Raw genomic sequence first — 106,393 nt, forward strand, 5'->3', positions numbered from 1 at the left:
ACACAACGGTTACTGAAACAACACCAGAAGTGGAATCAGACACAACGGTTACTGAAACAACACCAGAAGTGGAATCAGACACAACGGTTACTGAAACAACACCAGAAGTGGAATCAGACACAACGGTCACTGAAACAACACCAGAAGTGGAATCAGACACAACGGTCACTGAAACAACACTAGAAGTGGAATCAGACATGCCAGTTACTGAACAGATAACTACTAGTGAAGAACAAGCTTACGATAAAGGCTTAGAAAAATCACGAAAATCTTTTGGTGAACGCTTAAATGCTTTCTTTGCCAAGTTTCGTTCTGTTGATGAAGATTTCTTTGAAGATTTAGAAGATACTTTAATTCAAGCTGATGTTGGTTATCAGACTGCTATGCAAATCAGTGATGAACTACGCGATGAAGTTAAGTTAAAGAATGCTAAAAATAAAGAAACAATTCGCCAAGTAATTGTTGATAAGTTAATTGAAATTTATGAAGCTAGTGGTAATGGTGAAGATATTTCAATGCATTTTGCTTCAGAAGGTCCAACAATCATTTTATTTGTTGGGGTGAATGGAGTTGGTAAGACAACTACAATTGGTAAAATGGCTAACCTTTATAAATCCGAAGGTAAAAAAGTGTTACTTGCCGCCGCAGATACTTTCCGTGCTGGTGCTACACAACAATTACAAGAATGGGGCCGTCGTGATGGAGTTGACGTTGTTTCAGGACCTGATCGTGTTGATCCGGCGTCAGTTGTATTTGATGCGGTTAAAAAAGCTAAGGCTGAAAGTTATGACGTCTTGTTTGTTGATACGGCTGGACGATTGCAAAACAACGTTAACTTAATGCAAGAATTAGCTAAAATGAAGCGGATTATTAGTCGTGAAGTACCAACTGCCCCACACGAAGTATTGATTGTACTTGATGGGACAACTGGACAGAATGCTTTGCAACAAGCTAAATTGTTTAAAGAATCTACCGATGTGACAGGGATTGTTTTAACTAAGCTAGATGGAACTGCCAAAGGTGGAATTATTTTAGCAATTCGCAATGAAATGCACTTGCCGGTTAAATGGGTCGGACTTGGTGAAAAGGCGACTGATTTACGTACCTTTAGTCCTGACCAATTTGTTCAAGGCCTATTTAAGGGTTTAATTGATTAAAGTTGAGGCTAATAATGGAAATTGAAAAGAATAATCGGGTTAACTTGTTATTTGAGTTTTATCAACCGCTTTTAACAGTTAAACAAAATGAATATATGGAATTGTATTACGGTGATGATTATTCTTTAGGTGAAATTGCTGAAGAATTTACCGTTAGCAGACAAGCTGTTTATGATAATCTTAAACGGACTGAAAAGTTATTGGAAAGCTATGAAGATAAATTACACTTACTTAAGGATTTTGAGCGGCGTACGAATATATTAACGACGCTAAATCAATATATCGATAAACATTATCCCACTGACCAGCAATTAAGCCAACTTGTTGCACAAATTACAAAAATTGATGAAGAATAAACGAGGTATAAAAAATGGCTTTTGAAGGACTAACTGAACGTCTCCAAAAGGCAATTTCAGGTTTACGCCGTAAAGGTAAAGTAACTGACGCTGACTTACGCGAAACAATGCGTGAAATTCGTTTAGCGTTACTTGAGGCCGATGTTAACTTTGAAGTTGTCAAAACTTTTATTAAAACTGTACGTGATCGTGCTGCAGGGACCAATATTCTAGAAGGACTTAATCCAGCACAACAAATAGTTAAAATCGTTGATGAAGAATTAACTAAGATGATGGGTGAGGAAGCAGTCCCACTTAATAAGAGCCCAAAAGTTCCAACGGTCATTATGATGGCTGGGTTACAAGGGGCTGGTAAGACAACTACTGTTGGTAAATTAGCGTTAAAGCTTAAAAATGAACAAAAAGCGCGGCCATTATTGATTGCCGCCGATATTTACCGACCAGCGGCCATTGACCAATTAGCAAAACTTGGTCATGATATGGAGATTCCGGTCTTTAGCATGGGGACTGATGTTAATCCACGTGAAATTGTTAAACAAGGGTTAGCACAAGCAGCTGAAAACAAAAATGATTATGTATTTATTGATACGGCTGGTCGCTTACAAATTGATGAATTATTAATGGATGAATTGGCGGACATCAAAACGATTGCTCAACCAGATGAAATCTTATTAGTAATTGATGCTATGACCGGACAAAATGCTGTTCAAACGGCGCAAGGATTCGACCAACGCTTAGATGTTAGTGGGGTCGTTCTTACAAAATTAGATGGTGATACCCGTGGTGGAGCGGCCCTTTCAATTCGGGCCGTCACTGGTAAGCCAATCAAATTTGTTGGTCAAGGTGAAAAAATGACTGATTTGGATGTCTTCTATCCAGATCGGATGAGTTCACGAATCTTAGGCATGGGAGACATGTTAACGCTGATTGAAAAAGCACAACGTGACTTTGATGAGAAGCAAGCCGAAGAACAAATGCAAAAGATGAAGGAAAACACTTTTGATTTTAATGACTTTATTGAACAATTAAACCAAGTTCAAAATATGGGACCATTGGAAGATATCATGAAGATGATTCCTGGAATGGCTAACAATCCAGCGCTTAAGAATATGAACGTTGATCCCAAAGATTTAGAACACATTAAAGCAATTGTCTTTTCGATGACTCCTGCTGAACGTGAAAATCCCGATTTATTAAATCCAAGTCGTCGTCGTCGTTTGGCGGCTGGATCAGGGCGCCCAGTGGTGGAAGTTAACCGGATGATTAAACAATTCATGGAAATGAAAAAGATGATGAGTGGCTTAATGAATGGTAAAATGTCACCACAAATGCAAAATATGATGAATATGATGGGTCAAGGTGGTGGAATGCCCGGAATGCCTAATATTCCAGGTATGGGCGGCCTTGGTGGGAAAGTTGCTAATGGCTTAGGTAATTTGGCTATGAAACAAATGGCTCGTAAACTTAAAAAAGCCAAAAAACGTCGGTAATTTAGAAGTTAATTATAAATAACCTTTTGTATATGAAAATGCTTTCGTTTTTTTGAAATTTCAAAAAAATTGAAAGCATTTTTTATTTGCATGTGCTATATACTAAATATTGTAAGGAAACGAGATAAAGATAATAGTCATCAAGATGGTAATTAGTAGGTGGGGGCCTACTAATTTAATTCGGGGGGATGGCCAAGAAGGCATCATTTTGAGATTATATTTACAATTATCCCTGTTAGTATCCTTTGTCATTTTCTTCTAACACATATAAGATACACTATAATAATTGCCAGGTTTGAGGGGGGCGAATAAAAAACGATTCAATTTTTTTGAATCTTTTTTTTATTTACTGGTATTATGTTAAATAGGTTTATCTAATTTTGCATAGTAAAAAGGGGGATGGGCGAATGGACTTTCTTAGTATTCTACCTGAACAAGATCAGTTAAAGATTAAAATACTAGAGTTAGTACTGAGCTTAAGTAATGATGATGTTCGAAATGATGTAATTCGAGAGCACTTAGCAATTTCAAATTATAAATTTGAAGAGTCAATTAATGGTATTAATAATGATACCGAGATTATATTGCAGCAAAAAGCGTTAACCATTGAACAAAATTGGTTGGTCGTTGAACCATGTGTTTCACGGGCGCTTATCCAGCAATTACGTGCATATTATTTCAAATTTGCACCACTACAAATATTGATTGATAATACATTACATCAAAATCGTTATCCACGAGCACAAGAATTAGAAGTGAGTTTTGGTTGGAGTCGAACGTATTATTCTAAGCAAAAAAGGTTATTAAAAGATTTACAAATTGATCAATGGCATACTTACGCTGAAATTACGACACGTCAATTTATATTTTCGTTATATACATATTTTGGGTACAAACTAACGATTGAGAATAATGTGGAGCAGTTGAAAATTCAAAAATTAGTAGCATTAACAACCAAAAGTCAATTAAGTCCTAATCAGCAGCAACAAGCTGAATTATTGATGGCAATTATGTTAATCCGAATGTCAGTACCGACGCGTGAGATTATCACAACTAATTTATGGGTTAGCCCATCAGTAGGGCTAGTTAAACAATTTAGTGTTATCCTTGAATGCGATACGCAAAGGGCAACTATAGAAGCTCAATTATTGCTCCAAATATTATTCGAACAAGGGCTATTAGTCGATGAATTAATGACAAGTTTACAAATTAAGGCTGATTATAATACTGAATTAGCAACCATTGTTGACATTATTACACATAATATGCAGTTGCTTTTACAGACTGGTTCACAAACTAAGCAGCAAGAATTTGTGAAGAGTGCAACACAAATTATTTTTTCAGAACTTTATACGCAAGGATTTGCAGCTGAATTTGATATTACTCGAACACGTTATTTTGAGGATATTTATCCAACGTTAAATCGGCTAGTAAATAAAGTTATTAAGGCCTTGTTGGAGCAACACGTTTTAACAGAACAATATCAAATTGATCGGATATATTTTAAATTAATGTCATATATTTTAGTTTCTGATTTTGATATTAGCCAATTTGACCAAATTGAAGTATGTTTTGATTTTTCAGGTGGGCAATATGTCAATCAATTTATGATTGAAACATTTAAAACATATATTAATATTAATGTTGTTATAAGCACACATGTGACAAAAACAACAGATATCTATTTAGGTGATTATTTTAATGATCAATTATTAATCGAACAATTGATCTGGGTGAAACCACCAACTGCAATGGATTGGGCAAAACTAGGTGATATGATTGCTCAAGCTAAAATAAGCAAGTATCGTCACGTCAAGGAGGAATAATATGGCCCGGTACAGTAAAGTAAGTCATTTGTTGATTTCTACCGCGTTAATGAGTTTGGCTGTGCAAGGTTATATGATACTAGCACCATTACATCTTCAAGCAGATGTATCTCAAACGACGATTAATAATAACGTCACCAATGATGTGACACAAGTCACAGCCAGTGAATTTTCAAAGTATTTTAAGTTAAATAAAGATACTATGCTAGCTGGTGAAAGTAATAATGGCAATCAACTTATTACTTTGACATCTAATCAACGAGACCAGGTTGGTAATTTTACTTTAAAAAAAAAGATTGACATGCATAAAAGTTTTAAATTGAGTGGTCAATTAAATCTTGGTAATAAGTCAATGGATGCTGGTGGTGCTGATGGGGTTAGTATTGTTTTTCATCCTGGCAAAATTGACCAAATTGGTCAAGGTGGGGCTGCCACAGGATTTGGTGGTATTCCAGGTGCGTTTGGGTTCAAGTGGGATACATATCATAATCCCAATGATCCCGATGAGTTTGCCAATAATCAAGCATACGCTGCCTTTGTACGTAATGATGTACAAAATAGCCCGGAAGTAGATCTTAAAACTGCACAAAAAATCGCGAATCCTGTAAATAATAATTTTATTCCAGTAGAAGTTCAATATGACGGTAATTCGCATGTAATGACAATTCAATATGGGGAGCAGACTTTTACTAAAAATCTCACGGAATGGATTGGCAATAATCAAGCAATGGCTTTGGCGATGACTGCCTCAACTGGAGCTAATTTTAATTTGCAACAATTCAAATTTCAATCATTTGATTACACATCAGTAATTCAAAAAAGTAATCTCAAAATTGAATATCAAGATGAAAATGGACATGAAATACGTCCTAGTACAACAATGATAGGGCCTGTTAATAGTCCTTTTGTAATTCAGCCGCTTAGTATTTATGGCTATCAATATCGTACCAGTAGTAATCAACTGCATGGTAAGTTTGCAGAAGCAGATCAAACCATTGTGCTGACTTATCAACAAATCCCTACCGGCTCGATGACGGTCCATTTTGTTGATCAAAATGGGCATCAACTTGCGCCAGATAAAACGGTCACTGGTTTAGCTGGTGATGCGTTTAACTTAGACATACCAACGGTAAATGGCTATACACCTAACACTAAAAATAATACAATTACAGGCTATTTACGTGCTGGAGCTAATGAACAAACATTAACATTTGAACCCATTACAACTCATATGAATATCATTTATCAAGATGAAAATGGGTAACAACTCCAAGCACCAACGATACTTACAGGCACGTATTTAACGCCGTATAGCATTGTACCGTCAACGATTGCTAACTATCAATATATAAATAGTAATATACCTTTATCAGGGAGCTTTGGGATAACAAACAAAACAATTGTATTAACCTATACGCGTATTCCGGCTGAGTCAATAATTCATTTTAAGACAGCCAATGGTAAAATGTTAGCACCAGATATCGTGCTAACAGGCTTTATTGGTGATAGTTATCAGGCAGACATGCCTAAAATAACAGGTTATACGCCAGTACTGGCTAACTCAGTTATTACAGGCTTATTTAAGTTACCAAAAGAAGAGCAAACGGTTGTCTATCAACCAATAACTACAGATATAAATATTAATTACCTTGATCAAAATGGACAACAACTGGCACCCAAAAAAGTGATAAGTGGTGAATTTGGTACCACTTATCAGTTACAACCAATTATATTACCGGGCTATGAATATATTGCTAATTCTGCTAATTTAACTGGTAATTTTGAGGCAAATACTACAAATATATCACTTAGTTACCAAAGACTTATCGGCCATGTTGAGGTCGTGTTCTTGACTAATCATCATCATCCACTATTACCAAGAAAAGTCGTAAGCGGATACTTTGGTGATAATTATCGAATTGAAATACCTAACGTCAAGGGATTTACTAGCAATATTAAAGCTCTTACAGGTACGTTTGATGATAAAACACGACAAATAATTGTGACATATACACCAATACCTATTAAGCCAGTTACAGTTAATTTGCACATTATTAATCAACAAAATGACCAGGTTGTGCGAATAATTACACTACAAGGTAAAGTCGGTGAACGAATCATGTTTAACAAAGCATTTTATATGAAACTTTTGGCCCAATATGGACTTAAACCTGTAGATTTACAAACATGGCCTAAAGTATTTGTAATTAATAATGATACACCGGCTGAATCAGTACTTTCATTTATGGTAGTTCCTGTAGACAAGCAAATACCGATGCCAACTGACATAATAAATAAGGGACAAACACTAGCTGATAGTGAGCGAAGTAACAAGGCTATCTTACAAAAAAATTACACAGATAAAGATGTTGTTTCGTTTGATGTAAATAACTTAATTCAAAGTATGATCCCCACTACTGACCAACAAGTAGATGCTGTAAATACAAAACAGCATTCTAAAGTTAAGGCATTCTTGAATGACGTCAAACCAAGTACAAATCAAACAAAAGGTTACACACCATCTACACAAGCATATCAACGAAAGCAAGTTAACAATAAGCAAAAAGCTAAAGAAGCACGATTTATAATTATAAAAAAAATAATTAAAGAAATTCGTAGTAAAATAGGTTTTAGTAAATCTGATCAAGCCGTTAAAAAAATGCCGGTAAATAGTCCAAGTCCTAGTGCGATTTTGACCAAAATAGAAACTCCTAATGGCGGTGGTAGCGGCAATGGTCAGAGTACCATAGGGGCAATTATGGGTGCTTTGGCAACCTCAACATCCTTTGGAGCTCGGTGAATTTGATGAGATAACTTTGGTTTAGAAATAAATTAATAAAAAAATGACACGTGTAAAGTAAAAAAGCTTTACACGTGTCGATTTATTTGGTATATTATTACTCGTAGATAAATTACAGGAGGAAATTATATTATGGCAGTTAAGATTCGTCTTAAACGTATGGGTTCTAAAAAGCGCCCATTTTACCGTGTCGTTGTTGCTGACTCACGTTCACCACGTGATGGTCGCTTCATCGAAACTGTTGGTACTTACAACCCATTGGTTGAACCAGCAGAAGTTAAGTTGGAAGAAGAAAGCATCATGAACTGGTTGAACAACGGTGCTCAACCTTCAGATACTGTAAAGAACCTTCTTTCAAAAGCTGGCATCATGAAGAAATTCCACGATGCTAAGTTTACTAAGTAATTTAAGCCCATTCGATGGATTAATTAAGTTAAGTTTACTTGACTTTAATTACTGATAAAAAGCCTTAATTCCTAGGAATTAAGGCTTTTTTGTTAGTAATATAATTTTCAAAAAAATAGCTCACTTTTTAATAATATTACTTATAAATGTTGCATGATTGTAATCAAATCGTTATCTTGATTTAGTACTATATAATATATTATAAAAATAAATAAAAATTTAACTATTTAAAGGAAGATTATAAAATGAAAAAACTACGAACATTATTTTTAACTACCGCTATTATTCTTGGTATTAGTGCCACAACCATTGCCACAACCCAAGTAACTGCTAGTGCCAATCACGTAAGTAATACGCAAAATAAGTATGCAAATGTAGCTAACTATGCACGTCGTTCTGTCGGTACCCGCTATGTATGGGGTGGAACGACACCACGTGGCTTTGATTGTTCTGGTTTTGTTCAATATGTCTTCCGAATGGCCGCAGGTAAAAATTTACCACGAACTGCACAACAACAATCTCTAGTTGTTCGGCCAATCAATGTTCGTGATGCTAAAGCTGGTGATCTTTTATTTTGGGGAAGTCGTGGCCGTTCTTATCACGTAGCGATTTCTTTAGGTAATGGTAATTTTATTAATGCTGTTAATCCACGTGTTGGGGTCAATATTAATCATATGGGTGCACCAACTTTTGCAGGGCGTTTAAACTAAAAATTATTAAATTATAAATATTAAAAAAGGCTAATCTTTCATCTAAGATTAGCCTTTTTTCGTGCTTTTTTGCAATAAACACGAACTATAAATAGATAAAATACAATAAATGTATTGATTTAGTCTCTTTTTTTGGTTATTATAGCTATATTAATTAGATGTTATAAAAAAACACGAACCATAAAAGGAGAATTAAAGTGAAAGTTGCGGTTATTATGGGCTCAGTATCTGATTGGCCAACGATGCGGTTAAGTACAGAGATTTTATCTCAACTAGGAATTGAATTTACTAAACATGTTATTTCAGCCCATCGTATGCCAACCGAGCTACAAGCTTTTAGCTTATCGGCTCGTAAAAATGGATACCAAGTTATTATCGCAGGTGCAGGTGGAGCAGCTCATTTACCAGGGATGTTAGCGGCTAATACTACCTTACCAGTCATTGGAGTTCCGATTCAGTCTAAAGCTTTAAACGGGTTAGATTCTCTACTTTCAATTGTTCAAATGCCAGCAGGGGTACCTGTTGCAACTGTTGCTATTGGAACTGCTGGAGCTAAAAATGCGGCTCTCTTAGCTGCCCAAATGATAGCAATTTCAGATGAAAATGTAGCAGTTAAACTAGTGAGTTTCCGGCAACAACAAACAGCTACAGCTTGTGCAAGTGAGGAACAACTTAATGATTAAGACAATATTACCACCACAAACTATAGGGATTATTGGTGGTGGGCAACTGGGACAAATGTTGGCCGTAAGTGCAAAAAGTATGGGCTATCATGTTGGTATTCTTGATCCAACACCTAATTCACCAGCGGGTCAAGTAAGTGATTTTCAAATCATAGCCGCTTACAATGATCAAGCAGCTTTAACTGATTTTGCTAAACGGGTTGATGTTTTAACGTATGAATTTGAAAATATCGATTTAGATGCTTTAAATAGTGTCACACAAATTACTGAACTTCCACAAGGAACTGAATTATTACGGTTAACTCGAAATCGTTTGATAGAAAAGAATAATTTGCAATCATTAGGAATTCCTACAGTAAACTTTATTGAAATTTCAGTAAAAACATTACTTGAAAAGCAAAGTGCAATTGAGAAATGTTTACCGGGTATCTTAAAGACAACAACTGGTGGATATGATGGGCATGGTCAATGTGATGTTAATACTATTGCCGATATTAAAGCGGCTGCTGAATTATATCGTGATGCCCCAGCTATCTTGGAACAGCGAATTAGTTTTGAAAAGGAAATTTCAGTAATGGTAACAATTGACGGTAATGAAAATGTCCGTATCTGGCCTGTGGTTGAAAATAAGCATGCTAATCATATTTTACAAACAACCATTGCGCCAGCTGATGTCACAATAGAAGTTACTAATCAAGTTAACCAAATTGCGCACACGTTAGCCCAAGCATTTAATTTACGAGGTGTTTTAGGAATTGAAATGTTTGTGACAACTACTAATGAAGTGTTAGTAAATGAATTAGCACCACGCCCACATAATTCAGGTCATTACTCAATTGAGGCCATGAATGTTTCACAATTTGAGGGACATATTCGAAGCATTACAGGATTGCCAATTGATAAATTAACAATGATAGCTCCCGCTTTAATGCATAATTTATTAGGTGAACAGTTAGTAACTGCCCGTAAACAATTAAACAGTCATGCAGAATGGCATTTTCATGATTATGGGAAAGCTGAGATTCGACTCGGTCGTAAGTTAGGCCACTATACAGTTTTGGGTGAGAAAAATATCAATAAAAATTTAACATGGCTAATAGATAATGAGGAATAAAAAAATGGAAAAAGGGTCGCTTTTATATACCGGTAAAGCTAAGAATGTTTATGGAACTAATGAGCCAGATGTTTTATGGGTTGAATATACGAACCAAGCAACAGCATTAAATGGTAAACGTAAAGAACAGATTGCAAATAAAGGACAGTTAAATAGTGCTATTTCAGATTTATTATTTAAGTACCTAACAAGTCAAGGTGTTACAAATCATTACTTAAAACAAATTTCAACAACGGTTCAGCTTGTTCAACGAGTTACAATTTTACCGATTGAGGTTGTTGTCCGTAACTACGCGGCTGGCCATTTTGTAACGAAATATAATGCCCCTAGCATGCAACATTTAGTACCAAGTGTACATGAATTCTATTTTAAGGATGATGCTTTAGATGATCCGTTTATGAATGATGAACAAATTATCGCCTTAGCAATTGCAACACAAACAGAATTAAAGTTGATGCGACAACAAGCTGATATGGTCAATATTTTATTAAGTAACTTATTTAAAGAGATTGGTATCACATTAGTTGATTTTAAATTGGAATTTGGGTATACAACTGAACACCAGTTGATTTTAGCCGATGAACTTTCACCAGATAATATGCGCCTTATTGATGATGTGACTGGGAATTCATTAGATAAAGATGTTTTCCGGAATAATTTAGGTGATGTCACGGTTGGATATCAAATTGTGTTAACACGTTTACAAAAATTATTTACAAAATTGACTGAGGAGAATAACTAATGTTTTTAGCTAAAATTTATGTAACGTATAAGCCGTCAATTCTTGATCCTAAAGGTGAAACTGTCAAGGATGCTTTACAACGGATGGAGTATACAGGAATTGAAGATGTCGTAATGGGTAAGTACTTTGAAATTAAATTATCAAGTTCGGATGCTACGAGTGCTGCAAAGGAAGTTGAATCATTTAGTGAAAAGTTACTAATCAATGTGAATATGGAAGTTTTCCGTTACGAAATTGAAGCCATTACTGAATAGGAGTGAATTAATGAAAGCCGCTGTAATTACGTTTCCTGGTTCTAACTGTGATTTAGACATGTACCATGCCTTGGTTGATGAATTTCAAATTGAAACTGAAATTTTACCAGCCACGATAACTGATTTAAGCGCCTATGATGCAATTTTTATCCCAGGGGGATTCTCATACGGCGATTACTTGCGGACGGGAGCCATTGCACGTTTTGCGCCAGTGATGGCAGCCATTAAAGCCGCTGATCAACAAGGTAAAATAATTGTCGGCATTTGTAATGGTTTTCAAATTTTAACCGAAGCCGGGTTGTTACCAGGGGCCTTACAAACGAATACCCAACCAGGCTTTATCTGCGATATTACGGGCTTAAAGGTGGTTAATACGACTTCCAAATTTACTAACGCCTTTACTAAGAGCATCAATCAATTCCCGATTGCTCACGGTGAAGGAAATTACTATGTTGATGCGGCAACGTTAGCGACCATGCAAGCCAATCAACAAATTTTATTTACATATACTGACAATCCTAATGGGTCAATCGCTGATATTGCCGGTGTGACGAATGTCAACGGGAATGTCTTTGGCATGATGCCCCACCCCGAACGTGCCGTTGATGCTTTACTTGGCAATGTTGATGGCCGGGCTTTCTTTAGTTCAATTATTGCTAGTTTAGTAAACCAACAGGAGGCCATTAAGGCATGATACACACGTACACAGAACCAACTCCAACTGAAATTCGCGATCAAAAAATTTACTTGCCATGGGGGTTAACGGATGCGGAATACGAATTAGTATGCCAAAAGCTCGACCGCTTACCCAACTATACTGAAACGGGTTTGTTTGCAGCCATGTGGAGTGAACACTGTTCATATAAAAAATCAAAACCAGTTTTACGCACATTTTGGTCAAAAAATGAACGCGTTCTTCAAGGACCTGGTGAAGGTGCGGGTATTTTAGATATTGGTGATAATCAAGCGGTGGTTTTTAAGGCCGAAAGTCACAATCACCCATCCGCTGTTGAACCATATGAAGGTGCGGCAACTGGTGTCGGCGGAATTTTACGCGATATCTTTTCGATGGGGGCCCAACCAATCGCCGTTTTAGATAGCTTACGGTTTGGTGAAATTGATAACGAACGGACTAAGTATTTAATTAATGAAGTCATTGCTGGAATTGCTGGTTATGGTAATGCCATTGGAATCCCAACGGTGGGTGGTGAAATTGCCTTTGATAAAACTTATGCTGGTAATCCGTTAGTTAATGTGATGGCAGTGGGTTTACTTGACCAAGATGCGATGAAAGTTGGCCAAGCCAAAGGGGTTGATAACGCAATTTTGTATGTCGGTGCTAAAACTGGGCGTGATGGGATTCATGGAGCCACTTTTGCCTCAGCGGCCTTCTCTGATGAAGAAGAATCTGATCGTTCTGCAGTCCAAGTTGGCGATCCGTTCACTGAAAAACTAGTTATGGATGCCACGATTGCGATTGTTAAACGCTATCCAGAAGATGTGATTGGGATTCAAGATATGGGTGCAGCTGGCTTAGTTTCTTCATCTGCTGAAATGGCTTCAAAAGCGGGGATGGGAGTACATTTAAATCTTGATTTGGTACCACAACGTGAAGCTAATATGACACCATATGAATTGATGCTTTCTGAATCACAAGAACGGATGCTCTTAGTGATTAAAAAAGGCAGTGAATCTAAAGCAATATCTTTATTTGCTGAGTATGGTTTAGAGTCAGTCGTCATTGGAAAAGTAACCGATGATGGGATGTATCGCCTTGATTTCAATGGTGAAATTGTCGCACAAATTGATGCTCAAGATTTAACAACGGCACCGAAGTATAATTTACCAGCCGTTGCTCCTAAGCGTTTACAAAATGCGGCTAAAGAACAATTTGTACCAAAAATTGATGATTTAAAACAAACATATTTACAAATTTTGCAACAAGCAACAATTGCATCTAAAGCTAGCCTTTACCGACACTTTGATTCAATGGTGCAAACTAACACGGTTGTTCGGCCAGGTAGTGATGCAGCGGTTGTACGCATTCGGGGCACTAAGAAAGCCTTAGCGATGACAACGGACGTTAATGGTCGTTACTTGTATCTTGATCCGTTTGTTGGTGGTCAAATGGCAATGGCTGAAGCGGCGCGTAATATTGTTGCTTCTGGGGCCTTGCCAATTGGGATTACGGATTGCTTGAATTTTGGTAATCCTGACAATCCAGAAGTTTATTATGAATTAGCTCAATCTGTTGCTGGAATCAATCAGATGGCCCAAGCTTTAAACACGCCGGTGATTTCGGGAAATGTCTCGCTGTATAACGAATATAACGATGAAGCGATTTATCCAACACCGATGGTTGGAATGGTTGGATTACATGCTGATAACCAAACGATTATGACCCAAGGTTTCAAACAAGCTGGTGATGCGATTTATGTTGTTGGGACAACGACGGCAGCCTTTAATGGTTCAGAAATTCAAAAAATGCAAACGGGCACAATCAACGGTCAATTATTTGCCTTTGATGCCGAAGCAGAATTAACGAACCAACAACTTGTCTTATCGGCCATTCAAGCTGGTTTAATCACTAGTGCGCATGATTTATCTGAAGGTGGCTTGGCAGTTGGTTTAGCCGAAGCGGCCTTTGATCAACATTTAGGCTTTGATGTTGCCGTTAATTTAAGTGACGCCTTATTGTTTAGTGAAACCCAAAGTCGTTTTATTGTGTCAGTTAATCCCGCCCATCAAGCTGCTTTTGAAGCGCATATGGGGACTGCCGCTCAATTAATGGGGCAGGTAACGGATAATGGCACTTTCAAATTGACAACGACTGATGGAACAACTGAAATTTTAGAAAATGAAGCTTACACGAGCTGGAAAGAAGCAATTGGATGGTTACTAAAGTAATGCAAACCACAGTGAATGGGTTAAATGAAGAATGTGGAATTTTTGGAATTTGGGGGACAACGGAAGCTGCTGAAGTGACATACTATGGGCTCCATGCCTTGCAACACCGGGGGCAAGAAGGTGCCGGGATTGTGGCGAATATTGATGGTCGCTTACGACAAGAACGTGGCTTAGGTTTGTTAGCTGATGTCTTTAGCAAAGGTGATCGGTTGCGTGACATCATGGGGGCCACTTCAGCAATTGGTCATGTCCGGTATGCCACATCTGGCTCTAATAGTATTGAAAACATTCAACCACTATTAGCTCACTTTAGTGATAGTCAACTGGCGTTAGCCCACAATGGTAACTTAACTAACCAAGTAACATTGCGGCGTGAATTAGAAGACCAAGGGGCAATTTTTCAATCAACTTCAGATTCTGAAATCTTAATGCACTTAATTCGGCGCTCACAAGCCCCAACATTTACCGATAAAGTCAAAGAAGCTCTTAATCAACTACGCGGGGGCTTTGCCTTCTTATTATTAACACCCGATGCTTTGTATGCAGCGTTAGATCCCCACGGCTTCCGGCCATTTGTTATCGGTCAACTACCAACTGGTCAATATGTCGCGGCTAGTGAAAGTGCTGCTTTAAACGTTGTTGGGGCTAAATTAATTCGTAATGTCCAACCAGGTGAATTAATAAAAATTGATAATACGGGGATGCAAATTGATTATTACACCGATGCCACGGATTTACATATCGATGCCATGGAATATATTTACTTTGCTCGTCCTGATTCTGATATTTATGGTGTTAATGTTCACACAGCACGGAAACGGATGGGGGCTAATTTAGCTGCGGAACAACCGGTGGCAGCCGATATTGTTGTCGGCGTCCCCAATTCATCTCTGTCAGCGGCTTCTGGGTTTGCCGAAGCATTACATTTACCAAATGAAATGGGCCTCGTTAAGAATCAATATATTGCACGAACTTTTATTGAACCTACGCAAGAACGTCGTGAACATGCCGTTAAAATGAAACTTTCAGCTGTTTCCAGCGTAGTCAAGGATAAACGGGTTGTCTTAGTTGATGACTCAATCGTTCGGGGAACAACGTCAATGTATATTGTCCGGATGTTACGCGAAGCAGGTGCAAAAGAAGTCCATGTCCGGATCGCCTCGCCCGCCTTTAAATATCCTTCATTTTATGGGATTGATATGCAAACAACAGCGGAACTCATGGCTGCTAATTATTCATTAGCCGAAATGACCGCTAAAATTGAAGCCGATAGTTTAGCCTTCTTAAGTGTTGATGGCTTAGTTGATGCGATTGGCTTACAAGAACAAGCAAGTGGGACTGGTTTGACAACGGCGTACTTTGATGGTCATTATCCATCACCAATTTATGATTATGCTGAATCAATGCAAGCCTTTGAAGATGCCCACTTAGTTGATTACATGGAGGAACCAACATGCAAGATGCATACGCTACAGCCGGAGTAGATATTGCGGCCGGTAATAAAGCCGTTGAATTGATGCAAGGGGCCGTGAATGCAACGCAAAATGCCAATGTATTAGCTGGTTTAGGTGGATTTGGGAGCCTTTTTAAATTACCAACGGGCTATCAGCAACCCGTTTTGATTTCTGGGGCTGATGGGGTTGGCTCAAAGTTATTATTAGCAATTGCGGCCAATCAACATGCTACGATTGGCCAAGATCTAGTTGCGATGGTGGCTAATGATATTTTAGCTCAAGGAGCAAAACCATTATTCATGCTTGATTATATGGGGATTAATACGGTTGAACCGGCCAAAGTTGCGGAAATTGTTACCGGAATTGCCCAAGCTTGCCAAGCAGCCCAAATGGCTTTGATTGGCGGTGAAACGGCCGAACTACCAGATTTATATGCTAAGAATCACTATGACTTAGCCGGTTTTGCTGTGGGTATTGCTGATCAAGCCAAGTTATTAAATCCCGACAATGTCCAAGCTGGCGACGTTATTTTAGGCTTGGCATCGAGTGGTTTACATTCAAACGGTTATTCATTAGTCCGTAAACTATTATTAACCGATCAAGCTAAACAATGGGCGGATTTAAGCATGCCTGACCAAGCAACTTTGTTGACGCCCACTAAGCTATATATTCAAACAGTCCTACCATTAATTGAACAAGGCTTAGTTGTTGCTGCCGCGCATATTACTGGTGGTGGGCTATTAGAAAACTTACCCCGGGCCCTTGGTGCTAATTTAGGAGCTCAACTCGATAGTCAAAGTTGGCAAATCCCGGCCATCTTTAAACGGCTTGGCCAATTAGGTGACTTATCAACTACGGAAATGTTACGGACCTTTAATCTCGGCATTGGCTTTACATTAATTGTCCGCCCAGCTGATGTGGCGGCTGTTATGGCCCACTTAAGCACCCATGGTGAAACGGTTAGCGTTTTAGGTCAAGTTGTACCGGACGATACTCACCAAGTAACCATGCAAGGAGCTTTAAATTATGCCAACTAGATTAGCAATCTTTGCATCTGGGACTGGTTCCAATTTTGTGGCGATTGCTGATGCGATTGCAAACGACCAGTTAGATGCCCAAATTGAAGTTTTAGTGGTCGATAAAATTAATGCGCCTGTCGTGCAACGGGCAGCTGAACGTAATATTCCCGTTTTTCACCTTAAATATAAAGATTTTGCCACGAAAGAATTAGCCGAAGCTGCTTTAGTTACAGAATTACAAAAGTATGCGGTGGAATTAATTGCTTTAGCGGGTTTTATGCGCATTATTACTGGTACGTTACTGGCGACCTATCCGAATAAAATAATTAATATTCATCCATCATTATTACCCGCGTTTCCTGGACGGCATGGCATTGATGATGCTTTGGCGGCCCAAGTATCCCAAACTGGGGTGACGATTCATTACGTCGATAGCGGGATTGATAGTGGGACGATCATTGCCCAACAAGCTGTCACTATTGAACCAACTGATACGATTACGACTTTAGCAACAAAAATTCATGCCCTCGAGCATGTTTTATATCCAGCAACTTTAGCTAAATTAATTAGCCACAATTAAAAGGAGAATCAAAATCATGAAACGAGCACTTTTGAGTGTTTTTGATAAAACAGGTATTGTCGAATTTGCCACTAAATTACAAGCATTAGGGTTTGAATTAGTTTCAACTGGTGGAACTTTAAAGACTTTAACAACTGCTGGACTACCAGTAATTTCAATTGACGAAGTTACAGGATTTCCTGAGATGCTTGATGGGCGGGTTAAGACCTTACATCCGAAAGTGCATGGTGGTTTGCTAGCTCGGCGTGACGTACCTGAGCATATGGCAACGATTGCCGCACATGATATTCAACCAATCGATGTAGTCGTCGTTAATTTATATCCATTTAAGGCAACCATTGCCCAACCAGATATTGATTTTGTCGATGCGATTGAACAAATTGATATTGGTGGACCATCAATGTTGCGTTCAGCAGCGAAAAATCATGTAGCTGTATTACCAGTCATTGATCCAGCAGATTATGATCAGGTTATTGAATTATTATCTAATAATGACTTAACGCCAGCTATTCGGCGCCAATTTGCAGCTAAAGTTTTCCAACACACAGCGGCGTATGATGCTTTGATTGGTGAATATCTAACAACCGAAACTTTTCCAGTAACTTTAGCTAAAGGCTATGATAAATTTGATACATTACGCTATGGTGAAAATAGTCATCAAGCGGCAACCGCATATGTTAGCCAACAACCAGAAGCATATTCAATTTTAAGTGCCGAAATTATGCATGGAAAGAAATTGTCATACAACAACTTACGTGATGCCGATGCTGCCTTACGAATTGCTGCTGATTTTAATAATAAGCCAACAGTTGTGACTGTTAAGCATATGAATCCGGCTGGAATAGGACAAGCAGATACAATTTTAGCAGCTTGGGAAAGTGCTTTTGCTGCAGATGATATTTCAATCTTTGGTGGGATTGTTGTTTTAAATCGCGAAGTTGATTTAGCAACAGCCGAAGCAATGCATAAAATATTCTTAGAAATTATTATTGCGCCTAGCTATACGGACGAAGCATTTGCGGTCTTAGCTAAGAAGAAAAACTTGCGAATTTTATCATTACCAATGACTGGTAAAATCAAACGAGTAAAAGATGTTGTTTCAATATTAGGTGGTGTTTTATTACAAGATCGAGATCTTCTTACTGAAGATGTAGCTGACTTTGAAGTTGTCTCAAAAGCTCAACCAACACCAGCGCAATTGGAAGCTATGGTATTTGCTCAACGAGCGGTAAAACATGTTAAATCAAATGCAATTGTTGTAGCTACTGCCCAACAAACACTCGGGATTGGGGCTGGCCAACCAAATCGAATTGATTCGGTTAAGATTGCAATGACTAAAGCACAAGCAAAACCAGGTTTTACTGATGCTGTCTTAGCATCCGATGCATTCTTCCCAATGGGTGATTCTGTTGAATATGCTGCTCAAAATGGTATTACAGCTATCATTGAACCAGGTGGCTCAATAAAAGATCAAGATTCAATTGATATGGCAAATAAGCTTGGTGTAGTTTTGGTATTCTCTAAGAATCGCCATTTTAAGCATTAGTGAGGATAATATGGCTAGAGTTTTAGTAATTGGAAATGGTGCACGTGAACATATTTTTGCTCAACAACTGATAAATAGTCCAATGGTTGAACATGTTTTTGTTGCTCCTGGGAATCCGGGGATGTTGACAGACAATATCACAACAATTGACATTGCAGTTGATGCAATATCTGATTTAGTTTTATTTGCACAAAAAAATCAAATTGATTTAACCCTTGTGGGGATGGAAAATTCCCTTGTTGCTGGTGTAGTAGATGCCTTTAATCATGCAGGTTTAAAAATCTTTGGGCCAACTAGAGCGGCTGCTATGTTAGAAGGTTCAAAGGCTTTTACTAAAAACTTATTGGCTAAATATCAAATTCCAACAGCAAAATATGCTATTTTCACCGATTATCAAACAGCAAAAGCGTATGTAAATCAGCAAACATTCCCACTGGTTTTAAAGTTAGATGGCTTGGCTTTTGGTAAAGGAGTTACCATTTGTCAGGATTTAACAACCGCTGAACGTTTTCTTAAAAATGCTTATGCCATAAAAAAAGATGTTCAAATTGTGATTGAAGAATTTCTAGTTGGTGAAGAATTTTCAATCTTTACCTTTGTCGGCAAAAACCAAATTATAACCACACCAATTGCCCAAGACCATAAGCGTCTTTTAGATGGTGATAAAGGGCCCAACACTGGTGGAATGGGGGCTTATAGCCCAGTACCACATATCAATAGCATGGTAGTAGAAACTGCAATTGAAACGTTAGTAAAGCCAACCATTGCAGCTATGATTGCTGAAGGAACACCATTTAGGGGAATCTTGTATACCGGTGTTATCTTAACTGATAGTGGTCCTAAAGTGATTGAGTACAATGTACGTTTTGGTGATCCCGAAGCACAAGTAGTTTTGCCCCAATTAAAAAGTGACTTTTATCAGTTATTAGAAAACTTAGTTGCGGGTGTGCCAGTGGACATACGTTGGCAAACCGAGGATATTTATTTAGGTGTTGTCTTAGCCGCACCTGGCTATCCGGTTAAGCCTGAGAGTGGTCATTTAGTTCCAATGACCGTTCCTAAACCACTAAATATTGACTTTGCGAGTGTCAAAATGCTTAATGGCGAATTGCAGACAGCCGGTGGCCGGGTTGCAACCATTGTCGGTCATGCAAAAAGTGTTTTTGAAACCCAGCAGGTAGTATATAATTATTTAGATAAGCTTGATATTTCATTGCAATATCGTCATGATATTGGCGCTAAAGCACTTGGAAAATAAGTTCAGCTTGTAAAGGAGTCTTACATGTTAACAGATATTGAAATCGCGCAAGCCGCAGAGATTGAACCAATCGTCAAGATTGCTGAAAAACTTGGATTAACTGAAGATGAAATTGAACAATATGGTAAATACAAGGCTAAGTTAGACTTGTCAAATCGCCAAGATGCCCCATTAAATGGTAAATTAATCTTGGTGACATCAATCAACCCAACGCCAGCTGGTGAAGGGAAATCAACGGTTACCGTTGGTTTAGGTGATGGATTAGCAGCGATTGGCAAACGACCAGTAATTGCTTTACGTGAACCATCACTTGGTCCAGTAATGGGGATGAAAGGTGGAGCTACCGGGGGTGGTTACAGCCAAGTAATTCCGATGGATGATATTAATCTTCATTTTACCGGTGATTTTCATGCACTTACATCCGCACATAATACATTAGCAGCTTTGATTGATAATCATTTACATCAAGGTAATACTTTAAATCTTGATCCACGTCGGATTTTATGGAAGCGTGTACTAGATATCAATGATCGTGCTTTACGTAATATTGTAATCGGTATGGGTGGACCAACTAGTGGTGTTGTCCGTGAAGATGGTTTTGATATTACCGTAGCTTCTGAATTAATGGCTATTTTGACACTTTCAACAGATTTAAGTGATTTAAAAGCCCGTATTAATCGGATTGTTATTGGTTACACATATGATAAGGTACCTGTGACGGTTGCTGATTTAGGGGTTGCTGGAGCATTAACTGTATTGTTAAAGGATGCAATCAAGCCCAACCTTGTACAAACTATTGCCCATACTCCGGTAATTATCCATGGGGGACCTTTTGCTAATATTGCTCAGGGAACAAATTCTATTCAGGCAACTCGTGCAGCAATACAATTAGGTGATTATGCTATTACAGAAGGCGGCTTTGGAGCGGATCTTGGCGGTGAAAAATTCCTCGATATTAAGACACCATTACTTGGTAAAACCCCCGATACAATTGTGATTGTGGCTACTATTCGAGCTCTTAAATTACATGGTGGTAAACCCTTGAAAGAGTTGAATAGTGAAGATTTAGTTGCACTTGAAGCAGGATTGGCAAACCTAGGTAAGCACATTCAATCAATGCAACGTTACAATATTCCTGTGGTTGTTGCGATTAACCAATTTACTGCTGATACTGCAGCTGAAATCGAATTAGTTCAAGCCTATACAAAACAGTTTGATGTTGAGGCAGTTTTGGCTAATGTTTGGGGCCAAGGAGGTCAAGGAGCTCTTAAGTTAGCTCAGGCAGTTGTCAATAGTTGTGAAAAGTCAGCAACATTCAAGCCGTTATACGATGCTAAAGATGAATTAACAACTAAAATTGAAAAGATTGTTACTGAAATTTATGGTGGAAATAATATTGAATTAGCTCCAAAAGCTAAAAATCAATTAAAACAGTTTGCTCTACAAGGATGGGACAAGTTGCCAGTTGTTATGGCAAAAACTCAATATTCATTATCTGATAACGCTAAGGCTTTAGGAGCACCAACTGATTTTACAATTCATATTCGTGAATTTGTACCTAAGTTGGGTGCGGGATTTATTGTCGCCATGACAGGTAATATTTTAACAATGCCAGGGCTACCTAAAACACCTGCGGCTAATAATATTGATATTGATGCGCATGGTAAGATTACTGGTTTATTCTAGTCTTACACAAAGACACTTAGTTTAAATAAGCTATGCAAAAAGACTGAATTTTTTACAATTCAGTCTTTTTTTTACTTTATTCGTTATTTGGGGCCTTTTGTTAGCCATACTTATTGTCTCGTATGCTAATATACCAGATTACTGAAATGTGTTATCGTATTAAGTTATTCAGATGCTGGTTTTAGATCACGATACATTTTTAGATATCAGTGTTAATTGAATTCGTATATTTCATCATATTGTGGTAATAATGTCGAGTTATCTTTGAAAGCCGAAACGAATAATTCTGGATGAAATGAATGCCAAGGGATGGTAAGTTTAGCATTCACTTTTTTACAGATATCTATAATATCGGTTGGCGTTGCGTGACCAGAGCAGCCAAAATATTCATATTTGGCATTAATAGTAGCTAGATAATCACGTAGAACTTGATAATTTGGATCATAGGCACCAAGAGGGCTACCGTTAGAATGTAAATAGTGAATTGGTGGTAATGCGGTTAACCATTTACGATTGGCAAAGGTAGAATGAAGACAATACTTATCTGATTTAGCAGTAATTTCAGCAATGCTAACTGGCGTAGCTTGTATAAGCGAGGTATCATTTGGTATTGATTCAGCTAAGACCAATAGTGGTTCTGTCGGTTTTAATAAATTAATTAATTTGGCAAATTGATATTCCCAAACAATTGGTCGTAATTGCTGATAGCTTGTATTATTAAATGCTAAAATACGCTCAATATTGCGTTCATAACAATTAATAACTGGTAAAAGGCTAGATTCTTTAATAATATGGGCAAATTTATTGAGTAATTGATATTCTGTTAACGGATTATCAAAGTCTCCTTGCTCCTTAGTGTCAGGGAAACTAAAGCTCGTCGTTTCTGTTAAAAAGACATCTATCTGTAATGAGCTTAATGTTTTAGCCCAATTTTGGACTAGTTCAGGATGAAATCCGTTTAGACGAAAATCACCGGAGTGAGCAAATCGATGAGTACCATCGAAGACTAGTAAGGCATTAATACCTAATATATCATGATCACTGGGTAATCCGGTGATTGTTAAATCCCCGATACAAATTGGTACATTTGGTAAAAATGTATGAATATTTAAGGTATGTGCAAAGCTTAGTCCACTTGATACTAAGGCTTTGTAAAGCTGATTAGAATCGCTACTAAAATATACTGGAATATCAGTGTTTAAGAGTGGTAAGGCTCCAGTATGATCGAGATGCAAATGACTGATAAAAATTGCCTCGTGTGCATACTGGCTTGAAGAATTTAGTGCAAACAGATCGGGAGAATCAGGAATACTGTGGTTTTTAAACATGGTTTCTAACGCGGGCATATTAGCGATATTTTCTGTTGAACCAAAATCCATTAAAACCCGTGATGTCGCAGTTGAAATTTCCACTACATTAGCACCAATTGTTGTCAGACCACTTAAGAATCTTACTTTGGTCATTAGTTTAGCCTTCTTAATTAAATTTATTTATTGTTACTGATAATTTGCTTAGTTTGATTAGCTAATTTATTTAAAGCAGTTTCAGCCGAAACGTGAGTTGTAAGCATATTATTAAAAGTTTGACCAGCCATCGTATAGTATTGATTAAAGCCTACGAAACTAGTTTGTGAAAATGAATTTGGTAGGGCATTAACAGCAGCTACTGCTCGTGGATTAGTATGGAGATATGCTTGATAGGCATCTGATTTAACTGCTGATTGATCAACTGGTACATAACCAGTATCTTTTGCCCAAGTAGTTGTATTTTGAGGTTCTAAGAGGTATTTCATAAAACTGTAAGCACCAGCTTTTTGCTCAAGTGTCGCACCCTTAAAAACAACTAAATCATTACCAGCAACTTCGGTAGCATTACTACCTTGATAACTTGGAACTTGTGTTGTACTCCAATTAAGGTTTTTAGGTGCTTGCATAGTTGTAATTGAAAGACCAGCAGATGAGCCAATATAAAATGCTGATTTACCATTTACAAAATTTTTAGTCCAAAAAATATCAGAGCCGGCAGATTTAGCTGTGTGATCTTTAACCATGTCTAAAATAACTTTTGCTGCTTCAATTGCTTTTGGATTATTAACATCAACTTGGCCACTTGCTGACACTGGGTTAATTCCAGCAGCGTGAAGCATACCTTCCCATTCTGATTGGAAGCTAGCATCAAAACCATAAGCATAAATACCATGCGACTTAAGAATTTGGCCTTCCTTAGCCATTTCTTCCCATGTGGTTGGGACAGTCAAGTTATATTTTTTGAGAATATCATTGTTAACATACATGATACGGAGTGATTTTGAAAACGGAATCGAATAGAAATCAGAACCAACTTTAGTACCACTTAAAAATGAAGGATAAAGATCATTCTTTTGATTGCTTGAAAGTGTGGTCTTGTAGAAGTCATTAATGTTTTGAATAAAACCGTTATGCTTATAATCAGCTAAACTTGTATAAGTAGCCATTCCCATAACAGGTAGGGTACCTGATTTAGCGGCTGCTAATATTTTTTGATTCAAGGTTTGATAATTAGTTTGGGATGTTAAAACAACTTGATATTTCTTTTGTGAGCTATTAAATGAATTGGCTAAATTTTGTAAACTTTTTTGATAGTTACCAGTTATTCCTGTCCATAGGGTTATTTTGATAGGTTGCCCAGATGCAGTAACCGGTGTTGTTTTGGAATGGTTGCTACCTACATAAACAACTGCACCAATCGCTAGGATAGCAACAACGATAATTGAAATAACGCTTTTTTTCTTCATTTCTAATTCTTCCTTTTTTAAAGTGTATTTTGAAGTAAAAACATGAAAACGATACTTAATTAAGCCTTTAAGCCGGCTTTGCTTACACCTTCAATAATGTGTTTTTGTAAGAGAATATAGACAATAATGATTGGAACGATAATGATTGTCGAAGCGGCCATTAATAATTGGAATTCGGTCCCAGCATCAGAGGTAAAAGTACTTAAACCAACAGGTAAAGTCCTTAAATTATCGGTATTAGTTACAATTAAAGGCCACATGAAGGAATTCCAACTACCAATTATTTGTAAAATTACAATGGCAATAATTGATGATTTTGAGAGTGGCACCATGATATTCCATAGAAAATTCCAGTCACTAGAACCGTCAATCTTAGCAGCGTAGTATAGTTCATCAGAGATGCTCATGAATGTTTGACGTAAAGTGAAAACGGAGAATACACTAGCCAACCAAGGTAAGATTAGTGCACCATAAGTATTAATTAAATGGAGATGGGATAAAGTCACAAAATTAGGGATGATTAATATTTCGCCAGGAATCATCATGGTTCCAATACAAATTAAAAATAGCGGCCGTTTACCAAAAAAATTTAATTTAGCAAAGGCAAATGCAGCTAAAATTGTAGTAACCAATTGACCTAATGTTGTTAGAAAGGTCACAATAATACTATTAATAAAATAGGTAATGAAAGGGGCAGCCTTGAAAGCGAGTACAAAATTATTAAACTGCCAATGCTTTGGGAACCAAGTTGGTGGTGTTTGAACTGTTTCAGGTGCTGTTTTTAAGGCAGTATCAACCATCCATAAGAATGGAATTAGCATAATTAAAGCACCTAAAAATAGTATTAAATAGCTTAATCCTTTAGTAAGGTTTCGTTTATTCATAATGACGGTTTCCTTTAGACGTAATGAACATGCTTTTTACTGTACCAAAACTGAATCAGAGTCACAGCTAAAATAATCAAAAAGAGCACGACACCTGCAGCTGCAGCAATTCCATATTGCGATTCAGTATAGAAAGCTCGATAAAGATAAAAGACAAGGGTTAGTGCAGAACTTCCGGGACCTGGATTACCTCCAAATAGAATATAAATTTCATCAAATACTTTAAAGCCACTAATCACACTATTAACAGTAATTAAAAAAGTCATGGGTGATAGTAAGGGAATAGTGACAAATCGTAAACGCTGCCAAGTATTAGCACCATCAATTTGGGCTACCCGATCATAACGTTTGTCAATGTTACTTAAACCAGCTAGAAAAAGAATAATATTGAAGCCCAAACTTTTCCAAATAGTCATAATAATCAAAGCAAACATAGCCCAATGTGGATCATTAAGCCAATTAATTGGCTTAATGTTAAAATACCCTAAAAAAGAGTTCAAAAGGCCGTATTGATCATTATAAATCCATTGCCAAACAAGTGAAATTGCAACAGTGCTCGTAACAAAAGGAAGAAAGTATATCGTTTTTAAAAAACTAGCTAAAAATTTTATCCGATATAGAAGCAATGCTAAAATCATAGCTAAAATTACAGCAATAGGGACCACGCCAACTACAAAAATTAACGTATTAATCGTTGCCTTTTTAAAGTCGGGATCAGCAAATATATACTTAAAATTATCTAACCCAATGGCGGATACTTGGTCAGTATAGAAGTTATATTTTGTGTAAAAACTAAGTGCAAATGATTTAATAATTGGATAAAAATTAAAAATTAAAGTAAAAATAAGCATCGGACTAAGATACATATAGGCAACTAATGTTGATTTTAAAGTAATTTTTTTATTTTTCATCTAGTAACCACCAGTGGCTCTTTAAGTGGCCAAATTACATTATCGTTAGAATCGCATAAAAAGTAACCATTTTTGTGTAATTCAAAGGGAATAGGATGTTGATTATTTACCCAAGTATGTGTGTTGAATTGATTACTAGTAATTGGTACACCATGATATGCAATTTGTGTTGTTACTTCAGGACCAAACTGGTATGTTTCAAGTTGTATGCCACTAAATGGATGTGTCAATGTATCAACAGAATTGATAGGTACAATACTTTCAGCACGGATTGCTAATGTTGTTGCCTTAGCTAAAATATCTTTGGGCACTAATTTTACAAAATCAGTACGATGATGATCATTCAAAGCAATAGTATTAATAACAGGATTACCGATAAATTTGGCGACAAACAGATTTTGGGGTTGTGCATAGATAGTATTTGGAGCCGCAAATTGTTGAATGGTGCCATTATTTAAAATCATAATTTGATCAGCAATATGCATAGCTTCATCTTGATCATGTGTAACAAAAATCGTAGTTACGCCCGTTTCTTTTTGAATACGACGAATTTCATCGCGCATTTCAACTCGCAATCGTGCATCTAGATTAGATAAAGGCTCATCCAATAATAGGATACTTGGTGATTTAGCAAGTGCACGAGCAATTGCTACTCGCTGTTGTTGGCCACCTGAAAGTTCGCCGGGCTTTTTGGTTAATTCTGCATCGACGTGAACAAGTTGGGCTAATTCAGTTGCACGTTTTAACATTTCGGCTTTAGCCATCTTAGCCATTCGTAATGGAAAACAAATATTTTCTAAGACTGTCATATGCGGATATAATGCATAACTTTGAAACACCATGCCAACTTTACGTTCTAGAGCATCTAACCTTGTTACATCTTTATCACCAAAAAAGATTTGACCTTTCGTAGGTTCAAGTAAGCCGCTGATTAGATTTAAGGTGGTTGATTTACCACATCCACTAGGACCTAAAAGACAGGTTAATTGGCCTGCAGGAATTTTAAAGTTAATGTCTGTGAGAATATTAGTTTGTTTATTAGCATAAGCGAGTGAAACATGTTCAAATCTTACGTCCATTGATTAATTATTTCCTTTCAGAAAAATATTATTTTGAAGAACTAAAATGTCTTCAAGAGGACTATTATAAATAATTGATATAGATAGTTGATATGAATTATGTAAAGCTAGGGTAAATAATTAGAAAATGAAATATACACAAAAATACCAGGAAATCCATTTCCTGGTATTTTTGTGTATATTTCGAATATATTGGACCTTTTAAACATAAATTTACGGCTATATTTAAAGTTAAGAGTAATGAATAATATCACTGTTGGTTACTCTTAACTGATTAACCGAAGCAATAAACTAACAATTAGAAACGTAACTGACATTGCCATAATTACTAATATACTACCATTTTTAGGAAATAGTCGAGATTGTAAACCTGTTGCAACCAAGCCAAATCCAACGATTGCCATAAGTGATAAAAGAAGTTCAAATAAGCTAATTTGGGTGCCGTGATCACTTAATGGTAAAATGGCAAACGTTGCTAGAAATGCCAAAATAATACCAAGTAATATTGCAGCTACAATACCAGATTTTAAATTGCTAAACATTAAATCTTACCTCAAAAAGAATATATTGTAATTGTAGCATGGAACTACTTAGTAATTACCAAATTTTCACATGTGAATAAATAATAATTTTTTATTTAAATTTTTTTAATTTAGAACATTATTAAATTGAAAAAAGATATTATGAATTACAATATTTGAGTTAAAGGAGTAAAAGCTAATGCGACTGCTAACGGTTGGATTAATTTTAATGGGCATTATTACTTTAGTAAGTGCTTGGTGGCAAAGAACGAAATGTAAACATACCAATAAACTGACTTATAACTCTAAGGGATTACGATACTATAATATTGCAATTATTTTGTTATTTTTGGGCTACTTTCTAGTTGAATATTTTTCTTCTATTTCAGAAAATCAAAAAATGGTATTACTAGCAATTATTTTTGTTTTGGAAACAATCGCTTGGTATTTTAAGTATCACGAAAAATCATCGAGATAGATACCATTACTTAGTGATATATATAAATGAAACTATGATAAAAATCGGATGATAGCAATAAATACTAATAAAGCTCCTAGGTAAGATAATATTTACCTGGGAGCTTTACTAGTATTTCGAGTATATTGGACTTTTATTGCTTTACGTACTTTTTGGAAGTTATAGTTTTAAAATATATTTTGCAAGTCAGGTTCAATTTTGTTGGGTTCTGTTTGCGGCGCATAGCGTTTAATGACGGCACCGTCTTTGTTGACCAAGAATTTCGTAAAATTCCATTTAATGGCAGAACCAAGGGTACCCGGTTGTGCCTTTTTTAAATATTTAAATAATGGGCTTGCCTCAGTACCGTTTACATTAATAATTTCATGCATCGGGAAGGTAACGCCGTAGGTCATTTTGCAAGCTTCAGCCGCCGCTGCAGTCGTACTTTCTTCTTGCTTGAATTGATTAGAAGGAAATCCTAAAATAATAAGACCTTGATTGGCATATTTTTGGTATAAGGTCTCAAGTTCTTTAAACTGAGGTGCAAGGCCGCATTTTGTTGCTGTGTTGACAATAATCATTGGACGGCCTTGGTAACGGTTGAGTTGATAAGTGTTTCCTTGTTCATCGGTAACGTTAAAATCATAAACTGAAGTCATGTGATTCCTCCTCAAATTAAAAGCAGTGTATTTGCATAGTTGAGCAAAATATTTGGTCATATAGTAACAAAATGCTATATTATAGATGTGACCAAGTCACACTCTAGATAGTCTCCAAGCTAACTATATGTTGATTTCCTCCTACTAGTTGTTGGGTAGGAGGTTTTTTGTTTACATAAAGTAAGCATTTTGTAATTGATTTAAATATAACTAATTGGTCAATAATAGTCAAAATATAAATAATTAAAATTCACTAAAGTTTGACGTTAAGTTATAATAGTGCTAAGTTTAGGCAGTATGATATTAAAATTTTTAATATTTATTCTAAATTAATTAATAAGTTATTCAAGAGGAGTCAATTATGATTATTCGTCCATTAGAAAAACGCGATCTTCAATATATATACCGTCAGGAAAATGCTCGGCGAGTGATGGCATTGTGGTTTGAAGAACCATATACTTCATTTGATGAATTAGAAATTTTGTATGAAAAACACGTATTGGATCAATCTGAACGACGCTTTGTAATTGATATTGATGGCCAATTTGCGGGTGTTGTCGAATTGATGTATATCGATTACTTACACCGCAATACGGAAATTCAAATTATTGTGGATAGCAAATTTCAAGGCCAAGGGCTCGCACAAGAAGCCCTTTCAAAAGGTGTTGAATATGCCTTTAAGGTTCTTAATATGCACAAGGTTTATTTGTATGTTGACGTTGATAATGCAGCTGCAATTCATATCTATAAAAAATTAGGATTTATTGAAGAAGGTCGTTTACGAAGTCATTTCTTTGCGGAAGGCTGTTACCATGATAGTTTTGTTATGGGTTACATGATTGATGAATACATTGCTCAAAATAAGAAGGGTTAAGCATATTAATTGGGTTTAATTACTTTAAATGCGATAATAGAGTTGTTCTTAAATATTTGATAAATAGATTAAGGGGGCAACATTATGTCTTTGGAAGATAAGTTTGAAAATACAAAAGATAAAGTAGTCGGCAAAGCAAAAGAGGTTCAGGGAACTGTTACAGATGACAAAGCGCAAGAAGCAGAAGGTAAGGCTCAAGGCTTGTTTGGTAAAATCAAAGACAAAGTAGAAGATGTTGTTGATGATGTAAAAGAAAAGCTTGATAAAGACTAGGTTTAAAAATTAATACTATATTAAAAGGCTGGAAGAATGTTCTTCCAGCCTTTTAATATAGTATTATGAGAGCTTATTTATAATACAAATAAGTGAGTGACTTTTAGAATAGTTAATAAATTTTAGTTAAAAAACTATCCCAGGGGTAAACTTTTACCTGTTATAATGCTAAGTGTTGTAAATTATTTTAAATACTTGGAGTATAAAGATGAATTCAAAATATTTAGGGATTCTACTTGCCGCACTCGGGGCAACTTTTTTTGGCATTAGTGCTGCAGTTTCTAGTTTATTATTTAAACATATTTCTGTATCCCCGGAATGGTTAGTATCGGTACGGATGTTTTTTACCGGTGTTATACTGCTCACGTATTTGAGTATTAAACGCCAGCCAATTTTCAAAATTTGGACCAGTAAAAGAGATGTTTTATTATTGTTATTTTTTGCAATCTTTGGTGTTTATATATCGCAAAGTGCATTTATTTTTTCGGTTTATTTTGGGAATGCGGCAATTGGAACTATTTTACAAGCCTTAGCACCAGCAATTATTGTTTTGGTACTTGTTATTTTTAAGCGAATTTTACCTCGTGGAAGTGAAATCATAGCAATCATGATTTCATTAATGGGTGTTTTTTTACTAATAACAAACGGCAATTTAGCTCAATTAGTTGTGCCAACAAAGGCAGTCTATTGGGGATTAATTTCAACTTTAGGAACGGTTGCGTATACGTTGATACCTCGTGGATTATTACGCCGATATTCAGCATTACCAATTGTCGGGTGGGGGATGTTGATTGGCGGTATTTTTTCTAACTTCCAACATCCAGTATGGAAAATGCCAGCTCATTTTGATTTACAGTCAATTGGCTATGTAACAGTGATTGTAATTATTGGCACGTTAATGTCATATATTTGCTATTTAATGAGCCTTAATTATTTGTCACCAGCAATGGTAAGCATGCTCGGAACATTTGAACCACTAACGGCAACAGTTTTAGCTGTAGTTTTACTAAATGTCGGCTTTCAATTTTGGCAAGCTATTGGAACTATTCTCGCTTTAGGTGCTGTTATCATTATCAATTTACCAGCACAAATACGTTGGCGAGTGTGGGTTGCTAAGTAAAGTTAAAAGTTAGCTTAATTTGAGTGCTATTTTGACAAAAAGCGTATAATTAACTCCATAGATTAATATGGAGGTGCTAAAAGATGGAAAAAACGCAAATCGCTAATACGTCGGTATTTACTCCAAAATTAGGGCTAGGTACTAATAAAGTTGGTGGCCATAATTTATTTAATAATTTATCCGATGAGGATGGCATTCAAGTTGTAAAAACGGCATTAAATCAAGGAATTACGCTACTTGATACGGCATATGTTTATGGATTAGGCCAATCTGAAACGTTAATTGGTCAGGTATTAGGTAATTATGATCGTAGTAAAATAATAATTGCTACTAAAGCAGCGCATGATGTAAAAGCTAATTTAGCTATAAATAATGCACCAAATTTTTTAACACGTGCAGTTGACGATGCATTACAACGTTTACAAACTGATTATTTAGATATTTTTTATATCCACTTTCCAGATGAAACAACTCCAAAGGCCGAAGCAGTTGGGGCACTCCAAAAATTAAAAGAGGCTGGTAAAATTAGAGCAATTGGAATCTCAAATTTTAGCCTAGATCAAGTTAAAGAAGCGAATGCCGATGGGTATGTGGATATTGTAGAAGATGCATATAGTTTAGTTGAACGACAAGCTGAAATAGATTTACTACCATATTTACAAGCTAATCAAATTTCATTTATTCCATATTTTCCATTAGCATCCGGTCTTTTGACAGGAAAGTATAAGATTACCCAAGAATTTAAAAAAGAAGATTGGCAATACGGCCGTCCCAATTTTCAAAATCCACGTTACGCACAAATTTTAGCAGCAATTGATAATATTAAACCGATTGCTGGAAAATATGAGGCTACTATTACCCAAATATTATTAGCATGGTATTTACAAAATCCAGCGATAACGGCTGTGATTCCTGGTGCAAGGCTTGCTAGTCAAGTACTAAGCAATGCTAAGAGTGTACGTTTAAAATTAACAAGAGAAGAATATCAATTAATTGATCAAGCATTTAAATGTTAGTTGTAGATGATAAAAGGCGTATAGCTATGAAACTAAAAAATCCCGACTGAATTAAAAATTTGGTCGGGATTTTCATATTTATGCTAGTATCTGCCTTTTGAAACAAGTGTTATAAACTAGTTATTACTGTGAAAGAGATATGCTGTAACTCCATCTTTTTTAATGATTGGCCGATGAATCTTTGTATTTTTCAGCGATAATTTTAATTGCATCTGAAATAATAGCATCACTGGCTTGATTTGGATAAGTTAAATAAATCGGCCGAGAATAGCTACTATCTAAGGGCATAGAACTAATATTATCAGTAACTAGGGCTTTAGAAATAATGGTTTTACCAACTTTATGGGCTACAAGACTTAGTCGCGTAAAATCATCATTGACATTAATTGAACTATCAATAAATAAATCATGTTCGCGGAAATATGTTTGAAAAAATGAATAATCAGGATGATTTAAATTCGGGACAATCCATTCAGTAGAGTCTGGCTCACCAACTAATACTAATTCGTCATTAAAGGCAGGTATACATTCAAAATTGAGGTGATTAATTTCCTTTTCAGAAAGGAACAAGTCAAATTGCTTTGTTGTCAACTTAGTATTAATGACATCAATGGGAGCAATAGTTATTTGATAGGCTAATGTAGGGACGGTTTGCTTAATTAGAGCAATTATATCTGGTAAAAAGGTGCTACTTGCCAATTCAGTTGTCATAATTCGTAGTACGCTTTTTTCTTGTTGCTCTTGGGAAATTTCGAAAATAGCTTTGCGCCATTCGTTTTGCATTATAATCAATTTTTGATATAATTTTTCGCCATTTGCTGTTGGTACGATTTCTGATCGTCCATTTCGCTCAAATAGTTTCATATGTAATTCAGCTTCAAGTTGACGGATATGTACAGATACGGTGGGTTGTGAAATAAATAATTTTTCTGCAGCCTTTGTGAAGCTTCGACCTTCAAAGACAGCAAAAAAAGTTTCAAGATGCTTAAACATAAAAAATTCCTCACTTGTGAAAATTATGGCTATATTTTTTAAGTATACTTAGTAATTGCTGAATGTCTATAACTTTGTATCACACAAGTAATAATTGATGTAAAAAATAATAAAACCCACTTTAGCAACTGAAAGTTCACAAAGTGGGTTATTTCTTTATTAAAAATAGGCTAGGCCTCAGTTACGCACGTAAGTTAGATTTATTAACCCTGTAATAACAATAATTAGCCCAGTTTTTAGAGCGCTATCTGATTGCAACCCGTTTTTGAAAACATCAATAAGCGGATTGATCATCAAAATGACGGTAGCAAAATCAATAACGGTCAAGATTGTAAGAACCCACTTCCGTTGCATAGCGTGTACTCCTTTAACTACTAGTGTAAGCTTAATTTTAGCATATATTTATCACATTGTTAAATATTTTATTAAATTTTTAAAATGCTTAATTGCTGCACGATAAAATTTTTACTTTTTTTACACCAATTTAACATAGCCCTTGTTAGGATACATCTATATTAATTTTAGAGGAGAAAATACAATGGTATTTTTTTTATGGCTTAGTTTCTTGAGTGTTAGTGGGCTAGTTACTTACTTGTTTTATATCTTAATGCGAGGTGATCAGGCATGATTTGGGTTCGCGATATCATATTTATTGCAATTATTTGTTTATCAGCCATTCCAATAGGTAATTATATTTATCAAGTAATGACCAATCAATCGGTAGGGTTATTGCGCTTTGTGCAACCGATTGAAAAGTTTATTTATCGAATGTTAGGCTATCAAAAGCAACCAAATGAGATGACAGCTAAAAGATATATTGGTGCTGTAGGTGCAGTAAGTATTGGTAGCTTTGGAGTAGTTTTTTTAATTCAATTAATCCAAAAATGGTTACCATTAAATCCTAATCACGTCGGTAATGTTAGTTGGTCATTGGCTTTCAATAATGCAATTAGTTTTGTTACTAATACTAATTGGCAAGCTTATAGTGGTGAAACTACAATGTCATACTTAACACAAATAGTGGGATTCACTACGCAAAACTTCTTATCGCCTGCTGTGGGAGTTGCCGCTTTACTAGTAATTATGCGAGGATTTAAAAGAGGATATACAACTACAGTTGGGAACTTTTGGCAAGATATTGTACGATTTATTTTATATATCTTGATACCATTGGCTTTTATATTAGCATTTATTATTGTTGCTTGCGGAGGTGTTCAAACTTTACAAGGGAATATCAAAGTCGGGACGTCCTTAATTCCACTCGGGCCAGCTGCTAGTCAGTATGCTATTTCGTTACTCGGTAGTAATGGTGGTGGCTTTTTTGGTGCTAATGGCGGTTTTGCATTTAGTAATCCAAATGCTATTAGCAATTTCTTTGAAATGGGGGCCATTTTACTATTACCAGCATCACTAGTTGTAACTTTTGGTCATTTCACAGAAAAACGCCAAGCTCGTTTGATTTTTATAGTTATGCTAATTTTCTTGAGCTTAGCCATTATTGGTACAACTTTAGCTGAATTAAATACAGGTATTAAATTTACTGGGATAACTGGTTCAAGTTCACTTGAAGGTAAAAACGTTATTAATGGAATTGGTAATTCTAGCTTATGGAATACATTAGCAACTGCGGTCTCAAATGGAGCTGTAAATGCCAATTTAGATAGTTTCACGGCCTTAGGTGGTTTAATTCCATTGCTTTTGATTCAATTAGGTGAAATTATTTTTGGTGGTATTGGATCAGGACTATATGGAATGTTGGCATTTGTATTATTAACAGTCTTTATAAGCGGTTTAATGGTTGGCCGTACACCAGAATATTTAGGTAAGAAAATCGAACCCTATGAAATGAAAATGGTGTCATTGGCGATTTTATTTCCACCAATTTTGTCATTAATTGGGACCGCAATTGGTGTTAATTTGCCGCATATTCAAGCCAATTTAGTTAACCATGGACCACATGGCTTTACTGAAATACTATATGCCTTTTCATCAATGGCTAACAACAATGGATCAGCCTTTGGTGGTTTTAATGGTAATCAGTTAGGCGTTAATTTGATTGGTGGTTTAGTAATGGCAATTACACGTTTTGTACCTTTAATTGCCATGATTTTAATGGGGAGTAGTCTCGCTAAAAAGAAATTTGTTGCCCAAGGTGTTGGTACGCTAAGAACAGATACAAGTTTGTTTGGGGTATTATTAGTTTTTATTATTTTATTGATTGGTGCGTTGAATTTTGTGCCAGCACTAGTACTTGGTCCGATTGCTGATTTTTTAGCATAATAAGCTATATTTAGGAGTAGTAAGATGGAAAATGTTGTTTTAGCAATCAAAAAGCTTTCACCACAAGTGCAAGTTAAAAATCCTGTCATGTTTGTAGTCTATATTGGCGCGATTTTAATAAGCTTATTATTCGTAGCTGGCTTTATGGGAGTAAATCCTGGTAACAGTTGGTATACGTTTAGTATTGCTCTAATCTTATGGTTAACGGTCTTGTTTGCCAATTATGCGGATGCAATTGCCGAGGGACGGGGGCGTGCACAAGCAGATAGTTTAAAAAAGTCAAAACAAGATGTAATTGCATATAAAATTATTAATGAACAAACACAAGTAACAGAAGAAATAATTTCTAACCAATTGGTACCTGGTGATATTGTATTAGTCGCTGCTGGGCAACAAATCCCAATGGATGGTGAAGTTATTCAAGGGACAGCTGCTGTTGATGAAAGTGCTATTACAGGTGAATCATCACCGGTTGTTCGTGAAGCAGGTGGTGATCGTAGTGCTGTGACTGGTGGGACAACGGTCTTATCAGATATTTTAGTTATTCGTATTACAGCAAAGGCCGGTGAAAGTTTCCTTGATCAAATGATTAACATGATTGAGGGTGCCCAACGTAAGAAAACACCTAATGAATTAGCATTACAAATTTTATTAGTGACTTTAACAATTATTTTCTTAATAGTTGTGGCAACTCTTTATCCTTTTAGTAGTTTTGCTAGTAAAACTGCAAGTCAAACGGTCTCAGTAACTAATTTAACAGCTTTATTAGTCTGTTTAGCACCAACAACAATTGGTGCGTTATTATCAGCGATTGGGATCTCTGGGATGAGTCGTTTGAATAAAGAAAACGTGATGGCCAAAAGTGGTCGAGCGATTGAAGCTGCTGGTGATGTCGATGTTTTACTTTTAGATAAAACAGGGACTATTACTTTAGGTAATCGTCGTGCAGTTGCATTATACCCAGTCGATGGTGTAGCCTCAGAAAAATTAGCTAGAGGCGCATTATTAGCTTCAATTGCTGATGATACCCCAGAAGGACGGAGTGTCGTTGATTTGGTAGCGGAACAATTTAATTTGACAGCCACAGAATATGATACGAGCACTGCTAATTTTGTACCGTTTACAGCCAAAACACGAATGAGTGGTTTAGACATTAATGGTGATACCTATCGAAAAGGTGCCACTGATTCCGTAAAAGCATTTGTTGAAAATAGTCAGTATACGTGGCCTAAAGATACAGAAATAATTGCTGAACAAATTGCCAAAGATGGTGGTACACCTTTGATAGTGTTAGCTAACAGTGAAGTTTTAGGGGTGATTCACCTTAAAGATATTATTAAACCAGGAGTACAAGCACAGTTTGAAGCCTTGCGTAAAATGGGGATTAAATCAGTTATGATTACTGGTGATAATCCTTTAACAGCGGCTGCAATTGCTGCTGAGGCTGGGGTAGATGATTATATTGCTGAGGCAATTCCTGAATCTAAATTACAAGTTATTAAGGACTATCAAAATAATGGTCACCTTGTTGCGATGACTGGTGATGGAACTAATGATGCACCAGCATTAGCACAAGCTGATGTTGCCGTTGCTATGAATACAGGTACGGTTGCAGCTAAAGAAGCTGGTAATATGATTGATCTTGATTCTAGTCCAACAAAGTTAATTAAAATTGTGGGAGTGGGTAAACAACTGCTAATGACACGCGGAGCTTTAACAACGTTTAGTGTTGCTAATGATGTTGCTAAATATTTTGCAATTTTACCAGCTCTATTTGTAGGTGTGTATCCGCGACTTACTAGCTTAAACTTCATGCATTTAACAAGTCCTAAAACAGCAATTTTAGCCGCATTGATTTACAATGCATTAATTATTATTGCCTTAATTCCGATTGCTTTACGTGGAGTTAAATATAAGGAATTGAGTGCCAATCAGTTGTTACGTCGAAATTTATTAATTTATGGTCTTGGTGGTTTAGTATTGCCATTTTTCATTATTAAAATATTTGATATCGGGTTAACTTTACTTGGAATAAAATGAGGTAATTAAAGTGAAAGTTTTATTAAAACAAGCAACGATTATTATTGGACTATTGATGATTAGTACAATCCTATATACTGGTGTAACAACGGCCGTTGCCCAAATATTTTTTCATAAATCAGCAAATGGGAGTTTGATTTATCAGCAAAAAAAGGTTGTTGGTTCAGAATTAATTGCTACAGATACATTAAATCCTAAGTTATTTATTGGTCGAGTTCCATTAGCAAGTAACTTAGCTCAAAATAGTTCTGCTCAAAAATTAGCCATTTCTAAACGAGTGGCTCAAATTCATGCATTAGATCCATATAATTCTCAATTGATTCCAGTTGATTTGGTGACTGGTTCAGCAAGTGGTAGCGATCCATATATTAGTTTGGCGGCAGCTAATTATCAGATAAATCGTATCGCACGGGAGAACAAAATAACCCCAAAACAAGTGCAATTAATTGTTAATAGTGCGACAACTAGTGCACTTAATAACTTATTAGGAACTACAGCGGTAAATATTGTGAAAGCAAATCTGGCATTACAGTCAATCAACAAGTAAGAATGGAGTTTAAAGATGGTTAAAGACGCACGCACATGGCTAGACGAAATCAATGCCACTGAAAGTAAACGTGGACGATTAAAAATATTTTTAGGATATGCAGCGGGTGTCGGTAAAACCTATCGTATGCTTGAAGAAGGGCATGCTTTATTAGAAACAGGTGTTGATATTGTAATTGGATATGTTGAAACTCATCAGCGCATTGAAACTGAAGCATTATTGATGGGTTTTGAAATTATTGATGGGATTAAACATCAATATCGGGAGACTGAAATTCATGAATTGTCTGTTAAAAATATTATTAAGCGGCACCCAGATATGGTTATCATTGATGAATTAGCTCATACCAATAGTAGCTCATGGAATCGGAAGCGGTACCAAGATATTGAAGAAATTTTATCATCAGGGATATCTGTATATACCACAGTTAATGTGCAACATTTTGCTAGTTTACATGAATTAATTAAGCTAATTACAAACGTTAATGTCAAGGAAACTGTGCCAGATAGTTTTATTGCACAAGCAGATAATTTGGAATTAATTGATATTGAGCCAAGCGTGTTATTAAATCGGTTAAAAGCTGGAAAAATATATCGACAGCCGCAAGCACAATTAGCAGCTCAGAATTTCTTTAAGTTGCCTCACCTAACACAATTACGTGAAATTGCTTTACAACAAGTAACTCGGCAAGTTAGTCAAGATAATTCAAAACAAGGGCAGCAAACTCGCCATTTTTTGGTCGCAATTAGTGAATCACCAAATGCTATTAATGCCATCCATTGGGCATATAGGCAGGCCCAAGCATTCGATGCTCTTTGGACAGCAGTGTATGTTAATACGCGACAAAATTATTTGCCAACTGACACTTTGAAAGCTAATTTAAAATTGGTACAAGAACTTGGTGGTGAAGTAGCAATACTGACAGGTACATCGGTTAGCGAAGCCCTAATTCAATATATGCAAGAAATAAAAATATCTAATTTAGTAATTGGTAAGCATACTAATCAAAGATGGCTAGGATTTTTACAACAAAATATTGAAGATAAGATTATGGCAGCAATTCCATTTGTAGATATTCAAATAATTCCAGGAATTAGGCAATCGAGTTCATGGAAGTCTCGTTGGCTACCAGTTAAGATTCGTTTTAAAGAAGTCCAACTATCTGATTTTATGCGAGCAATTGGACTATTATTACTAGCAACTGGTATTAATTTAATGTTGCATCATTATTTAGCTGAGAATTCAGTCAAAATCATGGTTTATTTTATTGCAGTGGTACTAATTTCACGCTTTACTAAGGGATATATAGCGGGGGTGATTAGTAGTGTAACCAGTGTATTTTTATTTGATTATTTATTTGTGCAACCTATTTTTTCATTTAAAATTGCACAAAGTTATTACATCCTAGTATTGATAATGATGGTCATTACAACCATTATTATCAGTAGCCTAACATCAAAGCTAACAAAACAGATGAAATCCTCAGTTAAGGAAGCTAAACGAAGTGCGATTTTATCTGATTTGAGTACAACTTTGATTAGTATGAATGAGCCCAAAGTAATGAGTCAAAAGGTGGCTAATATACTACGTGATTATTTTGATACTCCTGTTCAAATTTTTTATAATCGAACTCATTCGGTAGTGAGTCATTATGCACAAAATTTAGAATTTAATTTAGATGAAAATAATCATGAAATTATTCAATGGGTTTGGCACCATAATCAGCCCGCTGGTAATGGTACTGAGACTTTAAGTGGTAAAAAATTATTTTATTTGCCAATTACTTTTAAACAACGTCCTTTAGCAGTGTTAGTAGTTAATGGGCGCAAGTTTGATTATCGCCAACGATTAGAATTAGGAATATTTCTTTTTCCATTAGCATTAGCCCTAGATAACTACTATTTAGCACAAGAAAAGCGCAAAATAGCGGTTGATAATGCAAATAATCAATTGAAAAGCGATTTATTACGATCAATTTCACATGATTTGCGAACACCATTGACAAGTATTATGGCTAGTACCGATCATTTATTGATGCGCGATAATTTAACCGTGGATGATCAAGTGTTACTAAAAAATATTAATAAAGAATCTAATTGGCTGATTCAAATGATTGAGAATATCCTAACAATTACCAAAATAAGTCAAGGAAAAGTTAAATTGGATTATACTAGCGAGGTTATTGAAGATGTTATCTTTGCGGCAACCGAAAAGTTTAAATGGATTAATCCAGCCTTTGAAGCGAACTTCAAAATTCCTGATGAGTTAATTTGGCTTGATGTTGATAATAATTTATTTCAACAAGTTTTAATCAACCTTTTTGATAATGCTCAAAAGCACGGGGATGCCAATGAAGCAATTAATATCTTGATTAGGAATCAAGCAACAATGGTAGAAATTGTTATTCAAAATATTGGCCAACAATTTTCAAAACAACAAATCCAGCAGTTGGGTAATAGAAAAAGTGAGCTAAATACTAAACAAACAGATCAGAAAAGAGGCTTAGGTATTGGCTTATTTCTTTGCCAAACAATTATTAATTTACATCGTGGTAAGCTAATATTTAGTAATTGGTCTTCAGGTCCACAAGTAACAATCATCTTACCTAAAAAGGAGTTATAAAATGCTTAGAAAGACAATTGCCGTTATTGAAGACGATCAATCAATTCAAGATATCCTTAGAATAACGTTAAAAGCTGCTAATTTTGAGGTTATTCAAGCTTTATCAGGTAAACAAGCGCAAGAGCTTTTATTAACTAATAAAGTTGATTTGATTATTTTAGATTTAGGGTTGCCTGATATTGATGGCGGAGATTTATTGCTTCAATTACGCAAGGTAACCACAATTCCAGTGTTAGTCTTAACAGCACGAACAGAAATTAATGATAAACTTGCTTTATTCAATAAAGGGGTCGACGACTATATAACTAAACCATTTGAGGAAGCCGAATTATTAGCTCGTGTAATGGCAGTTATGAAACGAACATATAATATCACTGGTTATGGTCGTGGAACCTATCAAAGTGGGGCATTAGTAATTAACTTAGAGCAACAGATAGTATTTAAGGATGGTAATCAGTTACATTTAACAAAAAATGAGTATGGTCTATTAAGTAGTTTGTTTCAAAACCCTCAAGTTGTAATGGATTATTCTACCTTAATAAGGAATGTATGGGGTGTACAAATTTTGGCCACTCAAAATGAAACTCTACGGGTTACCACAGCCAATTTAAGACGAAAATTAGGAACATTTAATGGCGAACAGTACATCGGTACGGATATCGGTGTAGGCTATCGTTGGAAGTTTGAAACAAAGATTATTGAATGATTTAACAGGCAGACTTATAAACTACGGTGTCAATAACACCAAATTTTAAGCACAAAATGTATAATATAGTTATAAACTTATATTTGGAGGATTTGGTATGAAAGTAGTTATTTTCGGTGGATCAGGTTTTTTAGGAAAAGGGATTGTATCAGAATTATTAAAAGATGAATCAAATGATATTACGATAATTTCACGTCATGCTAAACCAAATGATACCGTAGCAAAGTTAAACTGGGTAAAAAGTGATTTGCTACGTGATGCAAATTGGCATCAAAGTGTTCAAGACGCCGATTGGGTCATTGATTGTATTGGTATTTTATTTCCAAATATAAAAAAAGGGATTACGTATCGTAAAGGAATTTTTAGGCCTGCGCAAGTAATCATTGATTTTTTAGTAACGTTACCAATTGATGCACGGCCTAAGTTTATGTTTATTTCAGCTAATCGAGGACCATTTTTTATGGCACCTTATATGCATGCTAAGCGACAAGTTGAACAGTTAACAGATAATTTAGTTTCTGATCAAGTAAAAATTGTCTATCCAACGGTTATGTACGATAAAAGCCGGCCCTATAGTGTTATGATGGCATTAGGAATGGGAATATTAACATTAATACCTGGTATTAATATCTTAATGCGTGGCTATGAGCCTATGAAACGTAGTCGAGTATCAAAAGAAATTGCTAAATTGTTATGCGGTGAAAAATCTTTTATTGCGGCGCGACGAAGATAGTATAAAGCTACAATAAATAAGAATAATTATACAAAATAATCTATTTATTAATGTTAATAAACGAGCGTAGCAAATTATATCTGTAATTAAAATGAAATTTTCATTTTAATTAACTTATGCTATCATTTATCCTATATAAACTAATGGTGGGGTAAGAAAAAATTAAAAAGATATATAATATAATTGGTTATAGTTTGTTTATCATAATTGCGATTATGTATATTATTAATGTTATAAATGTAAATAATTATATAGTTTATATCAATAATAGCTTTGTAAATTCTATTTTTAGGGATGAGTCATTTACGATAGGTTTATTAAACAATTCATACACAAATATTATACGATATGATGCCTTAGACGTTCATCCGCCGTTGTATTATTTGTTACTTAAATTAGCAACAATTCCCTTTCGCTTATTTCATGTCACACCTAATCAAATGATTGTAAGTTATCGATTTTTCTCATTTATAACAATGATTATCGGTCTAATTGGTATGACGAAAGTTGTAAAGCAACTTAATATAAAAACAAATATTTGGACATATAACTTATTTTTATTAGCACCAACGTTATTGATGTATTCAAATCAAATCCGGATGTATCAATTAGCGAGTGCAATAATTGCCTGGCTCATATATATGCTACTTAAATATCAGGAGACTTCAAAAGTAATTTGGATAGTTGGTGCAATAATTATTGCCGAAATGGGTGCATATACACATTATTTCACAGCATTAAGTTGTGGCATAATTTTAATGGGGTTTATTGGTATCGCACTAATAAACAAGCAAAGAACAATTGTAAAGCAATTAAGTTTGGGATTGGCATGTTTTGTTATAGCCTATATTCCATGGTCAATAGTTGCTCTAAAGCAAATTATGACGGTTTCTAAAAGTTATTGGATTACAGCAGATGAAAGTTGGCAAACACTGTTTAATTTAACCGGAGGACAACATACAATTGATGCAGTCACTATTGGTATGTATCTTTGTAGTATATTAGTGGTCGCTCAATTGTATATCTTTTTAAAAGATCGTGGTGGTGTTATCAGTCAAATTTCAGGCCTTTTATTAGTATCAATTCTAATTTTGTATGGTTTAGGTATTATATTTACTTTACTAAATCATCCAATATTGATAGCTCGATACTTATATCCACTATTTTTTTGCTACTTGTTTTTAATTATTGCTGTACTAACTAATAACGTAAATTCGTCGAAGCTTATGCTAAGCTTGATATTTTGCGGTTTGATTTTTCAAAATGTGCAATATATGTATATTCATACCAAAGGGATTATGCCCGACATTGCACAAATTAAACAAAAACCTCAAAAAGGGGTCATCAAAATAAAGCGGGTAATACCTCAAAATGAAGCTGATTATTTTTTGGCAATAGTGGCTAAAAATCCGCAACAAACTTTTATTATTAATGCAAAGTCAATTTACAATGTAACAGGTAGACATAAGCTTAGTGAATTGAGCGAAAAAGTTAGACCTAACCTGGAATCTTTTACAATGTATAATCAACGATATAAAAATTAGAAACATGCATTGTTAGAAAACAAAGAGCCGGTGACATAACTAAAATTTAGTATTAATTTGCTTATTGAGCGTGGCCTAAAAGGGCAGATACTAGCATAAAATACAAAAATCCCGATTGAATTCAATCGGGATTTTTGTATTTTATGCGTTATCTGAGCAGCGATTTGTGCTTTAGGTTAGTATTTGTTTTGTTGAAAATGTTCTGGCAATAAATTATTAAGATAGGATGTGTGAGATAGCAGATAGTTTATAACTTACAATTCACATAGAAATTTGCAAAACGAGTAAGTTAAATATTTTTCTTAGCACGAACATGTTGATTAAATTGTGGTGAGCTAATAATACTAATATATTCACCATGTAATTCATTATCAATTCCGTTACGCTCAATGCTAGCAGGGATACGTAATGGAATAAATAAGCTAATAAATTTTCCGATTAACCAAGTCATACCAGCGGCTAAAATAACAGTAATTACAATTGCTAATAACTGGATACCTAATTGCTTTAAAGAACCTGTTGTAATAACACCATGATAATCCTTGGTAGCAAAAAGTGCTGTAAGAACACCACCAACAATACCACCGATTCCATGAAAACCAAATGCATCAAGCGTGTCATCGTATTGGAATTTTGTTTTTAAAAAATCGACTAAAAAGTAGACAATAGGTGTAACAATTATGCCCATTAAAATAGCACTTGTTGGCGTAACAAAGCCAGCAGCGGGAGTGATAACGACTAAACCAACCAAACTACCTGAAAGAGCAGCGGATATGCGTGCTTTATTAGTTTTAATAAAATCAATAATAAACCAAGTCGTTAAGGCAGCAGCGGCAGCGATATTAGTGTTAATAAATGCTAATATCGCTGTACCATTGACGGCAAAGGCTGAGCCACTATTAAAGCCAAACCAGCCAAACCATAATAAAGATGCCCCAATTAGTACATTAGACATGTTATCTGGTGTATCATTTTCGGTACTAAAATGCTGACGTCGACCAACTAAGATAGCTAAAGTTAAGCCAGATATTCCTGAAGAAATGTGCACAACATCACCACCAGCAAAATCAAGTGCTCCCATTTTTTGGAGGATACCACCACCCCAAACCATATGAGCAAGTGGGGTATATACTAAAATTAGCCACATTGGAATAAATAATAACATAGCTTTTAAATTCATTCGGCCAACAACGGAACCAGTAATAATGGCAACCGTAATGATGGCAAACATTCCTTGAAATAACATATAAGCAGCATCAGGAATATGCAAATTTAAGGTAGAATGATCATATGATAGCCCGTGTAGTAGTAAATTATTAAAATTACCAATAAATAGTCCTTGACCTGAAAATGCCAAACTATAACCACAAATTACCCAGATTATTGGGACGATACCTAGTGCGATAATTGAAAGAAAAACTGTGTTGCTCGCAAATTTACGATTTGCAAGACCACCATAAAATAAAGCTAGGCCAGGGGTCATTAGCCAAACTAAAGCTGTGGATCCTAAAATCCATACAATATCACCAGAATTCATCATAAAGTTCTCCTATTTACAATTTTTTTAATTGTTAATCATCATAAAAAAAACAAAGTAAAACTAAAAGAGAATATGTCAGATAAACTAACATGTCTATTAAGAAATAATTAAATTTAAAAATAATGGATGATATATGATAAACTTAGATAATTATTAGAAAGATGGTCTTTGGGTTAAATGAGATTACGAATTTTAAAATTTACGTCAATAGTATTATTCTTTTTGCTAGTGTCTATAGTAAATACAGCTATAATTTACCATCCGGGAGAAGTTTTAACTGGAATAGATTCATTATTTAACTTTAGTCGAATATTTGAAATTAACAACGCTTTGGTTAATGGAAATAATATTTTTAATTTATACAGTTTTTCAACTTTTGGAAATATTGGATCGGCGGTTCAAAAATTTTATCCAAATTATGTATTAACAATTTTTAGTTTTATTTACATGTTTACACATAATTTTGTGGCTACATACTATGGTGGAATAACAATACTGACGTTTTTTGGAATGCTGATTGCTTATTTTTGTTATAAACAATTTAAAAATAATGAAAATGAATCAATTTTATTCTCGTTGGTATATATTTTATCAACTTATCACATATTTAAATTGATTTTTTCATTTGATATTAGTGAATGGACAGCCATGTTATTTTTACCAATTTTATTTTTGGGTGTTTATCAAATTATGGGTAAAAATAAGTGGCAAGGAACATTTGTTACCGGATTAGGTATGGGTTTGGTTTTAGCAACGCATATTTTAACAGCGTTAATAAGCAGTCTTATTTTGGGAATAATTTGGTTAGGTTTTTTAATAATTAATCGTAAAAACTTGGTTGGTAAATCTATTAAATTACTAATGTCAATAGTGCTAGTTCTTGGTTTAAATTTACCTTTTTTAGTTACATACATGCACCTTAAAACATATATAAATACACCAGAAATTGCTGATCTAGGTTCAAGAGCTGCTAACTACAGTGAAATTATTAATAATAGTTTGAGTAATACAATAGCTGTCTCTAGCTCATTTGGTATTTTCTTTATTATTGCAATTATATACAGTATTATACGTTTTAAAAGTTTCACAGATGTTGACAAAGTTATTTTAGCGTTGATGATGATTACGTCAGTACTGAGTTCAAAACTTTTTCCATGGTCTGCTTTAAATAATACGCAACTTGTGTTAATTCAATATTTATCACGCTTCATTGGGGTTGGAAGTATATTCATGGCTCTCATTATTGCTAAGATGGCAGCAGAGATTATTGGTAATGATTTGAGAAGTCATCTTAAATTGGGTTTTAGTATCATAATAATTATTGGCTTACAGTTATCAGCAGCATACAACCAACAATATGCGGCATATCAATCGGCAAAAACAGTACCAACAAAAATGCAACAATCAACGCAATGGCTTGTTAAACATAATATAGCGGGTCTTGATAATAATATTGTGGTCAATAATATAAATGCGACTAAAATTATTAATTATCTTAACTTGACAGTTAATTCTCTCGACTATTGGCCAGCATTGAGTGTCCCATTTAAAGCTTCAATTTTTGAACAGCAAATTTGGACGGATAAAAATAATCATGTTAGATATATTACTCAGCCAGAGCAACGTAATAATGAAATCTTAGCTAGAATAAAAAGTGATAATAAAACTGCTAGTGTTGACTTGCCAATCCTAAATTATAAAAAGCAATATAATTTATTTGTGAATAATAAGAAAACCGAATATCATCTTTCACAGCGTGGTACTATCGAATTTCAAATTAATCAAAAGGATACAGCAATTAAATTAATTCCTAAGGATACAGTGAAGTTTAATATCTTAAACTTATTATCATTTATTTGTTTGATGATTACTGTGGTAGGTATGTGGTTTATGTCAAAGAAAAAATTTAAAAAATGCGTCTGTGACACAACTAAAATTTAGTAGTAATTTGATTATGGAATGTGTTCCAAAAGACAAATAGAGTACAAAACACTAAAATCCCGCCCGAATTTTTTATTCAGGTGGGATTTTAGTATTTTGTCATGTTTCTTTTTTAATATAATATAAGCGTACGTACCTTTGATAAAAAGGTAAATTATAACTTTTAAGATGAAAAACCCAGTCATAACTAAAAATATGTTACAATAATTACTTATGAAATAAGGTAGCTTTATAACTTATCCAATTTGAATTAATAAACAAGGAGCTCATTTTGAGCATTTTTGGTAAAATATAAAATGAATGAAGAAGCACTCAAAAATTTAGTATGCACGATTATTAAGCCACTCATTACTAAACCAAATGTAATGACTGTAACACTTACGGAATCAGCTGCTAATATTAGTTGCATCGTATCAGTTGATTCTAGTGATTTAGGAAAATTAATTGGATATGGTGGTACAACAATCCACGCCATTCGCGAATTAATCTTTTCAGCACATTTAAGTGCTGGTAAAAAAGTATATATTGAAATCGAAGCATTGAAAAAGTAATTAATACGAGGAAATAAATATGGAATATTACAAAGTTGGAACAATGGTAAATACCCACGGAATTCGGGGTGAGGTACGTGTAATTGCAATTACTGACTTCCCGGAGGAACGTTTCCAAAAAGGTAAGCAATTATTTATTGATAATAATGAAAAAACACCAGTAACAATTGCAACTGTTCGTAATCATAAGCAGTTTATTTTAGTTTCATTTGTCGATAAACAAAATATTAACGATATTGAAAAATATAAGGGCATGGATTTATTGGTTGCCGATGCTGACTTAGATGTTCTTGAAGATGGTGAATACTACTACAAAGATATCATTGGAGCTAAAGTTATAACTGAAGATAATGTTGAAGTTGGGAAGGTAAAAGAAATCTTTGAAACAGGTGCTAATGACGTGTGGGTTGTAACGCGGTTAGGTAAAGAAGATCTATTACTACCAATGATTGACGATGTAATTAAGAATGTTGATATTGAAAATCAATTGATTACAATTGATTTATTGGAAGGGTTGGATGATTAATGCGAATTGATGTTTTAAGTATTTTCCCTGATATGTTTAAGCCAATGACGGAATCAATTATTGGAAAAGCCGTTAATCGTGGCTTAGTTGATTTTTCAGTAACAGATTTCCGGAATTTCACTAATAATAAGCATAACAACGTTGATGATACACCATTTGGTGGTGGTGCTGGGATGCTATTAACACCACAGCCAATTTTTGATGCCATGGATGCCATTAAGGCTAAGGCTGGTGATTATGGTCGAGTTATTTTACTTGATCCAGCAGGCGTTCCATTTACACAAGCTGTCGCTGAAGACCTTAGTGGTGAAGAACATATTACTTTTATTGCCGGTCACTATGAGGGTTATGATGAACGTATTCGTGAATTAGTAACTGATGAAATTTCATTAGGTGATTATGTTCTTACTGGTGGTGAGTTAGGTGCGATGGTAATTATTGACGCGACAGTTCGTTTAATTCCAGAAGTTTTGGGTAACCGTGAATCAGCTATTGGTGACTCATTTTCAACGGGGTTATTAGAATATCCTCAATATACTCGGCCAGCTGACTTTCGTGGTCGGCAAGTACCAGAAGTTTTAACCAGTGGTAATCATGCTAAAATTGCTGAATGGCGCATGAAAGAGTCACTACGTCGCACATATCTACGACGTCCAGATTTGTTAGAAAAAATAGAATTAACGAAAGAACAAGTTAAGTTATTAGCTGAAGTTGAAGCTGAAGAAACCACAGATTAGGTATCTATAGATATTTAATAAACAGAGTGTGCTAAAAGGCACTTAGATAACGAATAAAATCAAAAAGACTGAATTTGTAAAAAATTCGGTCTTTTTTGTGTTTTATAAAATTATCTGCCGCTTGGAAAATATATTATTGGCAAATTACGACTAGTAAAGAGTAGAGTACGTTCCATTTTGTGACTTAAACGTAAGTCATAATACATATGCTTGTAATATCGCTAATGGAATATACTAATTAAGATATCATAGTAGACAAATTAGTAAAGGAGTTGTATATGGTAATGGAATTTTTACGAACCAATAAATGGGTGATGTACACAATAACTATTTTACGAATATGGCTGGGCTATGCTTGGTTTCTAAGTGGCTTTAATAAAGTAACCCATGGCTTTTCAGCACACAAATTTATTAATATGGCAATTAAGAATCCAGTTCAAGGAATGCACGGTGAGCAATTTCCGTGGTTTACTGTTTTCTTAAAAATTTGTACAAATAATGGATCTCAAACAGAAATATTTTCAATGTTAGTACCGTGGGCAGAAATTTTAATTGGTTTTGGATTAATTTTTGGACTCTTTAATTTAGCGGCTGCTTTCTTAGGACTAATAATGAATTTTACTTTTATATTTGCGGGAACAATTTCGAGTAATCCAAATTATATTATAATTGAATTTCTAATTTTGGTAATAGGTAATAATTCCAGTAAATTAGGTTTAGATAACCTAGTAATACCATGGTTAAAAAATAAATTTTTAAATAAACGTAAAACGTATCAACCTTATGAACCACACTTTTAAGCTAGAAAAGATTATAGATAACTCTTTTCTAGTAGAAATTTTATTCTAAAATATATTTTAAAACTTCGATATATACAAAATATAAAAAAGCCTAGGGAATTTTATTTTTCCCTGGGCTTTTTTCCGAGTATTTTGAAAATTCCCCGGCTTCTAGTACAGCGTTTTTCATATATGCTTAGTTTGTGCAGTCTGTGTAAATAGCAGCAACTGCATCTGCAACGTCAGCTTGTGCAACACCAAGCATAACTGCGATTCGTGATGCCCCTTGGTTAATCATTTTAACCCCGATATTTCGAGTTGAAAGTGCATTTAAAATATCAGTTAAAACCCCAACTTGATTACGCATACCTTCACCGACCACCATAATAATGGCATAGTCCTCATACCACTCTAAAATGTCAGGCTTTACGGCTTGTTGAATTTCAGCCATAGCTAAGTTAATAACTTGCTCATCAATTTGACTTTTGTCCAAAATAATTGTTAAATCATCAATTCCAGATGGCATATGTTCATAACTGATATTATATTTTAATAAAATTTGTAAAATTTTAAGAGTAAAACCGACCTCTTTATTTAGAAGATAACGATGTAAGTATATGGCTGCAAAACGATTAGAATTTGCGACACCAGTAATTTTATGTTTTATGGATAACTCGGTATCTGGCACAATAAGAGTTCCTGGAGCACTTGGATCATTAGTGTTTTTAACATTGATTGTTATATTACCTTGGATAGCTGGAATAATGGCTTCATCGTTGAAAACTTGAAAACCAGCATAGGCTAGTTCACGCATCTCTTTATAGCTCATTTGAGAGATTGCGCGTGGGTGAGCAACAATATTGGGGTTAGCCGCATATATTGCACTAACATCGGTAAAATTTTCGTAGAGTTCTGCTTTTAGACCACGTGCCATAATTGATCCAGTTATATCAGAGCCACCGCGGGCAAAAGTAGCAATTTGATCGTCGGCAGTGTAACCATAAAAGCCCGGTACGATTAAGTATTCATCGTCAAAAGGGAAACGCTTAATGTTTTGATATGTGAACTCGCTCACTTGAGCACTATCAGCAGTTCCGGTTACTAAAATTCCAAGTGCTTTAGGATCGGCGTAAATGGCAGGTAAACCAAGGTGATTAAAAATCAAGGCAATTAACATGGCATTTAATTTTTCGCCATGAGCCTTAAAAGCGGCTAGTTGATCAGCTGAATTTGCAAATGTGGTTAGAGCTAATTTTTTTATTTGAGCATCAATTTGACTGAATTTTTCAACAGGCAAACTGAAATAATTAGCTATTTCCCAATAACGATTATAGATTTCTTTTTGTAAAATTTCACTTTGTGGATTTACAGCATATTGAATCAATAAATCTGTGACTTTGACATCATCTGCCTGGCGTTTTCCAGGGGCTGAAACGACTAAAATTTGTCGTTGATCATCAGCTTGCATAATATTAATAACTTTTTCTAGTTGTGGTCCATTTGCCAATGAACTACCACCGAATTTAACAACTTTCATGTGTATACTCCCTGAATTTTTATCTTGGTTGCGATTTTAACCATGAACTATGAAAAAAAGCAAGTTTTAAATGAGAATAATGTGAATTATTTAAATTAAGGATTAGGTAAATTCAGTTTTTTTTAATATTTAAGCTTGACCTTTTTTTTTAATTTGATATGATAATTGTAATTTAATAATTCAAAGAGGTTGCGACCAACAAAAGTAAAACAAGTGAGTACTACTATACGATGAACTTGTTTGAAAGGGGCGGTCGCCGAAGGAAAGCTATTGAGTAGGATAGTGGACTTGGGCCGATATTTAAGAGGTATCGGACTGTCGTAGCAAGAATGTCGGCTACGGGGCGCTTTCGACAACATGATTTTTTTGTGGTATAAACTATACAGCAAACAAAAATGTGCTTAAGTGCAAACATTTTTGTTTGCTTTTTTTGTACCTAAAATCACCTGAAGAGCGTTGAATTAAATCTAAATCAAAGAGGATTTAACCAATGGTAGTAGCACAGATGCGCGCTAGTCGTATTGAGGTTTCGCAAAGCGCAATTAATCAAAATGTTAGAGTTACAATGCAAACAAGTCATGCAAAGCATATGTTTTTAGCCATTAAGGCCAATGGCTATGGCCACGGCCTGTTAGAAATGGCGCAAGCAGCCAAAAATGCAGGTGTTTATGGCCTCGCGGTTGCCGTTGTTGATGAGGCATTAGCAATTAGACAAGCTAAATTAGATATGCCAATTTTAATTTTAGGTTATACAGAGCCACAATATGCAGAATTTTTGGCGCAATTTCAAATTATTACCACAGTGCCATCAGTTAGTTGGCTAGAGGAAGCGCAGAGCTTTTTAACTGGAAATCATCCGCTCTTAGTATCGTTGGCCGTTGATACCGGGATGAATCGTATTGGTATGCGCACGGCAGCTGAAGTTCAAGCAGCGGTTGCTGTGATGCAAGCCCATCCTAATTTATTTACTTGGGAAGGAATTATGACCCACTTTGCCACATCAGACACGGCTGAAACAGATTATTTTGAAATGCAACTTAGTCGTTGGCACACGGTTATTGATGGCCTCCCATGCTTGCCACCAATGGTGCATGTCGCTAATTCAGGAGCAGCGATGTATCATGCTGATGAAGTGCCAACTGATTTTATTCGTGTAGGGACTGTGGTTTATGGCTGGGAACCTTCTGGAAAAGAATTGAATCCTGGAACGGAATTAGTTCCGGCTATGTCAATTAAATCTGCATTGAGCTTTGTTAAACAAATTCCAGCTGGTGAAGGTGTTAGTTATGGCCATCTATATCACACAACTAATGACGAATGGATTGGGACGATTCCAATGGGCTATGGTGACGGTCTGACACGCACAATGCGTGGGTATAAGATTTTGGTTGGAAATGAATGGTGTGAAATCATTGGGCAAATTGCGATGGATCAGATGATGGTACGGTTACCACATGCAATGCCAGTAGGGACACCAGTCACAATTTTGGGAACTAATGGCACGCAGACAATTGATATTTGGGACGTTTGCGCCCATTGTCACTTACAACCATGGGAATTTGCCAATCAGTTAAGTGATCGATTACCCCGGTATTTAGTTGATTAAGAGAAGAGGAAGAAGATATGCAAGCAGATTACACAATTAACACCGCCGGCCACTTATCAATTGGCGGCTGTGATGCCTTAGCATTAGCTCAAGAATTTAAAACCCCGTTAGTCGTTTATGATGTTAGTAAAATTCGTCAGACTTTCCAAGATCTCCATGCCACATTTGAAGCTGCACAGATTGATTATGTAATTAGTTACGCTTCAAAGGCCTTTGCCACGATTGCGATGTATCAGGTTGCAAAACAAGAACATGCCCATATTGATGTGGTTTCTGGTGGGGAGTTATTTACCGCGATGCAAGCTAATTTTCCAATGGCTAATATTAGTTTTCACGGTAACAACAAAAGTTATGAAGAATTAACGATGGCTGTTGACCAAGAAGTTGGGATGATTGTGGTCGATAATTTTACGGAAATCAAGATGTTACAAGAAATTTTACGCAACCATGCCACCACCGCTAATATTTTATTACGAATTACTCCAGGAATTTCAGCCCATACGCATGAATACATTCAAACCGGCCAAGCTGATAGTAAATTTGGTTTTGATTTAGCCAGTGGTCAAGCGGCTGAAGCTTTACAAATAGTTTTAGCTGATGAGCACTTTAAGGTTTGTGGAATCCATGCCCACATCGGGTCACAAATCTTTGAAAGTACTGGCTTTGTAGAAGAAGCCAAAATTTTGGTGGCAACCTTAGCTAATTGGCAGGCCGAATATGGCTTTAACGCTCAAGTTTTAAATCTTGGTGGTGGCTTTGGAATTCGCTATACCCAAGATGATGAACCAAAAGCTCCGCAAGATATGTTAATCACCGTTATCAATGCGGTCAAAGCAGCGGTTGCAAGTGCCCAGATTAAGATGCCTGCAATTTGGATTGAACCGGGCCGTGCCGTTGTTGGGCCGGCTGGATATAGTTTATATCGTGTCGGCACGCGTAAAGATGTACCTGGAATTGAGGCTTACATTACAGTTGACGGTGGGATGGGTGATAACATTCGCCCCGCGTTGTACCAAGCTGAATATGAAGCTGTCTTAGCTAAAAATCCGCAAGCACCAACGACGCAAACCGCCCGTCTAGCCGGCAAGTATTGTGAATCAGGGGATATCTTAATTGAACACCAAGCCTTGCCAGATGTTGAACAAGGGGATGTAATTGCAATGCTAGCCACTGGTGCATATGGGTATTCAATGGCTTCAAATTATAATCGCAATGGGCGCCCAGCAGTTGTTTTTGCTGAAAATGGGATCGCCAAGGTGGTAGTCAGGCGTGAAACGTATCAAGATTTAGTCGCGCTTGATGTTAGTTACGAATAAATAAAAAACGTTCTTTATATAGAAGGAGAAATTCCATGGCAGAATTAAACGCCCAAGAAATTATTGATTTTATTAGCAATGCTAAAAAGCAAACCCCCGTTAAAGTCTATGTAAACGGTGAATTAACCAACCTTGAATTTCCAGTGACAATTGAAGCCTATGTTACTGGCACCACCGGTGTCTTGTTTGGTGATTGGGAAGTTGTTGAACCGTTTTTAACGGCTAACGCGAGTGTCATTAAGCAATTTCGGGTTGAAAACAATGCCCGTAATTCAGCGGTACCATTACTCGATTTAAAAGGTATTCATGCCCGAATTGAGCCCGGTGCCATCATTCGTGATCAAGTAACAATTGGTGATAATGCTGTGATTATGATGGGGGCATTGATTAACATTGGGGCTGAAATTGGTGAAGGCACAATGATTGACATGGGGGCCGTCCTTGGTGGGCGTGCCATTGTTGGTAAGCATGCCCACATCGGGGCCGGAACAGTATTGGCCGGGGTAGTTGAGCCAGCTTCTGCTACGCCAGTAATTGTCGAAGATGATGTCTTGATTGGGGCCAATGCGGTGGTTATTGAAGGAGTACGAATTGGTCAAGGAGCCGTTGTTGCCGCGGGGGCCGTGGTGATTGAAGATGTTGAACCATACACCGTTGTCGGTGGGGTGCCAGCGCGCGTAATTAAAAAAGTTGATGCTCAAACATCAATGAAGACAGCACTATTAGATAGTTTACGAAAGTTGTGATGATATGATAATTGATGATTTGCAAATTGCCGATTGCGGCTTAACGGAAGCGCAATTAATTGATATTCGCCGGTATCTTCACCAAATACCAGAATTAGCGTTACAAGAAGTCCAGACTAGTGCAACTTTAAAAGTAATTATGCACCAATTTAAGCAAGATCATATCGAAATTATCACGGTACCAGAGTTACCAACGGCTATTTTGGTGAAAGTCCATGGTACTAACGCCCAACGGACAATTGGTTATCGGACTGATATTGATGCCTTGGCCGTTTCAGAAGACAATGATTTATCATTTAAGTCAACTAATCCTGGGAAAATGCATGCGTGTGGTCATGATATTCATATGACCGTGGCGTTGGGCATTTTAAGCTATTTTGCGAATCATCAACCAAGTGATAATTTAATCTTTATTTTTCAACCGGCCGAAGAAAATTTTGCTGGCGGAATGCGCTTATACGAGAGCGGTATTTTAAGTGGTGCTAATCAAATTGATGAATTATATGCATTACATACTAATCCCGACTTAGCTGCGGGGACGATTGGTTGTCGTAATGGGACGTTATTTGCCGGCACGACGGAAATCCATGCTGAATTTACGGGAATTAGTGGGCATGCTGCTTTTCCGCACCAAGCTAACGATATGGTGGTCGCCTTAAGCCAATGGCTCGTCCAGTTACAAACGATTGTTGCTCGCAATGTTGATCCAATTAAGGGCGGGGTTGTTACAATCGGGAATGTTAGTGCGGGAACCGCTAATAACGTGATTGCTGGGAGTGCTCAAGCGCATGGCACTATTCGGGCATTGCAACAACCAACAATTGATTTAATTAAAGAGCGGGTCACAGCGATTACCCGCGGAATTGAAGCAAGTTTTGATTGTCAGATAAAATTAACTTTGAATCAAGATGGCTATTTCCCCGTCGTTAATGCACCCCAAATCACAGAACGTTTCATCAATTATGTTAGTAATAATCCCGCGATTAACTATGTTGAAACGCAACCAGCGATGACTGGTGAAGACTTTGGTTATTTAGTTGCTAAGATTCCTGGCATGATGTTTTGGTTAGGGGTTGATTCACCAGCCGCATTACACTCAAGTAAATATTTAGCAAATGAAGCCGCAATTATGGCGGCCGTTAAAACAATGATTGGCTTTATTGAAAGCCGCATGAAAGAAGAGGACTAAGTAATGTTATTAAATGAAGCACGGGTTATTACGGCGATTATTACACCATTTACAGCGGATAATAAAATTGATTTTCCCGCTCTGGAAACTTTGACCAATCATTTGTTAGCTCATGGAAGTGATGGCTTTGTCATTGGTGGTACAACTGGTGAAGGCGCCACGATGTCAGATCGGGAAAAAATTGAATTATATCAAGGTTTTGTTAAAATCGTGGCTGGCCGGGGCCCAATTATTGCTAATATTGGAACCAACAATACGGCGGCTTCAATTGAATTTGGCCAGGCAGTAGCTGAAATTCCTGGAATTGATGGGGCTTTAGCGGTCGTGCCATATTACAACAAACCTAATCAAAAAGGCTTAATTGCCCACTTTACAGCGATTGCCGATAATGTTGATTTACCATTGATGGTTTACAATATTCCGGGACGTTCGACGGTGAAAGCATCGGTTGACACTATCTTAACGTTAGCTAAGCATCCCCGCATTACAGCGCTTAAACAATGTACTGATTTAGATGAATTAGCCGCAATTATCGAACATGCCCCCAGTGATTTTACCGTTTACACCGGTGAAGATGGGCAAGCATTAGCGGCCAAAGCGTTAGGGGCAGCTGGGGTGGTATCAGTGGCTAGTCATTTATACGGGGATGAATTTCAAGCATTATTTACCGCATTAGATGCTGGTAATGTTGCCGAAGCTGGTCGCATCCAACGCTTCTTAAATCCAAAAGTGGATACTTTATTTAGTTACCCATCGCCAACCCCGGTTAAAGCGGCGTTAACAGCGGCCGGATTTGCAACGGGTGGTGTGCGCTTGCCACTTGTAGATTTAGATGAAGCTGAAATCGCCGAAATTTTGGAAAAATTGGAGAAAAACTAATGTTAAGATTAATAATTTCCGGTTTTAATGGCAAAATGGGGGTCGAAGCTGTTAAAATGGTGATTGAATGTTCAGATTTTGAACTTGTCGGTGGTTATGCGCCCCATGGTAAGGCAACTGATTTAGCGGTACCAGTATTTACTGATTTAGCAACCATCCCCGATCATTTTGCAGATGTGTGGCTGGATTTATCAGTTCCAAGCGCAGTTTTTGCCAATGCGCAAGCCGCATTACAAAAAGGAATGCGGCCATTAATTGGGACGACCGGCTTAACATCTGCCCAAATCACGGAATTACAAGCATTGGCTCAAGCTCAACACTTAGGTGGGTTAATTGTGCCAAACTTTAGTGTGGCGGCAGTCTTGATGATTCAATTAGCGCAACAAGCAGCTCAATATTTACCAGATGTTGAAATTATTGAAATGCATAACATTAAAAAAGTTGATGCACCTTCTGGTACGGCTAAATACACGGCTAATAAAATTAAGCCCGATGGTATTGTGCCAATTCATTCAGTGCGCTTGCCAGGTTTAGTTGCCCATCAAGAAATTTTATTTGGTGGTACCGGGGAAATGTTAACTATTCGTCACGATTCATTCAATCGCGAATCATTCATGCCAGGGGTAAAATTGGCATTACAAAAAATTTCAACCCTTGATCAATTAGTTATTGGCTTAGAAAATATTCTATAAGTGAGGTGGCGTTACGATGCCCGCAATTTCAGCAACTCTTTTGAACCGGATTAATCCAATTATGGATACGCTAAAACCTGCCGCAATTCGCGCGTTTGATGCACAAATTTCAGATATTCCTGACATTATTAAATTAACGATTGGGGAACCTGATTTTGATGCACCTGCCAAAATTAAAGCCGCCGCGGTGGCGTCGATTAAAAATAATGACTCGCATTACGGTAAAACCCAGGGGTCATTAGCACTTAGAACGGCGATTAGTGATTTTTTACACCGTAAGTATGATCTTGAGTATGCACCAACCAGTGAAGTAATTGTTACGGTGGGTGCCATGGAAGCGTTGGAAACTTCATTACGGACGATTTTAAAACCGGGTGATAAAGTTATTGTGCCAACGCCTGGTTATCCAATGTATTTATCGATTTTGGCTAGTTTAGGGGCCGTACCCGTCTGTGTTAATACTGCAGCAAATGGGTTTAAATTAAGTTCGGCACAACTTGCCACAACGTTAACCGAGCATCAAGCCAAAGCAATTATTTTTAATTTTCCATCAAATCCAACCGGTGTTACGTACACCGCCGAAGAGTTAGCTGAATTAGCAACCGTTATGCAACAACATGATATTTTTGTTGTCGCCGATGAAATTTATAGTGAATTTACGTATGGCAAGCCCCATGTTTCGTTAGCTAAATATTTACCCAAGCAAACGATTTTAGTTAGTGGGGCTTCAAAAGCTTACGCTATGACGGGGTATCGGATTGGCTTTGTGGCCGCCCCGGCAGCATTAATTAAGGAAATAACTAAATTTCATCAGTATACGGTGACTACCCATATTAATAGTTCAATGGCCGCGGCTACCGTGGCTTTTAATGAATGTGATCCAGAAATTGCTGTGATGCGGGCAGAATATGCTAAGCGGCGTGATTATATGGTTGCACAATTAACGGCCCTTGGTTTTGGGGTCGCCAGTCCAGATGGGGCCTTTTATTTATTTATTAAAATGCCAACCCGTTTTGGGACAGATGATACGGCGTTTGCATTACGTTTAGCACATGAAGCCAAAGTAGCGTTAATCCCGGGAAATTCATTTGGCCCGGGTGGTGAAGGGTATTTACGGTTATCATACGCTGCTAGTCAAGCACAATTAGCAACAACAATTGAACGTCTAGCCGCATTTTTGGCGACTAACTAAGCATACATTGCTAATACGAAGAGGTAGATGAAATGCCAGTTATTATGAGTGAATTATTAAAAAAAATCAATCCGGTAATGGAACAATTACAACCAGGCTCAATTCGGGCTTTTGATGAACAAGTTTCCGATATTGAAGATATTATTAAATTAACTTTGGGGGAACCAGATTTTGATACCCCTGAAAAAGTTAAGGCGGCCGCAATTGCGTCAGTTGAAAATAATGAATCACATTATGCTAAGACGCCTGGTAACCTTGAATTACGACAAGCAATGGCCAACTTTTTAGCCCGTAAATATGATTTACATTATGCCGCTGACAATGAAATTTTAGTTACACTCGGTGCAACTGAAGCGATTCAAATTACGTTAGCCACAATTTTGGAAGCGGGGGATGAAGTAATCATTCCAACCCCAACTTTTCCACTATATGAATCAGATGTTATTAGTTTGGGGGCGATCCCCGTCTTTGTTAATACCCAATCAGATGGATTTGTCTTAACTCCGGAACGGTTAGCAGCTACTCTGGCAGCCCACCCAACAGCGAAGTGTTTAGTTTTTAACTATCCTTCCAACCCAACCGGGGTAACTTATACGGGGGCGCAATTAGCGGCCTTAGCAGCGATTATTAAGCAATATGATATTTTTGTCATGTCCGATGAGATTTATAGTGAATTGACGTATACCCAACAACATGTTTCAATGGCTCAATATTTACCAGAGCAAACGATTTTAATTAGCGGTGCTTCCAAAGCGTATGCCATGACCGGTTATCGAATTGGCTTATTAGCCGCGCCAGCTGCGCTCGTGCAACATATTACTAAACTACATCAATATGCAGTCACAACACACGTTAATAGTGCGATGGCAGCAGCAACAGTGGCCTTTAATGAATGTGATGCAGAAATTGCCACAATGCGTGCAGCCTATCAAGCCCGTCGTGAAATGCTAGTGCAAGCTTTTACTGAGATGGGGTTAAGTGTTGCGAGTCCGGATGGGGCCTTTTATTTATTTATTAAAATCCCCGCTGAATTTGGGGATGATGATTTTAAATTTGCAGTTACCTTAGCCCAAGAAGCCAAAGTCGCGTTAATTCCTGGTAGTAGCTTTGGCCCTGGTGGGGAAGGGTATGTCCGGTTATCATATGCCGCGAGTGAGACTAAGTTAAATACGGCAGTTACACGAATTCAGACGTATTTAGCAGCAAATAAAAATGATGAAGGAGCACAATATGCGAGAATATAATGTAGCAATTTTAGGAGCAACGGGTGCGGTGGGAAATCGCATGATCGCACAATTAGCCCAATCAAGTATTCCGGTAAAAACGATTAAGTTATTGGCATCAAAACGCTCAGCTGGCCAAACGTTAGCTTTTCGTGACCAATCAGTTGTAATCGAAGAAGCAACCCCAAGTAGTTTTGATGGGATTGATTTAGTCTTTGCTTCAGCTGGGGGGAGTGTTTCTAAACAATTATTACCTGAAGCTGTGAAGCGTGGGGCAGTTTGTGTTGATAATTCAAGTGCCTTTCGGATGGATCCAACCGTACCGCTAGTTGTACCGGAAGTAAATCCTAACGATCTTGCTAACCATCAAGGGATTATTGCTAATCCAAATTGTTCAACGATTCAAATGGTGGTTGCGTTAAACCCAATCTATCACCAATATGGCTTAAAGCGGGTAATTGTGTCAACGTACCAAGCCGCCGGTGGAGCTGGTCAAAGCGCGCTTGATGAATTAAATATCCAAAGCCAAGCGATTTTAGATGGGCAGACACCAGAAGCGCATATTTTACCAGTTAAGAGTGCCGCTAAGCACTATCCATTAGCATTTAATCTAATTCCGCAAATTGATGTGTTTGATGAACAAGATTATACATATGAAGAATGGAAAATGACTCACGAAACTAAGAAAATTTTGCTCGGTGATCCCGAAACTAAAGCTCTAGCGGTTAGTGCAACTTGTGTCCGAGTTCCTGTGCCAATTGGGCATGGCGAATCAGTATATTTTGAGACTAAAGATACTAACGTCACCCCGGCAGAATTAAAGGCGTTATTGGCCAGTGCCCCTGGGGTAGTTTTACAAGATGATCCTGCCCAACAAATTTATCCCATGCCCATAAATGCGGTTGGCAAACAAGAAACTTATGTTGGTCGGTTACGGGCTGATTTGGATCAACCTGGTGGTTTCCATACGTGGATCGTGGCAGATAATTTACTTAAAGGAGCTGCCTGGAATGCAATTCAAATTGGTGAATGCTTAGTTGAACAAGATTTAGTCCATGCAACAATTAACTAGTGTCAAGAAGTTTCACTTGTCAATCAGTTAGAGCTATGATAAGATAGTCGTTGGCTATTAAGTCGATAAATTAACGATGTTGCGCTGCCGAATATGAGGTAATCAATGTCGAAACAGGAGAAATTTATTATGAAGCAAAACCAATTGCTAGAATTGATCACTAAAGACCAATTACGTACAGATATTCCAGAATTCCGCGCCGGTGATAACGTCCGAGTTCACGCCCGTATCGTTGAAGGTACTCGCGAACGTATCCAACTTTTTGAAGGTGTTGTTATCAAGCGTAAGGGTACTGGTATCCAAGCTACTTACACTGTTCGTAAGATTTCTAACGGTGTTGGTGTGGAACGTACTTTCCCATTACACTCACCACGTGTAGACAAGATTGAAGTTACTCGCTTCGGTCGTGTACGTCGTGCTAAGTTGTACTACTTACGTGCATTGCACGGTAAGGCTGCCCGTATTAAGGAAGCCCGTCGCTAAGATGTACTTTAGACAAGCTAGGATGCTAGTTGTCTTGAAAAAAGAGATGAACTTTGGTTCATCTCTTTTTTTGTACCTTAATTTAGAAGTGAACATCGGTCAAAGAAGATAAGTAATTGAATTTAGATAAAAATTAATGATAAAATAATTAAATATTATTAATTTGTGAGGATTGTTCATGTATAAAGCATTATTATTTGATTTAGACGATACACTTTTAGATTTTAAAGCAGCAGAAGATTATGCATTTAAAAAGTTACTTCAGGAATCTAACATCCCTTATAACCAACAATTATTTCTTCAATATGATGAAATTAATCAAAATTTGTGGCGTCAATTAGAAGAGCAAATAATTACAAAGCAATACTTATTTGACCAGAGATTTACACGGTTCTTTGAAGCATTAGGTTATGATGAACTGGATGGGATTGCTGCTGAACGTCGTTTTCGTCAATTACTGGGTGAGGGTGCTTTCCTAATGCCTAACGCCAAGGAAACTTTAAGCAAACTTAAAAGTGCTGGATATAAGCTTTACACAGCATCCAATGGTGTATATCAAACCCAAATTAGACGTATGCAAGCAACCAAAATTCTAGAATTTTTTGATGGCCATTTTATTTCTGAAATGGTTGGTTACGAAAAGCCCAATCCTAAATTTTTTGACTACATTTTAGATGAATTGAATCTTGCAAAAAAAGATGTTTTGATGATTGGTGATGGGCTTAACTCAGATATTAAAGGTGCCTTGATGAGTAATATCGATTGTGTTTACTATGATTTTAAGAATCAAAGCCAAGCTAATTGTGCCCAGTACACGATTAAAAGTTTGTTAGAGTTGTTAACCTTGATTTAGTACGTAGCGATTATTAATATTCAGATAAGGTATTGGCTTTCATTAGTTTACTTTGTTAAAATAAGTGTGTCGCAAAGAATTATCACAATGTTAACAACAGGAGGAATTATTTATGGCTAAAATTATTGCAATCGCAACTGATGATTTTGAAGATAGTGAATTAACATCACCTAAAGAAGCACTTGAAGCTGCAGGTCATGTGGTCGATATTGTTGAAAATGAAGCTGGTAAGACGATTACTGGTAAGCATGGGGCAACGTTTGAAACTGTCAAAGGGATTGACAATGCGAAATTAAGTGATTATGATGCATTATTAATTCCAGGTGGTTTTTCACCAGATAAATTACGGGTTGACGAACGATATGTTAAATTAACAAAAGAATTTTTGGAAGCTAACAAACCAGTATTTACAATTTGCCATGGCCCTCAATTGTTTATTCAAACAGGTATTTCTGATCAGTTAACATTAACAGCTTATCAATCAGTTCAAGCAGATTTAAAATATGCTGGTGCTAACGTCAAAGATGAAGAAGTTGTAATTGATGATAAGCATCAGTTAATTTCAAGTCGAACACCTAAAGATCTTCCAGCCTTTAATGCAGCTATTGTAGAGGCATTGAATAAATAACCTGTATTATCAAACAAAAAATAATGGCATGATTCACTAATTACATTAGTTTGAACTATGCGCACAATAAATGCCGGTGGAATATTTAAGTTCCAACGGCATTTATTCATTTTGCAATATTGCTTAGTATGTGTCTTTGATAAGTACTTTTTTGAGAAAGATTCGTAATATAGTAATGCTATAATAGGCAAAAAAGGAGAAGATGTATGGCAGAATTAAAGTATGAAATTACTGAAAAATTAGCAACATTATCAACCAATGCTAAAGGATGGAGCTTAGAATTAAATAAAGTTTCTTGGAATGAACGTGAACCTAAGTTTGATTTAAGAACATGGGATGCTGAACATAACAAGATGGGTAAAGGAATTACATTCAATGAGGCTGAAGCACGTGAATTATTTATTGGGTTAGGTAAGTTTTTGGAACAATAATAAAAAGCGGTGCCACTAAGCGGGTATTATTAAGAAATATAAACAAAAATCCCAGGGAAAAACTTTTCCTTGGGATTTTTGGCTATATTGAACTTCTGGAGTGCATTGTTATTAACAGATGTTAATTAATAGAAAGAAGGTATGTCCTAATTTATTTTACTATTATTCAGTTGGGTGATGCATAATAGGACCATTCTTATCGAATCGGTGGATATTCATAACGTCCATTATGAAGGCAACGATTGGGACGCCGACAATTAACCCCCACGTTCCAAGGACATGCTCCATAATTATCAAGGCTGCAAAAGTTACAAAAATTGGTAATTCGGCACGAGATGACATTAACTTTGGATGTAAGACGTATGCTTCAAAAGCATGCATAATACAGATTAAAATAATTAATTCAATTGCCGTTTTAACACCACCCATTGAAAAGGCAATCAAAGTTAGTGGGACACTTGAGATTAATACTCCTGCAACTGGCACTAATCCAAAAACAAAAACTAACATACCCAAGACAAATGGACTAGGCATACCTAAAATTGTTAAACCAATTAACATTAGGATTGTATTGATAATATCTATGACTAGTTGAACTTCAATAATTTGCCCTAAAATGAAAATAAACTTACTTGCAAGTTGATATACGATTTTAAAGAATTTAGGGAAATCAGAGTGATCAAATTGTTTTCCAAATTTTTGAAGCTTTGGAAAAGTAATCGTGAAAATCAAACTTAGAAAGAAGGCTAAGGCAACACGTACAAAAACGTCGCCAACAGTTGTAATTGCAGTAAGCCCATTAAGTAAGATTTTTTGCCAATTAGTACTAATTTTATCGACTAAATCAAATTTATCCATATATGTACTTACATAATGATTTATCTGTGGGTACTCACGGAGGCCACGGACAATTGCGGCATAAAGATTTTGACCTTCTCGGGCAAAAACGGGGATAATAAACATGATAATTCCGGCTAATACAAGTAAGACTAATAAATAGAAGATAACAACCGAAAAAACATAAGAGATTCGAGTATATTGAGATATTTTACGTGATGCATGAACACCAAAATACGCAAAAATAATGATCAATAAAATGCTACTTAGAAAACCACGAATTAAAAATAAGAAAATAATCATCACTAATAAAGTGAGATATACTTGAGTTTGACTTTTTTTGAAAAAACGAACTAAACTATCGTACATGAAAGTTCTCCTTTAGTAACATCGGTGTTATTTGATGGTTAATTACAAATAAGCGCCATATAATCTTTAGTCTATCTAAATCAATAAAAAGTGTCAACCTTAAACATATTTGATGTAGTGATAGTATAAAAATTAATTAAAGTCTATATTCATAATGGAGATGCTTTATAATATACGTAAATTTATGTACAATAAGATGAATAACAACAGAGGATAGGTAAGAATATGTATCAAATTGATGATAATCAAAAGCATCAAAATGTTAAATTTGCACAACGTAAACAAGATGAATCAAAGCGGGAATTAGGCAAGAAAACAATGAAAAAATTTGTTCGTGATTATGCTAATAAGGAAGAAATGTTAGCTTTAATTGCTAAATATAATGAGCGACCTGATGTAACTAAAATCGAGGTGATTGAATAATGGCTGGATCAAAGAAAAAAGCACTCCATGCATTTAAAGCAATGCAAAAACCACAGGCCGAAGATGCTGTAACTAAATTAATGCGAGCATCTATGGAATATGTTAGTGAATATGCAACTCATGAGCAAATGTTGCAATTCATCAAGCAATTTAATGAAGCACAGGATGAAATTATTGAAATTAAAGAATCTATAACTAAATAAAAAGGTGGAATATTGTGACAGATAAGAAGCAGAGCCCACAAGAAATTTTTAATACTATTGCCCCTAATTACGATTACATGAATAACGTGATTAGTTTAGGAACACATAAGTCATGGCGGAAAAAAGTTGCTATGACAATGCCAATTCCTAAGGGAAGTTACGTTCTTGATTTATGTTGTGGAACAGCTGATTGGACAATTCATCATGCACGAACTGTTGGCCCAAGTGGGCATGTCGTTGGTCTTGATTTTAGTGAAAATATGCTAAAAATTGCTGACAAAAAAGTTACAGAACTACATCTAAATAAGGAAATTAGCTTAGTTCAAGGTGACGCAATGGCAACAAATTATCCTGATAATACATTTGATTTTGTTACGATTGGATTTGGGTTACGTAACTTACCAGACAAAATAGCAGGATTAAGAGAGATGTATCGAGTTTTAAAACCAGGTGGATCAGTTATTATCCTTGAGACATCACAACCAGATAATCCAATTGTAAGACCAGCTTGGCATTTTTATTTTGCAAAAATCATGCCTCTGTTGGGGAAAATACTAACTAAACAACAAGCTGAGTACCAGTACTTAGATGAAACAACAGAGAAATTTATGTCGTATCAAGAATTAGTCGATACGATGACTGAAATTGGCTTTAAAGATGTTCATTTTAAACGTTATAATTTAGGAGCAGCAGCAGCTCATTTTGGAACTAAATAATAAAAAAGCGACTGAAAATTTTTCAGCCGCTTTTTTATTATTTAAGGGGTTAAATTAACCAAAAGTTTACCGATTACATTATATATAACTGATGGATGTTGGGATAAATGGGCTTAAATTAAATGTTAATGTAAGTCCTTAGATTAGGTATGACGGTAAAATGAAACGTAAAAGAAAATTTATAATGTATATCGATTCGCAAAGGCATAATTATTTTGCTGAATATTATCAGCAATTACCTAAACGCGATCGAAAAAAAATGTTGGCATTAATGATACAAATTCAAGAAATTAATTTATTAATTGCACAGCGCCAACTATGGGTACGGCGAGTCGCTCGTGATTTTTATGAATTACGATGTTATGTAGATAGGGGAATCATGCATTGTGCATATTTCTTTGTTGTTAATGACTACTATATCATAACAAATGCGTATTTAAAAATTGACAAGGAACAAGCGTATCAAGAACAATTAATTGCAGAAAAAAGAAAAGCAGAGTGGAGCCTAACAAATGCTAATTGATGAATTATTAAAACAAGAGAGCAACGATAAAACATTTATGCAAGGATATCAAATGGAAAAGGCAAAATTAGCCAGTGCGGTATCTTTATATAAGGCACGTGAAGAAGCCGGATTAACACAAATGGAACTCGCAGAAATGGCGGGAACTACCCAAGCAACAATTGCACGTATTGAGCGGGGGGATAACGTTTCATTTGAAAAATTATCTCAGTTAGCACAAGCGATGGATAAAAAGCTAAGTGTTTCGTTTACATAAGTATATTGAGTAATAAAAAAGTCACGACTTATATGTCGTGACTTTTTTATTTTATTTGCTTAGATAGTTAATTAGCGTTGATTTCGGTTACGTGCTTGATTACTTTTAACCGTAATTGGGACCATGCGTGTCCGATAATTAGTGATATTAATGACACGATTGAGCAATAAAGCAACAATAGCTAACATTAGCAACGTAATGATTACAATATTAATTAGTAAATACATTTGGTTACCTCCATTATAATTTTAGATCTTACAAGTATTGAAACCGCTTGCGTATCCTTATTATACAGTGCAACTGATTAAATGAATATTAAAAATATTTAATGTTTTTCAGCTGAAATTGTAACAATTGTTGAGCCAATTAAATGAGCTAAATACTTATCTCCTAAAGGATTAGGATGAATTTCATCAGGGCCTAACCAATTAAGGTGATTTTGAACATGTTGTTGCCAATCTATTAAATGAAAATTGGGATAATTCTTACTGGCTTGAGCGTAAACCTGCTCATTACCTGGAATCCAACTGCGGTTTTGAACATAATTATTAACCCAAAATACTTGTCGGTTATTACCAACTAAGTCCATAACTTGTGCTAGCATGCCTGGCTTAACAGCACCATTAGTCCCAAGCATAATTAAAATATTGTCCGAAAGTTGACCATCACTCTTAATTGTTGTTAAGAGTGATGGTGCAGTTGAAGGTTGGCGACCAACTTTACCATTAGTAACAATTGGCATGAATTTTTGTAAAGTTGGTCCAATATTAACGAGCATTGAGTCCCCAATCGCTGTGACAGAAGTTTGTTTAAGGACATCTAGTTGATCAGGCGTGAATTCATACGTTGTGGCTAACTTGTCGTCAGCTTTTGATAATTGCTTAGAAAAAGTACTTTTCTTATCATTAGTATCGTTTTGAGTATTTTTGGCAGCTTTCTGTTCAGCTAATATTTTAGCATTAGTAGCCTCAGCTTCTTTTTCACGAGCGGATAATTCTTTTTCTAATGGTGGTTGATATGAACTAGCGGCTTCAGGAGCTGCCATCCCAAGGCTAGCAATTAAAATCAATATTACAGTAATCATTAATTGTGCGATACTACGATAATTTAACTGTAAAATACGATTGAAAAACATTTTTACATCAGCAAAGGTGACATGGCGTAATGGCTGCTCAAGCCATCGATAACTAACCTCACTAATTAAACAAATCAAGATTAATTCAATTACAAGAAAATATAAATCCAATTGTCTATATTTTAGCTTGAGCTGGTCAAAGAAAACGAGGATGGGATATTGATATAGATATATTCCATAAGAACGTGTTCCAATCCATCGAAAAATAGGCCAATTAAAGATTTTAACAAGCCATGTTGTAGGAGCCGCAATTGTAGCAACTAGCAACATCCCCATGATTGTAAATAAAAACATTCCACCATAATAAGTTATCGAACTTTGACCATTTAACGTGGCAAATCCTAGTGCTAAACCAGCTAAACTTATCCAGCTAAGATAATTCAATACCCGTTGGTTAGCTGGAGCCATCGATGGTGTTAATTTAGCAGATGGCCAAACATATGCTAGCATAGCCCCTAAAAGAATGGCAAATAGCCGAGTATCTGTCCCGTAATAAGCACGATTTATTGTGTTGGGACTAAAAGTTATCGCTAACATAATCGCAGATAATGTTGCCATAATTCCTAAACCAATCGCTATATATCGCCGGCGTATTTTTAATTTAGCTAGTAATAGTACTAAAATTGGCCAAATTAAATAGAATTGACCTTCAACTGATAATGACCAAAGGTGTGTAACAGGACTTGGGGCTGTAAATTGTTGAAAATAAGACTGTCCATGATTAATAGCCCATAGATTGTAAACATAAAGAAGATTAGTTAATACAGCTGTACGAATATTAAGTAATGCTCCGCGATCAAATAATGTAATAAACGCTAATGTAACTAGTAACATACATACTAACGCTGGATATAAGCGCTTGATTCGCCGTAAATAGAAGCTTTTAATGTCTATTGTATTTTTTTTATCAAATTCTTGTCTTAATAAATCGGTAATTAAGTAACCAGATACTACGAAAAAAATGGATACACCAAGATATCCACCGCTAAAAGTATTAGGTAAAAAGTGATATAGAATAACAGCGATTACGGCTAGAGCTCGAATACCGTCAAAGCCTAGAATATAGCGATTTTTGGATGATCGTAATTCCATATTTCAGCATCTCCTGAGTGTTTATAGTTACTTTAATGTTACATTATTGTAAAAATTTTTACAATGAATTTTAAGCTAAAATAAAAATCAATATTTCAACAATAAAGATGTTTATTTTACTTAAAAAATGTAAAATTTTAAGTATAAATAATATACTTAAAATTTAAAAATAAACTATTTTTAATAATAAAAAATCCCAGAAGATTTCTTCTGGGATTTTTAGTTATATATTAAATGTGAAATTACCGCAATTAATTTTCGTGCTTAAACTTATCTTCTAAATCACGGAGATGAGCAAATCCACTTTCATGTTTTTGATTAACATGCTCTTTGGCGCGACGTTGAAGTTCTTGTTCTGCAAGTTGCTTGCGTTCACTCTTACTTAACTTATTTGCCATAATGGTAGCTCCTTTATTTAAATTTGATGAGTTATTACCAACCATCTACATGTATACTGTAGTTCTTTCAGCGTAAAAAATCTAGTTTTCGGCTATATTTTCATAAATCTAAAAAAATATATATTTTTAGCTTATACTTAGCTGAAAGTTGTTGACTACTTTTTGCAAGTGCAATGATATAATCAAGAATGATGTTATATATGGTTTAGTCAATATAAATTAAAATTCCGGTCTTAATTAAACATTAAGACGTTAAAATTTAATCATGCAGCACCTAAGTGGTACCAGTAGTATATATTAAATTATTGAAAGTAGCGTAGAATTTATTTGTTTTGTAAAAACTATCTTAAAAAAGATTTCTCTGTGCACGCGTAATTAATTTGCTATCTGACAGCTTATATAATTTTAAAGTCCCCACATTTCTATTAGAAACGACTATTATTGGAGAAAGAAATTGAGTATCAAAAGTAATATTTTAACAAATAAAAAGTATCACTTAATTATATTTGGGATATGTATAACAATTTTCATTGCGATTATATTCATTAAGCCAATTGCGACCAGTTTAGTTAAGATTGGTGATAATTGGCAAACAAATGCTTCACATCAAACAGTATCAAAAGTTATACCAATCCAAAAAATAAAATTTTCACGTGATCCACGAACACTTCAAGAACAATTACACACTTATTTAGTCCAAAATCATCTAGATGCAGTGGCAATTACAACTGTAAATGGTTCTAAAACTCCTATGATTGTTGCAAATGGGAATATAAGTAATTTTTCAAATGACAAACTTAATGAACACTCTGTCTTTCAAGTTGGATCAATTCAAAAAAATTTTCACGGCGATAATTATTCAAAAGTTAATTGAAGAAGGTAAATTAAATATTCGTACACCACTTAGTAAATTTTATCCTGGCATTCCATACGGTGACAAATTAACTATATGGAATTTATTGACACATACATCAGGTATTGTTGATGGTAACTACAAGAAAATCAGAGCAATTGCTGGTGAACAAGATCAGGTTAACTATGTACGTCAGCATATGATTTCAACACCACCACATTATATATATGCAAGTGCTAATTATTCTTTGTTAGCAGGAATAATTATTCAAGTTACCCAAGAAAGTTATAAACAAAATGTCATTGATGATATTTTACAACCGTTACATTTAAATGATACTTATTTTTATCAGGATATACCTGAAGGCACAAATCTTGTTTATCCACCATATGTTAAAACTCATCTTCAACAGGCATTTTTTAATTATGATATAAAAAAGCAAATGTCACTACTGATTGGCGCTGGTCAAATCTATTCGACACCAGCGGATTATTTTAAGTTTTTAAATGCGTTAATTGAAGGTCAACTAATTCCTAAACAAGATTTTTCACTTTTTTTCCCATTGCATAATCATGATTACTACAATGGTTTATATAGCTATTATGGAAATTATCAAGCTGGTGGATCTAAAAATGGTTATAATTTAAGTTTTGTTATCAATCCAACTAAGCACACACGGACGGTTGTGTTTTCATCAAACTACATGTTGGTTCCTAATAAGATGTTAGCTAGCCAAATATTTGTAATTGCAAATCGTGAGTCTGATAAGATTCATTGGCTTCCACAGTATTAAAAAAAATTAAATAAATTAAAAAATAATTAAGCTGTTATGTTGACGGTATTCTAGAAATATCGATATAATATTAGAGTTGGATATAAATTCTACATATAATAAGGGGTATTACATGAGTGCAGCAACAAAACGGGCTATTTTTATATTAGTTCTTAGTGAGTTTTTAGTTTGTCTAGGGATAACTTTAGTAATTCCAGTTATGCCTTTTTTAAAAAATGAATTACATTTTAGTGCTGCAGATATGGGTTTTATGACCGCATTATTTGCTCTGGCACAGTTTATATTCTCACCAATTGTGGGGATGTTATCTGATCGAATTGGGCGTAAACCATTATTAGTCATCGGATTGATTTTATATAGTTTATCAGAAGTTATTTTTGCAATTACTAACAAGCTATGGTTAATGGATGTTTCTCGAATAATTGGTGGTCTTTCAGCGGCTGCATACATTCCAACTGCGATGGCAATGGCAGCTGATATCACTACGAATCGGCAACGGGCTAAAGTAATTGGTTGGATTTCAGCAGCTTTTAGTGGTGGTCTTATTTTAGGTCCAGGAATTGGTGGGGTTTTAGCTAATATTAGCTACAAAACACCTTTTTGGATTGCTAGTATTTTAGGAATTGTTGCATTGGTTATTTTGTTAGTACTGTTACCAAATGAACAACAAATCGAACATCACATTATTAGTGATGGTAAAGTAAAAGAAGCTCCAAACTGGCGCGATATTCTTACTAAACCTGTTATATTGCTATTTAGCTTAATTTTAGTATCTGCTTTTGGTTTAGCTGGTTTTGAGGGAGTTTATTCAATTTTTGTAAATGAAGTTTTTGATTTCAATATGAATGATCTAGCCTTAGTATTAATAATTAATGGAATTATTTCACTGATTTTACAAGTAGTATTTTTTGAACGCTTAGTTTTATGGTTTACAGAAATTAAATTAATTCGTTATTGTTTTGTACTAAGTGCTGTTGGAGTAGCATGGATTTTGTTAACGCATAGTAAAATATCAGTTGTTATTGCAACTTTGATTGTTTTTTCAGCTATGGATGTTATTCGTCCAGCAATCACAACTTATTTAACGAAGTTTGGTGAAAGTAAACAAGGCCTAATGAATGGCTTAAATATGTCATTAACTAGTGTTGGAAATATCGTTGGTCCCATTATGGCTGGGGTACTTTTAGATATAAATTACCACTATCCATACGGGATAGTATTAGTGTTTATGTGTTTATCAATTGGAATGACTTTCTTTATTGGTAAAATAAAAAATAAGGACTAATGCACTTTCAAAACATCCAGTATTATGCTGGATGTTTTTTAATTAATATATACAATACGATGCCGATAAATAGCTGTTTAATCATTGATATGTGCGTGAGTTTAATAGCTAGTGATATCGTATGTAAATGTGAGAGAATTTAAAACAACTTAAAATGGAAGGGAAAGATTACTCAATGAAAGTAAACTTTACAGCCAATGAAGAATTGGCTCCTGATGATATTGAAGTGACGGTTTCAGCTTCTCAAATAACTACAGACGTGATGAATCTGATGCAACAAATTCAAAATTTAACACTGCCAAGCACAAATTTACCAATAACGTTAGAAGATCGAGTGGTTTTTTTACCAATTAACGAAATTATTTTACTTGAGGTATTTGGTACGGAAATTGTGATTCAAACAATTGAGAAAAGTTATACAACAAAGGGCCAGCTCAAAAAATTCTATGCTCGCCTACCACAAAAAGTATTTGTTCAAATTAGTAAAAACTCGTTGATAAATATTGAACATCTCACATATTTAGAGGCCGGTTTTTCAGGTAATATGACGGCTTTTTTAACAAATGAAAATCGGGCTAGTGTTAGTCGAAAGTACTTACCCAAGTTGAAGCAAATTTTAGGATTATAGGAGTAATACTATGAAAATTCGAAAATATGTGCGGCATGCATTGCTAGGCTTAATTATGAGTGCAGCTTTCACAATGATTGGGGCTTTACTTGAGTGGCAAACATTGATAGTGACGCCAAAAGAAATAATAGGAATATTTTTACTTGGAATTATAGTTGGTGAATTAGCATTAATTTTAGAATTGGATTTGGGAACATTTACGTTACGCTTATTAACCCATATGATTCTAACTTTCTGTGTCGTACTAGTATTTGATGGGATTTTTAAATCATTGAATTTTATATTTATGCATCCAATAATATTTGTATTTGAATTTTTACTTATATATGTAATTGTATGGATAGTTGTACGTCTTTCAACCAAAAATGACATTGAATTAATAAATGAGCAATTAGCTAATAAACATCAAGTAAAATAGTAGAGTTTTAAAGCCTATTTAATAGTATAAAGGCAAAATTAATTCTGATATGGTATACGTAGTTGTTTTTATAGCTTTAAGTGTTGCTAAATATACAAAGCATTATCTTTTGGTGCAACTTATTCTATGGTATTATCTATAATAGGTTTAAATTACGCTATTTTGTTTTTTTTAAATTTTAACCTCAATAAAAAAGATTTATAAAAAATTGGGAGGCAAAGTTAAGATGTACAATAGCTTTGGCAAACGCTTAATAGACATTACATTATCAGCAATTATGCTAGTAGTTACGTCACCAGTTATGTTAATTGCAGCGATTGCAATTAAACTTAGCTCTAAAGGGCCAATTGTCTTTAAGCAAATCCGAATGGGAAAAGATCATCAACCGTTCAAGTTATATAAATTTCGCTCAATGCGAATAGATACTCCTGAAATTGCATCAAATGATTTAAATGGTGATGATTATCATACGGCAGTTGGTAAATTTATTCGTAAGTTTTCAATTGATGAGTTACCACAATTATTTAATGTGATTAAAGGAGATATGAGCATTATTGGTCCACGACCCGTAATACTTAAGGAGACTAATTTGATTGAACTACGTCATCAAAACGGTGCAGAGAAAGTCCGCCCAGGAATAACAGGGTTAGCACAAGTTAATGGGCGTGATAACCTTGCAGATGAACCCAAAGCAATGTATGACGGTCAATATGCCAAAAAAGTATCACTTAAGAATGATGGTAAAATCTTTATGCAAACAATTCTATATGTTATTAAACGTGATGGAGTTGTTGAAGAACAGATTGACGATGATAGTACGGTGGATAAAAAAATTAAAAATAAAGACCCCAAGTAGTCAATGTTAAGGTGGTATTGGAGACAAAGGAAATGAAAAAGGTTTTAATTGTTGCTGCAAAGGCAAATATGATTCGCCAGTTTAACCAACGAAATATTTTAATACTAAAAAAACTTGGCTTTGAAGTCCATGTAGGTACAAATTTTAAAGAATTTGGTTCAATGGATAATAACGAAAATGACAAGTTAATTCAGTGGCTCGAAGAACAGCAAGTTGTTAGGCATCAAATCGATTTTGGCCGAAAATTAGGTTCATTTAAAGCAAATTTTGTGGTAATTAAACAATTACGTACAATTATGCAAAATAAAGATGAATGGGCCTTTATGCATGCTCATTCACCAATTGGAAGTGTTTTAGGGCGGATTGCTGCTAAATCTCAAGGCGTTAAAACATTATATACTGCACATGGATTCCATTTTTTCAAAGGTGGACCATTAAAAAATTGGCTTATTTTTCCAGTGGAATGGCTTTTAGGTTTTATTACTGATCAACTAATTGTTATCAATTCTAATGATTTAAAGGTTGCCGATTATTTACCAATTGAAAATGTAGAATATATTCCAAGTGTTGGAATTGATGTTAAAAAGATGCTTGCGGTGACACCTGAAGAACGTCAAAATATTCGTGCGGCTAAGCGTAGTGAGTTAAACCTTAAAGATGATGATTTTGTATTACTTAATGTTGGTGAACTTAGTGATTTAAAAAATCAGCGAATTGTTATTGAGGCAATGGCAAATATTAAAAATCCCAAGTTGAAATTTATGATTGCGGGCGTAGGACCTAAATATGATGAATTTACAACCATGGCTAAGGAATTAGGCTTACAAAAGCAACTTATGTTACTTGGATATCGTAATGATATTCAAGCGTTACATTTTGCATCGGATTTGTTTGTCTTTCCATCAAGACGCGAGGGTTTTGGACTTGGTGGTTTTGAGGCGTTAGTTGATGGTCTTAAAGTGATTGGCACTAAAAACACAGGAATGAAGGATTTTATTATTGGTCCAGCATATGGCGTATTACTTGATACAAAGGATGTTACAGCAGTAACAGAAGCCATTAAAACATTAATGGATAATCCAGAAAAACCAGGAGCAGGCATGGATAAAGCCTTTATTGAAACATTTGATAGTTCAAATGTTGATCGTATTATGGAATCGATCTATCGTAAATTTAAGTAATTGGAGCTAAAGATGATACCAAAAATTATTCATTATGCATGGTTTGGTGGTGAAAAACCAGAAAAAGTTCAAAAATGTATTGCTAGTTGGCATAAATTAATGCCTGACTGGCAATTCATGGAGTGGAATGAACAAAACTGGGACATAAATCAATACGCTTTTGCACAGGAAATGTATGCAGAAAAGAATTGGGGCTTTTTAAGTGATACACTTCGATTTGACGTAGTATACCGGTATGGTGGTTTCTATTTTGATACAGATATGTTGATGACGAAGCCAATTACTGATGAATTTCGTGACGCTCAAAACATGTTTTGTTTTATGTTTGACAATGCTCTACATACTGGCCTATTTGGTGCTGAAAAAGGTACAACGGTTTTTGCTGAAATTCTTAAAATGTATCGTGAAGAAAAATATGAAAATGTATCATCTTTAATTCGCGTAACGACTAATAATCCGATTATTACGCGGATGATGATGATTTTATATCCTGAATTTAAATTAGATAATACTAAACAAATTTTAGGATCACAGCATAATGAAGTTGTAATTTGGCCTAAAGAATATTTTGTTTATCCATCATTTAATCGTAAAATTAGTTACACGCAGCATTTATTTACAAATTCATGGAGTACTGCCAATCTTGGGGTGTGGGGCATGATTAAAGTAATGTCAAAATTAGCTTTGGGGAAGACGGTTTATGGTAAAATTAGTGCTCACCGGGGTAAAGTAAAGCCACACAAGGGTGGCATAATTATTGAAAAAATGAAATAAGAAGAGTAAGGAATTTTGTTATGCCTGATGTATCAGTGATTATACCAATTTACAATGGAATCAAGTTTGTTGATCAACTTATTGATAAGTTGAAACAACAAACACACCAAAGTGTCGAATTTGTTATTGTTGATGATGGATCCACAGATGGAACAACTGAGTATCTGCAGCAGCTAAAGCTTGATGACCGCTTTAAGTTACTGTATAAAGTAAATGGTGGTGTTTCAGCAGCACGTAATTTTGCAATCGAACATAGTCATGGAAAATATATTATGTTTATTGATGCAGATGATACACCACTGCCAACGATGGTGGGTGCATATTACGATAAAATTGTTGCTTCCAATAATGATTTTGAATTTTTTGAAAGCCAAAAGGTGGATTTTGATGGTGTAAATCTTGGCCCAATTGGTGCATACCATGCAAGCCAACTTAATCGAAATATTCTCCAAAATGAGATGTTTGAATATATTGGGCAACAATTTGTTTTTGGTTATCCATTTTTATCGATTTCAAAAGCGCATCTTTGGTCGGGAAGTTCATTTGATCCAAAGATTAAATACCAAGAGGACACACTTGCACTTGCTAAAATTTTGGCGCAAAATCCTGATATTAAGGCAGGATTTAATAAAGAAGTTCATTATCTTTATCTTCAAAATCCAGATAGTGCACTACATCAAATGCCAATTTCTGGCTACATTGATATTTTGAATGTTTCAGAACTAATTATTAGTTACGCACAGACAGCTAATATTTCAGCAAATAGTTTAAAAATTTTAAATGGATTAAAAATAAGTGGATTAATGTCATTATTAGCAGTAGCAGCATTAACTGGTGATAAGCAAACATTTAAAAAATATCGCCCAAGTTATCTAAAAGAATATCACAACACTATTTTTCCAGAAACAAAGGTAAAACTACGTAAGGCAATTCAATATTATGCAGTTTTATTTAATATAAAAGCAGTTTTAATATCTGCATATAAGAATATTTATAAAGTATAGGAATAGGTTAATTTATGATATATCTTTTATCGGTTATCAGCTCTCTTCATTTGAGCTTTACTAAAAATAAAAAACAAATTGGGTGGTCGCTATTATTAATTGCATACCTTGCATTTTTAATGGGTGCTGTTACACCCGGGCATTCATTTGATACGTATGCATACCAGTTGATTTATTCTTGGGCACCAGACTCACATCGTTTTGAGCCTGGTTACATGCATTTATCATACCTATTTTTTAAGGCGGGCTTACCATATGCTACGTTTAGATTATGCTATTATGTGATGGCAATGCTGATTTTATGGTGGGCAGTTAAGCGATTTGGTGGTAATTTACTAACATATTTTAGTATTTTTGCGGTCTATCCATTTTTAGTTGAGATTACTCAAGTTCGGAATTTTGGGATGGTTGCGCTAGTTGCCTTAGCTCTTTCATTCTTAAAAGGAATTTATAAATGGGAATGGATAATTTCCATATTACTATTAATCTTGGCCTTTAACTTTCAAGCATCAGGAATGTTATATTTATTATTACCATTCTGCATGTTGTTAAGAGGCCAAACATTACAAAAAATGATTGAACGTGGTTACTGGATTTTCTTAGTTGTTACGACGATTGTCCATTATTTTGTGCCAGTAGGCTTTGCCAATAAATTAGTATTTATTGCCTTTACGATAGCTGGTCGTAAGCCATCGGATGCATTTAGCCATTTTGGGGCAGGAAGTTCATTTTCAATCGCTATCGGTTATTTCATGTTCTTAGGATTAATTATATACGTATGGAAGTACTTTATTAATCGGACTCCTGAGATATTAGAAGATCGGCGTTATAAGGTTCTCTACTCAGTTATGACCATTGCAGTATTAGACATTTTACTAATTTCTTCATCAATTGATTTTGAACGCTACATTCGTGATGGTTTTACCTTTTCGTTAATTGCCTTTGCAATGTACGAACATGAATATGTCAATAATCCACGAATTAAAAGAATATTTTGGACATTAATTGCAATCCTTGTAGTTGTTGGAACAATTGTTTATAAATATTGGTATCCCGGTGAAACTGGCCGCTTGCAATATGTAATTTATCTGACCCAATTTTTCCCAAATCTTAATTGGTAATGGGCAAAGAAAGAGATTTTATATGGATTTAAAATATTTTTATACACGCTTTGTATTTAAGGTGCTTAATAAGATAAACAAAAAAATGCCGCTAAAAAAAATTGAGAGCAAGCACCATCCAAAAGTATATTTAATGGGAACCGTTGAATATATGAACTATGGTGACCATGCGATAAATCTTGCTGAAAATGATCTTTTACATGATTTAGGTTACGATGTTATTAGCATTCCGGAATCAGTACTCGATGAATCATTGCCTATTATCCAAAAGAATCTGTCAGCTGATGATATATTTTTTTGCCAAGGTGGTGGTAATATGGGTGATATTTGGCCATTACAAGAACGTTGGCGCCAAGCAATTTATCAAGCATTCCCTAATAATAAAATTGTTGTCTTTTCATCATCAGTTAATTTCGATGGGCAATCACCAATGTTACTTGATACGCGAGCTGCAATTAAGGAATGTACAGATATTACGTTCTTAATGCGGGATCAGTTTTCATATGAATTTGCAGTCAATAATTTTCCAAATAATGCTAACGTGCAATTAGTACCAGACATGGTAATGACTTTAGCTAAAGCTAAATCCGATCAAATGCGCCAAAACATTGTGACAACGTTCTTACGACGTGATGTTGAAAAGTTAGCTGATGATCGTATTACAAAACTCATAGATGAATTAAAGCAACAATTTGAAGTGATTGATAGAGATACTGTATCGGATTATTGGTATTACATTACACCTAAAAATCGTGGCTGGTTTCTTGATCAACAACTAAAAGAATTTCAAACATCAAAATTAGTTGTCACCGACCGCCTTCATGGTATGATTTTTGCAGCTATTACCAAGACTCCTGTAATTGTATTTGATAATGATAATCATAAAATTTTTCATCTATACCATACATGGCTCGAAAATATTAAGTTTATCAAATTTATTGATCAATCAATGAGTCAAGTTGAGATTAAGCAAGCCTTTGAAGAGCTAATGGATAATATGAATTATGATTTTCCAAATGAAGATTTTAAAAACAAAATTTTGGCAGCATTAAAAGTAAAAGCAGGTATTAAAAATGAGTAATGATACAGTTTCAATCATTGTACCAATATACAATGTAGCGCCATTTTTACCAATGGCAATTGAATCATTGATTACTCAAACATATCATAACCTTGAAATTTTACTTATTGATGATGGGTCTACTGATGATTCAGGAAATATTGCAGATACATTTGCAACAAAAGATGAACGTATTAAAGTCTTTCATAAGCCCAACGGGGGATTATCGGATTCACGTAATTTTGGTTTAACGCATGCTACTGGTCAATATGTTTATTTTTTTGACTCTGATGATGTGCTAGAACTCAATTTTATTAGCGTGGCAATTAACGATATGCAAAGAACTGGTGCAGAAATCTTTTGTAGTAACTATTGCTTGATTGACGAACAAAATCAACCAAGCACAATTGGGCGTAAACGAGGTGCTATCGACGAGGTTCGAACGGGTAAAGCGAGTTTATTACCATTGCTTGAAAATCAATTAGATTGTTATGTTTGGCAATTTGTTTTTAAACGGAGTATTCTAACGGCCACAGCATTTGAATTTAAAAATATGTTGTATGAAGATCTGGTTGCTACTCCCCAACTATTAATACGAGCTAATCACGTTATCTTTAATAGTCAGCCACTATATAAATATAGAATCCGGCAAACATCAATTGTGCATAGTACCTCATTAAAAAAATTAAATGATTTACAATATGGTATTGATTATTTTGTAAACTTTATGCGCAAAAACGTAGATGCAACGGATCAGCAACTAAATAATTGGTGTTTTCCATTACTTTTAAGCTTGTATGTTGGTTTTGTTAAATTTCCACAAAATGTTAATAAGATACAACTTAAGGTATTAAAACAGCGAATAATTAAGGCAAAAATAGACGTAATTAATCTTTCAAATATTGAAAAAGTAAAATTTTATCTTATCAAGTTTAACCTAGTTAAATTTGTAAGATAAAATTTTTCTACTTTAAAATAGAAAATATAGGGGAATATGTAATGGTAAATGAAAATTTGCAGCCAATTAATCAACAGCCATTAGTGTCAATTGTGGTACCAATATATAATGTTGGGTCATTTCTCCAACCTGCATTGGCAAGTGTTCAAACACAAACTTATCGTAATTTAGAAATTTTATTAATTGATGATGGCTCGACTGATAATTCAGGAGCAATTGCTGATACCTTTGCAAATGAAGATCAACGGTTTATTGTTCATCATGTTCAAAATGGTGGCCTTTCATCTGCTCGAAATATTGGTATTACTCATGCAACTGGTGAGTTTATTTACTTTTTTGATTCTGATGATATAATGAATCAAACTTTAATATCTAAAGCGGTTAAAATGGCACTAAAGGAAAATGTAGCAGCTGTTATTTTTGATTATGAACAAATAGATGAAAACGGGTGTATCATTCCAAGTGGCTATGGGCATGGTGATATTTATCATAATACAGAAACATTAACTAATCATGAGGCACTGAAAGCCTTATTCAAACAAGATATTATTATTACGGCATGGTCATATCTGGTTAAGCGTGATGTCTTAATTGATAATCAGGTTAAGTTTACTGTCGGTCGGTTACATGAAGATATGAATACAACTCCGCGAGTATTGTGGTATGCTAAAAACATTGGTGTGCTAGACGAGCGACTATACCAATATCGCATTAGAAGTGGATCAATTATGAAAGACTTAAAGCCTAAGAATTTAATTGATTCAGTTTGGATGCTTAAACAAATTGAAACGTTCTTGCAGCAAAATAAATTGTATAATGCTCATAAAAATGATTTTGCATGGCTGGTACATCAGACACTATTACCATATGTCTTTAATATTTCAGACAAATTTCTTCATCAAAATCCAGCAACCAAAAAGGATTACTTTGGCTTGTTAGAGGATGCGTATCATGAAATTAAAATTGATAATCGAACAATGCGTAAATTAAAATTATCAAAAATACCTGGCATTAGTGGTTTGAAGCGTTGGTTGAAAGGACAGTCATGTATCTTCTAATTAGTAAAGGATAAGCATATGTTTTCAAATAGTGTAAAGCGGTTATTTAGTAATTCGCTAATTTTCTCAATTGGTACATTGGGGACCAAAGTAATTGGTTTTTTAATGGTTCCTTTTTATACATATTTTCTAACACAAGGGCAATTTGGGATTGTTGATTTGATTTCAACAACGGTGGCCATGTTGACGCCAGTTGTGACGTTAAGTGTTTTTGAAGCAATTTTTCGCTTTACAATGGACAAAAATTTTTCTAACAAAATATTATTTTCTAATGGATTAGCAATTACCGCATTTGGAAGCATTTTATCGTTAATAGGTGGTGGGATTGCACAAATTAGTGGCTATAAATATGGTGTTTTATTAGCGATTTTACTGATACTAAGTGTTGTTAGTTGCTTTTTACAATACTTTGTTCGTGGAATTGGCCATGTGAAGTTGTTTGCTGCTACTGGAATTGTCGGCACTTCACTCTCAGCAATTCTAAATATTATGCTTATTTGGTATTTTAAATTAGGAGTTAATGGATACCTTTATGGTATGGCTGGGGCCCAGCTAGGAACTTTTGTATTAATTGTGGCAGTCGTTAAGCCTTGGCAGTATGTTGATTTGACGTTGGTATCAAAAAAGAATGCTTTGATGTTGCTCCGATACAGTGTGCCAATGATTCCCAATGCTTTTGCTTGGTGGTTTACTAACGATGCCAATCGATTCTTTATTCTGTTTTTCTTAGGGACATCTGCTAATGGGATTTACGCGGTTGCAAATAAAATTCCATCAATTCTGACAATTTTCTTTACCGTTTTTAATCAAGCTTGGCAAATTTCAGCAGTCGATGAATATGAATCACAGAATAATTCTGCATTCTATAGTATGATTTTTAATAATTTGATTCATTTTTCATTCTTAGGAATGGCGGGTTTGTTGTTGATTTTAAAACCATTAATGCATGTTTTAGTAGCACCTAATTTCTATTCAGCATGGGAATTTGTACCATTTCTAATGTTAGCAATGATTTTTTCAAATTTATCAGGTTTTTTAGGTAGTACTTATATTGCAGCTAAAATGACGTCTAAGTTATTTTCAACTACGATTTATGGTATGCTGACTAATATCGCCTTTAATGCAGCATTAATCCCATTGATTGGACTAAATGGTGCGGGGTTGGGAAGTGCTTTAGGTTTTTTAGTAGTGATGATAATTCGGTTAAAACAAACTAAAGCTTTTGTATCAATTAATGTCAAATGGATCCCATTAACAATTCATTTACTGATTACAGCATTAATGTATGCAACATTGCACCTTCAAAATAATATGATAATGTTTATCTTACTGGCAATCTTCTTTATTATTTCACTAGTTTTAGCAGGAAAAGATGTTTTCATATTTTTAAAGAGACGACACGCAAAATAAATAAATTGATGAGGTGTAGCCAGAAGGTTAGACCTCATTTTTTTATTAAATATGTAAGCGTTAACATAAAATAATTTTTATAAATGAAAACGCTTGCAAAAAAAGAAAATGATGTTATATTAAGTATATAAAAGTTGTACGTACAAGTTATTTGAAATTATTTAGGAGAAATTATTATGTTTGGAATTGGAAAGAAAAAAGCACCTTTGATTGAAGATACTAAGTTATATGCTCCATTAGATGGTGAAACAATTGAATTATCATCAGTTTCAGATCCTGTATTTGCTAAAAAAATGATGGGGGAAGGGTTTGCTATTACTCCAACAGGAAGTCAAGTGGTTGCTCCGGTTGCTGCCGAAGTTACAATGATTGAAGGTCACGCGATTGGCTTAAAACGTGCGGATGGATTAGAAGTTTTAGTTCATTTAGGTCTTGATACGGTAACCTTAAATGGTGTGCCCTTCACGTCATTAGTTAAAGCTGGTGATATTGTTACAGGTGGGACACCGTTAGTAACGGTTGATTGGGCAGCTGTTCAAGCAGCTGGCTTAGAAACAACGACAATGATTATTTTTACTAATACCAATGACAAGTTAGCTGATTTTGATATTAAATATCAAACGGTAACGGCCGGTGAAGAAATTGGGCATGCAAACGTTAAATAAAAGGGGAATGGCTGATGGCAGATTACAAAGATCTTGCAAGTAACATTATTGAAAATGTTGGTGGTGCTAGCAATGTGGATAAAGTTATCCACTGTATCACACGGTTACGCTTTTACTTAAAGGATGAAAAGAAAGCTAACGATGCAGCCTTTGAAGATATGGCTGGGGTGGCTGGTTCACTTTATAATAAAGGTTTAGGCCAATATCAAGTTGTGATTGGCCCCGCTGTGGCTGATGTATACGATGAAGTGATTGCTCAATTAGGTGATCGCGTAGTCGATACGGAAGCAACCGAAGCTACGACTTCTGAAACTGAAGGTGATAACGGTGGTAACAAGCCAACAAATATTTTTGGCTGGATTGCCTATGGTTTTAAAGTGTTGATTGGAACGATTACTGGTTCAATGATTCCAGTCATTGGTTTGTTAGCTGCTGGTGGGATGTTAAATGGGTTCTTGACGATTTTGTCAGATCCTAAATTACTTGGTTGGGTATCACCAACCTCAACAACCTTTACCTTGGTTCAATCAATGGCGATGGCACCATTCTATTTCTTACCAGTGTTAGTTGGTTTCACAGCTGCTCAACACATGAAATCAGACCCATTAACAGTAGCTGCTATTGGAGCCTTGCTTATTAAGCCTGAAGTAGTTGCAATCGCTACTGGTAAAGCAACTGCGCATTTCTTAGGGATGCCTATTAATGCAACATTCTTTGGACTACCAATTACAGTGCCTAACTATGCGTACACGATTTTCCCAATTATCTTTGCCGCTTGGTTAGCACGTCCAGTAGGTAACTTCTTCAAAAAGCACTTACCAGTAGCAATTCGCTCAATTTTCCAACCACTATTTACGATTTTCATCGTAGGTTCTGTTGTCCTTGTTATTATGGGACCAGTGATTACCTTGCTTTCATCAGGAATTTCAGTGGCTGTCAACGCGTTGATTAACTGGAACTACGCACTATCAGGTTTAATTATTGGTGGCTTGTACCAAGTATTAGTTATCTTTGGATTACACTGGATGGTGGTACCATTAATTGCTAATGAAATTGCCCAACAAGGTCAATCACCATTGAATGCTTTAGTTAACTTCACCATGATTGCCCAAGGTGCCGGTGCACTTGCCGTCTTCTTCAAAACTAAGAATGCAAACCTTAAAGGGCTTGCCGGTGCTGGTACTTTATCAGCCTTTGCTGGTATCACCGAACCTGCCATGTATGGGATAAACTTGAAATACGGTAAAGTCTTTTGGACAGCCAACATTGGTGGGGCTGTTGGTGGTTTAATTGCTGGTCTTTTCCACTTACACATGTACGGCTTTACTGGTTCACTTGTTGGTTTTCCATCATTTGCTTCGTCAAAAGATAACCCTCATAACTTATTAATCTTTGTAATAGCATCGATTGCCACAATCGTGGTTGGTTTCTTATGCACTTACTTCTTTGGTTTTAGTGACAAAGATCTTGATAAGAAGACTAAAACTGTGGCTAAGAAAAATGTCTTTAAAGATGCTGTTCAATAAATTATACGGTATAAGGAGAATTAGAATATGCTAGATTTAACTAAACAAGTAGTCTATCAAATTTATCCCAAATCATTTAAAGATTCAAATGGTGATGGAATTGGTGATTTACCCGGAATTATTGAGAAGTTACCTTACTTAGCAAAGCTAGGAGTTGATTTTATCTGGCTAAATCCAATCTATCCATCTCCCCAAAATGATAATGGGTACGACATCAGTGATTACTGTGCTATCGATCCAGTATTTGGAACAATGGCTGATTTTGAAGCACTAATTACGAAAGCAGCGGCTTTAAACATTCAAGTCATGCTTGATATGGTCTTTAACCACGTTTCAACGGATCATACATGGTTTCAAAAGGCACTAGCGGGTGATAAGCAATACCAAGATTACTTCTTATTGCGTGAACGGCATGCTGATGGTAGTCATCCCAATCACTGGCAGTCAAAGTTTGGTGGTTCAGCTTGGGCACCATTTGGTGATACTAAATTTGATTTCTTACACTTGTATGACCCAACGCAAGCCGATTTAAACTGGCGGAATCCAGCCGTGGTTGCTGAACTCAAACATGTTTTGGATTTCTGGTTAGCTAAAGGGGTGCGTGGCTTCCGTTTTGACGTAATTAATGTGATTGGTAAGGATCCAGAATTACTCGATGCACCAGCTGGTACTAATGAAAAATTAATGTACACGGATAAGCCCATTGTGCACGATTATATTCGTGAATTGAATGAAGCCACCTTTGGGAAGTATGCAAATGTGATCACAGTTGGTGAATTGAGTTCAACCACGATTGAGAATGCCAATTTATATACTCGACCTGACCGCCATGAATTATCAATGTCATTTAGCTTCCATCACCTAAAAGTCGATTACGAAAATGGTGAAAAATGGACTAAAATTCCATATGATTTTGCAGCTTTACGGAATTTACTCCATGAATGGGGAACCGGTATGGCAATGGGTGAGGGAATGCCAGCTTGGTTTTGGAATAACCACGATCAACCTCGGGGGTTAAATCGCTTTATTTTAAATTCTAAATTTTACGATGAAGGGGCCCGCTTACTTGCGATGGTTATACACTTAAATCGCGGGATACCATATATCTATATGGGTGAAGAAATTGGCATGCGTGATCCTGAATTTACAAGCATTGACCAATACAACGATATCGAAGCGCATAATGCTTATCAAATGTTATTGGATCAAGGCAAAATATCTGCGGAAGCCTTTGCAATTGTGAAGGCCAAAGCTCGTGATAATGCCCGCACCCCAATGCAATGGGATGCATCAAGTCACGCAGGATTTACTACGGGTACACCTTGGTTAGGACTAGCTGAGTATACGGATGTCAACGTAGCAACAGAATTAGCTAAACACGATAACTTATATGCGTTTTATCAAAAATTAATTCAACTACGGAAAACTGAAGCGGTAATTGCTGATGGTGGCTATACGGCTGCATATACAGACGTGCCGGAAGTCTTTGCCTTTGTTCGTGAATTAAACGGCCAAAAATTATTAATGGTGGCACACTTTGGTGAAGCACCAACGCAAATTAATCTCGGTGAATTTGCAGATGGTGAACTAGTAATTAGTAGTTATGCAGATACAACTGTTACAACTGTTACAACTGATTATCAATTACGCCCATACGAAGCATTAGCTTTGAAAATAAATTAAATAGTAAATAAAAAATCACATCAGAAAATAGTTTCTTTTGTGATTTTTTGATATACCGAATATTTTAATAACTTTGCCGCCGCGCAAATTCTTCAAATTTAAACTGATCTGGCCGATGTTTGCTTAAAGTATGTTGAAATAGGGTTGTATCAGCTAAATATGAGCTGCTTTCAACTTGAATCACACGATTCTCTTCTTTGGGTAAATCAGGCATTAATTCGCGGTCTTGTGAAGACAACCGCGGACAGGTAATTTGCTTTTCTGAATAGCCAATTTGTAAATTTAATTCATTTTCAATGTAAGCATACAATGATTGACTAGCAATTGTGCTGGTCAATCCTGGAATTAGGCCAACGTCTAAATAATCAATGTCAATAATGCTTGTTAAACCATTGATAATTCGGACCCGTACAATGTGGTATACCGCACTATCTAATGTAAATCCGGTTAATTTATGGAGTTGTTCATCAACTGAGATGATTTCAAATTTTTTAACCACGGTTTGGGTGTCTAAATTTTGGATTTTTTTAATTTCTTGGTAGCTGGTAAGACCATTTAGAGGAAAAGTTCGTAATTTATGTTGTAAGACTTGTGAACCACGCCCGCGTTGTTTTTGGATATAACCTTCTGCTTCAAGTGCTAATAATGCTTTACGGATAGTATCTCGTGAACAACTATGATCACTAGCTAAAGCTGTTTCACTTGGTAGAAAACTTTCAGCTGGATACTTTTCAGTCAAAATAGCATTTTTTAACTCTTGATAAATTTGTTTATAAAGTTCAGCCATCATAACCTCCAATTTACGTTTTTAAATATATATTAGTATAACCTATGTTGCTAGTTATGCGGGTATAGGAATTAATTTTGAACTGAATTACGTTTAGCAAAAGTAAAAATTATTAAGATAATCTCTCATGACCATGCGGCTATGGTATCATTAATCATGTAGATATTGTTAACATTAAATGAAAGTTAACTTAAGCTGACTAGTTTTGATTTGAAGTTAGGATTAATAACCTAAACATCTATGATAGTCTAGCTTGACCAAGTATTTAAAATATCTAGTTAAAAATCACTGTTTGCGATTAGAGCAAAATAGTCAAAGGAATTGAACTATGGAAAAAGCAGTTGAAAAAGTAACCTATGAAATTTATTTAAAATCTTTTTATGATAGTAACAATGACGGGATTGGTGATTTAGTTGGAATCACAACTAAGCTAAATTATTTGGCCCGACTCGGTGTCGATGCAATAATGATTGATGGACTATTAGTGGACCCACAACAAGATGTGAATGCTAGCAGTAGTTTTTATGAAATTAATCCAGTATATGGCACCTTAGCTGATTTTGATCAATTGGTAACGCGTGCGCATCAATTAGATATTGAGGTAGGAATTAAATTCTCAATCAATCATACTGCACTTACGCATCCATGGTTTCAAAGGGCACAAGCTGGGGATATTAAGTATCAGAATTATTATTTGATTTGCCCACAAAATCAAGTAACTGGCGCCCATCATCATTGGCTACCATTAGGTACTACACAGCAAGCATATTTGCATGTTGGCAACGTTGGTGAAGCAGATTTAAATTGGCGTAATCCGGACGTGATTACAGAATTTAAACAAATTTTTGAATTCTGGATTGAACACCAAGTAAGTATCTTTCAGTTACAAGATGTTGAATTAATTGGCAAAGATATGCAATTAAATTCACCAACAAGAATAGCTGACCTAAGTACGTTACGGCAGCAGTTAGTTGTTGAATATTTAGACTTACTTGATAATGAAGTCTTTCAACGCTTTCCACAAGTCTTAGTAATTATCGAACAATTGACGCATGCTAGCGCACGGACAAGTTTTAAAAAAATTTGGGCTAAACCTAATTTTGTGACTTACTCGGATACTCATTTGTTAGTTGATTATCAAAAAGATGATCGGTGGACGTTGGTACCATATGATTTTGAAGACTTACGGCATGTTATTCACAGTGGTGGTGTTGCGCATCAAGCTGTTTTACGCCAGTCAGTCTTATTTTGGGATAATCCGGAACAATCACGGGCTTTAAATCGCTTTATTTTACAACCGGAATACTATAAGGATGGAGCCAAGCTATTGGGCATGATTCTATTAGCTGGTCAAGGGGTACCTATGATATACATGGGTGAAGAGATTGGCATGGAAGATCCAAGCTACACTCATATCGGTCAATACCGTGACCTAGAAACCCAAGAAGCATACGCTAATCTTTTAGTAAAAGGCTATACTGCTGAGCGTGCTTTTGCAGTCGTGCATAATCGGAGTAGCGATAACACGCGAATCCCAATGCAGTGGGAAGCCAGTGAATTTGGGGGCTTTTCAAATGTTGAACCGTGGTTGACACCTGGTGAATATGAACAAACTAATGTTAGTTATGAGATTGAAAAAGATGATAGTGTCTTTACATTTTATCGTAATATGATTGCTTTACGAAAACAATCACGCAGTCTTCAATATGGTGAATATCAGCCAGCTTATGAACAAACACCGGAATTATTTGCTTTTATTCGCCACTATGGTAACGAAAATTTACTCATTTTAGCACATTTTGGTAGCGAAGATGCCACAATTGAATTGCCAGCGGATACTGATGATTGTGAAGTACTTTTAAGCAATTACTTTACAACAGAATTAACACAAAAATATCGCTTACGACCATATGAAGCATTAATCATAAAATATTAAAATTATAAATCCACTAAATAATTATTATTTTGGTGGATTTTTTATTTGCATTATTTTTTATCACGTGATAAAGTTTTATCAGTTGATAAAGTTTATCACACGATAAAGAAAGGAGTGCTATGACTAATAAAGATGTGCGACAAGCTATTTTGATGACGGCAACTATATACTTTATGCGAGATGGTTATAATAAGACATCCACTAGGCAAATTGCTGATCAATTGGGAATTAAGCAACCTGTGATATATTATTATTTCAAAAATAAAGTCAATTTATACCGTGAAGTATTAACGAATTATTCACAAGAAATTGGCGAACATCTTGGAGTAATTGCCCATAAAGATAGCTCGGTTGAGGAGCGTTTAATTGCGATGAGTTTATACCTTGTTAATGAATCGCATATCAACCTTGGGCAAATGATGCATGATGCGATGGAGGTTTTTGGTAATGAAGATCATGCCGAAATGTTTCAAATGTGGCATCATAGTTATTTTGCACCATTCGAAGGGGTTTTTGATCAAGTTGAAAATGTCCGGGCCGATATTTCTTTAACTAATATTTCTCGCCATTTTCTACGTATTTTAACGGCCTATTTAGGTGATAGTCATATGCCTACTTCAGATCAAGAGATTATTGAAACTGTACAAATATTTATGCGCGGCATTAGCGCTTAGGAGGAAGAGAGCATGTTTTTAGCAATCAAAGAAATCAAACATGAAAAACTGCGATATGCATTAATTACGGGGATGATTATGCTAGTAAGTTACTTAGTATTCATCTTGTCAGGGTTATCATCTGGATTACAAACATTAAACAGTGCTGCCATTGATACATGGGGGGCCAATGCGATTGTCTTAAATAAAGATGCACAATTGAGTTTGCCACAATCAGTTGTTAACGGACCAGATGTTAAGCGGGCCACAGATGCTGGTGGTGCTAAATTAGTTCAATTCGGTAGCTTAGTTAAAGATACCGCTGGCCATAAAGAATCAGTTCAAGTTGTCGGAATTGATCAAAAAGAATTTATTTATAAAGGCTTAAAGGTTGAAAATGGGACAACATTTAAGGCTGATAATCAAGTTGTAGTTTCAGATAATCTAAAAGTTGATGGTTTCAAGCTAGGTGATACAATTAAGTTTGCTAATACTAATATTTCTGCTAAAATTGTTGGCTTTACTAAGAATGCAAACTTAAATATTGCCCCTGTTATCTACACAAGTATTGCCAATGCCCAAAAAATTACAGAACGGCCAGGGGTTGTTAATGGGGTGGTCTTTAAAGATGCGAAGCCCAATGTAAGTGATTTACGCACTAGTAAGGTCTATGCAATTAATGATTTTATTAATGCGTTGCCAGGAAATAGTGCTCAAACAATGACCTTTAACTTTATGATAGGTTTCTTATTGGTTATTATCTTAATTGTAATCACAATCTTTTTATACATCTTAACGATTCAAAAATTACCTAACTTTGGAGTTCTTAAAGCCCAGGGAGTGGCAACTAAGTACCTAGTTAAGAACACATTATTCCAGTCATTTTTAATCGCGATAATTGGTGTAGGTATTGCAGTAATTTTAACTACAATTACGGCTTTAGTTTTACCAGCGCAAGTACCGATTTTCATCTCAGCAAGTTACGTTGCAGTAACGGCAATCTTAATTGTTGTTATGTCACTTTTAGGATCACTAATTCCAATTCGTGAAATTGTCAAAGTTGATCCATACACAATGATTGGAGGCTAACCAATGGCTAACTTAGAATTAAAGAATGTTTCAAAAGTATATGGGGCAGGGGTTAGTCAATTAACCGCCCTTAATAAAGTTAATTTTTCTGCTCATGAAGGTGAAACGGTTTTGATTGTTGGACCATCTGGTTCAGGTAAGACGACGTTTCTAACAATTGCTGGTGGATTACAAACACCATCAACCGGAGAAGTGTTGATTAATGGGAGTGGGTATTCATCAACTAACAAAAATGAACAAAGTGCTTTGCGGTTAAATAAAATCGGCTTTGTATTACAAGCATACAACTTGGTACCGTTTTTAACGGTAGCGGAACAATTTGAACTCGTTGATAAAGTAAAACAAAACAACATGTCAACTGAACGTTTCGAGGATGTGTTGGATACATTAGGTATCAAAGATTTATTGGCCAAATATCCAAAAGAATTATCTGGTGGGCAACGTCAACGAGTGGCCATTGCCCGCGCCTTGTATGCCGATCCTGAATATATTCTTGCCGATGAACCAACGGCAGCCTTAGATACCAATCGCTCCCTAGAAGTTATGAGCTTGTTCAATCAATTAGCGCACAAGTACCAAAAAGCAGTTATTGTTGTGACACATGACCAACGTTTAGAAGAAAAAGCGGATAAAGTTTACCAAATTATTGATGGTGAAATGAGTTTATTAAAGGACCAAACTGAATAAAATTAATAAAGACCGTATTATTGTGATGATAATACGGTCTTTATTATGCTAAAATAAAATTTATATTTAATAGAAAAAATTAAAGAAGGTGGATGAATGGTAAAGCGAATTGGATTTTTATTAGTACTTATAAGTATAACTGTGTTGGTACCAACAAATGTCCTAGCATCAAAAAATCCAGCAGATAAAGGTTTTGAACCGTATGAATCTGCTGAAAGTATTAATAATGAAAAGTGCCCATATCAAACACTTACGCTTAAAAACCAAAATGTGAAAAATATAACTAATGATCTATTGCAGTCTGCACCATCAAATTTTTTTGGTAATAAAATAAATCAAGATTTTACGAAAGATGCAAACAGTACATTTAAATTTTCAACATATGAGCTTAACATGCCATTTGTTAGGATTGGGCCAGGAAATCTTGGAAACGTTTTATCACCGAAAACGTTATATAAAATGGGTGAAGGTGATAAATATCCAGGTAAGATAACGGTTAATAATGCTAATTTTAATGAAAAAATTGTAGGCTCAGATGCAGAGAGCTGGCCAGTTGCAATGTTTCAGAAGCAAAATGGTCGAAAAACAGTATATGTAAATGCAATGAATATTTTTAATTCAGATGGTGATTTGTATCAAGGTAATAGCATTTTTGAAAGTCGAAATGATACTAATTCTGAAGAATATAGCATCTATGTTAAAGATTCAGGAATCACTCAATCTGAAATATTCGAAGATTTTGATTATTATAGAGTCTTTCAGGTACATTTTGGAACTGTAACGGCTATTGATTCAAGATACTTTGTAACATGCAAGGAACCGTACCATTAGTTCAATATAAATTAAGACCATATATTGCTCCACTTTCAAAAAATGAAAGTGATGATACAATCATTTCTGGTAAAGCGTTTCAGAAAGGTGATAAAATCCAAATTTATATCAATGGAAATGAAATTTATGATTTACAAAATCAAGCCGATGAATTAGGGGAAAAAGCAAAGACAACATTTGCGAGCCGTCGGGATGGAACTTGGAAATTCAATATTGGTAAAACAAAGGCAAATGATACGATTAAAGTAGTTGAAAGCAATGATTATGTTGATTTATCAATCCCGGTTGAAATTAAAGATGACAAGCAAACAACGATTAATCCAAGTAATAATCAACCGCCAAAGCTACCAACGCCGCCCACAATTGCAAGTATTGGTGCGTTAGATTTTGGTACAATTCCCTTACAAGCTAATCCGATAGTACATAAAACATTTCAAAATTGGACAATGAAAATTAATAATCAAGATAAACAACCTTGGCATGTAACTGCTCAAACTAATAATAATCAAGATTTTGCAGTTATGTATAACAGCATTTCTTTAACTAATAATCCAAAACGTATTGCAAGTAGTAGTAATGGAGAAAATAATCTAATCAAAACAAGTGGATTTAGTATTGAATTTGATTTACGTAATCTAAAATACAATCAAATGTATTCAAAACAAGTTAAATTAACGTTAGTAACTGGTCCGCAATGGATATTTATTAATTAATTAATACGATATTTGATAAATAAAATATTGAGCAATGTTAATAAAAAATTGCTTTTTTTGTTCCGCTATAATATTATTAATAAAGTTTTGAATATACATAACTATTTCATGTTATTTATATAAAAATTTAATGATTAAAATACAAAAGGAAGATAATAATGTTTAAGAAATATACAAAAATTATATTAGTGTTTATGTTGGTGATGGGAATCGGTTCAATGCGAGTGGCCGCGGATGAACAGACGGATGGTAGTACGGATGCTACTTTTAAAATCAGTGGTGCAGGAAAGCTGCCAAGTGGACCAGTTGATCCGGATCATCCCAACGAATGGAAAAATCCAGAAAAAGGAAATTCATTTGCATTAATGAATGTGCCAAGTACAATTGATTTTGGCATAGGGAAAATTGTTGCTGGGACCCAAAAGTTAACTTCAACTACTATAAATGGAAATGGAAGTTCTGCTGCTGGTTCAGCAATTCAAGTCGGAGATTTACGTGCAGATAATCCTGGTTGGAGCTTAGGCGCGAAATTGAATAGTGAAGATGTGAACAATATTATCATTACCTTAAAAAATACTGACGTTAAAAATAGTTTTGGAAACAAGGTTACGCTTGGAGAGAATCCTATCACTACAAATAGTGATGTAAATATCTTAAGTGCTGCAAAAAATAGTGGATTAGGTATCACAACTGTTAAGCTAACAAATAATAACTTTAGTCTCACGTTACCAGCAGGTCAGTCAAAACCAACTGAAAAGGGGCAAATAACTATTAAATGGACATTAAGTGCAAATCCAAATCCAAGTGTTACAAACATGGAATCTGTAAATTAATAACTAGGATCAAACAAAATGAAAATTATCAATACTTGGCCGCTTAAAATAACCGCGTTACTATTTTTACTAGTTCTTAGCAACATGGCTCCGGTTAAAGCAGACCAACAAGCGCCAATGGGGGATTTTTCAGTTAAGGCAGTGCCAGCTGAAAAGCAGATCGATAAGAATACGTACTATTTTAATCTTAATGTTAGCAAACCACTCGAACAAACTTTAAAAGTTGTAATTACTAATAACAGTAATCACAAAATTAAGATTCAACAAAACCTGTATAACGCAACGACGGGGGATAGCGGTAATGTTGTCTACGGTGAAAATAAAAATGTCAAACATAATGATCCGACTTTACGCTTTCCATTAAAGACAATCGTTAGCCTTACTACACCAAAAGTTATTGAAGTTGCTGCTCATAGCTCAGCGACGGCTACTGCGAAGATGCAAGCAAAGTTACCGGCTGATTTTGCCGGGATGATTCTTGGTGGTTGGGAATTTGTGAATATCACAGCACCAAGTGACACTAGTGCAAGTAAACAAAGTGGCGTCAGTGTGGCTAGTCAATATGCATACAATATTGCTATTGCGATGGTCAAAGACCGTTATGTGACGCCAACAATGCAGTTGGGCACGATTAAACCTGGCGCGCATAATTATAAACGCGCGTTATTAGTCAATTTACAAAATACTTCAGCTAATTTAATTGGTGGTTTAGCGGTTAACGCAACTGTTACGCACCAAGGTTCGAGTAAAGCCATTTTAACGCAAAATGATAAAGGTTTTAGTCTAGCCCCTAATTCAAATTTCAATTATGGGCTGATGTATGCGGGTAAAGATTTAGTGCCGGGTAAGTATCATTTACGGTTACATGCCCAAAGTGGCCAATTCAAATGGGATTTTGACCGTGATTTTACCATAACAGCAAGCGATGTACGGCAAGCTAACAAGGCGGCATTGTATGATGCCAAACCAGGTCTAGCTTGGTGGATTATTGTACTAATAAGTAGCTTGGTTATCGTTATTTTGGCGTTAATTATTTTGATTATCGTGATCTTACGTAAGAAAAAACCGGTAGATGAATCAAGTAAGTCAGTTGAATAATAAAACAGATAGACTACCTACATTTTAGGTGGCCTATTTTTGACATTACGACACTAAAAGCGTAATGTATAAGTATTAATCGAAATAAAGGGGATTTGTAATGAAAAAGATTGTTATTTTAGGTGCTAATGGTAACATTGCTCGATTTGTAAGTGCTGATTTAGCTCAAACTGGTGATTTTGAACTGATTAAGACAAGTCGACACGCTAATACCGATGTTGAAGCATTAGATGTGCTTGATCAAGCAGCGGTAACAGCATTTTTACAAGCCCATGGTGGCGCTGATGAAATTGATGCAGTCTACGCTAATTTAGGAGTTCATGGCCAACAAGTAGCGGCCACAAAGAGTGTTGTTAATGCGATGCAAGCCGCTGGGGTTAACCGTCTCTACTGGGTAGCAACTGCAGGAATCTATGGCGAATTCTCAGCAGCAACTCGTGAAAAGTGGATTGATGTGTTAGGTGATCCAAGCGCCCCAACAACATATTTTGGTGAACAAGCAGCATCCGCTCAAGTTATTGAAGCTAGCTCACTTGATTACACATTAATTCGACCAAGTGCTTTAACAGATGATGCTGGTAAGCAAGCAATTTATGAACAAACTGATCATGAATTAATTCTTGGTGGTCCTATTAGCCGGAAAACGGTTGCTGAATGGATTGTAAATGCAATCCAAGCGCCCCGAGACTTTAGCCGGGCATCAGTAGCATTATCAACTAAATAGTAGAACCGTTGTCTAACAACAGACAGCTAAATATGCTATAAAATACAATGGGGTAGTGACATAATTCCTTTTGTGTGCTAAATTGCTGTTAAAAGGTGTTGCAGAAGTCCTATATATTCAAAATACGACAGAACCCCCGTGAAGATTTTTTCTTCACGGGGGTTCTTAGTGTATTTCTCGATATTGCCCAATTTCTGTCACAACTCTATTTTCACTTTAATTAAGCTCGTAATCTTTCAAATTCAACGTTTTTTGCTTCTTCATTAAGTGATCAAAGTACAGAATTCCTAATAAGCCAATCGTTGTCCCAACAACAATCGCTAGCAATCGGAATTCAATCAATGAATTACTGATGTTGGGGAGGGCTAATTTGAATAATATTAATGCAATCGGTGTCGTAAAGAAATTCCCAAGCATATAATTACGATTAATTGTTAAGCAAATGATTCCGAGTAAGATAATCGCAATAACGGCAAGGACAATTGGATTGCCAATTACTTCATACACTCCCCAAGCAAATAAACACCCAACAATTGCTGCCACGACATAATCGAATTGCCGTTTACGGGCATGGACAAAGTTTTCACCTTGAAGTACTGAAATAGCGCCGACTAAGAACCAGTAGTAGTTAGGTAAGTGGAAGCTGTAACCAACAAAGTAGGCAATAAAGGCAAAAATAGCATAAACTAAACTTTTAACGGCAATTTGTAAATTATCCGTTTCAAAAGTTAAATCAAGTTTAAAACTCAGTGGTTGGCCCATTAATTTAGGTTCGATAATACTAAAAATAAATGATAAAACAGCTCCGATAACTGCATATACCGCTAACATTAACGTAAAGTGCATGGGAAAGCGGTGTAACGTGGCTAACATTCCATTAATCATCATTAAAAAGAACGCACCGGGGCCAATAAATTTACCACTAGTCAAGGTGTATTGAATTAAGTAAGCTAATAAACCAATCCAGAGGACACTAATCCAAGGTACACTAGCCGTTAGGGCACTAATTGGGAAACTAATTATTGAAATACCGGTCACTAAAACCATTTGCGTAAAAGTACGTTCACGATTAACTGGTACATAGTACATAAAAATTAATGATCCAAAGGCGCCCATGACACCTAACCAATAATTGTGCATGACCATCCCAATAACTAAGGGAATCGCAATGTTGAGCATCCCAAAACCGGCATGCGCGAGACTTGCTTTTGAAAACATAAAACTCCTCCGAAAAAATCAAATTTTAACATCCTAACATATTTTTAATTGGCAGGGCAAGTTAATTGACCGTAATTTTGTAATATACTAGTAAAATTCCGATTTCTTAAGAAAAACACAAAAAAAACCAACGCCCGGAGACATTGGTTTTCAAAAGATATATTAGTTATTGTGACGCATTTCAAGTTCAATTTCTTCCAATGACTTACCACGTGTTTCAGGCACGAGGTATTTAACGAAGAAGATTGAGATGAAGGCAAAGATACCAAAGACCCCGAAAGGACCACCCACGTTGTTGTGGAAGACAGCAAGCAATACCAAGAAGAATTGCGAAACGATGAAGTTACCAATCCAGTTAGCAGCAGAACCGATTGATGAACCAACTCCACGAACTGCAAGTGGGAAGATTTCACCGATAAGTAACCAAGCAATTGGACCCCATGAAATGGCGAAACCAAAGATGTAAGTAGCGATAAGTAACATCGTAGGGATGGCAGCAGTTTTAACATCAACTGTGTAGTTAAGAATTGCTAAAACAGCAAGTGAAACAGTCATCACGATTGAACCAAAAGTAAGAAGTGATTTACGGTTGTATGAATCCATAATCATGGTTGCAAGAATTGTAACTACAAAGTTAACAATCCCGATACCAATTGAAATCCAGATGGCGTTTGAAGCGTCAAAACCAAAACCTTTAATGAAAACTTGAGGCAAGAAGTAGATAACTGAGTTAATTCCAACTAATTGTTGTAAGAACATGATACCAACGGCAACGATAACAGCTGGACGAGCAAAAGTGAAAAGTTCTTTTAAGCCACCTTTTGGTTGGTTTAAGATTTCACGCATTTCTTCTAATTCAATGTTAACATCTTCACCGTGCTTAGCGCGAAGGTGAGTAAGGACAGCTTTAGCTTCATCTTCCTTACCATGGGCCATTAAGTAACGTGGTGATTCAGGTAATAATAAACCACCAATGAATAATGCAAGGGCAGGGATCAAGGCTGAGCCAAGCATCCAACGCCAGTCAGTGATGCCAAGTAAGTTACGTCCAAGGAAACCAAGGTTAGAAACATATGCAAGTAAAATTCCTAAAGTAATCATCAATTGGAATAAAGTACCAAGTGATCCTCGGAACTTAGCTGGTGCAAGTTCGGCAAGGTAAGCCGGTGTTAAAGCTGAAGCGGCCCCAACTGCTAAACCAAGAATGATCCGTGCAACAACCATCATAGCAAAGCCAGTGGCAGCAGCAGTTAAGATTGAACCAGCTACGAAGAATAAAGCAGCGATGATAAGCAGCTTTTTACGACCGAACTTGTCCGCCAAACCACCAATTGAAAGAGCACCGGCAGTAGAACCAATCAACACTGATGAAGTGATGAAACCAGTTTCAGCAACTGATAAGTGGAATGAGTTTTCAATAAGTGGTGAAGCACCAGAAATAATACCTGTATCAAAACCGAATAATAGACCACCAAGGGCCCCAAAAATAAAAATAAAAATTACGTTAATCTTCATAATCTCACAATCTATAATCTAAAATATTTATCTGTATTTTGAAAGCGTTTTTTTGTAAACGCTTTCTTTCAACGTCATTTATCATATCAAGGTTAAATTAATTGTGCAATAGGGTTATTTTATGTTAATGAAAGCCTTTTCATGAGGATTGTTGATATTGCTAATTTTTGGTATATACAATTCAAAATAAAAAAATTGGAAAAAATTTTAGTTATCTAAAAAATTACTATTTAAAGCTGATTATAAATCATAAAAAGTATTGTATATTTTCATTTTGGCTTAAATGAACTGACGATCCTTAGGAGGCTAATTTGAAGTAAGTGACTAGTACTAGCTAGCCGTGAATAAGAAAGTTGGATAACTTAGTAATTTTATTCACAAATTTTAATTAAATAAGCTGTTAAGGATAAATATGAGCCTTGATTTTAACCAATAATGAGTTATACTTATTGTGAATTATAGAACAATAAGTATAAGTATTGATATTAAACTAATTAGTATTTAAGTCAAAAGATAATGAGGTGAGTCTATGTTAGCCAATATTGCTGTTAATTTAAAAAATCTTCGTGTATCCAAAGATCTATCGCAACGTCAATTAGCTGAAATGCTAAGTATTAATCCATCAGCTATTTCGGCCTGGGAATCCGGGCGGAATTTACCTAAATATGACCACATTGAAAAACTCGCCGCTATTTATGAGATTGATGTTAACCGGTTATTTGGGGATGATATTATTCAAATCGGTGATATTTGTGCGATATATAAGCAATTAAGTACGGTAAAGAAGGAGCAACTCTTTATTTTTGCTAAGAAGTTGTTAGCGGGTAAAAACCCCGATTAATAGCAGTTTGTTGTTTTAAAGCAAATTGTTATGTAAAGATAAATGCGTGTATTATAATTACTATATGCAACATATAATTTAATATTCATAACTATTTGTTATAGAAATATACAAAAATATTTTGTAAAATTCATTATATTGTGCTATATTACTATTTGAATAAAGTTATGGCTTTAATTAAAGTGTTAGCTTTAGTAAATTAATAGATAACATCAGGGGGGATTTAGGAAATATTTCAAATTCTATTCACCCAAATTCAATAGCTGGACGTAATTTCCACTATGTACAAATAGATGATAATCGACCTATAGTAAATAGATTATCTGCTGGTTGGCGATTTAGTGCAAGTGCAACCCAATTTACATTAAACGGTACATCTGGTGCTAAAACGTTGTTAACATTAGGTGTACCTGATATTTTTAATAGTAACGATACTAAGCCGGATGATAAAAGTCCGAATGGAGAATTTATTGCTGTAACATCACCGACACAGTTGACTTCAAATCCAACAATATTAGTTAGAGCAAACCAAGGCTTTGGTTATGGAATTACATCTATTAACTTTCCGGACAATACTACAATATTAACCTTACTAGATAATGTTGCAAGTATTGTTCAACCAGGGGACACCTACAAATCAACTATCACATGGACAGTACAACAAGCACAATCAAACCAATAGTTAACATAAAAAAGACTGGACTTTAATCAATGAGCCAGTCTTTTTTACTAATAACTAATCAACATCTATACTAGGAGCTATCATGGCAACCATTCAAAAAAAGCACTTTCAAAAAATATTTTGGGCATTTCTATGCGCTACCATCTTCACATTCGTATTTACTAATCATTCAGTATCAGCTACTAATCCCACGGGACCCGCATATTATATTCAAGTCCTCCCAACTGAGAATCAACTCAATCAAAATAATGCTTATTTTGAATTAAACGTTGGGTAACATTTTGCGCAAAAGATTCAAGTTAAGGTTTTTAACCAAAGCAAGCAACCATTAACCTTACAACAACAAATTATTACGGCCTATACAACTAATTCCGGTAACATCGGTTATGAACCAACGGAAAAACCGATTACTTTTGATAAGACATTCCGGTTTAAGTTGACCGATTTTGTGACGCTTTTGTCACCTGAAAAATTTACCATTAAGCCGAACTCATCAGTCGTTGTAACTGCACAAATTAAGAGTGATTTGCCTAAAGAATTCAATGGTGAAGTGTTGGGATCATGGTATTTTGTGCAAAAAACCAATGGAACCCACAAGATTCAACAAGGGGTGGCGATTAAAAATAACTATGCCTACGTGACCAGTATTGGTCTGCAAAAAGGACCTAAAGTTCTCGGTGATTTGAAGTTACCAAAGGCGCGGGCCACCGTTAATAACAATGTTTTAGGAGTCGGGGTGACACTACAAAATCCCAATCCTGGTATTTTAGCTAATTTAACTACGGCAACTAAGATTTATCGCTTAAAGGGGAATAAGCAAATTTTGGCCACCAATCAAGCAATGGCGCCCAACTCAAATTTTGAAGAATTTATCCCCGCTGGTAAGCAAAATTTAACCCCTGGTAAATACCGGGCGGTCGTTGATGGGATTTCAGGAATGCAAAAATGGCATTTAACCCGTGATTTTGAGATCACAGCTACTGATACTAAGAAACTAAATCAACAAATTGTGGTTTATAAAAAGCCACTACCAGGGGCCTGGATTATCATCTCAAGTATCTTAGTGTTGGTAATCTTGGTATTACTATGGGTGATTTTTAAACGCCGGAGAAAAGATGACAATGATGGTATATCTGAAAATTAACATAAATGGTGTAAAGGGGCCGTTATGAAAAAATAATTAAACACAGTTTAGGAGCGCTAATTATAGCTGCTGGGGTAGTGCTAGGTGGTGTAAGTGTCAAAGCTGATGCTGTTGCGGCACCAGCACCAACGCCTGAATTTGCATCCATATCGATAGGTGTACCTAGCAATACTAATATTTTACAAAAAGTCCCATTATATCCAGGAAAGACGAATCCATCTAATAGCCAGCAACCAACTAGTGTCATGTTGTCGACACCAAGCCAAATACCAAATCCACTACCGTCAGATTTTGGGCTTACTTTTGGAACAGTATACGCAAATTATGTGCGTAATGGTAAGATAACGCCGCTAACAACGCAAATTCTTTTTCCAATAAGTAAGCAAGCTACTTTGAAGTTTCCAACACTTAATCCACTACAACCATTAAATCAATCGGCAACATTTACTGCGGGCGGTTATCCAGGCAGTACAGTTGGTGATACAATTTTTGATTTATTTCAGTCACAAACCGACGCACCACTAGGGGGATTAAAATACACCCGCGTTGGTAGTAACTTGCAATTGGATGGAAAGACTGTGCCGAAGCCGCCTACTAACTTGCCTAGTGAATTTAGTGGTAAACAATATAAAAATAATATAACACATGGTCAGCCAACAGTATCAATTGGTGATTACTTTGTAGTTGACACACATTTCAAAAATCAAGGTGGCAATGTAGTTACTGAATAAAGTGGAAAACCTGGAGATAAAGTGAATACGCCAAATATTAACGTAAATGGTCTACGGACAAAGCCGACAGCAAATGGTTACCCTAAAGGATTAAATCTAAATCTCACGAATGAAAATTTAGTCCTAGCAACAGATTTTGTTTATCAAAGGCCTGATAATAGTGATAAATATCCTGATTTATACTATGTTAAACCGCAAGCCACATTATCACTGGATGTCAAAGACCTGAAACCAACAGTTAATTCTCGTACCTGGAATAGTGATGGCAGTTATACGATTACGGGGTCCCTAGCACAAAAGGGAGACACCATTACAGCCAATTTAAATGGTGGCACATTTACGCCACAAACAGATAGCAATACTGGAAATTGGACGTTAACGATTCCAACTGCGACCGCAACGAATACCGTTACATTTACCGAAAGTGATAGTAATTTAGTTGCAGCAAATTCAGGGGCAACCAATGATCCAGCGGGGACGGCGATAGCGGAAATCGGACCCAAACCGTTGGCATTTCATACTAATGACGGTACGTGGCAACCAATCAAATTTTATCAGGCCGATGGAACCAACAGTAATATTCCAAAAGATAATCAAACATTTGATTTAGGTAAGGTACAGAAAAATTACGTTTATGGTAGTACTTGGAATGCATTCCTTGATAACTATACCGCGGGGAAAAATTTTTCTATTACAGCAACTTCAGCTGGCTTAACATTAGCCGGTCACCAGACAGTCCCCCTTTACTACACAAATGGTAACTACAGTAATACTAACCCAAGTAATAATAAAAATTTTTTACAGTTATTAACAAATAATACGCCAACCAAAATTATGTCATGGAATGACGCAACGGTTAACCTCACCCTTAGTAATACGCCATAGGTATTGCCTATTTATTGGGAAATCCGGATTGTGCATCTTTAAGTTAGTTTAGTAACCGTAATTTGAAGCTATATGCCTTAAAATAAATACAATCGTATAAAACCTATCATTTCAAAATGTGAATTGATAGGTTTTTATTATATAATTAAATTATTATAAATAAATCTGAGTGAGTGAAATATGTTAAAACAAAAATTAATTCATACTAGTCTATATCTAGCTATATTATGTAGTATTTTCTGGGCCATCCCCGTCCATGCTGAGATCAACCAAGGTGCCAGTTATGCCGTCGCTCCGCAGTTAACGGCTACCCAAGTCAATCCACAAGTTAGCTATTTTGACATTAAGGTCATCCCCGGTAAACCACAAACTATTAGTAGTGTCATTAGTAACTCAGGCTCGCAACCAATCTATGTGCGCCAGCAATTCAATAATGCCTATACGAGTACTAATGGTGGGATTGCCTATGTAACTGGGAATAAAGCGCCACAAGCTGACCCGAGCTTACAATATCCGTTAAATAAGTTGGTGACGATTAACGGGCCGGCCGTCGTAATGATTCCCGCTCATAATTCTAAGACTGTGACAGCGCGTGTACATGCCAAGATTGACCAAAATTTTAACGGCATAATTCTGGGTGGCTAGTATTTTGAAAACGTTGATCAACATGGTAAGGCATTAGTCAGTAATCAACCAGGGATTAACTTCACATATTCATATTTAACTGGGGTGGAGTTAGAAGTGGGCCATGCCGTTAAACCACGCTTAGCCCTGGATAAAGTCACGTATCACAAGAATATTAATACCGGTGATCCGAACTTAGCTGTTAAGCTCGTCAATTCCCAAGCCGCAATTTTGCGTAATGCTAAGCTTAATGTGACGATTACTAAGGATAAAAAAGAGTTTGCTAAGCACACTTATACCGGGATAACTTTGGCTCCCAATTCCAATGTGGCTTACGAGTTAACGGGCTTAAAAGCTTTAACACCTGGTAAATACACCGTGACAATTGAGGGGACTAACGGCCAACAAAAAGTTACCACCCAACAAGTGGTTACCTTAGCCAAGCAAACGCAAACTAAAGATTTACATGCTACGGTGAAACCAACGTCAACGATAAATCAACCGCGGTATCTTGGTTAGAAAATTGCTGTAGGTGTTTTAGCAATAATTATTGTGATGTTATTTTGGATATTAAAAAAACGGTTATAATAATTTAAGAAACAAAGTCTGTTAAAAGGCGACTAGATGTTAAAATAACCCGATTGGAATTTTTAAGCCCAGTCGGGTTATTTGTTGTTTATATATGCAGATGTTTTTGTAAGACAAATGAAATAATTAATTAGCTAAAAGTTTAGTAAAATTAAAAGGTACGATTAATATTTAAAATAATTTAAATAAAATAAAAATCGAAACAATCGTGCAAAATATGGAGGATGGTATGAAGAAGGGAACACTGATAGTTGGGATTGCAGTTTTGCTGACAACCACTATAGGGACACCGCTAAGTGCAGCACATGTTAATGCAGCACGGACAGGAGTTGATTGGTCACTAAATAACGGTCAAGGTGCTTATTTAGGTTATGGTTCAAATAATGATGCCTTTATGATTTCACAAGTTGGTGGAGTTGTTGGTTGGAATAGTAATGGGACACCTCGGATGTATGAACAATCATCATATCAACCACAAGTGGCTAGTGCCTTAGCACGAGGTAAAGCGGCGCATACATATATTTGGTTCCAAGTTGGTGGTGATACTCGCTTAGGTGACTTAGCAGTACAGCATTTTTTATCAGAAGTTACGACTCCTAAGGGTTCAATCGTTGCAATTGATTATGAACAAGGTGCAAGTAGAAATGTAATTGCTAACACAGCGACGGTTATTTCAGCAATGAATTTAATTAAAGCAGCAGGATACACACCAATGCTTTACAGTGGTGCAAATTACTTTAAAAATTATCTTGATGTTAATGCGGTAGTACAAAAATTTGGCTTTACTTTATGGGATGCTGATTATCCATTAAATGGCTCAGTATATCGGCCACCAATGTGGTATATTACGGGTCAAGACTCACCATATCCTGGCTTTCAAATGCCATATATCCCAGGTCTAGCAATCTGGCAATTTACCTCATCATATGGTGGTAATAGTCTTGATGGTAACGTTGATTTGACTGGAATTACTAACAACGGTTATGGTCAAAATACGATTGCAAATTATAATAATACGCCTCTTATTGGAACAGCCACAACTACTGGTTATGCTAATATTCGCCAATATACGAATACGTATGCAGATATTATAGGTAGTTTAAGTGGTAATCAAACCGTTAATATCACCGCGCAAATTACTAATGGTCAACCTGTTGGTGGGAATGCTAATTGGTATCAAATCGATAATGGTGGCTGGGTATCAGGAACACTACTAACTAATATTAGTGCTGTTCCTGCCGCTGGCGGATCTGCTGGGGTATCATCAGCACGTGATCAATTACAACAAACAATTATCAGCGGCTTACCATATGCAGCAAGTGATTACAGTGTTGATTCATTTGCCGCATTACAACAAGCAATGAATGCAGGCCGCAAGGTCCGTGACAATGCTAATTCAACAGTGGAACAGTTAAACGCTGCGATGAATGATATTCAAGCTGCAATTACACAATTAGCAGCACCATCAGTAGCAGATACAGCTGCCGCACGTGATCAATTACAACAAACAATTATCAGTGGCTTACCATATGCAGCAAGTGATTACAGTGTTGATTCATTTGCCGCATTACAACAAGCAATGAATGCAGGCCGCAAGGTCCGTGACAATGCTAATTCAACAGTGGAACAGTTAAACGCTGCGATGA

The 106,393-nt window shown here is 35.6% G+C and carries 108 protein-coding genes, 1 pseudogene and 1 riboswitch; of the genes and pseudogenes, 91 read left to right on the forward strand and 18 right to left on the reverse strand.

The genetic code is table 11. The features are described from left to right. The 21 genes and pseudogenes from ftsY to HF964_RS07850 all read left to right on the forward strand — a co-directional run. Positions 1-1,157: signal recognition particle-docking protein FtsY (gene ftsY, locus HF964_RS07755; protein ID WP_168722481.1), on the forward strand; the 1,157-nt coding region annotated here is incomplete at its 5' end. 14 nt (positions 1,158-1,171) lie between these two features. Next, positions 1,172-1,513 carry a putative DNA-binding protein gene (locus HF964_RS07760; RefSeq protein ID WP_168722482.1) on the forward strand — a complete coding sequence of 114 codons (342 nt, stop codon included), beginning with the start codon at positions 1,172-1,174 and terminating at the stop codon, positions 1,511-1,513. Between the two features lie 14 nt (positions 1,514-1,527). After that, a complete protein-coding gene (gene ffh / locus HF964_RS07765; protein WP_168722483.1) occupies positions 1,528-3,003 on the forward strand; it encodes a signal recognition particle protein in 1,476 nt (491 codons plus the stop codon). A 407-nt stretch (positions 3,004-3,410) separates the two neighbouring features. Beyond that, entirely contained in the window at positions 3,411-4,829 is a 1,419-nt protein-coding gene (locus HF964_RS07770) for a hypothetical protein (RefSeq protein WP_168722484.1), read from the forward strand. 1 nt (position 4,830) lies between these two features. Then, positions 4,831-6,093: a lectin-like domain-containing protein gene (locus HF964_RS07775; RefSeq protein ID WP_168722485.1), complete on the forward strand. Its 1,263-nt coding sequence runs from the start codon at positions 4,831-4,833 to the stop codon at positions 6,091-6,093. A 15-nt stretch (positions 6,094-6,108) separates the two neighbouring features. Further along, a pseudogene (locus HF964_RS10120) lies at positions 6,109-6,234 on the forward strand (hypothetical protein); the annotation flags it as partial. A 33-nt stretch (positions 6,235-6,267) separates the two neighbouring features. Further along, the gene (locus HF964_RS07780) at positions 6,268-7,629 is read left to right on the forward strand and encodes a MucBP domain-containing protein (protein ID WP_338091099.1); all 1,362 of its coding nucleotides are present in this window, start codon (positions 6,268-6,270) and stop codon (positions 7,627-7,629) included. Between the two features lie 132 nt (positions 7,630-7,761). Next, positions 7,762-8,034 carry a 30S ribosomal protein S16 gene (gene rpsP, locus HF964_RS07785; RefSeq protein ID WP_168722487.1) on the forward strand — a complete coding sequence of 91 codons (273 nt, stop codon included), beginning with the start codon at positions 7,762-7,764 and terminating at the stop codon, positions 8,032-8,034. 245 nt (positions 8,035-8,279) lie between these two features. Continuing rightward, entirely contained in the window at positions 8,280-8,744 is a 465-nt protein-coding gene (locus HF964_RS07790) for a C40 family peptidase (protein ID WP_168722488.1), read from the forward strand. Positions 8,745-8,941: 197 nt separating this feature from the next. Then, positions 8,942-9,427 (forward strand): 5-(carboxyamino)imidazole ribonucleotide mutase, encoded by a 486-nt coding sequence (gene purE, locus HF964_RS07795; RefSeq protein WP_338091095.1) that lies wholly within the window; start codon positions 8,942-8,944, stop codon positions 9,425-9,427. Beyond that, positions 9,420-10,541 carry a 5-(carboxyamino)imidazole ribonucleotide synthase gene (purK, locus tag HF964_RS07800; protein ID WP_168722489.1) on the forward strand — a complete coding sequence of 374 codons (1,122 nt, stop codon included), beginning with the start codon at positions 9,420-9,422 and terminating at the stop codon, positions 10,539-10,541. The genes purE and purK overlap by 8 nt, the downstream gene beginning before the upstream one ends. A gap of 4 nt (positions 10,542-10,545) precedes the next feature. Further along, positions 10,546-11,283 (forward strand): phosphoribosylaminoimidazolesuccinocarboxamide synthase, encoded by a 738-nt coding sequence (locus tag HF964_RS07805; RefSeq protein WP_168722490.1) that lies wholly within the window; start codon positions 10,546-10,548, stop codon positions 11,281-11,283. Then, a complete protein-coding gene (gene purS, locus HF964_RS07810; protein ID WP_168722491.1) occupies positions 11,283-11,537 on the forward strand; it encodes a phosphoribosylformylglycinamidine synthase subunit PurS in 255 nt (84 codons plus the stop codon). Before HF964_RS07805 ends, purS begins: the two co-directional genes overlap by 1 nt. Before the next feature lie 10 nt (positions 11,538-11,547). Further along, positions 11,548-12,231, forward strand: coding sequence for a phosphoribosylformylglycinamidine synthase subunit PurQ (purQ, locus tag HF964_RS07815; protein WP_168722492.1), 684 nt, complete (start codon positions 11,548-11,550; stop codon positions 12,229-12,231). Then, positions 12,228-14,444, forward strand: coding sequence for a phosphoribosylformylglycinamidine synthase subunit PurL (gene purL, locus HF964_RS07820; RefSeq protein ID WP_168722493.1), 2,217 nt, complete (start codon positions 12,228-12,230; stop codon positions 14,442-14,444). Before purQ ends, purL begins: the two co-directional genes overlap by 4 nt. Then, the gene (purF, locus tag HF964_RS07825) at positions 14,429-15,928 is read left to right on the forward strand and encodes an amidophosphoribosyltransferase (RefSeq protein ID WP_168722494.1); all 1,500 of its coding nucleotides are present in this window, start codon (positions 14,429-14,431) and stop codon (positions 15,926-15,928) included. The genes purL and purF overlap by 16 nt, the downstream gene beginning before the upstream one ends. Next, entirely contained in the window at positions 15,898-16,935 is a 1,038-nt protein-coding gene (gene purM, locus HF964_RS07830) for a phosphoribosylformylglycinamidine cyclo-ligase (protein WP_168722495.1), read from the forward strand. The genes purF and purM overlap by 31 nt, the downstream gene beginning before the upstream one ends. Continuing rightward, complete coding sequence (gene purN / locus HF964_RS07835) at positions 16,925-17,497, forward strand: phosphoribosylglycinamide formyltransferase (RefSeq protein WP_168722496.1); 573 nt, start codon at positions 16,925-16,927, stop codon at positions 17,495-17,497. The genes purM and purN overlap by 11 nt, the downstream gene beginning before the upstream one ends. Before the next feature lie 16 nt (positions 17,498-17,513). Then, positions 17,514-19,043: a bifunctional phosphoribosylaminoimidazolecarboxamide formyltransferase/IMP cyclohydrolase gene (gene purH / locus HF964_RS07840; protein WP_168722497.1), complete on the forward strand. Its 1,530-nt coding sequence runs from the start codon at positions 17,514-17,516 to the stop codon at positions 19,041-19,043. A gap of 10 nt (positions 19,044-19,053) precedes the next feature. Further along, complete coding sequence (purD, locus tag HF964_RS07845) at positions 19,054-20,301, forward strand: phosphoribosylamine--glycine ligase (protein ID WP_168722498.1); 1,248 nt, start codon at positions 19,054-19,056, stop codon at positions 20,299-20,301. A 24-nt stretch (positions 20,302-20,325) separates the two neighbouring features. Next, the gene (locus HF964_RS07850; RefSeq protein ID WP_168722499.1) at positions 20,326-21,987 is read left to right on the forward strand and encodes a formate--tetrahydrofolate ligase; all 1,662 of its coding nucleotides are present in this window, start codon (positions 20,326-20,328) and stop codon (positions 21,985-21,987) included. Positions 21,988-22,199: 212 nt separating this feature from the next. Here the strand turns inward: HF964_RS07850 and HF964_RS07855 are convergent, their stop codons facing one another. The 6 genes from HF964_RS07855 to HF964_RS07880 all read right to left on the reverse strand — a co-directional run bounded on the left by HF964_RS07855 (position 22,200) and on the right by HF964_RS07880 (position 28,176). Beyond that, positions 22,200-23,450 (reverse strand): MBL fold metallo-hydrolase, encoded by a 1,251-nt coding sequence (locus HF964_RS07855; protein ID WP_168722500.1) that lies wholly within the window; start codon positions 23,448-23,450, stop codon positions 22,200-22,202. Between the two features lie 23 nt (positions 23,451-23,473). Continuing rightward, on the reverse strand, positions 23,474-24,760 hold the full coding sequence (locus HF964_RS07860) for an extracellular solute-binding protein (RefSeq protein ID WP_168722501.1): 1,287 nt from the start codon (positions 24,758-24,760) through the stop codon (positions 23,474-23,476). A gap of 59 nt (positions 24,761-24,819) precedes the next feature. Then, a complete protein-coding gene (locus tag HF964_RS07865) occupies positions 24,820-25,644 on the reverse strand; it encodes a carbohydrate ABC transporter permease (RefSeq protein WP_168722502.1) in 825 nt (274 codons plus the stop codon). A gap of 14 nt (positions 25,645-25,658) precedes the next feature. Continuing rightward, the gene (locus HF964_RS07870; RefSeq protein ID WP_168722503.1) at positions 25,659-26,555 is read right to left on the reverse strand and encodes a carbohydrate ABC transporter permease; all 897 of its coding nucleotides are present in this window, start codon (positions 26,553-26,555) and stop codon (positions 25,659-25,661) included. Further along, complete coding sequence (locus HF964_RS07875) at positions 26,552-27,634, reverse strand: ABC transporter ATP-binding protein (RefSeq protein ID WP_168722504.1); 1,083 nt, start codon at positions 27,632-27,634, stop codon at positions 26,552-26,554. The genes HF964_RS07870 and HF964_RS07875 overlap by 4 nt, the downstream gene beginning before the upstream one ends. Before the next feature lie 266 nt (positions 27,635-27,900). Beyond that, positions 27,901-28,176 (reverse strand): hypothetical protein, encoded by a 276-nt coding sequence (locus HF964_RS07880; protein ID WP_168722505.1) that lies wholly within the window; start codon positions 28,174-28,176, stop codon positions 27,901-27,903. Positions 28,177-28,354: 178 nt separating this feature from the next. Here HF964_RS07880 and HF964_RS07885 point away from each other — a divergent pair, with 178 nt between their 5' ends. Next, positions 28,355-28,633 carry a hypothetical protein gene (locus HF964_RS07885; protein ID WP_168722506.1) on the forward strand — a complete coding sequence of 93 codons (279 nt, stop codon included), beginning with the start codon at positions 28,355-28,357 and terminating at the stop codon, positions 28,631-28,633. A 167-nt stretch (positions 28,634-28,800) separates the two neighbouring features. Here HF964_RS07885 and HF964_RS07890 read toward each other — a convergent pair whose 3' ends face one another. After that, positions 28,801-29,274 carry a glutathione peroxidase gene (locus tag HF964_RS07890; RefSeq protein WP_168722507.1) on the reverse strand — a complete coding sequence of 158 codons (474 nt, stop codon included), beginning with the start codon at positions 29,272-29,274 and terminating at the stop codon, positions 28,801-28,803. A 361-nt stretch (positions 29,275-29,635) separates the two neighbouring features. Here HF964_RS07890 and HF964_RS07895 point away from each other — a divergent pair, with 361 nt between their 5' ends. The 4 genes from HF964_RS07895 (at position 29,636) to HF964_RS07910 (ending at position 32,557) form a co-directional block, all read left to right on the forward strand. After that, on the forward strand, positions 29,636-30,148 hold the full coding sequence (locus HF964_RS07895; protein ID WP_168722508.1) for a GNAT family N-acetyltransferase: 513 nt from the start codon (positions 29,636-29,638) through the stop codon (positions 30,146-30,148). Between the two features lie 84 nt (positions 30,149-30,232). Further along, positions 30,233-30,421, forward strand: coding sequence for a CsbD family protein (locus tag HF964_RS07900; RefSeq protein ID WP_168722509.1), 189 nt, complete (start codon positions 30,233-30,235; stop codon positions 30,419-30,421). Positions 30,422-30,629: 208 nt separating this feature from the next. After that, positions 30,630-31,541 (forward strand): DMT family transporter, encoded by a 912-nt coding sequence (locus HF964_RS07905; protein ID WP_168722510.1) that lies wholly within the window; start codon positions 30,630-30,632, stop codon positions 31,539-31,541. An 83-nt stretch (positions 31,542-31,624) separates the two neighbouring features. Next, positions 31,625-32,557 carry an aldo/keto reductase gene (locus tag HF964_RS07910; RefSeq protein ID WP_168722511.1) on the forward strand — a complete coding sequence of 311 codons (933 nt, stop codon included), beginning with the start codon at positions 31,625-31,627 and terminating at the stop codon, positions 32,555-32,557. Between the two features lie 159 nt (positions 32,558-32,716). Here the strand turns inward: HF964_RS07910 and HF964_RS07915 are convergent, their stop codons facing one another. Together HF964_RS07915 and HF964_RS07920 are read right to left on the reverse strand one after the other, a co-directional pair. After that, positions 32,717-33,550 carry a LysR family transcriptional regulator gene (locus HF964_RS07915; protein WP_168722512.1) on the reverse strand — a complete coding sequence of 278 codons (834 nt, stop codon included), beginning with the start codon at positions 33,548-33,550 and terminating at the stop codon, positions 32,717-32,719. Between the two features lie 177 nt (positions 33,551-33,727). Next, on the reverse strand, positions 33,728-33,904 hold the full coding sequence (locus HF964_RS07920) for a hypothetical protein (protein ID WP_168722513.1): 177 nt from the start codon (positions 33,902-33,904) through the stop codon (positions 33,728-33,730). Positions 33,905-34,174: 270 nt separating this feature from the next. Here HF964_RS07920 and kdpA point away from each other — a divergent pair, with 270 nt between their 5' ends. The 7 genes from kdpA to HF964_RS07955 all read left to right on the forward strand — a co-directional run bounded on the left by kdpA (position 34,175) and on the right by HF964_RS07955 (position 44,022). Then, positions 34,175-35,830 carry a potassium-transporting ATPase subunit KdpA gene (kdpA, locus tag HF964_RS07925; protein WP_168722514.1) on the forward strand — a complete coding sequence of 552 codons (1,656 nt, stop codon included), beginning with the start codon at positions 34,175-34,177 and terminating at the stop codon, positions 35,828-35,830. A gap of 24 nt (positions 35,831-35,854) precedes the next feature. Next, positions 35,855-37,870, forward strand: a complete 2,016-nt coding sequence (gene kdpB, locus HF964_RS07930; protein ID WP_168722515.1) for a potassium-transporting ATPase subunit KdpB — start codon at positions 35,855-35,857, stop codon at positions 37,868-37,870. 10 nt (positions 37,871-37,880) lie between these two features. Beyond that, positions 37,881-38,417 carry a potassium-transporting ATPase subunit C gene (locus tag HF964_RS07935; RefSeq protein WP_168722516.1) on the forward strand — a complete coding sequence of 179 codons (537 nt, stop codon included), beginning with the start codon at positions 37,881-37,883 and terminating at the stop codon, positions 38,415-38,417. A 15-nt stretch (positions 38,418-38,432) separates the two neighbouring features. Continuing rightward, positions 38,433-41,039 carry a DUF4118 domain-containing protein gene (locus tag HF964_RS07940; protein WP_168722517.1) on the forward strand — a complete coding sequence of 869 codons (2,607 nt, stop codon included), beginning with the start codon at positions 38,433-38,435 and terminating at the stop codon, positions 41,037-41,039. A gap of 1 nt (position 41,040) precedes the next feature. Beyond that, positions 41,041-41,745: a response regulator transcription factor gene (locus HF964_RS07945; RefSeq protein WP_168722518.1), complete on the forward strand. Its 705-nt coding sequence runs from the start codon at positions 41,041-41,043 to the stop codon at positions 41,743-41,745. Between the two features lie 97 nt (positions 41,746-41,842). Further along, entirely contained in the window at positions 41,843-42,478 is a 636-nt protein-coding gene (locus tag HF964_RS07950; RefSeq protein WP_168722519.1) for an NAD-dependent epimerase/dehydratase family protein, read from the forward strand. Between the two features lie 497 nt (positions 42,479-42,975). Then, positions 42,976-44,022: a hypothetical protein gene (locus tag HF964_RS07955; protein ID WP_168722520.1), complete on the forward strand. Its 1,047-nt coding sequence runs from the start codon at positions 42,976-42,978 to the stop codon at positions 44,020-44,022. A 289-nt stretch (positions 44,023-44,311) separates the two neighbouring features. Here the strand turns inward: HF964_RS07955 and HF964_RS07960 are convergent, their stop codons facing one another. Further along, positions 44,312-45,559: an ammonium transporter gene (locus HF964_RS07960; protein ID WP_168722585.1), complete on the reverse strand. Its 1,248-nt coding sequence runs from the start codon at positions 45,557-45,559 to the stop codon at positions 44,312-44,314. 180 nt (positions 45,560-45,739) lie between these two features. On the opposite strand from HF964_RS07960, the gene HF964_RS07965 reads away from it, so the two are divergent. The 5 genes from HF964_RS07965 to HF964_RS07985 all read left to right on the forward strand — a co-directional run bounded on the left by HF964_RS07965 (position 45,740) and on the right by HF964_RS07985 (position 50,117). After that, complete coding sequence (locus HF964_RS07965; RefSeq protein WP_168722521.1) at positions 45,740-47,503, forward strand: 6-pyruvoyl-tetrahydropterin synthase-related protein; 1,764 nt, start codon at positions 45,740-45,742, stop codon at positions 47,501-47,503. A 296-nt stretch (positions 47,504-47,799) separates the two neighbouring features. After that, positions 47,800-48,054, forward strand: a complete 255-nt coding sequence (locus HF964_RS07970; protein WP_168722522.1) for a KH domain-containing protein — start codon at positions 47,800-47,802, stop codon at positions 48,052-48,054. A 19-nt stretch (positions 48,055-48,073) separates the two neighbouring features. Next, the gene (gene rimM, locus HF964_RS07975) at positions 48,074-48,580 is read left to right on the forward strand and encodes a ribosome maturation factor RimM (protein WP_168722523.1); all 507 of its coding nucleotides are present in this window, start codon (positions 48,074-48,076) and stop codon (positions 48,578-48,580) included. After that, positions 48,580-49,317 carry a tRNA (guanosine(37)-N1)-methyltransferase TrmD gene (trmD, locus tag HF964_RS07980; RefSeq protein WP_168722524.1) on the forward strand — a complete coding sequence of 246 codons (738 nt, stop codon included), beginning with the start codon at positions 48,580-48,582 and terminating at the stop codon, positions 49,315-49,317. Before rimM ends, trmD begins: the two co-directional genes overlap by 1 nt. Before the next feature lie 284 nt (positions 49,318-49,601). Then, on the forward strand, positions 49,602-50,117 hold the full coding sequence (locus HF964_RS07985; RefSeq protein ID WP_246220269.1) for a DoxX family protein: 516 nt from the start codon (positions 49,602-49,604) through the stop codon (positions 50,115-50,117). A gap of 175 nt (positions 50,118-50,292) precedes the next feature. Here HF964_RS07985 and HF964_RS07990 read toward each other — a convergent pair whose 3' ends face one another. Beyond that, complete coding sequence (locus HF964_RS07990) at positions 50,293-51,633, reverse strand: aspartate kinase (protein WP_168722526.1); 1,341 nt, start codon at positions 51,631-51,633, stop codon at positions 50,293-50,295. A gap of 175 nt (positions 51,634-51,808) precedes the next feature. Beyond that, positions 51,809-51,990: riboswitch (Lysine riboswitch) on the forward strand. 133 nt (positions 51,991-52,123) lie between these two features. Here HF964_RS07990 and alr point away from each other — a divergent pair. The 13 genes from alr (at position 52,124) to HF964_RS08055 (ending at position 63,943) form a co-directional block, all read left to right on the forward strand. Further along, positions 52,124-53,239 carry an alanine racemase gene (gene alr, locus HF964_RS07995; protein ID WP_168722527.1) on the forward strand — a complete coding sequence of 372 codons (1,116 nt, stop codon included), beginning with the start codon at positions 52,124-52,126 and terminating at the stop codon, positions 53,237-53,239. A gap of 17 nt (positions 53,240-53,256) precedes the next feature. Continuing rightward, positions 53,257-54,555 carry a diaminopimelate decarboxylase gene (gene lysA, locus HF964_RS08000; RefSeq protein WP_168722528.1) on the forward strand — a complete coding sequence of 433 codons (1,299 nt, stop codon included), beginning with the start codon at positions 53,257-53,259 and terminating at the stop codon, positions 54,553-54,555. Between the two features lie 35 nt (positions 54,556-54,590). Then, positions 54,591-55,301: a 2,3,4,5-tetrahydropyridine-2,6-dicarboxylate N-acetyltransferase gene (dapD, locus tag HF964_RS08005; protein ID WP_168722529.1), complete on the forward strand. Its 711-nt coding sequence runs from the start codon at positions 54,591-54,593 to the stop codon at positions 55,299-55,301. Positions 55,302-55,305: 4 nt separating this feature from the next. Continuing rightward, a complete protein-coding gene (locus HF964_RS08010) occupies positions 55,306-56,490 on the forward strand; it encodes an N-acetyldiaminopimelate deacetylase (protein ID WP_168722530.1) in 1,185 nt (394 codons plus the stop codon). Between the two features lie 3 nt (positions 56,491-56,493). Beyond that, complete coding sequence (gene dapA, locus HF964_RS08015; RefSeq protein ID WP_168722531.1) at positions 56,494-57,369, forward strand: 4-hydroxy-tetrahydrodipicolinate synthase; 876 nt, start codon at positions 56,494-56,496, stop codon at positions 57,367-57,369. Next, the gene (locus HF964_RS08020) at positions 57,369-58,061 is read left to right on the forward strand and encodes a 4-hydroxy-tetrahydrodipicolinate reductase (RefSeq protein ID WP_168722532.1); all 693 of its coding nucleotides are present in this window, start codon (positions 57,369-57,371) and stop codon (positions 58,059-58,061) included. Before dapA ends, HF964_RS08020 begins: the two co-directional genes overlap by 1 nt. Positions 58,062-58,077: 16 nt before the next feature. Then, positions 58,078-59,253, forward strand: a complete 1,176-nt coding sequence (locus tag HF964_RS08025) for an aminotransferase class I/II-fold pyridoxal phosphate-dependent enzyme (RefSeq protein ID WP_168722533.1) — start codon at positions 58,078-58,080, stop codon at positions 59,251-59,253. A gap of 32 nt (positions 59,254-59,285) precedes the next feature. Next, a complete protein-coding gene (locus tag HF964_RS08030) occupies positions 59,286-60,497 on the forward strand; it encodes an aminotransferase class I/II-fold pyridoxal phosphate-dependent enzyme (RefSeq protein ID WP_168722534.1) in 1,212 nt (403 codons plus the stop codon). Continuing rightward, on the forward strand, positions 60,484-61,548 hold the full coding sequence (locus tag HF964_RS08035; protein WP_168722535.1) for an aspartate-semialdehyde dehydrogenase: 1,065 nt from the start codon (positions 60,484-60,486) through the stop codon (positions 61,546-61,548). The genes HF964_RS08030 and HF964_RS08035 overlap by 14 nt, the downstream gene beginning before the upstream one ends. A gap of 129 nt (positions 61,549-61,677) precedes the next feature. Next, entirely contained in the window at positions 61,678-62,031 is a 354-nt protein-coding gene (rplS, locus tag HF964_RS08040; protein ID WP_168722536.1) for a 50S ribosomal protein L19, read from the forward strand. A 178-nt stretch (positions 62,032-62,209) separates the two neighbouring features. Beyond that, positions 62,210-62,884 (forward strand): YjjG family noncanonical pyrimidine nucleotidase, encoded by a 675-nt coding sequence (locus HF964_RS08045; RefSeq protein WP_168722537.1) that lies wholly within the window; start codon positions 62,210-62,212, stop codon positions 62,882-62,884. A 112-nt stretch (positions 62,885-62,996) separates the two neighbouring features. Then, positions 62,997-63,512 (forward strand): type 1 glutamine amidotransferase domain-containing protein, encoded by a 516-nt coding sequence (locus tag HF964_RS08050; RefSeq protein WP_168722538.1) that lies wholly within the window; start codon positions 62,997-62,999, stop codon positions 63,510-63,512. Positions 63,513-63,718: 206 nt separating this feature from the next. Next, on the forward strand, positions 63,719-63,943 hold the full coding sequence (locus tag HF964_RS08055; protein ID WP_168722539.1) for a YdbC family protein: 225 nt from the start codon (positions 63,719-63,721) through the stop codon (positions 63,941-63,943). Positions 63,944-64,105: 162 nt separating this feature from the next. Here HF964_RS08055 and HF964_RS08060 read toward each other — a convergent pair whose 3' ends face one another. After that, positions 64,106-65,149: an AI-2E family transporter gene (locus HF964_RS08060; RefSeq protein WP_168722540.1), complete on the reverse strand. Its 1,044-nt coding sequence runs from the start codon at positions 65,147-65,149 to the stop codon at positions 64,106-64,108. Positions 65,150-65,374: 225 nt separating this feature from the next. Here HF964_RS08060 and HF964_RS08065 point away from each other — a divergent pair, with 225 nt between their 5' ends. From HF964_RS08065 to HF964_RS08085, 5 genes are all read left to right on the forward strand, one after another. Then, on the forward strand, positions 65,375-65,572 hold the full coding sequence (locus HF964_RS08065) for a hypothetical protein (protein WP_168722541.1): 198 nt from the start codon (positions 65,375-65,377) through the stop codon (positions 65,570-65,572). Continuing rightward, the gene (locus tag HF964_RS08070) at positions 65,572-65,775 is read left to right on the forward strand and encodes a hypothetical protein (protein WP_168722542.1); all 204 of its coding nucleotides are present in this window, start codon (positions 65,572-65,574) and stop codon (positions 65,773-65,775) included. Before HF964_RS08065 ends, HF964_RS08070 begins: the two co-directional genes overlap by 1 nt. A 14-nt stretch (positions 65,776-65,789) precedes the next feature. Further along, positions 65,790-66,491 (forward strand): demethylmenaquinone methyltransferase, encoded by a 702-nt coding sequence (locus HF964_RS08075; protein ID WP_250786622.1) that lies wholly within the window; start codon positions 65,790-65,792, stop codon positions 66,489-66,491. 160 nt (positions 66,492-66,651) lie between these two features. Continuing rightward, positions 66,652-67,014, forward strand: a complete 363-nt coding sequence (locus tag HF964_RS08080) for a type II toxin-antitoxin system RelE/ParE family toxin (RefSeq protein ID WP_168722543.1) — start codon at positions 66,652-66,654, stop codon at positions 67,012-67,014. Next, entirely contained in the window at positions 67,004-67,270 is a 267-nt protein-coding gene (locus HF964_RS08085) for a helix-turn-helix domain-containing protein (protein WP_168722544.1), read from the forward strand. Before HF964_RS08080 ends, HF964_RS08085 begins: the two co-directional genes overlap by 11 nt. A gap of 71 nt (positions 67,271-67,341) precedes the next feature. On the opposite strand, the gene HF964_RS08090 is transcribed toward HF964_RS08085, so the two are convergent. The 3 genes from HF964_RS08090 to HF964_RS08100 form a co-directional block, all read right to left on the reverse strand. After that, complete coding sequence (locus HF964_RS08090) at positions 67,342-67,497, reverse strand: hypothetical protein (protein ID WP_168722545.1); 156 nt, start codon at positions 67,495-67,497, stop codon at positions 67,342-67,344. Positions 67,498-67,595: 98 nt separating this feature from the next. Further along, the gene (locus HF964_RS08095) at positions 67,596-69,497 is read right to left on the reverse strand and encodes an acyltransferase family protein (protein WP_168722546.1); all 1,902 of its coding nucleotides are present in this window, start codon (positions 69,495-69,497) and stop codon (positions 67,596-67,598) included. A gap of 251 nt (positions 69,498-69,748) precedes the next feature. Next, entirely contained in the window at positions 69,749-69,895 is a 147-nt protein-coding gene (locus HF964_RS08100; RefSeq protein ID WP_168722547.1) for a hypothetical protein, read from the reverse strand. A 454-nt stretch (positions 69,896-70,349) separates the two neighbouring features. On the opposite strand from HF964_RS08100, the gene HF964_RS08105 reads away from it, so the two are divergent. The 17 genes from HF964_RS08105 to HF964_RS08185 all read left to right on the forward strand — a co-directional run bounded on the left by HF964_RS08105 (position 70,350) and on the right by HF964_RS08185 (position 87,168). Continuing rightward, entirely contained in the window at positions 70,350-70,769 is a 420-nt protein-coding gene (locus tag HF964_RS08105; RefSeq protein WP_168722548.1) for a hypothetical protein, read from the forward strand. Beyond that, on the forward strand, positions 70,684-71,541 hold the full coding sequence (locus HF964_RS08110) for a serine hydrolase domain-containing protein (RefSeq protein WP_168722549.1): 858 nt from the start codon (positions 70,684-70,686) through the stop codon (positions 71,539-71,541). The genes HF964_RS08105 and HF964_RS08110 overlap by 86 nt, the downstream gene beginning before the upstream one ends. 112 nt (positions 71,542-71,653) lie before the next feature. Continuing rightward, complete coding sequence (locus HF964_RS08115) at positions 71,654-72,826, forward strand: MFS transporter (protein ID WP_168722550.1); 1,173 nt, start codon at positions 71,654-71,656, stop codon at positions 72,824-72,826. A 175-nt stretch (positions 72,827-73,001) separates the two neighbouring features. Next, positions 73,002-73,454, forward strand: coding sequence for a LytTR family DNA-binding domain-containing protein (locus HF964_RS08120; protein ID WP_168722551.1), 453 nt, complete (start codon positions 73,002-73,004; stop codon positions 73,452-73,454). Positions 73,455-73,464: 10 nt separating this feature from the next. After that, positions 73,465-73,872, forward strand: coding sequence for a DUF3021 family protein (locus tag HF964_RS08125; protein ID WP_168722552.1), 408 nt, complete (start codon positions 73,465-73,467; stop codon positions 73,870-73,872). Between the two features lie 226 nt (positions 73,873-74,098). Further along, complete coding sequence (locus HF964_RS08130) at positions 74,099-74,728, forward strand: sugar transferase (protein WP_168722553.1); 630 nt, start codon at positions 74,099-74,101, stop codon at positions 74,726-74,728. Positions 74,729-74,760: 32 nt separating this feature from the next. Further along, on the forward strand, positions 74,761-75,909 hold the full coding sequence (locus HF964_RS08135) for a glycosyltransferase (RefSeq protein WP_168722554.1): 1,149 nt from the start codon (positions 74,761-74,763) through the stop codon (positions 75,907-75,909). Positions 75,910-75,921: 12 nt separating this feature from the next. Then, positions 75,922-76,683 (forward strand): glycosyltransferase family 32 protein, encoded by a 762-nt coding sequence (locus HF964_RS08140; protein WP_168722555.1) that lies wholly within the window; start codon positions 75,922-75,924, stop codon positions 76,681-76,683. 20 nt (positions 76,684-76,703) lie between these two features. Continuing rightward, positions 76,704-77,687: a glycosyltransferase family 2 protein gene (locus HF964_RS08145; RefSeq protein ID WP_168722556.1), complete on the forward strand. Its 984-nt coding sequence runs from the start codon at positions 76,704-76,706 to the stop codon at positions 77,685-77,687. A gap of 14 nt (positions 77,688-77,701) precedes the next feature. Further along, the gene (locus HF964_RS08150; protein ID WP_168722557.1) at positions 77,702-78,808 is read left to right on the forward strand and encodes an EpsG family protein; all 1,107 of its coding nucleotides are present in this window, start codon (positions 77,702-77,704) and stop codon (positions 78,806-78,808) included. A gap of 133 nt (positions 78,809-78,941) precedes the next feature. Beyond that, the gene (locus tag HF964_RS08155; protein WP_168722558.1) at positions 78,942-79,889 is read left to right on the forward strand and encodes a polysaccharide pyruvyl transferase family protein; all 948 of its coding nucleotides are present in this window, start codon (positions 78,942-78,944) and stop codon (positions 79,887-79,889) included. Then, positions 79,882-80,826, forward strand: a complete 945-nt coding sequence (locus HF964_RS08160; protein ID WP_168722559.1) for a glycosyltransferase family 2 protein — start codon at positions 79,882-79,884, stop codon at positions 80,824-80,826. The genes HF964_RS08155 and HF964_RS08160 overlap by 8 nt, the downstream gene beginning before the upstream one ends. Positions 80,827-80,867: 41 nt before the next feature. After that, positions 80,868-81,884, forward strand: coding sequence for a glycosyltransferase (locus HF964_RS08165; RefSeq protein WP_168722560.1), 1,017 nt, complete (start codon positions 80,868-80,870; stop codon positions 81,882-81,884). 18 nt (positions 81,885-81,902) lie between these two features. Beyond that, complete coding sequence (locus HF964_RS08170) at positions 81,903-83,294, forward strand: lipopolysaccharide biosynthesis protein (protein WP_168722561.1); 1,392 nt, start codon at positions 81,903-81,905, stop codon at positions 83,292-83,294. 176 nt (positions 83,295-83,470) lie between these two features. Further along, entirely contained in the window at positions 83,471-83,959 is a 489-nt protein-coding gene (locus HF964_RS08175) for a PTS sugar transporter subunit IIA (protein ID WP_168722562.1), read from the forward strand. Between the two features lie 14 nt (positions 83,960-83,973). Beyond that, entirely contained in the window at positions 83,974-85,485 is a 1,512-nt protein-coding gene (locus HF964_RS08180; protein ID WP_168722563.1) for a PTS transporter subunit EIIC, read from the forward strand. 27 nt (positions 85,486-85,512) lie between these two features. Continuing rightward, positions 85,513-87,168 (forward strand): alpha,alpha-phosphotrehalase, encoded by a 1,656-nt coding sequence (locus HF964_RS08185; protein WP_168722564.1) that lies wholly within the window; start codon positions 85,513-85,515, stop codon positions 87,166-87,168. A 64-nt stretch (positions 87,169-87,232) separates the two neighbouring features. On the opposite strand, the gene treR is transcribed toward HF964_RS08185, so the two are convergent. Next, positions 87,233-87,955 carry a trehalose operon repressor gene (gene treR, locus HF964_RS08190; protein ID WP_168722565.1) on the reverse strand — a complete coding sequence of 241 codons (723 nt, stop codon included), beginning with the start codon at positions 87,953-87,955 and terminating at the stop codon, positions 87,233-87,235. Between the two features lie 328 nt (positions 87,956-88,283). Between treR and HF964_RS08195 the strand changes: the two genes are divergently transcribed. The 9 genes from HF964_RS08195 to HF964_RS08235 all read left to right on the forward strand — a co-directional run bounded on the left by HF964_RS08195 (position 88,284) and on the right by HF964_RS08235 (position 96,519). After that, the gene (locus tag HF964_RS08195; RefSeq protein ID WP_168722566.1) at positions 88,284-89,891 is read left to right on the forward strand and encodes an alpha-amylase family glycosyl hydrolase; all 1,608 of its coding nucleotides are present in this window, start codon (positions 88,284-88,286) and stop codon (positions 89,889-89,891) included. A gap of 119 nt (positions 89,892-90,010) precedes the next feature. Continuing rightward, positions 90,011-90,565, forward strand: coding sequence for a TetR/AcrR family transcriptional regulator (locus tag HF964_RS08200; protein WP_168722567.1), 555 nt, complete (start codon positions 90,011-90,013; stop codon positions 90,563-90,565). A gap of 12 nt (positions 90,566-90,577) precedes the next feature. Next, the gene (locus tag HF964_RS08205) at positions 90,578-91,633 is read left to right on the forward strand and encodes an ABC transporter permease (RefSeq protein WP_168722568.1); all 1,056 of its coding nucleotides are present in this window, start codon (positions 90,578-90,580) and stop codon (positions 91,631-91,633) included. 3 nt (positions 91,634-91,636) lie between these two features. Further along, positions 91,637-92,320 (forward strand): ABC transporter ATP-binding protein, encoded by a 684-nt coding sequence (locus HF964_RS08210; protein WP_168722569.1) that lies wholly within the window; start codon positions 91,637-91,639, stop codon positions 92,318-92,320. A 96-nt stretch (positions 92,321-92,416) separates the two neighbouring features. Beyond that, complete coding sequence (locus HF964_RS08215) at positions 92,417-93,151, forward strand: hypothetical protein (protein WP_168722570.1); 735 nt, start codon at positions 92,417-92,419, stop codon at positions 93,149-93,151. After that, complete coding sequence (locus tag HF964_RS08220) at positions 93,130-93,864, forward strand: hypothetical protein (protein WP_168722571.1); 735 nt, start codon at positions 93,130-93,132, stop codon at positions 93,862-93,864. The genes HF964_RS08215 and HF964_RS08220 overlap by 22 nt, the downstream gene beginning before the upstream one ends. A gap of 158 nt (positions 93,865-94,022) precedes the next feature. Then, entirely contained in the window at positions 94,023-94,697 is a 675-nt protein-coding gene (locus HF964_RS08225; RefSeq protein ID WP_168722572.1) for a WxL domain-containing protein, read from the forward strand. A gap of 18 nt (positions 94,698-94,715) precedes the next feature. Continuing rightward, the gene (locus HF964_RS08230) at positions 94,716-95,795 is read left to right on the forward strand and encodes a WxLIP family cell surface protein (protein ID WP_168722573.1); all 1,080 of its coding nucleotides are present in this window, start codon (positions 94,716-94,718) and stop codon (positions 95,793-95,795) included. A gap of 100 nt (positions 95,796-95,895) precedes the next feature. Continuing rightward, positions 95,896-96,519: an NAD(P)H-binding protein gene (locus HF964_RS08235; RefSeq protein ID WP_168722574.1), complete on the forward strand. Its 624-nt coding sequence runs from the start codon at positions 95,896-95,898 to the stop codon at positions 96,517-96,519. Positions 96,520-96,735: 216 nt separating this feature from the next. Here HF964_RS08235 and HF964_RS08240 read toward each other — a convergent pair whose 3' ends face one another. Continuing rightward, positions 96,736-97,737 (reverse strand): FUSC family protein, encoded by a 1,002-nt coding sequence (locus tag HF964_RS08240; RefSeq protein ID WP_168722575.1) that lies wholly within the window; start codon positions 97,735-97,737, stop codon positions 96,736-96,738. A gap of 162 nt (positions 97,738-97,899) precedes the next feature. Then, positions 97,900-99,252: a sugar porter family MFS transporter gene (locus tag HF964_RS08245; RefSeq protein ID WP_168722576.1), complete on the reverse strand. Its 1,353-nt coding sequence runs from the start codon at positions 99,250-99,252 to the stop codon at positions 97,900-97,902. Between the two features lie 529 nt (positions 99,253-99,781). Here HF964_RS08245 and HF964_RS08250 point away from each other — a divergent pair. The 9 genes from HF964_RS08250 to HF964_RS08290 form a co-directional block, all read left to right on the forward strand. Continuing rightward, positions 99,782-100,093 (forward strand): helix-turn-helix domain-containing protein, encoded by a 312-nt coding sequence (locus HF964_RS08250; protein WP_168722577.1) that lies wholly within the window; start codon positions 99,782-99,784, stop codon positions 100,091-100,093. 259 nt (positions 100,094-100,352) lie between these two features. Then, complete coding sequence (locus HF964_RS08255) at positions 100,353-100,775, forward strand: WxL domain-containing protein (protein WP_338091100.1); 423 nt, start codon at positions 100,353-100,355, stop codon at positions 100,773-100,775. A gap of 82 nt (positions 100,776-100,857) precedes the next feature. Further along, positions 100,858-101,052, forward strand: a complete 195-nt coding sequence (locus tag HF964_RS08260; protein ID WP_168722578.1) for a hypothetical protein — start codon at positions 100,858-100,860, stop codon at positions 101,050-101,052. Between the two features lie 15 nt (positions 101,053-101,067). Beyond that, the gene (locus HF964_RS08265) at positions 101,068-101,919 is read left to right on the forward strand and encodes a DUF3324 domain-containing protein (protein WP_338091101.1); all 852 of its coding nucleotides are present in this window, start codon (positions 101,068-101,070) and stop codon (positions 101,917-101,919) included. Between the two features lie 77 nt (positions 101,920-101,996). Continuing rightward, positions 101,997-102,650 carry a hypothetical protein gene (locus HF964_RS08270; protein ID WP_168722580.1) on the forward strand — a complete coding sequence of 218 codons (654 nt, stop codon included), beginning with the start codon at positions 101,997-101,999 and terminating at the stop codon, positions 102,648-102,650. A gap of 21 nt (positions 102,651-102,671) precedes the next feature. Beyond that, a complete protein-coding gene (locus HF964_RS08275; RefSeq protein ID WP_168722581.1) occupies positions 102,672-103,535 on the forward strand; it encodes a hypothetical protein in 864 nt (287 codons plus the stop codon). A 180-nt stretch (positions 103,536-103,715) separates the two neighbouring features. Beyond that, positions 103,716-104,180, forward strand: a complete 465-nt coding sequence (locus HF964_RS08280; RefSeq protein ID WP_168722582.1) for a DUF916 domain-containing protein — start codon at positions 103,716-103,718, stop codon at positions 104,178-104,180. Between the two features lie 54 nt (positions 104,181-104,234). Beyond that, complete coding sequence (locus tag HF964_RS08285; protein WP_338091103.1) at positions 104,235-104,678, forward strand: WxL protein host-binding domain-containing protein; 444 nt, start codon at positions 104,235-104,237, stop codon at positions 104,676-104,678. Between the two features lie 298 nt (positions 104,679-104,976). Continuing rightward, positions 104,977-106,393, forward strand: a 1,417-nt coding sequence (locus HF964_RS08290) for a GH25 family lysozyme (RefSeq protein ID WP_276508948.1), incomplete at its 3' end; no start/stop codon positions are given.

It is taken from the genome of Periweissella fabalis, from assembly GCF_012396505.1.
In the GTDB taxonomy this organism is placed as follows: domain Bacteria; phylum Bacillota; class Bacilli; order Lactobacillales; family Lactobacillaceae; genus Periweissella; species Periweissella fabalis.

What these genes read in the sequence shown, in the direction of transcription:
- HF964_RS08035 (WP_168722535.1), top strand. Translation starts at nt 60,484, where the DNA reads ATGCGAGAATATAATGTAGCAATTTTAGGAGCAACGGGTGCGGTGGGA.
- HF964_RS08210 (WP_168722569.1), top strand. Translation starts at nt 91,637, where the DNA reads ATGGCTAACTTAGAATTAAAGAATGTTTCAAAAGTATATGGGGCAGGG.
- HF964_RS08045 (WP_168722537.1), top strand. Translation starts at nt 62,210, where the DNA reads ATGTATAAAGCATTATTATTTGATTTAGACGATACACTTTTAGATTTT.
- HF964_RS07870 (WP_168722503.1), bottom strand. Translation starts at nt 26,555, where the DNA reads ATGAAAAATAAAAAAATTACTTTAAAATCAACATTAGTTGCCTATATG.
- HF964_RS07950 (WP_168722519.1), top strand. Translation starts at nt 41,843, where the DNA reads ATGAAAGTAGTTATTTTCGGTGGATCAGGTTTTTTAGGAAAAGGGATT.
- purH (WP_168722497.1), top strand. Translation starts at nt 17,514, where the DNA reads ATGAAACGAGCACTTTTGAGTGTTTTTGATAAAACAGGTATTGTCGAA.
- HF964_RS08090 (WP_168722545.1), bottom strand. Translation starts at nt 67,497, where the DNA reads ATGTATTTACTAATTAATATTGTAATCATTACGTTGCTAATGTTAGCT.
- HF964_RS08050 (WP_168722538.1), top strand. Translation starts at nt 62,997, where the DNA reads ATGGCTAAAATTATTGCAATCGCAACTGATGATTTTGAAGATAGTGAA.
- HF964_RS08280 (WP_168722582.1), top strand. Translation starts at nt 103,716, where the DNA reads ATGTTAAAACAAAAATTAATTCATACTAGTCTATATCTAGCTATATTA.
- HF964_RS07970 (WP_168722522.1), top strand. Translation starts at nt 47,800, where the DNA reads ATGAATGAAGAAGCACTCAAAAATTTAGTATGCACGATTATTAAGCCA.
- HF964_RS07920 (WP_168722513.1), bottom strand. Translation starts at nt 33,904, where the DNA reads ATGCAACGGAAGTGGGTTCTTACAATCTTGACCGTTATTGATTTTGCT.
- HF964_RS08060 (WP_168722540.1), bottom strand. Translation starts at nt 65,149, where the DNA reads ATGTACGATAGTTTAGTTCGTTTTTTCAAAAAAAGTCAAACTCAAGTA.
- kdpB (WP_168722515.1), top strand. Translation starts at nt 35,855, where the DNA reads ATGGAAAATGTTGTTTTAGCAATCAAAAAGCTTTCACCACAAGTGCAA.
- HF964_RS08100 (WP_168722547.1), bottom strand. Translation starts at nt 69,895, where the DNA reads ATGGCAAATAAGTTAAGTAAGAGTGAACGCAAGCAACTTGCAGAACAA.
- rimM (WP_168722523.1), top strand. Translation starts at nt 48,074, where the DNA reads ATGGAATATTACAAAGTTGGAACAATGGTAAATACCCACGGAATTCGG.
- HF964_RS08155 (WP_168722558.1), top strand. Translation starts at nt 78,942, where the DNA reads ATGGGAACCGTTGAATATATGAACTATGGTGACCATGCGATAAATCTT.
- HF964_RS07960 (WP_168722585.1), bottom strand. Translation starts at nt 45,559, where the DNA reads ATGAATTCTGGTGATATTGTATGGATTTTAGGATCCACAGCTTTAGTT.
- treR (WP_168722565.1), bottom strand. Translation starts at nt 87,955, where the DNA reads ATGGCTGAACTTTATAAACAAATTTATCAAGAGTTAAAAAATGCTATT.
- HF964_RS08055 (WP_168722539.1), top strand. Translation starts at nt 63,719, where the DNA reads ATGGCAGAATTAAAGTATGAAATTACTGAAAAATTAGCAACATTATCA.
- HF964_RS08220 (WP_168722571.1), top strand. Translation starts at nt 93,130, where the DNA reads ATGCAAGGAACCGTACCATTAGTTCAATATAAATTAAGACCATATATT.
- HF964_RS07760 (WP_168722482.1), top strand. Translation starts at nt 1,172, where the DNA reads ATGGAAATTGAAAAGAATAATCGGGTTAACTTGTTATTTGAGTTTTAT.
- HF964_RS08185 (WP_168722564.1), top strand. Translation starts at nt 85,513, where the DNA reads ATGCTAGATTTAACTAAACAAGTAGTCTATCAAATTTATCCCAAATCA.
- HF964_RS08130 (WP_168722553.1), top strand. Translation starts at nt 74,099, where the DNA reads ATGTACAATAGCTTTGGCAAACGCTTAATAGACATTACATTATCAGCA.
- HF964_RS07910 (WP_168722511.1), top strand. Translation starts at nt 31,625, where the DNA reads ATGGAAAAAACGCAAATCGCTAATACGTCGGTATTTACTCCAAAATTA.
- HF964_RS08125 (WP_168722552.1), top strand. Translation starts at nt 73,465, where the DNA reads ATGAAAATTCGAAAATATGTGCGGCATGCATTGCTAGGCTTAATTATG.
- HF964_RS07965 (WP_168722521.1), top strand. Translation starts at nt 45,740, where the DNA reads ATGAGATTACGAATTTTAAAATTTACGTCAATAGTATTATTCTTTTTG.
- HF964_RS08110 (WP_168722549.1), top strand. Translation starts at nt 70,684, where the DNA reads ATGACAAACTTAATGAACACTCTGTCTTTCAAGTTGGATCAATTCAAA.
- HF964_RS07855 (WP_168722500.1), bottom strand. Translation starts at nt 23,450, where the DNA reads ATGACCAAAGTAAGATTCTTAAGTGGTCTGACAACAATTGGTGCTAAT.
- HF964_RS07905 (WP_168722510.1), top strand. Translation starts at nt 30,630, where the DNA reads ATGAATTCAAAATATTTAGGGATTCTACTTGCCGCACTCGGGGCAACT.
- HF964_RS07915 (WP_168722512.1), bottom strand. Translation starts at nt 33,550, where the DNA reads ATGTTTAAGCATCTTGAAACTTTTTTTGCTGTCTTTGAAGGTCGAAGC.
- alr (WP_168722527.1), top strand. Translation starts at nt 52,124, where the DNA reads ATGGTAGTAGCACAGATGCGCGCTAGTCGTATTGAGGTTTCGCAAAGC.
- HF964_RS07890 (WP_168722507.1), bottom strand. Translation starts at nt 29,274, where the DNA reads ATGACTTCAGTTTATGATTTTAACGTTACCGATGAACAAGGAAACACT.
- HF964_RS07900 (WP_168722509.1), top strand. Translation starts at nt 30,233, where the DNA reads ATGTCTTTGGAAGATAAGTTTGAAAATACAAAAGATAAAGTAGTCGGC.
- purN (WP_168722496.1), top strand. Translation starts at nt 16,925, where the DNA reads ATGCCAACTAGATTAGCAATCTTTGCATCTGGGACTGGTTCCAATTTT.
- HF964_RS08235 (WP_168722574.1), top strand. Translation starts at nt 95,896, where the DNA reads ATGAAAAAGATTGTTATTTTAGGTGCTAATGGTAACATTGCTCGATTT.
- HF964_RS08200 (WP_168722567.1), top strand. Translation starts at nt 90,011, where the DNA reads ATGACTAATAAAGATGTGCGACAAGCTATTTTGATGACGGCAACTATA.
- HF964_RS08195 (WP_168722566.1), top strand. Translation starts at nt 88,284, where the DNA reads ATGGAAAAAGCAGTTGAAAAAGTAACCTATGAAATTTATTTAAAATCT.
- purL (WP_168722493.1), top strand. Translation starts at nt 12,228, where the DNA reads ATGATACACACGTACACAGAACCAACTCCAACTGAAATTCGCGATCAA.
- HF964_RS07990 (WP_168722526.1), bottom strand. Translation starts at nt 51,633, where the DNA reads ATGAAAGTTGTTAAATTCGGTGGTAGTTCATTGGCAAATGGACCACAA.
- purD (WP_168722498.1), top strand. Translation starts at nt 19,054, where the DNA reads ATGGCTAGAGTTTTAGTAATTGGAAATGGTGCACGTGAACATATTTTT.
- HF964_RS08010 (WP_168722530.1), top strand. Translation starts at nt 55,306, where the DNA reads ATGATAATTGATGATTTGCAAATTGCCGATTGCGGCTTAACGGAAGCG.
- purF (WP_168722494.1), top strand. Translation starts at nt 14,429, where the DNA reads ATGGTTACTAAAGTAATGCAAACCACAGTGAATGGGTTAAATGAAGAA.
- HF964_RS08120 (WP_168722551.1), top strand. Translation starts at nt 73,002, where the DNA reads ATGAAAGTAAACTTTACAGCCAATGAAGAATTGGCTCCTGATGATATT.
- HF964_RS07875 (WP_168722504.1), bottom strand. Translation starts at nt 27,634, where the DNA reads ATGGACGTAAGATTTGAACATGTTTCACTCGCTTATGCTAATAAACAA.
- HF964_RS07940 (WP_168722517.1), top strand. Translation starts at nt 38,433, where the DNA reads ATGGTTAAAGACGCACGCACATGGCTAGACGAAATCAATGCCACTGAA.
- HF964_RS08145 (WP_168722556.1), top strand. Translation starts at nt 76,704, where the DNA reads ATGCCTGATGTATCAGTGATTATACCAATTTACAATGGAATCAAGTTT.
- HF964_RS08245 (WP_168722576.1), bottom strand. Translation starts at nt 99,252, where the DNA reads ATGAAGATTAACGTAATTTTTATTTTTATTTTTGGGGCCCTTGGTGGT.
- purM (WP_168722495.1), top strand. Translation starts at nt 15,898, where the DNA reads ATGCAAGATGCATACGCTACAGCCGGAGTAGATATTGCGGCCGGTAAT.
- HF964_RS07985 (WP_246220269.1), top strand. Translation starts at nt 49,602, where the DNA reads ATGGAATTTTTACGAACCAATAAATGGGTGATGTACACAATAACTATT.
- HF964_RS08225 (WP_168722572.1), top strand. Translation starts at nt 94,023, where the DNA reads ATGTTTAAGAAATATACAAAAATTATATTAGTGTTTATGTTGGTGATG.
- HF964_RS08065 (WP_168722541.1), top strand. Translation starts at nt 65,375, where the DNA reads ATGTATCAAATTGATGATAATCAAAAGCATCAAAATGTTAAATTTGCA.
- purS (WP_168722491.1), top strand. Translation starts at nt 11,283, where the DNA reads ATGTTTTTAGCTAAAATTTATGTAACGTATAAGCCGTCAATTCTTGAT.
- HF964_RS08080 (WP_168722543.1), top strand. Translation starts at nt 66,652, where the DNA reads ATGAAACGTAAAAGAAAATTTATAATGTATATCGATTCGCAAAGGCAT.
- dapA (WP_168722531.1), top strand. Translation starts at nt 56,494, where the DNA reads ATGTTATTAAATGAAGCACGGGTTATTACGGCGATTATTACACCATTT.
- lysA (WP_168722528.1), top strand. Translation starts at nt 53,257, where the DNA reads ATGCAAGCAGATTACACAATTAACACCGCCGGCCACTTATCAATTGGC.
- HF964_RS08030 (WP_168722534.1), top strand. Translation starts at nt 59,286, where the DNA reads ATGCCAGTTATTATGAGTGAATTATTAAAAAAAATCAATCCGGTAATG.
- HF964_RS07895 (WP_168722508.1), top strand. Translation starts at nt 29,636, where the DNA reads ATGATTATTCGTCCATTAGAAAAACGCGATCTTCAATATATATACCGT.
- HF964_RS07945 (WP_168722518.1), top strand. Translation starts at nt 41,041, where the DNA reads ATGCTTAGAAAGACAATTGCCGTTATTGAAGACGATCAATCAATTCAA.
- trmD (WP_168722524.1), top strand. Translation starts at nt 48,580, where the DNA reads ATGCGAATTGATGTTTTAAGTATTTTCCCTGATATGTTTAAGCCAATG.
- purQ (WP_168722492.1), top strand. Translation starts at nt 11,548, where the DNA reads ATGAAAGCCGCTGTAATTACGTTTCCTGGTTCTAACTGTGATTTAGAC.
- HF964_RS08165 (WP_168722560.1), top strand. Translation starts at nt 80,868, where the DNA reads ATGGTAAATGAAAATTTGCAGCCAATTAATCAACAGCCATTAGTGTCA.
- HF964_RS08230 (WP_168722573.1), top strand. Translation starts at nt 94,716, where the DNA reads ATGAAAATTATCAATACTTGGCCGCTTAAAATAACCGCGTTACTATTT.
- HF964_RS08160 (WP_168722559.1), top strand. Translation starts at nt 79,882, where the DNA reads ATGAGTAATGATACAGTTTCAATCATTGTACCAATATACAATGTAGCG.
- HF964_RS08205 (WP_168722568.1), top strand. Translation starts at nt 90,578, where the DNA reads ATGTTTTTAGCAATCAAAGAAATCAAACATGAAAAACTGCGATATGCA.
- ffh (WP_168722483.1), top strand. Translation starts at nt 1,528, where the DNA reads ATGGCTTTTGAAGGACTAACTGAACGTCTCCAAAAGGCAATTTCAGGT.
- HF964_RS08020 (WP_168722532.1), top strand. Translation starts at nt 57,369, where the DNA reads ATGTTAAGATTAATAATTTCCGGTTTTAATGGCAAAATGGGGGTCGAA.
- HF964_RS08095 (WP_168722546.1), bottom strand. Translation starts at nt 69,497, where the DNA reads ATGGAATTACGATCATCCAAAAATCGCTATATTCTAGGCTTTGACGGT.
- HF964_RS08115 (WP_168722550.1), top strand. Translation starts at nt 71,654, where the DNA reads ATGAGTGCAGCAACAAAACGGGCTATTTTTATATTAGTTCTTAGTGAG.
- HF964_RS07790 (WP_168722488.1), top strand. Translation starts at nt 8,280, where the DNA reads ATGAAAAAACTACGAACATTATTTTTAACTACCGCTATTATTCTTGGT.
- HF964_RS07770 (WP_168722484.1), top strand. Translation starts at nt 3,411, where the DNA reads ATGGACTTTCTTAGTATTCTACCTGAACAAGATCAGTTAAAGATTAAA.
- HF964_RS08135 (WP_168722554.1), top strand. Translation starts at nt 74,761, where the DNA reads ATGAAAAAGGTTTTAATTGTTGCTGCAAAGGCAAATATGATTCGCCAG.
- HF964_RS07850 (WP_168722499.1), top strand. Translation starts at nt 20,326, where the DNA reads ATGTTAACAGATATTGAAATCGCGCAAGCCGCAGAGATTGAACCAATC.
- HF964_RS08240 (WP_168722575.1), bottom strand. Translation starts at nt 97,737, where the DNA reads ATGTTTTCAAAAGCAAGTCTCGCGCATGCCGGTTTTGGGATGCTCAAC.
- HF964_RS08260 (WP_168722578.1), top strand. Translation starts at nt 100,858, where the DNA reads ATGGCAACCATTCAAAAAAAGCACTTTCAAAAAATATTTTGGGCATTT.
- HF964_RS07955 (WP_168722520.1), top strand. Translation starts at nt 42,976, where the DNA reads ATGACGAAAGTTGTAAAGCAACTTAATATAAAAACAAATATTTGGACA.
- HF964_RS08180 (WP_168722563.1), top strand. Translation starts at nt 83,974, where the DNA reads ATGGCAGATTACAAAGATCTTGCAAGTAACATTATTGAAAATGTTGGT.
- HF964_RS08070 (WP_168722542.1), top strand. Translation starts at nt 65,572, where the DNA reads ATGGCTGGATCAAAGAAAAAAGCACTCCATGCATTTAAAGCAATGCAA.
- HF964_RS07775 (WP_168722485.1), top strand. Translation starts at nt 4,831, where the DNA reads ATGGCCCGGTACAGTAAAGTAAGTCATTTGTTGATTTCTACCGCGTTA.
- dapD (WP_168722529.1), top strand. Translation starts at nt 54,591, where the DNA reads ATGGCAGAATTAAACGCCCAAGAAATTATTGATTTTATTAGCAATGCT.
- HF964_RS08175 (WP_168722562.1), top strand. Translation starts at nt 83,471, where the DNA reads ATGTTTGGAATTGGAAAGAAAAAAGCACCTTTGATTGAAGATACTAAG.
- rpsP (WP_168722487.1), top strand. Translation starts at nt 7,762, where the DNA reads ATGGCAGTTAAGATTCGTCTTAAACGTATGGGTTCTAAAAAGCGCCCA.
- HF964_RS08170 (WP_168722561.1), top strand. Translation starts at nt 81,903, where the DNA reads ATGTTTTCAAATAGTGTAAAGCGGTTATTTAGTAATTCGCTAATTTTC.
- HF964_RS08150 (WP_168722557.1), top strand. Translation starts at nt 77,702, where the DNA reads ATGATATATCTTTTATCGGTTATCAGCTCTCTTCATTTGAGCTTTACT.
- HF964_RS08025 (WP_168722533.1), top strand. Translation starts at nt 58,078, where the DNA reads ATGCCCGCAATTTCAGCAACTCTTTTGAACCGGATTAATCCAATTATG.
- HF964_RS08085 (WP_168722544.1), top strand. Translation starts at nt 67,004, where the DNA reads ATGCTAATTGATGAATTATTAAAACAAGAGAGCAACGATAAAACATTT.
- HF964_RS08140 (WP_168722555.1), top strand. Translation starts at nt 75,922, where the DNA reads ATGATACCAAAAATTATTCATTATGCATGGTTTGGTGGTGAAAAACCA.
- kdpA (WP_168722514.1), top strand. Translation starts at nt 34,175, where the DNA reads ATGATTTGGGTTCGCGATATCATATTTATTGCAATTATTTGTTTATCA.
- HF964_RS07860 (WP_168722501.1), bottom strand. Translation starts at nt 24,760, where the DNA reads ATGAAGAAAAAAAGCGTTATTTCAATTATCGTTGTTGCTATCCTAGCG.
- purK (WP_168722489.1), top strand. Translation starts at nt 9,420, where the DNA reads ATGATTAAGACAATATTACCACCACAAACTATAGGGATTATTGGTGGT.
- HF964_RS08250 (WP_168722577.1), top strand. Translation starts at nt 99,782, where the DNA reads ATGTTAGCCAATATTGCTGTTAATTTAAAAAATCTTCGTGTATCCAAA.
- HF964_RS07880 (WP_168722505.1), bottom strand. Translation starts at nt 28,176, where the DNA reads ATGTTTAGCAATTTAAAATCTGGTATTGTAGCTGCAATATTACTTGGT.
- HF964_RS07805 (WP_168722490.1), top strand. Translation starts at nt 10,546, where the DNA reads ATGGAAAAAGGGTCGCTTTTATATACCGGTAAAGCTAAGAATGTTTAT.
- HF964_RS07865 (WP_168722502.1), bottom strand. Translation starts at nt 25,644, where the DNA reads ATGAATAAACGAAACCTTACTAAAGGATTAAGCTATTTAATACTATTT.
- rplS (WP_168722536.1), top strand. Translation starts at nt 61,678, where the DNA reads ATGAAGCAAAACCAATTGCTAGAATTGATCACTAAAGACCAATTACGT.
- HF964_RS08215 (WP_168722570.1), top strand. Translation starts at nt 92,417, where the DNA reads ATGGTAAAGCGAATTGGATTTTTATTAGTACTTATAAGTATAACTGTG.
- HF964_RS07885 (WP_168722506.1), top strand. Translation starts at nt 28,355, where the DNA reads ATGCGACTGCTAACGGTTGGATTAATTTTAATGGGCATTATTACTTTA.